The organism is Streptococcus sp. 2018110, assembly GCF_019754115.1.
In the GTDB taxonomy this organism is placed as follows: Bacteria; Bacillota; Bacilli; order Lactobacillales; family Streptococcaceae; genus Streptococcus; species Streptococcus hashimotonensis.
Genome location: NZ_JAIJZO010000005.1, coordinates 1 through 114111 on the forward strand (window position 1 = coordinate 1; position 114111 = coordinate 114111).

Genomic DNA, 114111 nt, shown 5'->3' on the forward strand with positions numbered 1-114111 from the left:
CAATGTGGTATTTACACAGCCACTTTGTATGTGATAAACTATGTGCCTTTTGTGCCATACTTTTCTCCTCTCGCTTTACAATAGGCTTGAACACCTTTATTGTATCGCGTTTGGAGTTTTTTTGGTATAACCTTCGTCGCACACCCGCATAGCGGGTGGTTTATTTGTCACGCACCTTACGGAGCGTGACGGACTAAAAGTCACATAATAAAAAGGAGACTGAGTGTCTCCAAATTTTTGATAAAAAACATCGGTAGGGTGGCATTCCTACATCTCTTTCAGACCCAATGGGTGTGGCGGCTGCCTGTTCCGCCCTCGGTGTTTTCTCTAGTTATATTATATCACATTTTTTTCGTTCTGCCAGCTTTAATGTAATTTTCTAACTTAGTATCTTTAATAACATACATTGTTCTAACCATCAATTTATCGCTTAATCTTACAGCAACTAAAACATTTCCATCTAACTGCTTAATATACTCTAAGGATTGACCATTTGGATGCTGCCCAACATAATCTGGATGTTGAATAATTTCATTGATACGCTCAAAAGTACTATCAAAATCAACAAATTCATATCTATGTTTTTCCATGTGTTTTTTTCGTTTAGGAGATAACCAGATTTCAGTTCCCTCTGCTAGAGATAATCCAAATTCCTCAATGATTTTCTTTGATAATTGACCGACTATTTTCATAAATATATTTTATCATTTTTCAAAAAATTTATATATATTTTTTGATGTAATCAACTTATTAAGAGTGTTCTACAAATCACTAATCCGTAGATCTAAGTCCAATTCAAGGTTTTAGCTCTGCTTTTTCAGTTTAAAGTATTTTCTCTAGAAGTCCCCTACACTTCCCACATCGGTATTTTTTTAGGTCAATGCGGCGCTTGCGCTGGTAGACTTGTCCACAGGACTGACAGGTATACAGCAGGCTAGGCTTGGCAGTTTGTTCCAGTTTGGGAGCATAGCGCAGGCCGTCCACCGCAGCCAGTAGTTCTTTGAAGTCCCTATCTCCGTGCCGATAGCCTTTTTTCTCAAAGTAGAGATGGTAATGGCAGAGCTCGTGGCGGACAATCTTCCGAAAGACTTCTAAGCCTTGTTCCTCCAAGTGTTTGGGATTGAAATCCAAATGCCCATCTCTTGGAAAAAAGCGACCACCCGTTGAGCGTAATCGCCTGTTCCAGATTGCTACATGTCGAAATTCCTTACCGAAGTCTTGCAAGGAGATTTCTTGCACATACTTATTCAGATCCATTTGGTTTCAAAAGGCTAAGACCGATACGGTTGCGTTTGATGTCCACTTCCACCACCCAGACAGTAACAATTTCCCCAACAGCGAGGACTTCGCTAGGATGAGGTAAGGCTTGTTGGCGTCCATTCTTATCCCGTTTGCGTTTGACCATGCGTGAAATATGAACCAAGCCATCTTCATGGACACCGATGTCCACAAAGGCTCCAAAGTCCACAATATTGCGGACTGTACCTTGCAATTCCTGTCCGACCACCAAGTCCTTAACATCCAAGACATCTTGACGGAGGACTGGCGCTTCAAAGTCATCCCGTAAATCACGACCTGGCTTGAGCAAGTCTGCGATGATGTCCTTCAAGGTTTCCTGACCGACACCAATTTTTTCAGCCGTATCTGCGATAGCCACCTGCTTTAATTTTTCCTGCGCAGCCTCATCTAAGTGGTCAATAACTAGAAGTTCTAACAGGTTTTCCACAGCCTTGTAAGACTCGGGGTGCACGCCAGTATTGTCCAAAAAGTTAGTCGCATCTGGGATGCGCAAGAAACCAGCTGCCTGCTCAAAGGCCTTATCACCCAGACGAGGCACCTTCTTGAGCTGCTGACGAGAAGTCAGGGCACCATTTTCCTCGCGGTACTTGACGATGTTCTCCGAAATGGTCTTGTTGAGACCAGCCACGTGAGCCAAAAGGGCAGGACTGGCCGTATTGACATTGACCCCGACCTGGTTGACCACCGTATCGACTACAAAGTCCAGACTTTCAGACAGAGATTTCTGGTTGACATCGTGCTGGTACTGACCGACACCGATCGACTTGGGATCGATTTTGACCAGCTCTGCTAGAGGGTCTTGCAGACGGCGGGCGATGGAAATGGCAGAGCGTTTTTCCACAGGGAGGTCTGGGAACTCATGTCGTGCCAGTTCAGAAGCTGAGTAAACAGAAGCTCCGCTTTCATTGACGATGACGTAAGAAACTTCTGGGAAGTCCTTGAGCAAATCAGCAACGAAAGCTTCAGACTCACGGCTGGCCGTCCCATTTCCGATAGCAATGATTTCCACTTGGTATTGCCCAATCAAGTCTGCCAAGTCTTTCTTGGCCTGAGCAATTTGTCGCTGACCAGCCGGCTCCACAGGATAGATGACCTGGGTTGTCAAGAGTTTTCCCGTCTGGTCTACAACTGCCAGCTTAGCACCTGTCCGAAAGGCAGGGTCAAAACCAAGAACAACCTTGCCTTTGAGGGGAGATACGAGAAGCAAATTACGTAGGTTTTTAGAGAAGAGCTGGATTGCACCTTCTTCTGCTTCTTCCGTCAATTCTGTTCGAATACGACGCTCCATAGCAGGCAAAATTTTCTTCTTGATGGCCTGCTGAATGACATCCTTAATGTAGCTATTAGACTGTGGAAAACGCAGTTCGAAGAAACGGATCATTTTATCCACATTGTGTTCAAAAGAAATTTTGAGAACTCCTAATTTCTCCCCACGATTGATGGCTAGGGTCTTATAACCCTGCATTTTTGCCACTTTCTCAGAGAAATCATAATAAATCTGGAAGACTTCTTTTTCATCTGCTTCTTGATCTTTTAGCTCTGAAGTAAGGCTTGAATTAGTCTGTACTTCATGGTAGACCCAGGCCCGAAGTTTATTGTCTTCTGAGATAGCTTCGACCAAAATATCCACAGCCCCAGCCAAACAAGCCTGGGCAGTATCAAAACCCTCGCAGATAAAAGCAGCAGCCTGTTCTTCCAAGTCAGCTACATTCTGCAAAATTAGACGAGCCAGCGGGAACAGCCCAGCCTCACGCGCCACCGTTGCCTTGGTCCGACGTTTTTCCTTATAAGGCAGGTAGAGTTCTTCCACATCTGCTAACTTTTCCGCTTCCTCGATAGCCTGACGGAGCTGGTCTGTCAATTTACCTTGTTCTTCAATCTTGGCAAGAACGGTAGCCTTACGTTCAGCAAGAGCAGTCAAGGCCTTATCCCGATCGATGATAGACTTGATGACCACCTCGTCCAAGTTCCCCGTCACATCCTTCCGATAACGAGCGATAAAGGGAATAGTGTTGCCTTCAGCCGTCAAAGACAGGACAGTATCAATCTGTTTTAAACTAACGCCCAATTCCTGAGCAATTTTCAAATATTTTTCTTCCATAGCTACTATTATAGCATGAAAGCGGTACAAGTGACTCAATAGAAAAAGCACGTAGATAAACTACATGCTCTCAATAGCTAATTAAAATTCAGCCTGATCCGGATCAAGTCGACCTTTCACTCCTTCTAGTTTATCCAACTTTGCAACTGCTGTCGGACTAATAACCAAGCCATCAATTTCCAAATTCGCCTTAATATTTTCTGGACTAGTTGATTTCGGGAGAGGGAGAAAGCCTTTATCTAAAGACCAAGCCAATGCTAACTGGGCCACACTGCAACCAGCTTCTTTAGCCAAATCGGCTGCTTCTTGGCTTTGGAAAAGGCTTCCTGTACCAAATGGGCTATAGGCCTCCAAGAGAATGCCTTTGGCTTTGCAGTAAGCAACTAATTCTGACTGAGGAGTTCCTGGAGCTAACATAATCTGATTAGCCATCGGGATAATCTCAGCCGTTTCCAGCAAAGCTTCTAGATGGTGTTCCATAAAGTTAGAAACTCCAATTACTTTCACTTTTCCAGCACGATAGAGCTCTTCTAATGCCTTCCAAACCTGGGCATTCCGTTTTTTCCATCCAATCGTCTCACGACTAGCCTTTGGATTTGGCCAATGAATCAGTAACAAATCCAGATAATCCACCTGAAGTTTTTGCATGGATTCTTCTACTGAAGCAAGGGTATCTTCATAGCCAATCTTATCATTCCAAACCTTAGTTGTTAAAAAAATGTCCTCACGAGCTAGACCACTATCAGCTATAGCCCGACCAACACTAGCTTCATTGCCATAAATTTGAGCAGTATCAATATGGCGATAACCAGTTTCCAATGCATAAGAAACCGCACCGTACGCTACTTCACCATCAGGTATCTGCCAAGTTCCAAAACCAATTTTAGGAACAGTTACACCATTTGAAAATGTATATCTTGTCATAAAAGACCTCCTATTTCTTCTATCCCCAGTATAAACTAAATTGTCAATCAATACAAAATAATGCGACCTAAAAATAAAAGACACCCGAAAGTGTCTGCTCACATTTATTGTATACTTACTTTTCAAAATTTATTTTCTTGGATAGTTTATCGATAACAACAGCTCCAACTAATAGAGAAAGCAATTCTCCTGCTGCTGTTGTCAACCAAGTTAGAAAGAATGGTAAATCGTATAAGACTTTTAATTCTAAAGCAATGGTAAACATAGTTGCCGCAAAAAAGAATGAGAAATAAAAGAAAGCCTTGTTAAATAATCCACCGAATAGATAATCCTTCTTGTATTTTTCAAACAGAATAACTCCCAAGGTAACGAAGATTAATGTCGAGAATCCACCCACAAAGAGGTCAATCACGCCAAAACCAATCAAGTTGGAAATCATGCAGCCAATGGTCACAGCGATAATATACTTACGATTATAAAAAGCCAAGAAATTGAGCATTTCAGACAAACGGAACTGAACAGCCCCGAAGGAAATAGCATTCAATGGCGGCGTCAAGGTAAGAGCGACATAAATCGCCGCAACAAGAGCAATTTCTGCCATATCTCTGGCAGTCCATTTAGATGTATTCATAAAATTCTCCTTTAGCGAAAAAGCTTAAAATATGCTTGGGTAAAGTGAGCAAGCCCCAAGGGTCATTGAATTTGTCAACAACGTTGATTAGTATAGCATATTTTTCCTAAAAATGATAGACTAGTCCTATGAAAAAACTATTTTATCAACTCATCAATAACGAAGTGATTCTCTATTTGATTGCAGGTGTTGCAGCAACTCTTGTTTATATGATTACCCGTATGGGACTCTTTCTGTTCATCCCATCCATTCTGCTAGTAACTCTTTTAGCCAATGCAGTAGCTATCCTCTTTGCCTTTTGGACAAATGATCGCTTTGTATTTAAGCAAGTAAGGGAAGGCTGGTTCCAACGCCTCATCAAATTCACTACCGCTCGAATTGTCACTCTTGTTTTGGATATGGCTTTAGCCTATATACTCGTAGCTGCCTATCCACAATTGATTGGACAATTTGTACATAACAACATCAACCTGGTCAATGCCATTGCGACACTTTTCTCGCAAGTCTTAGTTATTGTCCTAAACTACGTTTTAAGTAAATTATTTGTATTTAAAGATAAGAAATGAGGTGGGAATTCTCCCACCTCAGTCTTTATCTATCGCTGTAAATCTTGCCTTTAGCCTATTCAAGATAGAAACAATATCCCCATCTCTGGCATGAAACTCTTCTACCTGCATACTTTGAACCGTAGCATTAATCATTGCACCAACGATGAGTACCTGAGCCATAAAAATGAACCAAAGCATAAAAACAAGAAAGACGACAGCTGTTACTATTCTAAAATCCAGCAACTTATTGGCATAATTATCAACATAAATCGAAAATAACTTTCCAATAGAAGTCATCGTCAATAGAACAAACAAGGTTCCTGGAAAAACATATCGAACTTTTTTTATCCGAACATTTGGCAAAAAGAAATAAAGCATAACCAAGGCGGCAAACAGAGCCATTAAACCTACTAACTGTGTTTGACTAAGAAGTCCCTTCAGCCAGGCGTCTTCAATAGGAACCAGCTTATTAATATAAGAAAAAACTGCCTGCCCGAAAGTCAAAAGCGTAATACTTAAGAGGATAATTACCTGCAGACCAATTCCTAAAAATATGCCAATCAAGTGCCCAATAATAAAATCACGGTGTTCATTGATGCCATAAGCCTTATTAAAGGCCTTCTGCAAAATGGTCATACTACGTGACAGGGTCCAAAGAGTGGTCAGAATTGAAATCCCTAACCATGATGACGACGGCTTTGTTAATACAGAAGTGATAAAAGATGAAACCGAAGGATAGAGCTTGTCTGGCACAAATTCAGCTACAACCGATAAAATCATATCCACATCAAATGGATAATAGGGCAGTAAATTCGCAAGAGTTAGAAGAATAGGGAAAATAGAAATTAACAAATAGTAAGCTACCGCAACACTTGTTACATCGCTATCAGCAGAACGATAAAAAGAAAAGAAGGTTGAGCAGAATGTTTTCAAACCTTCAACTATTTTGGTTTTCTTCATTCTCTCCTCCTTCCTCATTCACCTATTATTCACGACCTCTCCGAGAATTAATAGGTCCCTTCTTCACCTTGACTCGTCAAAATGACTGGACCATCCTTAGTAATGACAAACTGATGCTCATATTGGCAAGATAAGCCACCATCAAGTGTTTTGTGAGCCCAACCAGTCTTCATATCCGTATCAATTTCCCAAGTCCCTGTATTAATCATAGGCTCGATAGTCAAAACCATGCCCTCACGCAAACGGAGTCCACGCCCTCTAGTTCCATAGTGAGGAACCATCGGCTCTTCATGGAAAGTTGGTCCAACGCCGTGACCCACCAAGTCACGAACAACACCGTAGCCCAAACCTTCTGCATATTCTTGAATGGCTGCACCAATATCCCCGATACGATTACCAACAACGGCTTGCTCGATACCACGATACAAACACTCCTTGGTCACGTCCATCAAGTTTTGAACTTCCTCAGAGACCTGACCGACCGCATAAGCCCAGCAGGAATCCGCACAACCACCACGATAGGTCTGGGTGATTTTCTTCATAGCCTTGACATCATTAAAGTTGAGCTTAGAAACATCAATTACCGCTTTGTCTAAGGGCTCACTCAAAACCATATCGACCTTCAGCAAATCACCTTCTTTAAGTTTGTAATGACGCGGAAAGGCATGAGCGACCTCGTCATTCAATCCACAACAAGTTGCATAAGGATAATCCATCAATTCTCCATCAACACCAATTTGGAGTGGCAAAACATTCTTTTCCTTACACGTTTTACGGACATATTCCTCTACTTCCCACATGTCCACGCCTGGCTTGATAATCTCTCGCAAACCAATATGAATACCAGCCAGAACATCTCCAGCACGGTTCATTGCATCAATTTCTCGTTGTGATTTAATGGTAATCATTCATTCTCCTCATACATTTCTAAACTAAATTCAGCCCTCTTCAAGCTAAATTTTAGATAATTTCTTGTTTTATGGCTATAGCGGTCACTTCCACGATACTGCGCAACCTGTACCAAACCAGCTTTTTTCGCCACCATCTGACTGGCTACATTTTCCTCATGAGTAACAATAACCAGCTCCCTCAGACCAAATTCATAAAAAGCTAGATAGACTAAAGTCCGCACTGCTTCCGTCATCAAACCTCTTCTCCAGTAGTCTTTTTTTAGGAAATAGCTGAGCTCCGCAGAAAGTTGACGTTCATCTATCTTTTCAAAGCAAAGCGCACCAATCATCCTCTCCGAATGCTTATCAACTAAAGCCCAGTTTCCCAATGGTGAACGCATAAATTTTTCAACCATTGTCGAAAAAGCAATATTTCTGTCCTCCAAAGCTGGAAAGATAAAAGGAAGATTTTCGGGATTTGATACAATTTCATAGAAACTTTCTCCATCTTCAAAAGAAAATGGTCGTAAATACAAACGGTCCGTTTCAAAGTAAGCAAACTTCGCTAGTCTTGTCCAAAGTGTCATAGTGTACCCAAGGGGCTGAGAATTACTCCCAGCCCCAGATTGTTTCGTTTTTTAATCGTTTACGTTTTGAGAAAATAGTTCTCAATTAGACTCTCTAATCCTCAATCAATTGAATATCTGCACCTAATTCTGTCAGCTTATCAATAATATTTGAGTAACCACGTAGAATAAACTCAATGTTTGTAATTTCTGTACGCCCTTGAGCCATTAAACCAGCGATAACCATTGCGGCTCCCGCACGCAAATCAGTAGCTTTAACAGATGTACCAGTCAGTTGATTTGGACCTTCAAAGGCAATATGGTTGTTACGAGTAGAGATTTTTGCTCCAAGATTTGCAAGCTCCTGCACATGACCAACACGTTTTTCATAAATCGTATCAACAATCGTACCAGTACCTTCTGCCTTAAGCAGTAAAGGTGTAATGGGCTGCTGCAAGTCTGTCGCAAAACCTGGATAAGGTGATGTTTTGATATTCACTGCCTTTAATGTTTCTTGTTTTTCAACAAAAATACTATCTTCAGAAATGGTCATGCGAACACCCATTTCTTCCAACTTAGCGATGTAACTCTCTAAGTGTTCATAAAGGACATTATCAATGCGAATACCTTCACCAACAGCAGCAGCAAGGGCAATATAAGTCCCTGCTTCAATACGGTCTGGAATCACTTGATGACGTGTTCCCTTTAGACTGTCTACACCATCAATGGTGATAATATCTGTACCAGCACCACGGATACGTGCCCCCATATTATTAAGCAAAGTTGCCACATCAATAATTTCAGGTTCACGCGCCGCATTTTCAATAACTGTACGGCCTTCTGCTTTAACAGCTGCTAAGATAGTATTAATTGTCGCACCGACGCTGACAACATCCATGAAGATATGTGCCCCTTGAATACGCTGACCATTAGTTGCCAAGCGCATATAGTCACCTTCATAGGTTGTCTCAGCTCCCATTGCCGCGAATGCTTTCAAGTGCAAATCAATCGGACGCGGTCCCAAATCACAACCACCTGGCAAGCCAACAACAGCTTGACCAAAGCGACCAAGGAGGGAACCGTAAAAATAGTAGGATGCACGCAAGCTATTAATTTTGCCAAACGGCATAGGCATGTCTTTTACACCACGAGGATCAATCTCCAAGGTTTCACCATCACGCTTGACCGTCGCGCCCATTGTTTCCATAATATCAACTAAGCTATCTACATCCGAGATTGCAGGTACTCCGTCCAGAGTAACAATCCCATCTGCAAGAATAATGGCCGGAATAAGAGCAACAACTGAGTTTTTTGCACCACTAACGGTAACCGACCCTTTCAGTGTTTTTCCACCATTAATTACAATTTTTCTCATACTAACATTCACTTTCTTAATTTGCCTAAAAAGGCATACGTTTCATTCTATCATAAAGTCTTGGAAAAAGCTAGTTATATAGCAGGCAAAAGGACCGAGCCAATGAACTCAGTCCTTTATATTTATATACTATTAGTGAATCTCTCTTCATCATTTATGAAAAATTCTCTGAATTTGCTCTCTTGCATCCACGAGATACAACTCCAGCTCTTCTCTCGTTAAATAAGGTACTCGCCCATAGAAGATATGGTCAATGACTTGAGCACCGTTGCTGTTGAAAAGCCATTCTGAGGTCAGGGTTTTCATCGCTTGATCAATCGGTGTCAGACTCCCATCTGCATTTTGTGGCTGCCCTGTTGGCGTAAAGAAAATAGCTTTCTTAGTGGAAAATAATTTACGTGGTTCATCAGATTCAAAACTGTAAGCAAAGACATGTTGAAATACACGGTCTACGTAACCTTTCATAATAGCAGGCATTCCATTCCACCAACTCGGAAATATATAGACTAGTAAGTCGCTTTCGGCAATCAAATCCATTTCAACTTGAACATCTGCTGGAAAAACAGTTGCCTGACGTACAAATTTACCATCCTCAATATGAATGGTATCTTCTCCACGTAACACGGGATCGAATCCTATTTCGTATAAATCTCGTATGACGACTTCTGCTCCATTTTCCAGCAGAGCTTCCGCCACTCTATCAACCAAAGCATGTGTAAAGCTTTCTTTTCTAGGGTGTGCAAAGACAATTAACGCTTTCATAAACTTCTCACTAAATGGACAACTATTTCATTACAAAACAGCAGTTTTCAAGGCTTCCACCTTGTCCAATTTCTCCCATGGGAGATCAATATCGGTACGTCCCATGTGTCCATAGGCTGCAGTTTGCTTGTAAATCGGACGTTTGAGGTCCAACATTTGAATAATACCTGCTGGGCGCAAGTCGAAAATCTGACGAACAGCTGCTTCCAATTTACTTTCTGCTACTGTACTCGTACCGAAGGTATCGATGCGAACTGAAACTGGGTGAGCAACACCGATAGCGTAGGCCAATTGAACCTCCGCCTTTTTAGCCAAACCAGCTGCGACGATATTTTTTGCGATGTAGCGTGCCGCATAAGATGCAGAACGGTCCACTTTGGTCGCATCCTTACCAGAGAAGGCACCGCCACCATGACGAGAATAACCACCATAGGTATCAACGATGATCTTACGACCTGTCAAACCAGAGTCCCCTTGAGGTCCACCAATAACAAAGCGACCAGTTGGGTTGATAAAGTAGTTGGTTTGATCATCCAAATATTGAGCTGGAATGATTTCCTTGATCACACGTTCGATGACATCCTGACGAATTTGTTCCTGGCTAACTTCTGGATCATGCTGGATCGAAATAACGACTGTATCCACACGAACAGGTTGATTGTCTTCATCGTATTCAACCGTTACCTGTGACTTAGCATCTGGACGGAGATAAGCAATTTCACCAGATTTTCTCAACTCGGCCAAACGACGCACCAATTTGTGACTAAGTGAAATTGGCAACGGCATGAGTTCAGGCGTTTCATCTACTGCAAAACCAAACATGAGCCCCTGGTCACCTGCACCAATCAAATCCAATGGATCTTGACTAGCATCTTGACGAGTTTCCAAAGCTTCATTGACGCCTTGGGCAATATCTGGCGATTGCTCTACAAGTGACGGATGAACCCCAACCGACTCAGCTGAAAAACCATACTCACCTTTTGTATAGCCAATCTCCGCAATCGTATCACGTACCACACGGTTAATATCCACATAGGCAGTGGTTGAAATCTCTCCAAAGACATGAACACTACCTGTATAAACAGCCGTCTCTGCCGCTACGTGCGCATCTGGATCCTCTGCTAAAATAGCGTCCAAAATAGCATCTGAAATCTGGTCTGCAATCTTATCCGGATGACCCTCCGAAACAGATTCAGACGTAAACAACTTACGTTCTGACATAAAAATGTCCCCCTTAAAATAGAATATATGCTAGAAACCTAGCGGGTTACTAAGGTTACAAAGAACTAGTCAAAGACTAGTTCTTTGCGAAAGACTTCTGTCTTGAACAAAGGAAAATTTCCAGATACTCAACGAGAAAGACAATACCAGACTGTATGAAATCAGCCTTATTTGAAGAAAATGGTGACTGAAGTGTAGTAAAGTTTTTACGCTTACTATTCGATGTTACCAGCTTCTTTAATTGTGTTTCAAGTGTTTCTGCAAATATTAACTAGTCTATAAACTACCTTTTCGGGACTTAATAACGTTTCTAGTATAGCATAGATTGACCGACTATCCTAGCATTTTCTTAAAAATAAAGAGGAGGCTGGGTAAAAAGCCCAGCACCTCTTCTCAAAGTTAGTGTCAACATCTCAGCGCAGTGGTTGATTGGGTTTAACAGTCCAGTGGACTGTTAAAGGTAGGAGATAAGATTTGCGAAGCAAATCTCAGCAATTCGTGTTTTACACTCCAAATCTAACCTCTACGACTGATGCGAACTTTGTTCGCTCTATCTCCAACCTCCAAAGGTTCCTCGAACCTTTGGAGCTGTGCGGAGGTGGGAGTAAAATAGTCCAGTGGACTATTTTAGCCCGAACCTAAATGTTTGGAAGGGAGGGGAACACTTCTATGAATGTTTGAGTTCTTTCCCACTCCCACTCTTCTACAGAATCATTAGATAAATTCGGCATCTGCAATTGCCTGTTTAACCACCTCTAGAGGCAAATGAACCAACTCACAGCCCTTTTCTTTATACAAGTACTGAGCATAGTCATCCATGCGGTATTGATTGATATAGACAACCCGCTTACAACCAACCTGTAACAATTGCTTGGAGCAGTTGAGACATGGGAAATGGGTCACATAGGCAGTAAAACCTTTTGGAATTCCCCGTTCCGCTCCTTGTAAAATAGCATTGACTTCCGCATGCAGGGTTCTAGCGCAATGACCATCAATCATAAGGCATTCCTGATCCAAACAATGTTCGGTTCCTGAAACAGAACCATTGTAGCCTGTTGCGATAACCTTATTGTCCTTAACCAAAACCGCACCGACCTTGGCTCTCTTACAGGTTGCCCGATTGGCAATCAAAAGCGCCTGAGCCGCAAAATACTCATCCCAAGCTAAACGATTTGTTGACATGATTTCTCCTTTCTCCACTCAATCCACCATCCCATAAATCTCTGCCAAGTCCTGGGCTGTGACAATACCAACAAGATCCTCTGGCGAATGAATCTTCCCGCTCGCCTGACGACTGACTAGGACGGTTGTGCGCTTACGCCCCTCAAAATGATTAATTACCTGATAAAGATGGGCTGTTATTGGCAGAATAATTACCTGAATACTATCTTCCTCACAAGCTAGTACGTCTTCAAGACTAGCCTCTACCAATTTTTCACGTATAGAGCCCGGTTCCTTGCTTGCCTTGGCCAACCAATTTGTCAATCCCTTGTCAGAAACCAGACCTTGATAAACCTTGTCAGAAAAAATAGGAAACTTAGAAAAATGCTCTTGCTCCACAATTTCTAAAGCCTTTATCAATTTGTCCTTGGCCTCAAAAATAACCGGCTTAATTTTCTGGGTCTTTTGCAAATAGTCAGCAATGGTAACCGGTTCTTGGTACTGGGCTATCACTTTTTCCAAAACAGTGATCAATTCCTGCGAAGGTTGGGCTACTTCCTTCAAACCTGTTCGTTTCTCATGAACCATGAGATTGCGGAGCTGTCTGGCCACATAGAGTTTATCCCAGTTCGCCTCAACGGGATTATGTCGCGTCAATTCCTTTGCCTTGGTCAACATAGAGCCTACATCTGCATATTCCCCATCCGCAACACCGCACACCTTGCGCAAGACCTTATCCAAGTCATTGAATAACTCTAAAAAACGGGTTTCATTCATCTTAATCTACCATTACTGATTTCAAATAGGCATCTACCATCCGCTCAGTCGCAACTACAGAATCCAAATGGGTCCGTTCATAGGAATGGCTAGATTCAATGCCAGCCCCCAGTAGGGCATGCTTAACATCTGCACCTGCTCGCATAGCTGCCGAAGCATCGGAACCATAGTAAGGATAAATATCCAGCTTGTAAGGAATTCCATCTCTTTCAGCCAAGGCTATCAAGTGCTGACGGAGTTCATAATGGTAGGGACCTGAGCCGTCCTTGACACAGATAGAAACCGTGTACTCATCCGTCTGCTGGTCATCTCCCATCGCACCCATATCGACTGCCAAATATTCAACCACCTGAGCAGGAATGCTGGAGTTAGCACCGTAGCCGATCTCTTCATTGTTTGAAAAGTAAAAATGGGTCGTATAAGGCAAGATCGCTCCCTCTTCCTTATAGACTTTCAAAAGATGAAGCAAGATAGCTGCGGATACCTTATCATCCAAGTGACGACTCTTGATAAAGCCAGTTTCAGTCACAACAGTCCGAGGATCAAATGATATAAAATCTCCGACTTCAACACCCAAGGCCCGCGTCTCGTCCGCATTGGTCACTTTTTCGTCCAAACGAATTTCCATATTGGTCTGATTGCGCTCAGCGGTACTGGCATCTCGGTAGACATGGACAGAGGTCTGGTGCATAAGAATGGTACCTGTGAAGGTCTTACCATTCTTGGCACAATGAATCAAGCAGTTTTCTCCCTCAATAGAAGGGTATCCAAATCCTCCCACCAAATCCATTTTGAGTCGGCCATCTGGCTTCACTGCACGCACCATGGCCCCCAGTGTGTCCAGGTGAGCAGTCACCATGCGGTGTTCCTGGTCATTTTCCCCCGGAACTGTCACCAAAACACCACCTTTAGCAGTCTTACTAGCAGCATAGCCGAAACTTTCAACCTCTGCCTTGATGTAATTCATAATATCCGTCGTAAAACCAGTTGGCGACGGAGTGTTGGTCAATTTAACAATGTAATCAAGTGTCTTCATGAAAACCTCCTTATTTGAAACTATTATATCACGTTTTAGGTAAATTTTTTGCTATAATGAAGGTATGAAAACCTATCAGAAAATATATCTCCTTTTAAAAGAGAGAGAGGATTATGTCAGCGGAGAAGATTTGGCACAGGAATTGGGCATTTCACGGACATCCATTTGGAAGGCCATTCGCCAGTTAGAAACGCATGGTTTAACTATTGAGGCTGCCCGTAATCGTGGCTATAGATTAGCCGAAGGCGATTTACTCCTACCCGAATTAATCTCTCAGGAGCTTCAACTACCTGTCCATCTGAATATGGATAGCGACTCCACCCAGCTAGATGCCAAGCAAGGTATTGAAGCAGGTCATACTAGTCCTGCCCTATATCTAGCTCCCTATCAGAATAAAGCCAAGGGACGATTTGGGAGACCATTTTATGCCTCCAAGTCAGGTGGCATTTATATGTCGCTTCGTCTCTCTCCCAATGTTCCATTTCTAGAATTTAAGCCCTACACCATTTTAGCTGCAGCAGCTGTTGTGAAGGCCATTCAATCTCTTTGCGACTTGGACGTCCAAATCAAGTGGGTCAATGACATCTATCTCGGACACAAAAAGGTTGCTGGCATCCTCACTGAGGCTATCTCTTCTATGGAAAACCAACGGGTAACCGATGTCATTATCGGTATCGGCATCAATGTCCGCATAGACGATTTCCCTAAGGAATTACAACAATCTGCCGGAAATCTTTTCGAGGAACAACCTCCATTTACCCGCAACCAACTCATTACTGCCATCTGGAAAGCCTTCTTAGAAACCGATGAGAAGGAACTAATTGCCCTTTACAAAGAAAAATCACTTGTCGTTGGCCAACAAGTGAGCTTTGTAGAAAATCAAGTTGAATTTAAGGGTACTGCCATCGCTGTTACTGATACAGGAAACCTGGTTATCCAGTTAGATAACGGCAAAGCAAAAATTATCTCCAGCGGAGAAATCAGCCTTACTTCTTGGTCTGCTTCTCCACCAAACGAATAAATTTAGTCACCTTGTAAGCAAAATGAAGATTCCGATAGGCGATAAAGGCGTAGATACCTGCAATCAAGAAATCTCCTGTCAAAATCGATGCATTCATAAAATAAACAGCTAAAATAGTTGTAATGGCTAAAAAAAGAAATTGTGGAAGTTTCATAAAATAGATTATACCAAAAATTCAGTCAACTGGCTGAATTTTTATATGCTTTCTTGATAGGTTTCGATTCTTTTCTAAACAAGAAAACACCAACTAAATCAGTCAGTGTTTCTTAAGGAGATATGAAAAATATTTAGGATTGAATATAGTATAAAATATCTATCAAAACTATTCATCAGTCTTAGGGCTGATATTTTTTAATCATTCAAAATCTCTACTGAGTCCGCTAGAAAGCCAAATTCTTCTGGAACTGGACTGGCTTCTTTTTCGATTTCTTGTGTCTTTTGCCCCTTGGCCTTGGCTGAAAATTCAGCACGAATACTTACCCAATCTTCCTGAGCAATAGCTAAAATCTGTGGCGAAAAACCTGCGGCCTTGCTGAGAATATTTCCAAACATGGTATTGAGATTGTCACGCTTCATAGTCTGTTCAGCATTAAGCGGAGAATCAAAGGCTAGAATCGCGTGATTTTCATTTGCAGCGACTGGTTGAGAACCAACAAGCAAGGCACGATCTGCTCCTGATAAACTCTCAATAATTTCTCCCCAAGCATTCTGCAAGCGAGTCAAATTTTCACGCGCCAAGGTTGGATTTTCCATAGCTTCCTGCAAAATAGCATGAACCTTGCTGGTATCCAATCGGTACTTCTTCGGAGCCTGCGGCTTGCGTGAAACTGGCTTAACAGCACTTGGTTGACTAGATAATTGACCTAGTTGTTTCTGTAAATCCGCAACTTGTTGTTGCAGACTGGCTAGTTGACCCAGTAAATCAGCTGGCAGCTCTGCCATTGCCCCCGAAGGAGAACTATCTTCAACCAAACGAATGGTCATCATTTCAGCGTAAATCTTCGGTTGAGGACTGGACTTGATGTCCGCCAACCCCCTGGTCACCATCTCAATCATGGTAAAAATCCGATCCTGAGCCAGTGCTAGATTTTCCGTAAAACCAGCAGTCAGATGGGTATTCTCACCGCCTGTCTGTACGATAAGGACATCTCTCAAATAGTGCAAAAGATCTGTCGCAAAACGGCTCATACTCTTTCCTTGGTCAAACAAGGTTTGTAGATGCTGGAGAGCTGTGACACTATCCCCTTGACGCAGACTTGCCACATAGTCATCCAAGGCACGCAAGCTGATAGAACCCGTAATTTCCTCAGCAATTTCCAAGGTCACTTGCTGGTCCTGACTAAGGCTGAGAGTCTGATCCAAAATAGATAGGGCATCCCGCATCCCCCCTTCTGCCCGACGCGCAATAATCGTCAGAGCCTGCTCGTCAAAGATTAGCCCTTCCTTGGTCAAAATTGCAGCCAAGTGCTCCTGAATGTCCGTCACCTTGATGGACTTAAATTCAAATCGTTGCACCCTTGACAGAATGGTGGCAGGAATTTTGTGCAATTCCGTCGTTGCTAGAATAAAGACCACATTTTCAGTCGGCTCTTCCAAGGTCTTCAAGAGGGCGTTGAAGGCACCAGTAGACAGCATGTGGACCTCGTCGATGATATAGACCTTATAGATCGCAAGACTAGGTGCATAGGTCGATTTATCACGAATATCACGAATCTCATCCACACCATTGTTGGAAGCAGCATCAATCTCAATCACATCTTCCAGGCTACCTTCCGTAATAGCCTGACAGATATAACAATCGTTACAAGGCTCGCCTCCAACCTGATTAGGACAGTTCATGGCCTTGGCAAAAATCTTAGCTGCCGATGTCTTACCCGTACCACGAGGACCTGAAAAGAGATAGGCATGACTGATTTTCCCCTGTTCAATGGCCTGTTTGAGTGTGGTCGCAACCACCTCCTGCCCCACCATCTCCCCAAAGGTCTGGCTTCGGTACTTCCTATATAAAGCTTGGTACATTAGCGTTTTTCTCCAAACATAGCAAAATTCCAGTCCGTCTTCTCCACTAAGAGTGCGACGAACTGCTCAAGGTATTTCTGGTCAATCGTATCATAATCAGCAACCAATCTCGAATCCAAGTCCAAAACGCCCAGCAACTGGTCGTTTTTCACCATTGGCACCACAATTTCCGAAAGAGCTGTCGCATCGCAGGAAATATAGTTATCATGTAGACGAACATCGTCTACGAGAATAGTCTGGCGCTTAGCTGCAGCCTCACCGCAGACACCCTTTCCAAGTGCAATATGAACACAGGAAACGCTACCCTGAAAAGGCCCCAAAATCAATTCACTACCATCATACAAGTAAAATCCTGTAAAGACAGAGTTTGGTAGAGCTTGATTGAGCAAAGCAGAAGCATTTGATAGATTGGCTAAAGCATTGGTTTCACCATCAAGAAGAGCTTCCAATTGAGCCAATAATAGTTGATAATTTGAAATTTTTTCTTGTTTTGTCATAGGAACATTATAGCATAGTTAAGCCGACTTTTATAGTCCGAGCGATAAAGAAAAAGGCTTGCGCCTATTTCCACATCCAGTACATAATCACTGCATCAATCAATACCCCTATAGCCCAGGCTAGTTGAAAATACTTTTTCTGTGTCTTATGCCGAAAATGGGTTCCACCTGCCCAGGCACCCAACCCGCCACCAAAATAGGACATGAGTAATAAGGTCTTTTCTGAAATCCGATAGGCGTTCTTTCTTGCCTTTCCTTTATCCATACCATAGGTAATGAAGACAACTAAATTCCAAACTACTAGCGCCATACTAACCATCTGTTTGATTGACATACATTCCTCCAATTAAGTCACATTTCTTCTTACTCTAACATAATCCAAAACAGGACACAAGGAAAAACGATTCGGAAATCCGAATCGTTACATTTCTGCCAGTGTATCCTCTAACCATTTGAGCTGGGCACGGTTGCGTTCAATAGCCCGTGTCAAAATCAAATAGTGTCCATAATTGTCTTGGATACTTTCCTTGGTTGAGAACAGCTCAACTTTACGACTGTCTAGGTGTTTTAAGTGCTTGGTGACTAGTTCAATTTGACTCTGCAACAAACCAGGAATCCGTGGGTCATCCTTTTCACGGATAAAAAACATCTTGATTGAAAACAAGTCTTTTTGCTGAGGCGTTTCTTCATTTGGAATGGATAGCCATTCGTCTAAAATCTGACGACCAGTAGCCGTCATCGCATACTGCTTTTCCTTTTCATTTCCAGGTACTGCATGACAAGTAATCAATTCTTCCTTGGTCATACGTTTTAATTCTGGATAGACTTGGCTATGGGCAACCTGCCAAAATTCGCCTAAATCACGTTGAACATAGTCGGTAATCTGTTTGCCAGTTACCATCTGACCGCTAGCACCCATAATCCCTAATATGATATGAGGTAATATTCTTTGCTTGGGCATCTTAACCACGCTCTCTTAATATACTCTCCACCTTGGTGTTAATCAAGTCGATGGCTACAACGTTGCTGACGCCTTCAGGAATGACGATATCTGCATAGCGCTTGGTTGGCTCGATAAACTGGTGATACATTGGTTTCACCACCGAGGTGTACTGCTCAATGATACTATCTAAGCTACGGCCACGCTCTTCCATATCTCTCTTAATGCGGCGAATGATACGAATATCGTCATCAGTATCGACGAATATCTTAATATCCATTAAATCCCGCAACCGTTTGTCTTCCAATACTAAAATACCTTCCACAATAAATACATCTTGTGGTTCCTGACGATAGGTCTTCTCTGAACGTGTGTGCTGAGTGTAATCATAAATCGGAATATCCACTGAACGTCCTGCTAATAGCTCACTGATATGGTAAATCATCAAATCCGTATCAAAAGCCAGTGGATGATCATAATTGGTCAGTATCCGTTCTTCAAAGGTCAGGTGGGACTGATTCTTATAATAAGAATCGTGTTCAATCATAGATATACGAGCATTTGGGAAATTATCCAGAATGGCACGTGACACACTTGTCTTGCCACCCCCAGATCCGCCGGTTACGCCAATAATAATGGGTTTCTGAGTCATCATCATCTCCTTCTATTTTCAATACTATTTTACCATGAAACATGGTATAATGAAAAGGATAACACAAAAGAAATGAGAATTTATGCTTAATTTTGGTATTGTTGGCACCTCAGACATCTCTCATCGTTTTATAGAGGCGGCCCATTTAAGTGGACATTATCAGCTACAGGCTGTTTTCTCCCGTAAACTAGAAACTGCTGCTGTCTTTTCAGAGCAGTATGAAGGAGTCGATTTATACACAGAATGGGTAAAATTTCTTTCTGCTCCCATTGACGTTGTCTATATTGCCAGTCCAAATGCCCTGCACTTTGAACAGGCAAAAGCTGTTCTAGCTGCTGGTAAACATGCTATTGTTGAGAAACCCATGGTTTCTACACCTCAGGAATTAGGACAATTGCGTCACGTTGCCCAAGAAAATAATGTTTTCCTATTTGAGGCTGCTCGAAACTATCACGAACAGGCTCAAACCATTATCCGTGAATTTTTGATGGATAAAACGATTTTAGGTGGTTCATTTGGGTATGCCAAGTATTCTTCTAAGATGCCTGAATTGTTAGGTGGGCAAATGCCAAATATCTTTTCAACTGATTTTTCCGGTGGTGCTCTCATGGATCTAGGTGTCTATACGCTCTACGCCGCTATCGGCATTTTGGGAACTCCCAGAACGGCCCGCTATGTAGCACAACAGCTACCTTCTAGTATTGACTTAAATGGTTCGGGACAACTCATTTATGACAACTATATCGTCCACATTCAAGCAGGAAAAAATATTACGAGCAATCTAGCGAGCGAAATCTATACAAATGATGGAACACTAACACTCAACGCATGCCAGCATATCAGCTCTGCTATTTTCACAAAACATGACGGAGAGCAAATTGTTTTACCAATCCAAGCGGCCCAGCACCCTATGCTCGAAGAAGCGCTAGAAATTGCACAGGCAATCAAGCAACAAAACCGCGAGCTTGTGGACCAGTGGTTGGCTGTGGCAGAAAGCGTCCATCAAACACTTTACACCATGCGTCAAGACGCAGGAATAATCTTTAAGGCGGATAACAATGAAATCTAAATTTCCCTCCAGCTGGACGGACCAGCTTACCCTACTTGGCTTTGAGGACTTTACTCCTATCCAAGTTCAGGCCTTTGAGCCTATTGCAAACGGCCAGTCCCTTCTAGCTATCAGCCCAACAGGCACAGGAAAAACCCTTGCCTACCTCTGGCCTAGCCTATTAGCCCTAACTCCTAAAAAAGCCCAACAATTGCTCATTCTCGCACCAAATACTGAGCTGGCTGGCCAAATATTTGATGTTTGTAAGACTTGGTCGGAGACAATTGGGTTGACTGCTCAACTATTCTTATCTGGTTCCAGTCAAAAACGCCAGATTGAGCGACTAAAAAAAGGACCAGAAATCCTGATTGGAACACCTGGTCGTATTTTCGAGTTGATTAAATTGAAAAAAATCAAGATGATGAATATTAACACCATCATCCTAGATGAATTTGATCAGCTATTCTCCGATTCTCAATATCAGTTTGTCGAAAAGATTATTAACTATGTACCTCGTGACCACCAGTTGATCTACATGAGTGCAACAGCTAAATTTGACCGTCAAAAAATTGCTGAAGACATTGAAAGCATTGATTTATCTGAGCAGAAATTGGATAATATCCAGCATTGCTATATGATGGTAGATAAGCGTGAACGTTTGGAAACTCTACGTAAGTTTGCCAATATCCCTGATTTTCGTGCTCTTGCATTTTTTAACAGCCTATCAGACCTTGGTGCAAGCGAAGATAAACTACTCTATAATGGTGTGAATGCAGTTTCATTGGCTTCGGATGTCAACGTAAAATTCCGCAAGGTCATCATCGAACGTTTCAAAAATCACGAACTCAATCTTCTACTTGCTACAGATATGGTCGCACGTGGTATCGATATTGATAACTTAGAATGTGTCCTCAACTTTGAAGTTCCTTTTGACCAAGAAGCCTACACTCATCGTTCTGGACGTACTGGACGCATGGGCAAGGAGGGACTTGTCATTACCCTAGTATCTAGTCCTAGCGAATTAAAACAATTGAAAAAGTATGCCTCCGTCCAAGAAGTCATTCTCAAAAATCAAGAGCTCTACAAAATATAATGAACAATATACAAAAGGCTTAGAACCAGTGTTTCTACTAACATGATTCTAAGCCTTTTATCATTCTTACCGGGCTGGACCAGATAATTCTTGTGAATAATAGATTAATTGAGGATTGAGAGGACTGGCGAGTAAGTCTGTTACAGTAACCATATTGTAGCCCTCACCTGTTAAGTATTGCAATACAGACTCGAGGCTATCAACTGTTGACTGATGAATATCATGCATTAGGATAATACTTCCTGGACAAGTCTGTTCTTTTATTTCTTTCAAAATGGCTTGGGGATTGCGACTCTTCCAATCTTTAGAATCGACCGACCAATAAATCGATGGAAGTCCCATCTGATTGACAACAGCCTGGTTAACTGAACCATACGGAGGACGAACCATTGTTGGTACAATACCTGTAGCTTCAGCAATAGCTGCCTGTGTATCTTGAATTTCTCTCTGTACTTGCTCCCCAGAAATAGTGACTAGATTAGGATGATTCCACGTATGGTTGGCGATGACGTGCCCTTCCGCTACCATTCTACGGAGAATAGCTTCATTCCCAGCTACAGCCTTACCAATAACAAAGAAAGTTGCTTTGGCATTATATTTTTTCAGTAAATCTAAAACTACCGGTGTCGTATTCGGATTTGGTCCATCATCAAAGGTTAGAGCTACCTGTCTCAAATGTTTCTTATCCACAACTTGTGCAGCCATATACTCATCATAGCCAACCTTATCAGCATCTACTAGGTAATCACTCTTCACTACTGGGTACAAATCTGAAATTGGTAGAACCAACTGGTTGATGCCGTAACCATCTGGTAATTGTAAGGTTAATTGGCTGTCTCCATAACTAAAGGAGATAGCATTTAAGTCTAGTGTTTCAAACTTTTTGACAATCGCTTCTACATCAGTCTTTTCCATACCTTGAGCAAGTAAGGCGTCTCTTAGATGATCAACAATAATACTTGCTGCAGAGGATAAATTAGGTAATAAATCTTCCAGGGTAAACAATTCATTGTCCTGCGTCAACAACACACGCTCAGACGGGAGTTTATCCTGCTTTTTAATTTGCAAGTTGTCTACTTTATAATGCTCCGCTTGAATTTCACGAGCTGTTACATTTTTAAAATTAGTTTTTCCCTCTATTGACGAAACAAAGACCAATTTTTGAATTTTTCCTGCTGGTTTTTTATGACCAAAGCGTCTTTGAACATAAGAAATCATTCGACTTTCTACAGGTCCTAAGACTTGACCTGCATCATCTGTAGGTAAGGCAGCCACAACATGGGTCGTATCAATATTCCCCTCTTGAATTTTGCCCTTGCCTTTAGCGAGGATGGTTTGTTGTTTTTCCTCGATAAACTGACTAACTTGTCTTTCTTGAAGTCCTGCAAATAACCATAAAGCCAAACTTACCATCATTCCGAGCAAGGCGATGTTGATTCCCAACCAAAAACTAACTTTTTTCATCTCCAACCTCCCATTCAAAACATATATAAACTATGCTAAATCATTTAAAAGCTCTTGTCAAGACAGTTCTATAAAAACTCATAAAAAGATTAGGCAATACTCTTCGAAAATCAAAATTATCCGTTGTCAACTTGCCTTGATGAGTGAAAAGCTCCAGTGGAGGTTTTCAGCCTGTTACCTTGAAATAAGAAAGTAACAGAGTTCTATCTTCGGCTTCGTTTCCTAGGCTACTTTTGATTTTCATTGAGTATAAATAATTGATTTACTTCCTAATGCCCTCCCTTCTGCCATTTTCTGATTTTTTTCTGAAAAGAAAAAGACTGCCTAGGCAATCTTTTCTAAATTAATCTGCACGAATGACTTCCACACGGTAGCCATCTGGATCTGTCACAAAATAATAACGACCTGGACTTCCTGGCAAGCCTTTTATATCTGTCGTTGGATAGCCCAATGCTTTGTGTTTCGCATTGTCCCCTTCTAAGTCATCCGAAGAAAGAGCTAGATGCGAGAAGCCATCCCCTACGATATAGGGACCATGATCATAATTGTAGGTCAATTCAATCTCAAAGTCATCCCCTTCAAGTGCTAAGTAAACCAAAGTAAACTTGTGCTCTGGATAGTCCTTGCGACGGGTTTCCTTAAATCCAAATGCTTCTTCATAAAATTTTTGAGATGCTTCTAAGTTCTCAACACGCAAACATGCATGTAGCATTTTTTTACTTGCCATAATAAACTCCTCCTACCTTTTAATACCACCAGTATACCATACTCTCTATGAAAAATCCGATATTCAAAACTAAAAAAGCCTGAGCGAACTCAGGCCTTAAATGAATTATGCTTCCAAGTAGTACTCTTTCACAATGTTCAAGTTTTCATCCAATTCAAATACAAGTGGTGGGAAGTTTGGAATTTCCACATCCATGATTTCGTCATCAGACAATTGTTTGATGTGTTTTACAAGGGCACGGATTGAGTTACCGTGTGCACCTACGAATACGTTTTTACCGTCTTTCAATGCTGGAGCAATTTTATCTTCCCAGAATGGAAGGGCACGCTCAAGCGTTACTTTCAAGTTTTCTGCATCTGGAATAACTGAATCATCAAGGTGTGCATAGCGACGGTCAGTGTGTGCTGAATGCTCATGATCTTTAGCCATTTCTGGTGGCAAAGTATCATAAGAACGACGCCAGATGTGAACTTGCTCATCACCAAATTCAGCAGCTGCTTCAGCTTTGTTCAAGCCAGTCAAACCACCGTAGTGACGTTCGTTCAAACGCCATGATTTTTCAACTGGTACCCACAATTGATCTGCAGCTTCAAGAGCCAAGTTTGTAGTCTTGATAGCACGTTTCAATACAGATGTGAAAGCAAGGTCAAATTCGATACCTGCTTCTTTGATCAATTTACCTGCATCGATTGCTTGTTGTGTACCTTTTTCAGACAAATCAACATCAGCCCAACCAGTGAAAAGGTTAGCTTTGTTCCATTCAGACTCACCATGGCGAGCAAAAACCAATTTTACCATTTATGGATTCTCCTTTAAATTTTGAGGTTCCCCTCTTATACTTCTCTATTTTACACGAAAAGGTAAAAAAATGCCAGCCTTTCCACAATCTGTGTACGCTTTCATTACTCTTTCATGTAAATTCAGTCTCTAGACCTATCTTTCTTCTTAGAAAAAAGACAAAATAATGGTATAATAGTAAGGCTGAACACGACAGTTCAAAACGATACCACTATAGGAGTTATCATGAAAAAAGTAGCTATCGTGTCTGCCTATCGTTCTGCCATCGGCAGTTTCGGAGGTAGTCTGAAAGATATTGAAATCGCTGATTTAGGGGCACAAGTCCTCGAAACAGCCTTAGCTAATAAAAACATCCCTGCAGACAGCGTTGATGAAGTTATCTTCGGAAATGTTCTATCAGCAGGACAAGGACAAAATATTGCACGTCAAATTGCTATTCGTGCAGGCATTCCTCAGACAGCCTCTGCCTATGCAGTCAATAAAGTCTGTGGTTCTGGTCTCAAATCAGTCCTTCTTGCCACACAATCAATCCTTCTCGGTGACAATGATGTAGTTGTGGCTGGAGGCATTGAAATCATGAGCCAGGCACCTTATCTATCCAAAACTAGCCGGTTTGGTAGTAAATTAGGGCATATTAGTCTGGAAGATTCCATGTTAACAGATGGTTTGACAGATGCCTTTAACGACTATCACATGGGCATTACTGCAGAAAATGTTGCTGAACGCTATCAAGTCAGTCGCACAGAGCAAGATGCTTTTGCATACAGTAGCCAAGAGAAAGCTGCAAAAGCTATTGCTGAGGGAAGATTTGTTGACGAAATTGTTCCTATTAGACTAAAAAATCGGAAAGGCGAAACTATTTTTGCCACAGATGAGTATCCTCGTCTGACGCCAATTGAAAAATTGGCAACACTCCGTCCAGCTTTCAAAAAAGATGGAACCGTCACCGCAGCCAATGCTTCTGGCATCAACGACGGCTGTGCTGTCTTGGTACTTATGTCTGATGAAAAAGCCAGTGAGCTAAATATCCAGCCACTCGCCTATATTGAGGCCTATGCAACAAGCGGTTTAGATCCTGCCTATATGGGGTTAGGTCCTATAACAGCTAGTCAAAAAGCCCTTGAAAAAATCGGCAAATCCGTCGAAGATATTGACTTATTTGAACTCAACGAAGCCTTCGCAGCCCAATCAATTCCAGTTGTCAAACAACTCGGCATTAATCCTGCAAAAGTCAATGTCAATGGTGGTGCTATCGCCCTTGGACATCCAATCGGAGCTAGTGGTAGTCGAATCCTAGTCACTCTGATTCACGAATTAATCAAGCAAGAAAAAGAGCTTGGTCTTTGCTCACTTTGTATCGGAGGCGGTCAAGGTATCTCCCTAATCGTTTCCAATGCGCAAACAAGTTAACCTATCATTTGTACACAAAGGATATATTATGAACATCGGTATTGATAAAATCGGATTTGCGGCGCCCGATTATGTTTTAGATTTGGCTGATTTAGCCCAAGCCCGCAATGTGGACCCAAATAAATTTAAGATTGGTCTTCTTCAGTCTGAAATGGCTGTAGCTCCTATCACTCAAGATATTATCAGTCTTGGGGCAAAGGCTGCCGAAACCATTCTGACAGAAGAAGATAAACAAACCATTGACATGGTTATTGTCGGTACAGAATCTAGCGTAGATCAAAGTAAGGCTGCTGCCGTCACCATTCATGGATTACTTGGTATTCAGCCCTTCGCTCGCTCCATCGAGATGAAGGAGGCTTGTTACGGTGCAACGGCTGGACTAAGTCTTGCCAAAAGCCATATCGCTCAATTCCCAGAATCAAAAGTCCTAGTCATTGCTAGTGATATTGCAAAGTATGGAGTCGCTTCTGGCGGTGAACCTACGCAAGGTGCTGGTGCAGTTGCCATGTTGGTAACCGCAAACCCACGAATTTTGGTCCTCAACAATGATAATGTCTGCCAGACACGTGACATCTACGACTTCTGGCGTCCTAACTACGACAAATATCCACGTGTTGATGGTAAATTTTCAACTGAACAGTACACCGATTGCTTGACAACAACTTTCGACTACTATCAACAAAAAACAGGCAAAACCCTCAACGATTTTGCTGCCATGTGCTTACACATTCCTTTCTCCAAGCAAGGTCTTAAAGGATTACAAGCTATCACTCAGGACGCAGAAACATTGGAACGTTTGACAGAGCGTTTCCAAGAAGCAATCGTCTATAATAAGGTTGTCGGCAACATCTACACTGGCTCTATCTTCCTCTCACTCCTTTCCCTTTTGGAAAATAGCAGAGCTTTAGAGACAGGGGATCAAATCCTCTTTTATAGCTATGGTAGCGGCGCTGTCTGTGAAATTTTCAGCGGTCAACTCGTTGAAGGTTATCGCGACCACTTACAAGAAAATCGTTTAGAACAACTCAATCAGCGTACAAAACTCAGCGTTAAGGAATACGAACAAGTCTTCTTTGAAGAAATTACCCTTGATGAAACTGGTTCATCCCTTGACCTACCAGAAGACCAAACTCCCTTTGCCCTTATCAAAGTGGACAATCACAAACGTATCTATCGTAAATAGAAGCCAAAACGGCGCCCTTTGGCTCTCACCAAGGGGCGCTTTCCTATAGAAAGAGGAACCTATGTCAACTTTTTCCGGATTTTATAAAAAATCACGCCAAGAGCGCATTGATATTCTCCGTCAGAATCGTTCCCTATCCGAAGATAGCTTAGACGTTCTATACAAAGACGAAAACCTGCCAGAAGCAATTGCGGGAAAGATGGCAGAAAATCATCTAGGAACGTTTTCCTTACCTTTTTCTGTACTTCCAGAACTTCTAGTGGATGGACAAACTTATTCTGTACCGATGGTTACTGAAGAACCTTCTGTGGTTGCAGCTGCGTCTTTCGGAGCCAAAATCATCGCTAAATCTGGCGGTTTTACAACGACTATTCACAACCGTATCATGATTGGACAAGTTGCTCTCTACGATATTTCGGACCATAGCAGAGCGACACAGGCGATTCTTGAACATAAGGAGAGTATTTTAGAAACTGCCAATCAAGCACACCCTTCTATTGTTAAACGAGGGGGCGGTGCAAGAGAATTGACTGTTGAGAGTAAGGATGAGTTTTTGATTGTCTATCTTCAGGTTGATGTACAAGAAGCCATGGGAGCCAATATCCTCAATAACATGTTAGAAGCGATTAAGGATGATTTAGAAGAGCTCAGCAAGGGACAGGCTTTGATGGGAATCCTCTCCAACTATGCAACGGAGTCACTGGTCACCGCCCAATGTCATATTGCCATCTCTAGTCTGGCTACCAGCTCTGCCATTGCTCAAGAAACTGCTCAAAAAATAGCCCTGGCAAGCAAACTGGCGCAAGCGGACCCTTATCGTGCTGCGACACATAACAAAGGGATTTTTAATGGTATAGATGCTGTCGTTATCGCTACAGGAAATGACTGGCGGGCAGTCGAAGCCGGGGCTCATGCTTATGCCAGCCGTGATGGGCAATACAAGGGGCTTTCTACTTGGTCCATTGATGGCGAGCACTTGGTCGGCTCCATCACCCTACCTCTTCCGATCGCCTCCGTCGGTGGCTCTATCGGGCTCAATCCAAAGGTAGCCGTCGCTTTTGACCTTCTCCAACAACCAAAGGCACGCCAATTAGCTTCTATCATCGCTTCTGTCGGTCTCTGTCAGAACTTTGCTGCCCTGCGTGCTCTTGTTACTTCAGGGATTCAGGCTGGTCATATGAAGCTCCAGGCAAAATCCCTAGCACTACTTGCTGGTGCCGAGGAGCATGAAGTAGACCAACTAGCCCAACTCCTGCGGAAAGAAAAGCACAGCAACCTAGAAACTGCTCAAAAATTATTAGCAAAAATGAGAGAACATTGGGAGTGGGAAAGAACTCGACCAAGATAAAAAGAGTTCGTCTTCCCACCCCCGCACAGTTGATTAGGCCAGATTTGGAGTGCAAAACACGAACAAATCTGCCAATCAACCACTGCGCTGAGATGTTGACACGAACTCTGAGTAGTGGTCCTGGGCTTTTTGCCCAGCCTCACTCTATTATTTGCTCCATACGAAACTTTTGCGGTTTCATTCCTTGGCGTTCATAAAAACGGACAGCTCCTGCATTGTCAGCCCATACATCCAAGGTAAGATTGTGGCAACCCTGCTCCTTAGCATAGGAAAGAGCAAATTCATAAAGTTGCTCGCCAATTTTTTGACTACGCGCCGAATTGGCTACACACAAATCATCAATAAACAAGGTTTTAACTGGTTCTAAAACATCGCCTGTTGCGGTAGATAATTCACAAAAAAGATGCCCAACCACTTGTCCCTCTAGCTCAAATACAAAAATAGGCTTATCTGGATTTTCCAAAAGTGCTACTAATTCAGCCTCAGAAAATTTTTGACCTGCACTTTTAAAAATATCTGATCGTGCCTGGTGATGCACCTGTAAAATATCTTGAAGCAATTCATTTAAAACTGGAATATCAGATTGTCTAGCTTTACGGATTGTCATAAAAAATCTTCCCTTTTTTATTTTTTCTATTATAACACATGTTTATTTTTTAACAAAATAGGTCTACAGACCGATGAAGAATCTGAAAATTCGAGTATACTATAGGTGTATCCTAAAATTTTTCATAAATCTCCTAAAAAATCAGCTGGTCAAGGCTGGTTTTTTTGTTGTCTAACAATCTCTAAAAATCATAATCAATTGCTCACAATCTCCTTGACAATTGCACAAATACCAGGAGACTTGATTAGCAACTTATAAAATTCTATAGTCACTTCATCATCAATTGTGCTATTATAGTCTTCTAGATGATGAAGTTTTTTTGTTAGCTGCTCAGATAAATGCTATGTCTGAGTAAGGATTGATTTTTAAAGAGTTATAACTAGGTTTCGCATCTCCATTTCATATATGGCAAGAAATTTCTCTTTCTTTCTATAGTAAATACATGTACGATTTTTCGCATTTCCAAAGAACATTTTAAGTAGCCGGGACTGCTTCGCTAAACAAGTAAACTAGGTCATATTTCGGGAAATGCTCTATGAAGTTTAATTGTTTCTTAAAAAGTAAATGGATATTTACCGTGTATCTTGTCACTAACCGTCCGATACCTTACTTCTAGCAAGTCTGCCATATCAACCAAAGTCACTCCTTTTTTCGTGCTTTATCACTATTAAGCATATTGTTCTTTTTTGAAACGAAAATTCATGTTTTTTTGTTTTCTTTTTTCTTGATGTGCGAAAAATCGTATTGCATAATAAAGAAAAGGAGTTAATCAAATGATTGAAGAACAATTAAAACATCTAATGGAATTGAGATTTGGGTCTGTCAAAGCGTTTGCTAATCAAAATGACCTTCCTTATTCGACAGTCAGATCTATTTTAAGCAGAGGTGTCATGAACTCGAATGCTGATAATGTATTTAAGATATGCTCTATATTAGAGGTTGACCCAAAAGTATTAGCTGAAGGAGGAGATTTTTCATCTTTATCGAGCCCAATCCATGTTATCTACAACCAGCTCGAACCAACTAGACAAGAAAAAGTCCTCGACTATGCCGAGGTACAGTTGGAGGAACAGAACAAGGTTACATCAATCTTTGAAGTTCATGAAGATTCTGAAGATTACATCACCGACTATGTCAAAGGATTGGTTGCAGCAGGTCACGGCACATTCCAAGAGGATAATCTCAACATGACAGTCAGACTTCGCGCAAACGATGTCCCAGAAAAATACGACACAATCGCAAAAGTGGTCGGCGACTCCATGGAGCCAATGATAAAAGATAACGATTTACTCTTTATCAATGTGACAAGCCAGGTGGAAATCAATGACAGCGGCATTTTTCAAATCAACGGCAAGAACCTTGTTAAGAAGCTTAAACGTGACTATGACGGACGCTGGTACCTACAGAGCCTAAACAATAGCTATGAAGAAATCTACTTGAACGAAGACGACGATATCAGAACTATTGGCGAGGTGGTAGATATTTATAGGGGTTAGAATCATACTATAGTATCAGTTTTCTCTAGTTTTAGACGTTTAAAGACGAATAGAAAAAAATAGAATCCATCTAAAATAGAAAAGTATCATTTTTGAAACAATTTTGTTTGACAAATATTCGCTAATGCTTTATCATATAATTATGATTAAGACTTAGCAACGCTTGCACCTTGCAGCGTACCAGTGCTAAGTCGTTTTTTGTTATATAAGGAGCAACCATGAAGCAAGGTAAGACAATTGATGAACAACTAAGTCAATTAAAAGAACATGGGTTAGATATACCGAACTATCCGAAAGCTTATAGAACCCTTCAAAATGTCAATTATTATACAATTACAGGCTATCTATTTCCCTTCAAAGATAAAATTACAGGACACTACCAACCTGGCACATCCGTAGAATTGGCTATCACACGCTATTACTTCGATAGTGAGATTAGAACGATTTTGATGTCCCTCATATCTGAAGCAGAGGAAATGCTAAAAACACGCATAGCATACAATATAGCAGTTCATCACAAAGACGATCCGCTTATCTATACAGATGTCAACTATTGGAAATCATCGAAAGATCATCAACGCTTTATGACTGACTTCCAAAAAAGCATTGCCAATAATAGCGAAGTATTGTTTGTTAAACACCACATCAATAAGTATCGAGGACAGTTTCCAATCTGGGTAGCTGTGAATTTACTGACACTTGGAAATCTAAAGTATCTCTACAGAAATATCCCTAGCAGAGATAGGAAAAATATCAGCAAAGAACTTAATCTCTCACCCGGTACTTTGGATAGCTGGATTGATAACCTACGAATACTAAGGAATAAAATTGCTCATAACATGAGACTCTATGGAGTTTCATTCATCAATACCCCTCGCTGGGAAAAGCACCACACAAAACGTCACAATACAAATAAACTGTTTGTTCATATTTTGATGCTAAGAAACCTATTGGAAGAATCTCCGACTTGGGAAACAAATAGAGCTAAAATAGTTGATATTATGAATAGATATAGCGATAAGATTCAACCAATTGACCTAGGTTTTCCTGATAATTGGCTTGATTTGCTTAACTAAAAAAACAAGCTCAAAACATCTGAAATGCTATTTACTGATTTATTCGACCAATGGAAGACTTTCTACCAGCAAGAAATCAAACGCACTTCGATCGCTTCTCTGAAGGGGAATATAAAAGAAATCAGAGAGAGTTTCGGCATTGGCGTCAAAGTAGTCAATATTGACCCAAAATACGTCCAAAATTACCTAGACAACCTGGATTGCTCCAGGAACAAGAAAGAGCGTAACAAATCCATGTTAAACCTTTCCTTTGATTATACAGTGGACCTGGATATTATCAAAAAACGTCTCTTCATACCGTGAAACATTTATGACCAAACGGGAAATGGAAATTATAGAGGAATTGGAATTCATGAATGAGCTAGAAAAAAATACCAATCCACGGTACAAGGACATGGGCTATATCTTCACGACTAAGAATGGTGTTCCAATGCAGACCAACTCTTTCAATCTAGCCTTGAAGAAAGCTAATGAGAGACTTGAGAAGCCAATTCAGAAAAACCTAACAAGCCACATCTTCCGTCATACCCTTGTCAGCCGTCTAGCAGAAAACAGAGTTCCCTTGAAAGCTATCATGGACCGTGTAGGACATGCAGACGCCAAGACAACAACCCAAATTTATACCCACGTCACTAAGAAACTCAAGGCAAATGTAGCCGAAATCATGGAAAAATACTAAAGTTTTGCCCTCTTTGACGCAAAATGCTTTTGCCCCTTATTTGCCCCTTAAACAAGAAAAAAGCCTACTGCACAACGTAGAAACGTTGATACAATAGGCTTTTTCACGTTATTCCTCGCTCTTTTATTTCTAGGCGAGGGATAAAACAGTCTATCCCCAGACTGTTTTATTTTACCGCATCCTTAAGAGCTTTACCAGCTTTGAATGCTGGAACTTTTGAAGCTGCGATTTCGATTTCTTTACCAGTTTGTGGGTTGCGACCTTTACGTGCTGAACGCTCACGAACTTCAAAGTTACCGAAACCGATCAATTGTACTTTTTCACCAGCTGCAAGGTAGTCTGCTACTGCTCCGAATACTGCATCAACAGCTGCTGCTGAGTCTTTTTTAGTCAATGAAGTTGCTTCTGCAACTTTTGCAATCAAATCTTGTTTATTAGCCATTTGCTAAGTCCTCCAATAATTTTCTGAGTTATTACTCACTTCTATATAGTACCGAATTTTAGGCGTTTGGTCAAGTTTTTAATGCTATTTTACTGTCTTTTTCTGTAGATATCAACAATGAATTGGTCGTTGTACAAATCAATCGTATTCGCCTTTCCATACAGACCAAATTTGTTCTTCAGTTCTGTCAGTTGAACCTGTACTTGCGCTTGTTCTGAGTCTATTTTTACAAAGGCAGGTAGTTTATAATTTTTTTGTAAATAGGCTAATACCTCTGCTTTCGGCAAGGATAAACTTCCAGCTGATATTTCTATTATCCGTAACAAAATACTGCCATCTTCCATTTTGCTAGGTTGAAAATAAATATAGAGTGGGATAGTCACACCAAAAATCTGATAGCTGCCTTCAAAAACAACTTGCTGACTCGTTACGAATAATTGGTAGGAAAACTCTTCCGTCTGATAATCTTTTAGATAGTTAGTGAGGGTTTGGTTGAGCTGTTCCCTATTAGTGGAGAAGGTCCCAACCTTGGTATCTTCTGTACTAGTCTGAACAAGCTTTGTTAAATCCTCTCTATCTGTTTGAATCCGTGTATAGAGGACTATTCCGCAACCAATCAACAAAGCCAACTGGGCTAAAAATAGCCATTTCCAAATATTAAGGTTCCCAGCTTTCCGTGGTCTCATTCATTCTCTCCAATATCGCTTTTTTCATAATCTCATATCCAGTATTATTGGGATGAAAACTGTCTTCCTCATACAGTAAATTATTGGTAACTTGGCTACCATTTTGACTAATACCAGCTTCCCCTTCCAATCCTTTATAGAGCAAATCATTGATTGGAACAAAGTAGACATGTTGATATTTTTCAGTTATCTGTTCTGTCATAGTATTCCAATTATCAACAATTGTCTGCATTTCTGTCAATTCAGGAAAATTGAGGTAGAGTGGATTGTAAATCCCGACAACATAGATGGGAAGATTTGGATTATTCTTACACGCTGTCTTAATAATTGTATCCAATCGTTTTCCGTAATCTTTTGCGGGCTTATCAAAAGTTGAAACTTTGAGATTGGCAATGTTTTTAATAATAGCCTTGCGCAAATCGTTGCCACCAACTGTCAGAGTTAACAGATCTGCTGTTTTTAAGTAGCTTATCAGCTCTCCATCTTCCTTCATTCGCTTAAGAATCTGATTACTGGTATTCCCAGAAACTCCGAAATTTTTATAATCTACTTCATAACCATAATCGTTAGTTAGAGATTGAGCCAACAAGGGAACAAAGCCCCCCTGTCCAGTTGTATCTCCAACACCCTCTGTCAAAGAATCACCAAGTGCCACATATCGAAAACTGATTTTTTCTGATACGGTAAGCTCTTGTCTGGAGATACGAGATGAGGCAACAGGAATGAGTTGATGAAATAGAAAAATCGACCCTAGAATTGCCAGAAAAAAGAAAACAAAGCCTTGAATCAACTTCCTGTTATTCATAACGAATCAAAATAGCCCAGGCATCCTCACCGGTATGAGTTTGAATAATGGAGCCTGTCTCTAAGACAGAAATTTCTTTTGAGACGTACTCTTGTAATTGACTCTTCATTTCATTTGCAAAATCTGCCGTTCCTGAATAGGAAATACCAATCTCGGCTACTTTTTTATCTGCTAGAGTTGCCGTGAACTCTTCCAGCCATTTTTTAAAGGTCTTATTGCCTCGTCCCTTGACAATCGGAGTTAGCTGATGGTCTTTCATTTCCATGATGACACGGATATTGAGTAGGCTACTCAACATCCCTTGAACACGTCCAATACGACCACCCTTGACTAGATTTTCTAGGGTTGATACACCGATGTATAATTCCGTTTTTTCTTTGACTGCTTCAATAGCTGCAAGAATTTCTTCTTTGCTGGCACCAGCTTGTGCCATGCGTGCTGCTTCTACAACTTGGAATTTTTCAGCCTGATCTGTAAAGCTTGAATCAAGTATTGTCACATCAGCACCAGAAAGGGTTGCTCCTTGTCTAGCAGCTTCTACTGTCCCTGACAAGGCATGCGACAAGAGAATGGCAATAATCTGACTGCCGTCTTTAGCCAATTCAGCAAAAGTTTCCGCAAAGAGTCCTACTGGGGGCTGACTTGTTTTTGGCAAGTTTTTTGACCCACGCATGAGCTCCAAGAATTCTCCTTCTTTTAAATCGTTGTCAGAGTATACGACTCCGTCAACCATTACAGATAATGGAACAACTGTTATATTCAATTCTTCGACCAAACTGGGTTCGATAGTCGTACTTGAATCCGTAACAATCTTAATCTTTGACATATTTCATCCTACAATTCTCTTCAATTTTGCCATCTATTATAACAAATTTTGACTAAAAAATAAACTTTGGACATAAGCAAAAAGGCTAGTCACCTAACCTTTTTCTACTAATTCTTTTGCTTGATTACGGGCTGCATCTGTGATTTTGTCACCGGCTAACATCTTGGCAATTTCCTCAATACGCTCTTCTTTAGTCAAGAGACGGACACGAGAAACGGTTGAATGTTCGTCGGATATTTTCTCAATAAAGAACTGATAATCTGCAATAGCAATGACTTGTGGTAGATGAGAAATCGCCAATACTTGCCCATATTGTCCGATTTTGTAAATTTTCTGGGCAATTGCCTGGGCCACACGTCCAGATACCCCTGTATCCACCTCATCAAAGACAATAGATGTTTTACCTTCTTTACGGGCAAAGGCTGACTTAATGGCCAACATCAAGCGAGACAATTCTCCTCCAGAAGCCACCTTAACCAGAGGTTTGAAGTCTTCACCTGGGTTGGTGGAGATGTAAAATTCTACCGTTTCATTTCCTTCTCGATTAAATTTTCCTTTGGTAAATCGAACTTGGAAACGAGCTTTCTCCATATACAAGTCTTGCAATTCTTGGCGGATAATATCTTCTAAAACAACAGCCAATTCATGGCGTGATTGGCTGAGCTGACCTGCTCGTTCAACCAATTCTTTCTCTAAGTTCTTAAGCTGAACTTCCAAATCATCACCAGATAAATCATTGCCTGTCAATAGATTGTATTCTTCGCTGATTTTACTAAAATAGTCCAAAACATCATCGACAGTTCCACCATATTTCTTCGTAATGGTATTGAGCAAATCCAGGCGACTTTCCAATTGCAAGAGACGATTGCCATCAAAGTCTAGATTGTCCACCACATCACTGAGACGCTTGGTCACATCTTCAACGACATAATAAGCTTCTGTCAGGCTAGAAGAGAGCTGTTTGTAGTCTGGATCAAATTCTTCCAGACTTTGCAGGTCACTCATAGCCGAGCGCAAGTTGTTCAAGCTTGAAAAATCTTCATTGTCTAACAGTGCATAGGCATTGGTCAGTGTATCTGCAATTTGTTTGTGGTTGAGCAGTTTATCGCGTTCCTGATTGAGTTGAATATCTTCGCCAGACTTCAAATCTGCTGCTTCGATTTCAGCAATTTGGTATTCCAACATCTCAATCCGCGCCTTGTGTTCTTGCTCATTTTTTTGCTTTTCAAGAACTCGTTTACGAAGACTACGATAGGCATCAAAGGTTGTCTGATAACGGTCTTTAAGACTCCAAAACTCAGCTTCTCCGAAACTGTCCAAAAGACGGATATGGTGTTGGGACTTCATCAATTCTTCCTGGTCATGTTGACCATGAATATCTACTAAATATTGCCCAATCTGTTTCAAGACAGATAAATTGACCATTTGTCCATTGACACGGCTAACCGAACGGCCATTTTGTAGGATTTCACGACGGATAATGAGTTCGTCAGCTACTTCAATCCCCTGTTCAAGCAAAATCTGCTCGAGAGCTCTGCTATTTTCAAAGGAAAAAAGCCCTTCAATCTCAGCCTTGGCGGCCCCGTGTCTGATAACATCTGTCGTCGCACGCGCCCCTAGCATCAGATTCATGGCATCAATGATAATGGATTTACCTGCACCTGTTTCACCAGATAGGATGGTCATCCCGTTTTCAAAATTCAGTGATACCTGCTCAATAATGGCGAAGTTTTTAATGGACACTTCTAGTAACATGGCTACCACCCTCTAACCGTCTGTTCAATTTGCGAAATAATACCTTCGTTTGTAACAATGAGCAGAATACTGTCATCATCAGCAATCACTGAAAAAACATGTTCTTGAAATTGTTCCAAAATCTGGCGTTTGACCACAGCAGAACTTCCGGGTACCAGACGGAGATTAATCATTTTATCCATCACTGAGACTTCAAAAACATTCTGCGATTTTACCTTAACAAGACCTGCCTTTGGTAAACCGTAAATATATCCCTTATCTGCTGATGGAACCTTAATAATGCCAAGTTCCTTGATATCACGTGAAACCGTTGCTTGTGTCGCATTGACACCCATTGCTTCTAGACGTTCAACAATTTCTTCCTGTGTATCAATAGGAAATCGGACTACCAAATCTTTAATGACTTCTAATCGTTCTCGTTTATTCATCCTTTTTAAATTCCTCATGTGCTTGATAGACTGTAGTTGTTATGACCTCTTTATCAATCTGGTTTGGTTGTGTTGATTTTTCTAAGTGCGCTAAAAATTCGATATTGCCATGACCACCTTGAACAGGGGAAAAGCTAAGGGCTTTGACTGAGAAGCCTGTTTCCACGGCCATTTTTGTCACTTCTTCCAATACTTTCAAGTGAACGGATTTATCTTTGACAATGCCATTTTTCCCAATCTGCTCACGTCCAGCCTCGAATTGGGGTTTGACCAGGGCAACAACCTGGCCGCCCTCCGCTAAAATACGATGGAGTGCTGGTAAAATCAGACTCAATGAGATAAAGCTGACGTCAATGGACGCAAAACTTGGTTGCCCTGCTTCAAAATCAGCTAACTCAGCATAGCGGAAATTGTACTGTTCCATGCTGATCACACGCTCATCCTGACGTAATTTCCAAGCGAGTTGATTGGTCCCTACATCCACTGCATAGACCTGCTTGGCACCAGCCTGCAACATAACATCCGTAAATCCGCCTGTCGAAGCCCCAATATCAATCGTTGTTTGCCCCTCAACTGATAATTGGAAAACCTGCAAGGCTTTCTCCAATTTGAGACCACCACGGCTGACATACTTGAGTTTTTCTCCCTTGAGTTTGAGTTCAATTCCCTCATCAATCTTCTCGCCGGGTTTATCATAGCGTTCGCCATTGATCACCGACACAACCAGTCCCGCCATAACACCGCGCTTGGCCTGCTCCCGCGTCTCGAAAAGCCCCTGTTTATAAGCTAGTACATCTACTCTTTCCTTAGCCATTGATTCGTAAACTTTCTATGATTTCTTTGATTTTTTCTGTTGAAAATGGGACTTGTTTAGCCACTTGATCTAGCTCGCCGATTGCTTGATTCAAGCTATCTTCTAGAAATACTTTTGAGGCTTCCAAGCCCATTAGGGCAGGGTAGGTAGACTTCTCAGCCACTACATCTTTTTGGGGAGTTTTTCCGATTTCCTCAAAAGTGGCGGTCACATCCAAAATATCATCCCGAACTTGAAAGGCTAGACCAACTAATTGACCTGCTTGTCGCAAATGGTTGATTACCACATTCGATTGTCCTGCAATCAAACCTGCTGCTACAAAGGGAAAGGTCAATAATTTCCCTGTCTTATTGGCATGAATGGCTTGTAATTGCTCTAAGGTCAAATCCTTCCCTTCGCCTGCCATATCCAATACTTGACCAGCAACCATTCCAAAGGTCCCAGATGCCTGGGAAAGCTCTCTCACGAGAGCAAGGGTGGTCTCAGCTGGTAAATCAACTTGAGCTAGGAAACCAAATGGATCTAGAAAGAGACTATCCCCTGCTAAAATAGCTGTTGCTTCATCGTAAACCTTGTGGTTGGTCAAGCGACCACGACGGTAATCATCATTATCCATAGCAGGCAGGTCATCGTGAATCAAACTTCCCGTATGGATCAACTCGACACATGCTGCCACTTGGTAATGAGCTTGTTTTAATTCCATTCCAAAGGACTCTAAGATGGTCAATAAAAGCAAGGGGCGGATTCGTTTCCCGCCAGCCTGTAGCGAATAAAGAACCGATTGGTTGAGGCGTTCTGCTACCTGAGGTTGGTAAAAGTCTGCCATGGCTTCCTCAAGTCGCTGCAATTTACTGGCAACCATTAGTCCATCTCCGCTTCACTGCCATCCGCCTGCATGACCTTGACCAAGGTCTTTTCAGCTTCTGCTAGTGTCTTTTGTAGGTCTTTCGATAGGACCATTCCTTTTTGAAACTCAGCAAGTGCTTCTTCCAGGGCCACATCGCCTCGCTCCAATTTGGTTACGATTCCTTCTAATTCAGCTAAGTTTTCTTCAAATGTTTTCGTCTGTTTGGACATGTTTTACCTCCACATCAAGTTGACCATCCTTCATCTGGATGGTTAGGTTTTCACCCATTTGTACATTTTCTACACTATCAATCACCCGACCATCTTGACGAATCATGGCGTAGCCACGGGCCACGATGCGACTGGTATCCAGCATGGTCAAGGCTTCAATCAGCTTATCCGCCTTGGCCATCTTATTATCATAGATATTGGCCATGTTGCTCTTCAAGAGTCGTTCCTGCTGGATAATTCTCTCTTGGAAACTCTCTACTTTACGACCTGGATGCACACCTTGTAATCGTTGCTGTAGTAGGAGACTAGCCTGTTTCTGCTGGCTATATAGTTCTTTCATCCGTGTCTGCAATTGATTGGTCAAGCGGTCTAATTTTTGTAAATAACCATCATACAGGCGTTCAGGCTGGCGGAACATGACTGACTGGCTAATTTTTTCAAGCTGACCTCTCAGGAATTTCAAACGATTTGTCATGGCCTGATAGGCTCTATTTTCCTGCTGATTGAGGTAGCCCAGTAAGTCTGCCTTGGTCACAGGCGTTGCTAATTCTGCGGCAGCTGTTGGAGTAGCAGCTCGTTTATCTGCTACAAAATCAGCCAAGGTTGTATCGGTTTCATGCCCAACACTTGAGATAATAGGAATTCTGGATTCAAAAATTGCCCGAACCACAATTTCCTCATTGAATGCCCAAAGGTCTTCGATAGAACCACCACCACGACCAACGATGAGAACATCTAAGTCATCCCGTTCATTGGCTCTTTGAATATTAGTAACAACCTCCTGAGCAGCACCATCTCCTTGCACCTTGGTCGGATAGAGAACAATCTCTACGCCTGGAAAACGTCGGCTAACGGTTGTGATAATATCCTGAATAACAGCTCCACTCGGACTGGTAATAACACCAATTTTCTTGGTAAACCGAGGGAGGGTCTGTTTAAATTCTTCTTTAAATAAACCTTCCTGTGTCAGAGCTTGTTTGAGCTGTTCAAACTTGATAGCCAAGGCTCCAATACCATCTGGCTCAGCTTTTTCAATGACAATGGAATAAGAACCATTTGGTTCATAGAGCTGAATGCGCCCGATGACATTGATTTTCATTCCCTCTTCAAGCTCAAAGCCCAGATTCTTATAGACGCCTGCCCACATGGTGGCTTGGATGACAGCCTTGTCATCCTTGAGCGAAAAATATTGATGGCTAGGGCGTTTACGGAAGTTGGACACTTGACCTGTCAAATACACCTTCTCCAAATACGGATCGCGGTCAAACTTTAATTTTAAATACTTAGTTAGATGACTAACCGATAAATATTCAACCATGTCCACTCCTTCTATATTGTATCCCTACTATTATACCAAATTTTGCACTTTTATACAGAACTAGGCCTATTATTTCCGATAGCTTTCCTGTGTTTTTTTCAACAATTTGCTATATAATAGTTTGTAAGAATATAAGAACCTGGATTCACAGTCTAATGCGTAAAAACACTTTACTTGTGAATACGGGTTCTAAGAATCATTATGCAGATTCTAAGGAGATTTATATGAAAATTGATGATTTACGAAAAAGTTCTAATATTGAGGACCGCAGGGGACAATCCAGTTCTAACTCATCTTTCTCGTCTGGTTCATCTGGCGGAAATGTCCTATTGGGACTACTCTTTTCACGACTTGGTTGGAAAGGAAAACTACTTGTTCTTGTCCTTTTATTAGCCTTCGGAGGCATGTCAAACCTTGGTGGGTTGCTTTCCCCATCAACAGGGACTAATCCTTACCAATCGAGTCAAGTCACAACGACTGGTACAGATGTGTCTGATGCAGATGCTGAATTTATGAGTAAGGTTTTAGGATCGACAGAAGATTTTTGGACCCAAGAATTTAAAGCCAATGGTTTAACCTACAATGCACCGACTATGGTTTTCTATACTAACCAGACCCAAACCGGGTGTGGAGTTGGTTCCGCCCAAGCCGGTCCATTCTATTGCTCTGCTGACCGCAAGATTTATATTGATACTTCTTTCTATCAAGAATTATCTAGCAAATATAAGGCTGCTGGTGACTTTGCCATGGCTTATGTCATCGCTCATGAAGTTGGTCACCATGTTCAAAATGAATTAGAAGTTCTTGGGGCTTACCATCAAAAACGGGCTCAACTATCCGATAAGGAAGGCAATGCGCTAAATGTTCGCCTAGAATTGCAAGCTGACTATTATGCAGGAGCCTGGGCCAAATATGTTGATGGACAAGGCATCTTGGATGCTAGTGATATTGACGAAGCTATGAATGCTGCCCATGCAGTTGGTGACGATACTCTTCAACAGGAAGCCTATGGCCGTACTGTTCCAGACAGTTTTACCCACGGCACTTCTGAGCAAAGGAAAAAATGGTTTAATCTCGGTTATACCTATGGTGACCTTGCTCACGCCGATACATTCTCCGTAGAGAACCCTTAACCTCTACGCTATCAATAAAAGCTCCTGTAAAATTGCAGGAGCTTTTATCAATACAGTCTACTCATACAGCCGAGATTGACTGCCGATTTATTTTTTACGTCCAGTTAATTCTCTGGTACGATGTTGTTTTTTATGCTCTTTGTGTGAGTGACGGTTCTTTTTCGAACGATCTTTTTTTCGTTCTTTCTCTTTCTTCTCTTTAGGAACCTTCTCTGTTCGTGGCGCTACTACTTCTAATCCCGCAGCAGAAGCAATTTGATCACCATAAATATAGTGAGTATACTTATTGAAATTCTTTATCACTGCGATGAGAGAGAAGGGCTTTTCTGATTGCTTTTCTATTTCTGTCTCTATTTTGTAAGTGACAGTCTGCACATCTCTGCGGTAGTCTCGAAAGAAAATTTTGGAGAAACGATTTTCGTCCTTCCATTTATTAAATATAGCATTACCCATAAGCCCTGCAGACCAGCCCCATTGCGCATCAAATTCTCCCTTTCCATTTTCAAATGCCCTATACTCATCTCCACCAGCACCTTCTGACTTATAGTGATTTAAAATATCCGTATTACTTTGATCCACTAACTTAGTTAGTTTTAAGCCGTCTGGAAGGATAAAATAGTATCCGCCAATCGATTCATAGAATGCCCAGTCTCTAGATTTGAAAGTCACTTCCCACTCAATTTTTTTATCGGTTACAGAAGTTGCTTCTATCGAAACGGATTGCTGTATTTGAAATGGTTTACCTGGATAGTTCGTATCTTGAATATAGGCTGGTTGTTTCTCATTCGGCAATTCTGGAGTAACAGGGAGGGATTCCATATCCAAATTATGTTCAGCTGACCTTACAGCACGCGGTGTAAATTCAGAAAGGGTTGAATCCTCAGCCTTTGTTTCTGGGGTTGCTTCAGCCTTTGGCTCAGAAATGACATTCTCAACTTCCTCTAGGTTAGAAGACTGGTTTGGAACTTCATCATCTAGAATTTCTCCATTCTCAACTTCTTTTGTAGCTTGCTCTTCAACCATCAACGGCTGTTCATCTAGCATTTGGTTAGAATCTATCGTCACAAGGCTTGCATCGGTTGATGCCTCCGTATCCGCCTTGATATGTGATACATTTGCAGTCATAGTAACACCTAATAGGGCACTGCTTACTAGTAATCCAGCTATCATTTTTGTTTTTTTCATAAAATACTTTAACCTCTCTTCATTAATTATTTTCGACAATTTTCCTTCCAAAATCTATCCTGCTATTTGATACGACCGTTTCTTTTTCCAGCAGATTTTCTTCTCGTATTCGTCCATGCAGGATCCCCATATAGATTGGAAAGAGAAAAATTAAACTATACTTCGCATGGCATAGTAAGGCAAGCCCTACTAATTCTGGAATAATGATTAGAAAAATATTCGGATGTCTTACGGTTTGAAATAGCCAATGATGGATAGAATGGTAGGTTTCCCCGAATAGTTGCCCAACTGTCCACTTGTCTCCTAAAATTCTTCTCAGATAATATAAGGTTGCCATCGCAGAAAATAACATCACGAACCCCAATCCACTAAACCAGTCAAATAGGGGCTGTTTTATTAGTGTTTCACATAAGCATGAAAAGTAAAATACCATATGTGCAACTAACCGCCATTTGACATTGTGGATGTTGTCTTCTATTCCACCAGTAAGCACTGTTTTCTCTTCATTTTCAAGAGCTATTCGCAAACAATATAGCCTCAGCAAAACAACCAAACCGACTGAAAAAATAATCACGATAATCCCTCCTTCTACTATTGAATTACAGACTTAGTATATCAAGTCAATCCATTTTCACCCTGCCCATGTTCTATTTTTTATTTATTTTTGTTGGTTGATTAGTGGAGTGACCCTAGCTGGTGAAAAATCAAAAAAATTCCTGAGTCAGTACATTCGAACTCAGGAATTTTTTATGATTTTCATACTTGGTAGCTACGATTGCTAATTTAAAAGAAATTACTCTTCTTTCTTTTTGTTTTTAAATACATACACAAAAGTTGAAAGAGTGGCCAGGGCTGCTCCTAACCAAGTTAAGCTACCGCTCGCTTCTCCAGTATTTGGCAAAGTCTCTTTGCCCTTCTGAGATTTCTTACCATCTGACATTTCAGCCATTGGCTGTTTGACCGCTGGTGATGTTGTTTTTGACCCTTGTGACTCGGGTTTCATCTTCTCAGAAGGATTATCCGTTTTTTGAGATTCTTTTGCCATCTGATCTTCTTGTTTTGGCTTAGCCATTTTCTGAATATCAGATTTTCCTTTTTCAGATTCTTTAGGAACCTCAATCTTAGGAGTTTCAGTTTGTGGAATCTCTTTTTTCGGAGCTTCTTCTTTCGGAGTCTCTACTTTTGGTTGTTCTAACTTTGGTGTATCTTGTTTAGGATTATCTGCCTTAGGCATTTTCTCCTCAGGAATGACCATCTCTGGTTGTTCCTTTTTAGGTGTCTCCTTCTTCGGAACTTCTGGCTGCGGCATGTCCATGTGTGACTTCTCGTTAGTAACTTTAACATCTACCAGAGCAATATCATACGAATGATCATCATAGATGACCTTCACATTTACCCCATATTGCCCTTCTACTAGCGGAACTTCTCCAACAATTTCTTTTGTAATTGGACCAGCTTCTTGAGGAACTGTGACAGCATCTAAGATTTTTTTCTCCGCAACTTCTTTTGAGGTTCCTACTGGATACGCTACCCAGTCAACCATTGAAACAATCGGTTCATAAAGTTCATCCTTAGTCTTATTGGGCACCATTTCTTCTTTCTTTGGACTTTCAGGTGCTGGAGTCGGTGGCACTACCTCTGGTGTTTCTGGTACACGAGGCATCTCTGGTACTTCTGGAGTTTTAGGTTGTTCTGGTTCTGGAGCAGGAGATGGCATTTCTGGACTTTGTGGCATGAGCTTCGGCTGCATTTCTTCTACTTTTGGTTCAACCTTTGGCATCTCAGACATACGAGGTTGCTCTGGACTTCGAGGCATATCTTCATTCGGTTTGTCAGTCTGGTTAGATGTCACATGAACATCAACTAAAGTGACATCGTACGACTTATCATCGTAAATGACCTTTACATTTACTCCGTATTGCCCTGCTGCCAATGGAACGTCCCCAACGATTTCTTTGGTAACAAATCCAGCTTTTTCAGGAACCGTTACTGCATCAAGAATTTTCTTCTCCGCTTCTTCCTTCGAAGTTCCTACAGGATAAACCACCCATTTGTCTGTTTGGACAATTGGCTCATAGATCTCATCTTTGGTTTTATTTGGCGCCATGTCTTCTTTCTTAGGACTTTCAGGAGATGGACTTGGCGCTGGTACTTCCGGCTGTTCTGGTACAGAAGGCATCTTCGGTTGTTCTGGTGTACCAGGTTTCTCTGTTTCCGATGCCTTCGGATCAACCATCGGTTTTTCTGGAGTAGATGGTGATTTAGGTGTTTCGGGTTTAAATTCTTCAATCTTCTTGACAATAGGGACTACTGTCAGCGAAGAAGTTATGGCATCTGTTTCAAGAATCGTTTTATTGCTGCCATCTACTTTCCACCCCTCCAATTTATATCCTTTAGGAATAACTAATGTTCCTTTTGGGGTATCATTAGTCGGTTTTTTGACTATTTTTGGCAATGCAACTTTTAATAGTGAACCTACAGGAACAGTTACAGAATACGAGCCTTTATAAAAGTAATAAGTTGCATCTGCCAAAGAATCTACATCCTTAAAAGTGATAGAAACCTTATCTATTGTTTTCGGTTCCAACGTTGGGACTTCTGATTTCTTATCTACCTCAGGAGCATTGTCTGGTACTACCATTCTTATTCCAGCAGCAGATACAACCTCTGATAAGAAACCAAAGTATTTCATAACAGCTATGACAGGGAGAGTCTTTACATTTGTATTCTCAATTTTAGCTGTCAATTCGTAGGTCACTTTATCTGTATGGCTTGACGGAGCTTTAAGGAAATAGATCTTGGAACTTTCATTTCTCCAATCAGATAACTTCCCTCTCACATTCCCTACTGACCATTCCCATTGGGCATGGAAATCACTATCACCGCTCCCTTTTTCTTCTTTACTAAAAAAGCGATAGCTATCAGAAGAAGAGTTGTTGGATGAATTAACCATTTTAGGGAATCTATCTAATATATCTGTTTTTTCCCCCTCTACAATCTTTGTCACTTGCAAACTCTTAGGAAGAATAAAATAATATCCCCCGCGTCCTCGGTCAAAAGACCAATTCTTAGTATCGAATGTCACCTTCCATGTAGCTTCATTATTATCCACCTTTACAGGCTCAATTGATACTGATTTTTTATAATAATCACCTTGATCATTACCGCTAAAATTTGTCCCCTGAATTAATCCTTCCTCATCATTTAGGGGAGCCTCCTCCCCCTCTACTACGTTTTTCGATTCTGATAATGAAACTAGCTCTTCATTTGAAACTAGTTCCAAATCTACATTTTCTTTTTTATCTTCTTCTTTCAAAGAAGACTCAGCATTAGTTGAAGGATTATTATCTGTAACCATAACCGCTTCTTCCAATACTGGAGATGGACTATTTTCAGATGTCACGGAAATCTCTTCACTATTTGACTTTGGCGCTTCGGTCACAGCTACTTCTGTAAGCTCTGTCCCTTCTGCTTTGACCAATGATGTTGGATAAAGTAATAAACCACCCAATACCGTTGTACTTAATAATAAGCCTGATATTACTTTTTGCTTGCTCATAATTTGCTCCTTTTAAAAAAACGCATAATCTTTACAAAATACCTGTTTTCAAACTGGAAATTATCCTACCGTTCTTAAATCAATTGCCGATGCACAGCCTTCCTTGGGTCAGTAGTAATTCCTAAAAAACGATATTTAAACTAAATTAATGTAACCACTAGAATGATTTCACGTAAAGTTCTATCTTTGTCTCTCTCCCTGCACACTTCACTCCAACATTTCACCAGCAGACTCTACCTTACCATTAGGAATAATGACTTCCTTCAATAAGATATTTTCTTCATGGATTCGTCTGTACAGTACAACCATATAGATTGGGAATAGGATGATAAAGCTGTACTTGGCGTGGCATAACAGAGATAAGCCTAGCAATTCGGGGATAATGTTTAAGAAATAATTTGGATGTTTTACTGTTCTAAAAAGCCAATGATCAATAAATCGATGGTTCTTTACCAACATCAATTTAACAGTCCAAATATCTCCTAAAATCCTTGTAACCCAGCATAGCATCATCATCGAAAAGAATAATACTGCTAGACCAAGTACACTCAAACCGTCAAAACTAGCTTGTTTTAACACTGCCTCACTCAAACATGATAAGTAAAAGACAATGTGGACGACTGTTAGTAATTTTGTATTTTGCACACCGTATTCAGAACCACCATTTGCTAAAATCTGCTGTTCATTTTTTAGCGAAATTTTCAAAAAATACAATCTCAGTACAAAAACACTAATAACCCAAAAGACAATCATAATGTCCTTCCCTTCTCTTTGCAAATTCACAGAGTCCTTACCCTGTGGCAAAAAAATTATATCAGTCCCAACTATTTTCACCCTGCCTTCGTTCTATCTTTTTTGTATTTTTTATATTTTGACATGTCGTCTTTATCCATCGAACTCTCCGCTTCTCATCCCGTCTCATCCTCATCAAGATTCAAATAGAATATTCCAATATCCAATAAAAAAATTGCTCATGACTACTATCTCGTCACAAGCAATTGCTATCTATTTCTTACTGTCAAAATTTTTTTATATCATGGGATAAACTAGGAATCAAATTGAATAACAAAGCGCATTGTTTTTTCATCGGCAGCATAAAATGTATATCCAAATTGGTGTTTTTCAAGAATTTGTTGCACAATGAACAAACCAATCCCTGTTCCACCATCTTTTCTCTGCCGACTAAAATCTGGACGATAGAAAGGCTTGAAGATTTGCAACAATTCCTCCTCATCCAGTACAGCCTCGACTTCATTTTCAATAATTAATTGATGCTCAGTTAATTGTAGACGAATAGCACCTCCAATTTTTGTATAACGAAATGCATTGTCCAAAACATTTTTTATAGCCTTCAGTAGATAAACTGAATTTCCTTCAATAATAACTGGAGCTAAATCAACTGTAAACTGATAGGGACGAACTTCCGCTAAGCTAAAATAGCTCGTCAATGAATCCTTAATTAACTCATCTAATTGGATACTTCCCTTGCTATCTTTCAATGCCATATCGAGATTGGTTGCTTCTAAAATGGAATAAACCAAATTAGATTGTTCCTTCAGCAATTCTCTACATTTCTTCAAATAAGTATCATGATCCTGAAAGGGACCGACATTATGAATCATCCCCTCAATCAAGCCTAGCGCACTAGCAATCGGAGTTTTTAATTCGTGAGATGTAATACGGAGAAAGTCAGATTTTTCCTTTTCACGGGCTAAAGTCCTCTCGTTCTCCGTTTTCAATTCCTTGATACTGGTCAAAAGTTTACTATAAAGACTATTGACATCTTGTGCTAGGGTTGCTACTTCATCCACACCAGATACAGAACAATTAATCCCTGGCTCCAAAGATTGCATTTTGCGGGTTGTTGCAGAAATGGCTGCGATTCTACGAGTGGCCAGTCGACTGTAGACAAAGGCCGAGGAAACTGCAAGCAAAATGATCAATACCAGAATGAATGGATAGAAGGTAACCAGGATCTGACTGACATCCGAGAGAGAATGAAAACCGTAATTAAACAGCAAATAATAGGTCGTCCCTTCAGCGGATTCAATGGCTACTGACCATGAACCAAACTCATCAAAATTTCCTTTCTTTAAATACTCCTCCTCGTTCTTTTTGGCCTCTTCGTCATTGGGATCTGGATAAATAATTTTATTTGACTCGGAGAAGAGAGTGATGATGATATTCGGAGTTTTTTGATCATAATCATCAATTTCCTCTAGAATTTCAACTTCTGGCTTCCCGTCCAGCTGCATCGCAACTCTCATATAATCATCTTTGAGTTCTTGTTTCCGAACTTGATTATAATAGATCGGCATGGCATAATATAATAGTCCCAATAAGGTCAAAGAAATAAAGGTAATCATCACCGTAACAACGATGAAGTTTTTTCTAGCGATTCCCATTGTTAGAATTCCTCAACCTGATAACCTCGACCAATTACCGTTCGTAAAGGAAGAGATGGTAACTTCTTACGTAGATTCTTGATATGATTGTCCAAAACTCGGCTATCCAGTTCTGTATAGCCCCAAATTCCCAGCATTAGATGATCACGATTGACAATTTTTCCACGTCGTTTTGCCAAGTACAGTAAAATCTCGTATTCTTTTTTCGTTAATTGCACTTCTTCTTCTGCCATATAAACCGCTCCACTGGACGGATGGATTTGGATGTCGGCTGCTTCTATAATATCACCTTCACCACGCAAAATATTTTCAATGCGTTTCACAAGAATAATCGGCGAAAAAGGTTTTACAACGTAGTCACTAATCAGTTGATTGAAGCTAACCAATTGTGTGTATTCGTCATCCATTGCCGTTAACATAAGAATTGGAATTTTTGATGTCTTACGAATCTCCTGTAGGACTTCCAATCCTGTCATGGACGGAATCATAATGTCCAATACAATCAAATCAAATGATTCTTCTCGAAATGTTTCAAGTGCAATTTTTCCGTCGGAAATATGGGTCACTTCGTAGCCGTGATCCTTTAGAAATTCACAAACTACTTGACTGATAACAATATCATCTTCTACAACCATAATTTTCGCCATTATACTCTCCTTTAAAACATATAAATAAATTGGTATTCTTGTGTCTCTTGTTGTATATATCTACTATCTTGAAAAAACAGATAAAAAATACATCTCGAAGAGAACATGTATAGAATTGTTTGGTAGACTAAACTAAATTAAATTAATAAAGAAAGGACTACTAATGTTCAACTTGAATTCTGAAAAACTGACTGTTCTAAAGTGGTTTGATATTGTCATCCTGAGTCTGATTTTATTTGGTGAGGGAATTTTCAACTCCACACTCCAATACCTGGCACTACAAGATCAAACGAGAACCCTACAGGAAAATCTGACTTTTTCAGCATTTGATAACTGCAAGGCAGTGGCCATTCAAATTGTATGGTTAGCTCTTGCCCTCTTCTATTTACTACTGCGTAATTTTGACTTTTCACAGTGGAAAAAACGAATTCTCTTTACACCGTGGGTTCCACTACAAACCATCGTCATCTTCATTGTCGCAGCCCTCTGTATGGATGTTTTTCAGCTTGTGTCCCATCAAGTTATCGCACCTGCGACACCATCGATGTTCCACTTGGTACATAAAGCCAGCTATTCATTAATATTCTATGCCTTGCTGAATGGATTCTACGAAGAGATTTTCTTCCTTGGTATCTGTCTGATGGGCAATCCAAAACATGCTAAGTGGGCATTTCTCTACTCACTGATTATCCGTTGTAGCTTCCATACCTATCAGGGTCTAGTTGCTGGCATCGGACTAGGTTTAATCGTTGGAATTATTTTCCATCTACTCTACCAAAAAATAAAACCTCAAAACATGCTTCCGTTCTTCTTGGCTCATGCCATAGCAGATATTATCGGGCTAACAGTCCTGGGGCATATATACATATAATACGTACACATTTATGACTCACATAACCATCTAAAGGTGATGTGGGTTTTATTTATGCTTTCAGACTCGTTTGAAAGGCGGGGAATCAGAAGCCCTCCATTTCCCACCACTAAGATAGAACTCTATGGCATATCATGTCCAGTCAACAGCATATAAATAGTGGCTCAACACAGTCCTTATAGCAGACTTTTCTTTGAATCAATTATGTTTAGCTTATAAAAAGTTGCCCTCATAAAACAACTTCACATTACCTTCTCTGTAGATAACAACAATAGTATATCACAATAAAAAGATATATAGAAAAGTCACTCAAAAGAAACACAGAATACTTAGACAAAACATAGAACTATTTTAAATGAGCTAAAATCCTCCCGATTCAGCTGATGATTTTATCCAGTTTCTAAGCTTTCACAGTCCGTTTGTATCTATTCTGCATGGCAGTACAGATGCTCTTTAAATAAACAACAACCACCTCATCGTGCGCATTGAGGTGGTTGTTATCCAAATATAGTAATTGGATTCCTAAGGATGAGGATGAAAATTAGACATTGTATCATAATTCCTGTTAGGTAGTCCACGTATCTTCTTTATCATGTGACTACACCAACTACTATGTACCAACTTAGGTGCAAAACATACTATGGATGGCGATATGTTTGCATAATCTATTTTATCATGGAATCCTTGAATTCATTTATGTTTCATCTATTGTTTGTTTATGCTTACTCTATTATCGATAGAATTGTTCAAGCTTTCCCTAAAAATTGCTACAAACTGGACCTTATGCATTTTTTCCACTCTTTTTCCGTAGGAATGGGAAGACCAAAAGTAGCAGAAATCCTAGTAGGGTCGCGATTCCATTTTTCTCCCCAGTATTAGGCAGCATTTTTCTGTGATCCCGATTTTCTTTCTTCTCTGTTTTTTCAATAGTAGCAGAAGATTTTTTCGTATCCATCTTATTACTACTTGTTTCTTTACCTTTGTTGGAATCCATTTTTTCTGGCATGTTTTCCTTTTTTCTGCTAGAATTTGGTTGAGTTTTTTCCCTGTCTGACAGAAATTTTTCTTTGATGAGGGCCTCTGTCTTTATCTGAGGTTTTTCCGCAGGTGATGGCTTGATAATTTCCTTGTTAGACAAGTAAATACTGCGTTCCATACCTGTCATGACTTCAGACATCGCCTTACCATTAACCAGTACTGTATAGAAGGTACCATCAAGCAACCCCTCTTTAAAAATAGCCTTTCCATCTGCATTCGTCCGCTGCGTTCCAATTGAGCGACCTGTTTTGTCCACCAAGGTCACTTCTTGCCCGCTTACAGGATTAGCTCCTGCATTGCGAATAACCACTGTCAACGGTGTCATGCTGAATTCTGGATCAATAGTCCCCTCCCCCTCAGCAATAAAGCTAGAGCCCAACTGACTCTCACTTCCATTAGCACGGAGGGTATAGCCCTGCGCAACCCCATCTACAACTACACTCAAATTAATATTTAAGGGAAGATGATTAAAAATAGCCTGTCCTTTGGCGTTTGTTCTATTGGTAGCGACTACCTTGTGTTCTCTTGTTGAGGTATCCACTATCTGGACTTCCTTATCTGCTAATACTTTTCCGTTTTTATTGATAATGGTTGCTGTAAAAGTAAATCCTTTTTCTTCAGTTTCTTCTTTCTTACTGCTATAAGATGAAGCCTCTTCCTTTACAATTTTATCTGAAGAAAGATAGGCAAAACGAGACTGTCCTGGGAATACCTCTCCAATTTTCTCTCCATTGACATAGTATTCATAGAAAGTACCTTCAACGATTTTGTCAGTAAAGCTGACCTTTCCGTTTTGATCAGATAAGCGACTTCCAAGGGATTCATTAGAAGAGGTTTTTAATTCTACTAATTGAGAAGATAAGGGAGTTGCATCTTCATCCTGAACGGTAATCTCAATCGCCTTCCCACTCAAGTCCTCCTTATTAGTCGCAACATTTGTCTCCGATTCAGGCTTATTAGCTAAATCAGGCATGTTTCCTTCACCTGATGCCGTATTGTTGCTGTCAACTATGTTTGCTCTGAAATCCAATTCAGTCTTGTTGGTTGCTGCATCTGTTTCCTCCGCTAAAATAGTAGGCATTGAGCCCAGTCCAGCAGTTAAAAGTGCTACAACAGATACAAATCGAATGGTGTGATGTTTTGAAAATAACATAATAGTCTCCTTCTAAAATATAAACTCTTTAATATACCCCCTCAAAAAAGAGCCTTTATTAGTTGTTCTAAATCAAGGCTCTCCTTATCAAAGGGATCTTTTCAGTGTAAAATGATTTTGTATTTTTTATACTCCTACCAGACCTTCAAACGCTCCTCAGGCTTAACATACATAGGATCGCCCTCTTTAACATTGAAGTCTGTATAGAATTGTTCCAGCTGATTCACAATATTATTCACACGGTATTTAGCAGGTGGATGTTCATCAGTAATATTGGCAATTGCAAATTCTTTCGTTGTCACTGCACGCCAAACTTTTCCGTAGGCTTCGAATACTTTCTTGGTATCATAGCCTTTTTTCTTAGCAATATCAATGGCAACTGTCATTCCTCCCAAATCAGCAATAATTTCTCCCGTTGAAATCTCCCCGTTGACATAGTATCCTGGGGCAACTTCCAATTTTGAATAAATATCTGCTGCTTGTTGAACCTTAGCCTTGAATTTTTCCAAGTCTTCTGGTTGCCACCAGTTCACTAAGTTCCCTTTTTCATCAAATTGTGAGCCTGCTCTATCAAAAGCATGGGAAATCTCATGTCCAATGACAGCACCAATTCCACCCAGATTTGCCTCTGGACTGGCAGATGGGTCATAGAAAGGTGCTTGTAAAATACCTGCTGGAAAAACAATTTCATTGTTTGATGGGCTGTAAAAAGCATTGACAGTGTGCGCAGGCATCCCAAAGTGAGTCTTATCAAAAGGCTTATTAAGCTCAGCAAACTCTTCTTTCAATTTGCTCATCCGAATCGTATCAATATTGGATAGCAAACTACCTCCATCCTCCTTGGCTTGGATGCTAAAATTAGTATAGTCTTTCCACTGATCTGGGTAACCAATTTTAACGCCCATACTGTCTATTTTCTTAAGGGCATGCGCTTTTGTCTCCTCAGACATCCACTGTACTGCTTGGATACGTTCGCGATAGGTTGACTTGATTTCTTCCACCATTTTGAGAACATCTGCTTTAGATTCTTCTGAAAAATGATTCTTCACATAAAGTTTGCCAATCAAGTCCGCAAAGTTTTCATCAACAGCAGATTCGACAACTTCATCATGACTTGGAATATTTACAGTCCCTTCCATTGCCCCCTCATAAGTTGCCTTAGCTTCAATAACATCTTCTGATAAATAATTGCTGTAGTGGGCAATCAAACGATATTGGAGCAGAGCTTTAAGAGCTGCAAGGTTCTTTTCTTGATACAATTCATTTAATTTCTTAAGAGCATCTGGTTCTGATACCACCATTGTTGCAGCATGCTCAAGCTCCAGTTCCGAAGCAAGTGCTGAAATTGGTAGATTCGGTGCTAATGCTTTTACCTCATCCCAGGTCTTTTGATTATACATCGCATCAAAATTATCTGCCTCTTTCTTTGGACGCTGCACTATAGCCATCTCTTTTTCCAAGTTAAATACAAGCTCTGCCTTTGCAGCGGCTTCCTTGGAATCATCCCCTATTAAATGAAAGATTTTTTGTAAATACTCTTTAAAGGCTTTCTGACTTTTCTGTGAAAAATCATCAGTCCCTTCATAGTTCTCTTTCGCAAAACTTAATTTATGAGGGTCAATATAGAGAGAATTTTTATTACTATCCTTTATATCCTGGGTAACACTCAAATTGATGAGTGTTCGGATATTTTTACCATACATAGAAACAAAAATCTTGCTCACTTCATCCATTGTAGAGGCTTTCTGTATCTCGTCTAGAAACGGTTTGAGCGGTTCAATTCCTAGTTTATTTCGCGTCTCAAAATCAGCCGCTAAACGATAAAAGTCAATCAGCTTTCTCTCCTCACTTCCGATTTTCAACTGCTGATAATTTTCATCCAACTGGTCAATCATTTCTCGGATTTTTTCTTGGGTTCTGTCTGTCATTTGAGCAAAGTTATCGATTTGAGCCTGACCTTCTCCCAGTTTTGTTTCCTTCAACCATTCAGCATTGATATAGGAATGAAAATCGGTTTGCGGTGTTGCTTGCGGAGTCGATTTTCCCACTCCACAGGCTACTAGAAATACCACAGAAAACATGGAAACTGCAGTTAACTTAAGCGTCTTATTCATCTTGATTACACATACCTTTCGTTAAATTTGAAATGAAGTCAATAATTTACTATTTCTTTAAAATAAATACTGTCTACTTATCTCCTCCTTATCAATAAATGCACAAATAAGTCAGACTATCCCTATTCGTCCATTTCGCCTCATCTCTAGATTTAGCTGAGCAGTCCCCATCCTGTAAGACACAAGATAAGTCTCGCGCATTTTCCAAAAGAGACCAATAGCCGTTTGTCCATGTCATCTTAGCAACTGCCGATAGGAGGTCTCAATCGAATCATGTGCTTGTTGCACAAAAATTCTCCTCAGCCTGATGTCAGCAGTCACTTCAGCATAGATTTCAGCGCCTGACTAAACCATCTAATGAGTCTCAATTTCCCTTAGAATCAGCCTCAGTATATCACACCAAACCCCTTCAAAACGGGAAAACTCAAAAGAAATACAAAAAGCTTATACAAATCTTATATTGCCTAAAAAAGAGATGGATTCATCCTTACTGACTCTCCTTCCCTTTCTCATACAACAGAAATACAGCCATATAAAAACCTGCCTCTAGGAAGGAAGAGACAGGTTTTTATATTATGAATTGAAAAAGATTTTAGAAGGCAATAGTAAATAAAGAAGTTTTTAGAGTTTATGCGAATCATTTACTGGACTACGATATTTTAATGAATTAAAAAAGTTTGTGAAAGTTTTGTTTGATTATGAAATTTCAGTGTATAAGAAAGTTTTATTAAATTATGAAGGACAAAAATTATAAGATTGATAAGAATTACTCTCTAAGCTATGAGAAAGTTATTTCAACATTTCTTTCAACCAATGTCAGATTCATTAAGAGTCCTAGTCAATGTACTTTTTCTTGTATGCCTCGTCAGAACGAGACTGGATTTGTACGGATGATTCCATTTGAGACTATCTCTAAAACTTCTTTTCGGTACTACGATCTACCTGATACATAGTACCTTTCCATTGTCATGGGCGCTAATTTAACCAAAGGTAAGCAAGAAATATTAAATTAGTTCCGACAATTATTGGAATAACTATGACGTATATGCAATATCACTTCAGATTACATTTCGCTTTGCTATGACTTATTCCATCATAACTCCTTTTCAATTTCATCATTCGCTATCTTAATCGATACCGTGAAGTTAGTATAGCATAAAAAAATGTCAAAAAAAACAAAACATATACAAATATTACATAAAAACTAGGGCAGGGTTATATAACCTAAAAAACGAATATGTGTCATCTCTTACACAAACACCTTTGGCTATTCGGAAGAAATAATATGAACTTCGCTGAGTTTACTATTTATGGTAAAGTCATTTCTCAAACTTTTCTTCCCATCCAAATCAGCTTGACATTTTTACAATATACTAGCCTACACTTATCATTCTATCCAGCTTTTTTGCATGATTATGTGGCTACTCTAATAACAGCCATTAACGTTAAACTTTGTAGAGCTTCATTCTCCAACTACATCGTACAACGATTGAATTTTTCGAATAAATCATCTTACAGATAAAGTGTATACAAATAATAGTCTGTCCCCACCTACGAATTTCTCGTTTATGATAAGATGAGTGTGTAGAGGAATGGCCATTCTTTTATATATTTTTTTAGAAAGAGGTGCTTTATGAAGAATCAACTTAAAAGTAAAGCAGTAGCTATTTTACATGCACAAGCAATTCCTGCCCTAGCACTAATCACAATGATTGGAATGGCTGGGACAACTGCCACTATCCACGCCGACACCCAGGCAGCTAATATGCCTGTTGAATCGGCTCAATTTAATGGATATTACGATTTTCTCTTTCCACAAACAACAGAGACTCTAACATTGGCTCAGGAATTACGTGCCGATTTAGAAGACCGTATTAGCGAGGTGGAAAAACGAGCTTCTTACTCTCCCGAAATCACAAGCCAAGCTGATGAATTACGCGTAAAAGTCCAGCAGCTTGACTTTGTTTGGGGTTCCAAAGATGATTTGATTCAGATATACGAAATGATTCTTCAAGATATTGCGATTTGGAAGACACAAGTAGAGGACCACGGCTTAAATCCTATTGATGACTATCCATATCTAGACGATGACATCATTCCTCTTCGTCGCACTCCTGAGTTTTATGAATTACGAGACGAATTAAAAGCAGACTTGGAAAGCCGTATCACTGAAATCGAAAACTTGGAATCAAGAAAAGGCTATTGGACTCCAAAAGCTAATAATTTCCGCAACCAAGTTATGAAACTTGAATATCACCATATTGAGAAACCATTGATTCGCGAATACGAGAGAATCCTTCGCAATCTTGCAACCTGGCGAACACAGGTGAACGAATCCTAATCCTTTTACTACCATTTCACTTTTCATAGTTTATAAAATTACGTATAAATTCCTTTTATCATCAAACAATGTATAAACTAGAGAGAGCGACTGCTCTCTCTTTATTTCTTTATTTGAGACCAGTCTACAGTAACGCCAATCATTTCATACTCCACGCAATAAAACACTCCTGTGTCTAGTTTTATACTAGAATTCAACAGGAGTGTTTTTCTATATTTCATTTTAGGAAGTATTCAAACCAAGATGAGATTTCGGATGTAGATTACAGTTCAATCCTCCAACCGATTTCCCACTCGATAAAACTACCGTTGTTATAATCTACGCGTCCGTGCTCATATCCAAGTTCAACAAATGATGGCCAATCATCATTACTACTTTCGTCTGGGAGCTGGGTTTCACCACTTTCGCCGGGAAGTTGATGACCGCCATTATTACCGCTTAAGTTCGGCACGTGGCTTTCACCACTTTCGCCGGGAAGAGGACGATGACCATTGTTACCACTTAAGTTAGGCACTTGACTTTCACCACTTTCGCCGGGAAGTGGACGGTCGCCATTATTGCCGCTTAAGTTAGGCACGTGGCTTTCGCCACTAGCACCGGGAAGTTGATGGCCACCATTATTACCACTTAAATTCGGCACGTGGCTTTCACCACTTTCGCCGGGAAGAGGACGACGACCATTATTACCACTTAAATTTGGGAGCTGGCTTTCGCCACTAGCACCTGGAAGTTGACGATGACCATTGTTACCACTTAAATTCGGCAAGTGGTTTTCACCACTTTCGCCGGGAAGAGGACGATCGCCATTATTACCACTTAAATTCGGCACATGACTTTCACCACTTTCGCCGGGAAGTTGATGGCCACCATTATTACCACTTAAATTCGGCAAGTGACTTTCACCGCTTTCGCCGGGAAGTTGAAGACCGCCATTATTGCCACTTAAATTTGGCACTTGGTTTTCACCACTTTCGCCGGGAAGTGGACGATGACCATTGTTACCGCTTAAGTTCGGCAAGTGACTTTCACCACTTTCGCCGGGAAGTGGACGATGACCATTGTTACCGCTTAAGTTCGGCACGTGGCTTTCACCACTTTCACCGGGAAGTGGACGGTCACCATTATCACCGCTTAAGCCTGGGAGCTGGCTTTCACCACTTTCGCCTGGAAGTGGACGATGACCATTATTACCGCTTAAGTTCGGCACGTGGCTTTCACCACTTTCGCCGGGAAGAGGACGATGACCATTGTTACCACTTAAGTTAGGCACTTGACTTTCACCACTTTCGCCGGGAAGTTGAAGACCGCCATTATTGCCACTTAAATTTGGCAAGTGGCTTTCACCACTAGCACCTGGAAGTGGACGGTCACCATTATTACCACTTAAATTCGGCACTTGACTTTCACCACTTTCGCCGGGAAGTTGACGATGACCATTGTTACCACTTAAGTTAGGCACTTGGCTTTCGCCACTAGCACCTGGAAGTGGACGGTCACCATTATTACCACTTAAATTTGGCAAGTGGGTTTCACCACTAGCACCTGGAAGAGGACGATCGCCATTATTGCCGCTTAAGTTAGGCTCTTGACTTTCGCCACTAGCACCTGGAAGTTGACTATGATTGCGACCTTCCAGATTAGACTGTTTTCGTGCAAGTTGCCCATCAAAGTAACCTCTCTCATAGTCCGGATCTGGAAGAGGAGCTTTTCCAAACCCTCTATAACCATCTAAATAACCTATTTCATAGCCTGTTTTCCATCCCTCTTCTGAACTAGAATCACTTAATTTTGGCCCACGATTGTCTCCCTCCGAACCTGGGAGAGGACGAGCGCCATTATTGCCGCTTAAGTTAGGTACTTGGCTTTCGCCACTAGCACCTGGAAGTTGACGGTCACCATTATTACCACTTAAATTTGGCAAGTGACTTTCACCACTTTCGCCGGGAAGTTGATGGCCACCATTATTACCACTTAGATTTGGTACTTGGCTTTCGCCACTTTCGCCGGGAAGAGGACGGTCACCATTATTACCGCTTAAGTTAGGCACTTGGCTTTCGCCGCTAGCACCTGGAAGTTGATGGCTACCATTATTACCGCTTAAATTTGGCAAGTGACTTTCACCACTTTCGCCGGGAAGAGGACGATGACCATTGTTACCACTTAAGTTAGGCACTTGACTTTCACCACTTTCGCCGGGAAGTTGACGGTCACCATTATTACCACTTAAATTCGGCACTTGACTTTCACCACTTTTACCTGGAAGTTGACGGTCACCATTATTACCACCTAAGCCTGGGAGCTGGCTTTCACCACTTTCACCTGGAAGTGGACGGTCACCATTATCACCTCTTAAGTCTGGGAGCTGGCTTTCACCACTTTCACCGGGAAGTTGATGGTCACCATTATTACCACTTAAATTTGGCAAGTGGGTTTCACCACTTTCACCGGGAAGAGGACGTTCGCCATTATTGCCGCTTAAGTTAGGCACTTGACTTTCGCCACTTTCACCTGGAAGAGGACGGTCACCATTATCACCACTTAAGTTAGGCACTTGACTTTCGCCACTTTCACCTGGAAGGTGACGGTCCCAATTATTGCCACTTAAGTCTGGGAGCTGGCTTTCACCACTTTCGCCGGGAAGTTGATTGCCTCCATTATTACCACTTAAGTTAGGCACTTGACTTTCGCCACTTTCACCTGGAAGAGGACGATTGCCATTATCTCCACTTAAGTTAGGTACTTGGCTTTCACCACTTTTACCTGGAAGTTGACGGCCTCCATTATTACCACTTAAGTTAGGCACTTGACTTTCGCCACTAGCACCGGGAAGTTGAATACCACCATTATTACCACTTAAGTCTGGGAGCTGGGATTCGCCACTAGCACCTGGAAGAGGACGATGACCATGATTACCGCTTAAATTCGGCACTTGACTTTCACCACTAGCACCTGGAAGGTGACGGTCACCATTATCACCGCTTAAGTTAGGCACTTGACTTTCACCACTAGCACCGGGAAGAGGACGATAACCATTATTGCCACTTAAATTTGGCAAGTGGGTTTCACCACTTTCGCCGGGAAGAGGACAATCGCCATTATTGCCGCTTAAGTTAGGCACTTGACTTTCGCCACTTTCACCTGGAAGAGGACGGTCACCATTATCACCACTTAAGTTAGGTAAGTGACTTTCACCGCTTTCGCCGGGAAGAGGACGTTGACCATTATTGCCACTTAAATTTGGCAAGTGGCTTTCACCACTTTCGCCGGGAAGAGGACGATGACCATGATTACCGCTTAAGTCTGGGAGCTGGCTTTCACCACTTTCGCCGGGAAGAGGACGATGACCATTGTTACCACTTAAATTCGGCAAGTGACTTTCACCGCTTTCGCCGGGAAGTTGAAGACCGCCATTATTACCACTTAAATTCGGCACGTGGCTTTCACCACTTTCACCTGGAAGTTGATGACCGCCATTATTACCGCTTAAGTTAGGCACTTGACTTTCACCACTTTCACTTGGAAGTTGATGACCGCCATTATTACCGCTTAAATTTGGCACTTGGTTTTCACCACTTTCACCTGGAAGGGGACGATCGCCATTATTGCCGCTTAAGTTAGGCACTTGACTTTCGCCACTTTCACCTGGAAGTTGATGGCCACCATTATTACCGCTTAAATCTGGAAGCTGGCTTTCACCACTTTCGCCTGGAAGTGGATGTCCGCCATTATTACCGCTTAAATTCGGCACGTGGCTTTCACCACTTTCGCCGGGAAGGGGACGATGACCATTATTACCACTTAAATTTGGCAAGTGGGTTTCACCACTAGCACCTGGAAGTTGATAGCCGTCATCATTACCGCTTAAATTTGGCATGTGCCTTTCGCCACTAGCACCTGGAAGTTGATGACCATCATTATTACCACTTAAATTCGGCACGTGGCTTTCACCACTGGCACCTGGAAGTTGATGGTCACCATTATTACCACTTAAATTCGGCACTTGACTTTCACCACTAGCACCTGGAAGCGGCTTAGCTGTACGACCCCCTAAGCCAGAATCGCTGGAAAGTGGACCACTATTATCGCCACTACTACCTAATAAGCGATGCATTCCAGCATTGCCATTCTGTCCTAATTGCTGACTAGTTCCCCCTTCACCCGCTAATTGAGAATTTCTATTTTCACTTTCTTGATGATAAACGCTCGATTCTGAATTTTGAGGGCTTCGATTTCCTCCTTCTGAACCCGGTAATGTCCTAGTATTCCGACCACTTAATGCTGAATTTTCTCCCTCGGTTTGCTGCTCAATCCTGCTATTATCAACAATAGACAATCGTTGCTCATTTGCATTTCCACCCGGTCTTAGAATTTTATTTCCGCCTACGACTAGACCAACCGAAGCTACCGTGACAATGGCACCTGCATATAGCCATCGTTTCCCTGATTTCCACATCCTAAAACGGCCTTGAAATTTGAAAAAATTATTTGACATCTGTGAATATACCTCTCTACTTATTTTTTCACATTCTTAAAAAACGTACGTCATTCATTTGTACTGGATAATTTTATCAAAAAAATATCCCGTAAAAAGCCTCTTACAGCAAAAAATAGATAAAAAATATTCAAAAAATACGAACGTTTTACCTTGCGCCCTCAAACTTTGCACAATAAAAAAAAGCCATCATTTTTGATGACTTTTCTCTTAATTGATCTGACTTAAATTATTATAAACCATACAAATAAAATAGAAGAACAGCCTCGTATCTTATTTGTAAATACTAAAATTTTACAGAATCTTAATTTGTCCGAATCCGTACTCATCTACTAAGCATGGATCTGACGTCTTAAATCCACCTGCTGGAGAGTGTTGCAATGTAAAATCTCCATTTTCAATCTGTTTTGCAAGCTCATTATTCACTTCACCTTCTGAGCCACGTCCACCTGGTCTATAGTGGTTGATAAATGTATAATTGCCCCAACTATTTTTTGTTTCTACTTCCTCACCTTCAAATCGATATGGATCTGATGTTTTAAAGCCAGTTGCTGGAGAGTGTTGCAATGTAAAATCTCCGTTTTCAATCTGTTTTGCGAGCTCATTGTTCACTTCGCCTTCTGAGCCACGTCCACCTGGTCTATAGTGGTTAATAAACGTATAATTACCCCAGCTATTTTTGGTTTCTACTGCCTCCCCATCAAACAAACATGGATCTGATGTTTTAAATCCAGTTGCTTCAGATGATACAGCTGTAAATGTTTCTGCTTGAGCAGTAGCTCCTCCAAATAATGCAAGTCCTGCTAACAAGGTTACTGCACCTAATTTTAATGTTGACATAAAAATACTCCTTTAAATTTTTCTTTTACGTACCAATGTACGGTTTTATTATAACAAAAATACAATTTATAAAAAGACGTTTTTTTCAAAAAATAGATAAAAAATAGCCTAAAAATACCAATAAGACGAAATTGATTTTAATACCTATTCGATAATCGAATTTAATCATTACGCTTCTTTAAGATGCTCATAATCAAAACTGTAAAGAATAAGCTGACCGCTCCCAGAATAGCTAAAAGCATCCCGTTTTTCTCACCTGTTTTTGGGAGGGAAACGCTCTGGCTTTGCTTAACAACAGCATGGAAATCCTCTTTTCTTTGCTTGTCTTCTTCCATGGCTTCAGATTTTTTTGATGGAGCCACCTTCTCTTCCTTGGTCCCCATTTTTTCTTGATGCCCCTTTGACTCCAAGCTCACCTTCTCCTGAACAACATCCATTTGCTGTCCCATCTGCTGATTCTCTCGTGACAAACTCATTGATGGGGACTGAGAAGAATTTGGTTTCTTCATATCATTTGTCTTGACTTCATCTGTGATGGCATCATTTTTTCTGATAAGGGGTGCTGGTTTACTAATCCGCTTCCCTTTTCCTTTTTGTACTGTCACAACCTCCCAAGCCATCTGACTCCCATCTTGGTCAAAAGCCCTGAATGACAGATTTTCTCCCTCTTTTAATACTCGATTTCCTAAATCAAATACAAACTGACCTGTAGCATCAGCGGTTGTCCGAGCAAGCATTTCTTCAGCCTTATGTGTCGATACCAGTTCTACTGTCACTCCTGGGGCAATTTTTCCACTAATATAGCCGTAATCAGTTGTCACTTCGTCCACTTGGAATGGCAAGTCACTCTCATCCTCATCTTCTAAATATTGACCAACAACTACCTCTTTTGAGGCCAACAAAATATTTGTCTTTGGATCTAAAATCTCAAAACGAATTTTCTCTCCTTTTTCAAAGGGGAGTTGTAAATCTTGAATTTGAAAACCGAAAAAACCTAATTCATCAACTTGGACAGGCGGGTATACCTTACCTTCAATTGATGAAACCATCCGAACATAGGCATGTGGAAACAGGGTTCTACCAACGATATAGTCTTTCTTATTGTGCAAAGTAGGGACAACAATCGGATTTTCAAAGGTTGCCTCATCCATATCTACCTCTTGTAAATAAGTCACCAAGGGGGCAATAACAGCTTTATCTAATTGTTTGCTTGGACCATCTACCGTGTCAATATAAATTGATTCAACTTCTCCTTGCTGATTGTACACCAAGCGGTAATATTGCTCTCCTGGTTGCAATTTCGGTAAGGTAACCTTAAAGTTCCCTGTCTTATCAGCAATTGCTTCTTCCAAAAATTCAAAAGTAGCAACATTATATAATTGTACTTGACCAAATGGAACCGTCTGTCCCTCCAAAATGGAATTATCACTTGAAAGTGGCTTCACCATTATCTGTGAAGGGCTATCTGTTTTTTCCCACGGAATAACGATATGATTTGTAATAACTGGACGATTATCCTCAGAAATAAATGATAAAACCAGTTTGTCATTCGCCTTAAATTTCGAGCCTGCTAAACTGTCAGAAAAAGTCACCTCAAATCGCCCATCTTCATTGATTGGCGTCTTATCCGATACAAAACTTCCATTTATAGACAGATAAACAAATCCCTTAACAGAGGTATGCCCAATGACCTTATTGGCATGTTCCAAAATTGGTTCCACCAGAACTTGGTGTTGCCCATCTTCTGTCTTCTCTAGTCGTTCAGTCGGAATTTTATAGGCATCTGGATGACGCTCTGTTTTGACAGTCTCAATCAGTTCTTCACCTTCACCTTCGCCCTCAGACTCTTCTTCAGATTCTTTCGGAAATGAACTAATCTCAACCACTTGGTTATAGCCCAATGGCTTCTCTAAAGAATGTTTAAACTTACCTTCTTCATCCGCTTCTAGACTATTATCAATGGAAGTAATCGCTTCACCATCCACAGAAATAAATACATATCCTCCAGGAATAGTCTGACCTGAAATTTGCTTGTCACCAGCATGAACAGGATCGATTTTCAAGATGCTTTCTTTAGCCTTTTTCTCGCTGTCAGGAAGACTAGCATCCGTCGGTTTCACTTCTACCTCAGTAGCTTCTTCCTTTTCTGTTTTTCTATCCGAATCTTCTACCAGCTCTTCCTCAATAGCAAGTGGCGTCTCCGTTACCTTGGCTTCGATTTCTGTACTCATAATAGTTGTTTCATCAGCTTTTGCAACTGCTCCCACACCTGTTCCAAACCACATAAGCGCAATCATAACAGAAGCTAATCCAACCTTACTCTTTCTCAACGAAAAAATTTCAGTCTGTCTATTCATTTTTTCTCCTTGTTTTCTATCATTTAATACTCAACACACACAGTGCCTACTCTAATTATAGAAAACCAATCTCACATAGTATTATGTTTCGTTTGTTTTTTATCTAATCTGCCCATGCTCATTCCTAAGAATAAACCCCAAAACGAAGCTTGGCTCAAGACCAGTACCACTTCTCTGATTTCGTCTTCCCACTCCCAAAATAAAAAATACCAGCTACACCACATAGCTGATATTTCAGATAATTATTTTGCACTTCTGACACAAGCTTCATAGGTCTGTTCCATCAACATGGTAATAGTCATCGGACCAACACCACCTGGAACTGGGGTAATATAACTTGCTACTTCTGATACTTCATCGTATTTGACATCACCGATTAGCTTGCCATTTTCATCACGATTCATACCAACATCAATTACTACGGCACCTGGCTTAACAAATTCCTTGGTCACAAAATGACCACGACCAATGGCAACCACAAGAATATCGGCCTGACGAGCAAGATCTGGCAAGTTTTTGGTACGAGAATGTGCAATCGTTACAGTAGCATTAGCATCCAATAGCAGCTGTGCCATCGGTTTACCAACAATATTAGAACGACCAATAACTAAAGCAGACTTCCCTTCCAGCTCAATCTGATATTCCTTGAACATTTCCATAATTCCTGCTGGAGTAGATGGAATCATGACAGGATGACCTGACCAGAATTTCCCCATGTTAGTCGGATGAAAACCATCCACATCCTTATCTGGGTCAATAGCCAACAAGACCTTTTCCTCGCTGATGTGGGCTGGTAAGGGCAATTGCACCAAAATACCATGCCACTCATCATCCTGATTATAGCGCTCAATCAAATCCAACAAGTCTGACTCAGAAATCGTATCTGGAACGCGAACAACCTCACTCTTGAATCCAGCAGCTAGAGCTGACCGCTCCTTATTCCGTACATAAACCTGACTAGCAGGATTTTCGCCAACTAAAATAACTACAAGACCTGGTACCAAACCCTTTTCTTCTTTTAATCGAGCAGTTTTCTCCGCCAAGGCAGCCTGCATTTTTACACCTAGTGCTTTCCCATCAATGACTGTCATACCTACACTCCTTTTGTTTTTTCTATTATACCCTAAAATTCTCCGACTGACTATACTTGTACAAAGTAGAATATAGCATGTAGCAAAAAACTCCGAACAATATCGGAGTCGTACTTATTTGTTCATTTATAGTCTTTTAGTTTACTTTTAGTACTAGGCAACGAGCTGCAGACAGTACTGGAGTACGGCAAAGCGAGTTAACGAAGTAATAAAAGAAAAACTAAATGACTATATTACAAGACCTTAGACAAGAAATCCTTAGTCCGTTCTTCCTTGGTATGTTCAAAGACTTCTTCAGGCGTTCCATCCTCCACGATGACACCACCATCCATAAAGATAACCCTGTCAGCTACCTCACGCGCAAATCCCATCTCATGAGTCACGATAACCATGGTCATCCCTGACTTAGCCAAATCCTGCATAACAGCAAGAACTTCACCAACCATTTCAGGGTCTAGTGCAGAGGTCGGTTCATCAAAAAGTAGGACATCTGGGTCCATGGCCAGACCACGTGCAATAGCGATCCGCTGTTGCTGACCACCTGAAAGGCTTTGTGGATAGGCATTCGCCTTATCTGGCAATCCTACCTTTTCAAGTAATTCCTTAGCCTTCTTCTCAGCCTCATCCTTTGCAATTCCCTTTGTCTTAATAGGTGATAAAGTAATATTATCTAATACCGTCATATTCGGAAAAAGATTGAACTGTTGAAAAACCATTCCCATCTTTTCACGCATCTTGAAAATATCATTTGACTTGTCAGTAATATCAACACCTTCAAATGTAACAGTTCCCTTGGTCGGTACTTCTAAGAGGTTCATTGTACGTAAGAAAGTCGATTTCCCTGACCCTGATGGACCGATAATAACGACTACCTGACCTTGTTGAATATCTAAATCAATTCCTTTTAGAACCTCATTCTTTCCGAAGTACTTATGTAAATCCTTGATAGAAATAATCGCATTAGACATGGAACTGCCCTCCCTTGTTCAACTTTTTCTCAAACGACTGAATAATCACTGTTAGCACCGTTGTCATAATTAGATAATAGCTCGCTGCAAATACAAGTGGTGTTAAAGGAATATAAGAAGTGGATTGAACTGTCTGAGCACCATTCCATAATTCCATCACACCGATGGTTGATAAAAGTGAACTATCCTTAACAATAGTCACAAATTCATTTCCCAAGGCTGGAAGGATATTCTTGATAGCCTGTGGCATAATAACGTAACGCATGGCCTGCTTTGGTCTAATACCAAGCGAATAAGCAGCTTCCAGCTGTCCTTTTGGTACAGCATTAATACCTGCACGAACAGTTTCAGATACATAGGCACCCGAGTTCATCGAAATAACAATGATACCTGGAATCAAGCGTGTCAAATCTACCGTCAAAATTCCTAGCTGAAAAGTTGGTGCTACAAAATGTGTCATCGCAAAAGCAATCATAATCTGGACAATCATCGGTGTCCCACGGAAAATCCAGACATAGATATTGGCAGTCCAAGCTAACACTTTATACTTACTACGCTGAGCAAAAGCAAGCAACACACCTAAAATACTACCAAAAAATACTGAGAAAAATGCAATAATGAGGGTAACAATTGCCCCATAATTAAAATAAGCCCAATACTCAGGCAAAAAAGAAAAATTCATTCATCCTACTCCAATTCTGTCATTTAGAGTCTATTATACCATTTTTGAATATTTATGCAATACTTTTGTTTATAATATTCATTTTACACAAGAAAAAAGCACCCTTAGGTGCCTCTCACTTCTTCTTAGTACAATAGCTCATAGATTTCCATTGCAATCAAGTCGATGCTATCAAACGCGTACGTTTCACGAGCAGCAACATCACGCAAGGTAAATACTGAACCATTTTCCTCGTCATAGCTATAAGCCACTTCTGCAACAACAATACCATCACGTTCGAAATTACGTTTCAACGTACCGCCGTCATTAGCCATAGCTTCCAGACGATTGATAATTCTCACCAAATGTGATTCCATATTCGTTCTCCTAATCCTTTTTATAGGAATATTTTACCACATATTGCCAAAAAAGTCTTATTTTTTCCCTATTTTCTTCCTATCGCCCTATTTTTCATAGAAAGTTTTTCCAAGCGTAGCAGTTTCTTGATTTTTCTATGAATCTTGTTATAATAAAGCTAGAACTGACCTTTTTTGACTATTTAACAATAGGTCACATTTTTCACAGAAAGAGGTAGAATTATGCTCTGCAAAAATTGTAATATCAACGACGCAACGATCCATCTCTACACCAACTTAAACGGTAAACAGCAGCAGGTAGACCTCTGTCACAACTGCTACCAAATCATGAAAACAGACCCTAATAATGCTATCCTACGTGGGTTGGGAGATTTAACAAATCCTAACAACATGGATCCCTTTAGTGAATTCTTCAATCACCTAGGTGGCTATCCTGGCAATACCCCTGCTGGAAAAAATCGCGAACAGACTCCTCCCACTCAAGCTGGTGGGCATAATGGACGTGGTGGACAGACCCCTCCTCCGCAACAACCCCAACAACCAAATGGGCTCCTTGAAGAATTTGGTATCAACGTTACCGAAATTGCCCGTCGTGGGGATATTGATCCAGTAATCGGTCGCGATCAAGAAATTACCCGTGTCATCGAAATTCTCAACCGTCGTACAAAAAATAACCCTGTTCTTATCGGTGAGCCTGGAGTAGGTAAAACAGCGGTTGTTGAAGGCTTGGCTCAAAAAATTGTCGATGGCGATGTCCCACAGAAATTACGAGACAAGGAAGTCATTCGTCTGGATGTTGTCAGCCTCGTACAAGGAACAGGTATCCGCGGACAATTTGAAGAACGCATGCAAAAACTCATGGAAGAAATCCGTAATCGTCGCGAAATCATTCTTTTTATTGACGAGATTCACGAAATTGTCGGTGCTGGTTCTGCAGGCGATGGCAACATGGATGCTGGCAATATCCTCAAACCAGCCCTCGCACGTGGTGAAATGCAACTAGTCGGTGCAACAACGCTCAACGAGTACCGTATTATCGAAAAAGATGCCGCCCTAGAGCGCCGTATGCAACCTGTAAAAGTTGAAGAACCAAGTGTCGAAGAAACCATTACCATTCTCAAAGGTATCCAAAATAAATACCAGGATTACCATCATGTTAAATACTCCGATGCAGCTATCGAAGCTGCCGCAGTATTGTCCAACCGCTACATTCAAGACCGTTTCCTACCAGACAAGGCTATTGACCTTCTGGATGAAGCTGGTTCAAAAATGAATTTGACCCTCAACTTTATTGATCCAAAAGAAATTGACCAACGCCTGATTGATGCTGAAAATCGTAAAGCACAAGCTACACGGGATGAGGACTATGAAAAAGCGGCCTATTTCCGTGACCAAATTGCTAAGTACAAGGAGATGCAAAAGGCAACTATCAGCGAGGAAGATATTCCACTCATTACTGAGAAAGAAATTGAGGCCATCGTTGAGCAAAAAACAAATATCCCAGTTGGTGATTTAAAAGAAAAGGAACAGTCCCAGCTTGTGAACCTCGCTAGTGACTTAAAAGCCCATGTTATCGGACAAGATGAAGCAGTTGATAAGATAGCTAAAGCCATCCGCCGTAATCGTGTCGGTCTCGGTGCTCCAAATCGTCCAATTGGATCCTTCCTCTTTGTCGGACCAACAGGTGTCGGTAAAACCGAATTGTCTAAGCAATTAGCTATCGAACTCTTCGGTTCGGCGGACAGCATGATCCGCTTCGACATGTCCGAATACATGGAAAAACACGCTGTCGCTAAACTCGTCGGAGCTCCTCCAGGCTATGTAGGCTATGAGGAGGCTGGACAATTGACTGAAAAAGTCCGTCGTAATCCTTATTCACTCATCCTCCTTGACGAAGTTGAAAAAGCCCACCCAGATGTCATGCACATGTTCCTTCAGGTCTTAGACGATGGGCGTCTGACAGATGGACAAGGTCGGACAGTCAGCTTCAAAGATACCATCATCATCATGACATCAAATGCTGGTACTGGAAAAGTTGAAGCAAGTGTCGGTTTTGGTGCGGCTATGGAAGGGCGGACTCAATCAGTCCTTGGCCAACTTAGCAATTTCTTCACACCTGAATTTATGAACCGATTTGACGGCATTATTGAGTTCCAACCACTGAGCAAGGAAAACCTACTTGAAATCGTCAGCCTCATGCTAGACGATGTGAACAAACGCCTTTCTCACAATGGCATCAGCCTCCATGTAACAGATAAAGTTAAGGAGAAATTAGTGGACCTTGGCTACGATCCAAAGATGGGAGCTCGTCCACTACGCAGAACCATCCAAGATCAGATTGAAGACGCTATCACCGACTTCTACTTAGAACATCCAGCAGAAAAAGACCTACGTGCTGTCATGTCAAGTAAAGGTACAATTCAAATCAAGGCACAAACAAAGACAAAATAAGAAAATAGAGCTGCTCCCTACGAGTAGCCTATTTTACTGTTTTGATATTCTATTTTTCTAAATTTTTCCCCATCTCCATCCTATAAAAAAACTTTACTTTGTAAAGCCTATCACAAGGAAAAATAATAAAAAAGTGGTATAATGTATACAACTCATTCCAATTATGAAAGAGGATAGAATTGCCTATGGAGAAAATCGCTGTATTTGGAGAAAAGAAGGCTGGCGTCAGCTACCAGAGTCGCTTTGGTGTTTACGCAGTTATCCCAGATGAAAAGAAAGAACAGATCATACTCGTTCAAGCGCCAAACGGAGCTTGGTTTCTTCCTGGTGGAGAAATTGAAAAGGGAGAAAATCACCTCATTGCCTTGGAGCGCGAATTGATGGAAGAGCTTGGATTCACCGCTGAAATCGGAAAATACTTTGGTCAGGCTGACGAATACTTCTACTCTAGCCACCGCGATACCCATTTCTATAATCCAGCCTACATCTATGAAGTAACTAGCTATCATCAAATAGGGCAACCACTAGAAGATTTCAACCATATTGCCTGGTTCCCAGTCAATGAAGCCATCGATAAACTCAAACGTGGTAGTCACAAATGGGGCATTGAACAATGGAAATTGCAAGAAAATTCATTCAATAACTAGTAAAAACACTCTAATCGTGCTATAATGTAGCCAAAGAGATAGAGGAGGTTCCACATGAAAATCATTAACACGACAAATAGTCATCCCAATCTTGTCCAAAGCCAGTTGGCTAATACTGATGCTTTCCTAGTAGAGACTTATTCTGCAGGGAATACAGACGTTATTTTCACACAGGCACCCCGTCATTATGAACTCTTGATCAGTAATAAATACCGTGCAGTACAACAAAATGAAATCGAGCAAATTCGTGATTTCTTCCTTCATCGAAAAATTGATGAACGAACTATTAACAAGGCTGCCATTCAAACGATTCACACAGACCGTTTGATTGAAATGTCTATTCCCATTATCGCAGAAGTGTAAGAAGCCAATTGGCTTCTTTCAGATTGAAGAAAAAGTCCATTTTGGACAATTTTCTTCAATCTTTTTTCTTTATGTTGAAAATAAAAAAACTCTCAAAAATGCCGAAATATCAATGTTTCTAAGAGTTTAATGACTTGCTATCTTTCGCAAACTTCTTCAATTTTTATATTTTTAGGAGTTTGTCTACGTTCTGAAGCTCCAATGGAGCTTTTCACTCATCAAGGCTCTTGACAACGGATAATTTTGATTTTCGAAGAGTACTACAAAAAAAGCCTATCACTAGATAGACTTTAACAAATGTATTGTGATTACTTAAGCTTCAAAACCTTGAGCTACTGCTTCAGCAAAGTTTTCTTCCACTACGCTTGCACAGTGGTCACAGATTGTCGCACCATAGCTACGTTCTACAACACTAGTATCAATGCGGCGGCAACGGTCACATACTTCACCGCTTGCACGCTCTACAGTAAAGGCAACTTCTTCTACCAGAACAGCACTTTCAGGAGCTACTTCCGTTGTTACTGTAAGATTAGAAACAATAAGCAACTGAGCAAGGTCTGCATTCAAGCTCTCCAAGAAGGACTTGGTTTCAGCTGAGACATAGGCAGTCAAATGAGCTTCAAGTGATTTACCGATGACTTTGGCATTACGTGCTTCTTCCAAGGCTTTTTGTGCCTGAGTACGGAAGACCATAAAGTTTTCCCAATCAGCCAAAAGTTGCGCTTCATTGGCAAAGGTTTCCACCTCTGGCATTTCCGCCAATTGTACAAACTCTTCTGCTTCGTGTTCCAAGTATGACCAAATTTCTTCTGCTGTGTGTGGCAAGATTGGGGTCAAGAGCTTGGTAATTTTCACCAAGATGTCATAGAAAACTGTCTGCATCTGACGACGAGAGAGTGATTTAGCACCATCAATGTAGACAACATCTTTGGCAAAATCGAGGTAGAAGGCTGACAAATCAAGGGTTACAAAGTTCACTACAGATTTGTAGATGCCCATGAAATCATAATTATCGTAAGCTTCACGGATTTGAGCTACCAATTTATTGAATTTCACCAAGAGATATTGGTCAACAGAACGAAGCTCTTCGTAAGCCACCGCATCACTTGCAGGATTGAAATCAGAAGTGTTGGCAATCAAGAAGCGAAGGGTATTACGGATTTTACGATAGGTTTCAGATACCTGTCCAAGAATATCCATAGACACACGTACGTCGTTTGAAGTATCAACAGATGTCACCCACAGACGCAAGATTTCTGCACCAAATTGTTTCTCAACATCACTTGGTAGAATGGTATTTCCAAGAGATTTAGACATCTTCATACCTTTGCCATCTAAGACAAAACCTTGTGACAAGACAGCCTTGTATGGCGCATGACCATTTACGGCTACAGAGGTAATCAAGGATGAGTTAAACCAACCACGGTATTGGTCAGAACCTTCTAGGTAGAGGTCTGCTGGGTAGGCAAGATTTTCACGTGCGTTCATGACACCATTCCAAGATGAACCAGAGTCAAACCATACGTCCATGATGTCTGTTTCTTTGGTAAATTCGCCATTTGGTGAACCTGGATGAGTGAAACCAGCTGGCAAAAGATCTTTTGCTTCTGATTTCCACCAGATGATAGAACCATGCTCTTCAAAGAGAGCTGCAACATGGTCCGTCACTTCCTTGGTCATAATCGCTGTACCATCTTCTGCATAGAAGATTGGAAGCGGCACACCCCAGGCACGCTGACGAGAGATGACCCAGTCACCGCGGTCACGGATCATGTTGTAAAGACGTGTTTTACCCCAAGCAGGAATAAAGGTCGTTGCTTCGATTTGGTCCAAGATTTCCTGACGGAACTTAGAAACAGAGGCAAACCATTGCGGTACTGCACGCCAGATGATTGGCTTCTTGGTTCTCCAGTCAAATGGATAAGAGTGATTAATCACTTCACTAGCAAGAAGCAAGTCGCCTAATTTTTCCTTAACCGTTGGTACAACCTTGTCATAGAATTGCCCTTCAAAATCAGGACCCGCAGCTTCATTCATCAAGCCGCGTTCGTTGACAGTTACCGCAACCTCCAAGTCATATTTGACACCGACATTATAGTCATCCTCACCAAAACCTGGAGCCGTATGGACGATACCAGTACCCGAGTCCGTTGTGACATGGTCACCTAAGATAACCAATTCATCAACTTCTCTATCCCATGGGTGTTCGGTCACGATGTATTCAAACTCAGCACCCTTGTGTTTTGAAATCACTTCGAAGGATTCCCAACCGAATTTGGCTGCCAAGTTGTCAACCAAGGCTTCTGCCAAGACATACTTACGGTCAGAACCAGCTGGTTGAACCAAGACATAGTCAATGTCTGCTCCCATTGTCAAACCGCGAGAAGCCGTTACTGTAAATGGAGTTGTTGTCCAGACAACGATGTAGCTGTCTGTATCCAAGAGCCCCTTGCCATCTTTGACCTTGTTAGCATAATAAAGAGATGTTGAGTCAATGTCGTGGTATTCAATTTCAGCTTCTGCAAGGGCAGATTCAGATGACCATGACCAGTAGACAGGCTTGGCACCACGGTAAATATAGCCCTTGTCTGCCATAGCACCGAAGACACGGATTTGAGCTGCTTCATAGTCTTTCGTCAAGGTGATGTATGGATTTTCCCAGTCTGCAGAAACACCCAAGCGTTTGAAATCATCACGTTGTTTGTCAACTTGGCTAAGAGCGTAATCACGACACATTTCAAGGTATTCTACCAAGTCCATTTCCTTGCGCTTAACACCTTGTTTTGCCAAGACTTGCTCAATAGGAAGACCATGCGTATCCCAACCCGGTACAAATGGTGCACGGAAGCCAGACATTGACTTAGAGCGAACGATAATATCTTTAGAAATCTTGTTCAAAGCGTGTCCAACGTGGATATTTCCGTTAGCGTATGGAGGGCCATCGTGGAGGTGGAAGGCAGGTTTGCCTTCATTGAGTTCTTGGCGACGAGCATACAAGTTTGCTTCATCCCAAGCCTTTTGCCATTCTGGTTCACGTGTTGGTAAGCCTGCACGCATAGGAAATGCTGTCTTACCTAAATTGAGTGTTTCTTTTAGTTTCATCATAACTCCTTTATCTTATAATTAATTCCATTTTCATTTCTTGGCCTTCTAAACCAACGGATTGAAAACCAAGTTTTTCTAAAATGTACCTCATTTTATGATTGCCAATAACATAATTTATAGAAATTTTATGACAAAGCGGATCCGCCTTCGCCTTTCCAATCATTTGCTGGATGGCTTCCTTTCCGTATCCACGATTTTGAAAATCCTTATCAATCAACAAGCGCCATAAATAATAACTATTATCTTTGGGTTCAATAGATAACATTGCAAAACCGACAACTTTTCCGCCAGATAGCACAGTATATGGTAGAATCATTCCCGAATCTTTATATAGCCAAGCCTGGGCTAAAGAATATTCAACCGATGCCACTCGGCGCTGGTCCTCAGGTGCAAGTTGAACTTGTAACACTGCTTCAAAGTTGTCCTTGTTTACTAATTCTAATCGTATCATAAAAATAAAAAAAACTCCCGCCAAATAAGGACGAAAGTTCGTGGTACCACCTTAGTTTAGATAGAGTTTCCCCTATCCCTCTATGTTCGTAACGTGAACGGGCGTCTTTCCTTACTATTTTCAGGAAAAATCAAACAAAGTGATGATCCATAGAAAGAGATTGTAGGGCTTCCACCATCTCCTACTCGCTATAAATATTTCTACCGACCGTGTCTCTGCTTATGATCTTTATTATTCTTCTGTTGAAATTTCTACAGACTCTCCACTCTCAAAGGCTGCTGCCTGACGAGTTAATTCTGCAATTTCTTCTGGTGTCAATTGACGTGTATAATCCAAACTTTCTTCTTCAACAGGTAATTCTTCATCCAAAGCCTTATGAAGAACATCACGGAAAGCCTCGTCACTTGTTTGAATGTAACTTGCTGTTGGGCGAAGAATTTCCTCCCATTCAGATGAATTAACCAATGATAATTGGCTTTCAACTGTTGATTTCAGACGCTGATGGAAAATACGTGTCTTGTTTTTTAATTCTTCAGTCTCAATGACAACTTTTTTCGCGTTGTCAGTCGCATTACGAAGAATTTCATTTGCCTTATCTTTAGCTTCATGTAACAATGTTGCCGCATCATAGTCAGCTTGTTTAATAATATTTGCCGCTTGATCTTCGGCCGCAACCTTTACTTTCTCAGCTGTATCTTGAGCTAAAAGAACTGATTTACTCAATGATTCTTTCATCTCATCAAAATAAGCCAAACGTTCCCGCAAATTTTTCAATTCTAACTCTTGGTCATGGTTTTTACGAATTAAATCCTCATAATCACGCGTTACAATGTCCAAAAAGTCATCAACTTCATCTGCGTCGTATCCTCTAAATTTTGTAGCAAAGGTTTTATCTTTTAATTCTAATGCTGTAAGTGCCATCTTTCCTCCTAAGTTTTAACAATGTCTAACTTTAATTTTATCTTCCCTTGCTTAGAAAAACCTAAAAATTCATTTAGGCGAACTCTACCATATCTCCTAACACTAATTAATTGCCCTATTTCAACTAATTTACTGGTTTGTTCTGTCAGAACATAATCCAATTTCACATGTCCAGCCTCAATCAACTTATTTGCAGTTGCCCTTGAAAGATTAAATGCGACCGAAATCAATTTATCCAATCTCATACTGGAAACCAAAACATCCTTTGAACGCCATTCCTGTCCAATCGGTAGTCGAACAGTCATCCATTCTTCTTCCTTTCCCTTAACAGGGACACGAGCAATTTTAGTGATAGATTGTAAGGCAATCTGCCCAAATTTCTGATCGATAAAGACAATCAATCGTTCATCATCAATCAAAATATCACCCAAATACTCCCTTTTAATCCCTAGTTGATTGAGAAAAGTTCCAAGAACTTGTGAATGGGATAAGGTGTGAAATTTTCTAGCATAGGACAAATGAAGAGCGGTTAACTCAAAGTCCTTGATGTCCAACTCATAATAAGCCGGGGCAATAATAACCCGCGAATGTTCAGTCGAAACAAAGTCCCGACTAGAAAACGTTTGTAACTGGTAGTAGTTAGCAATTTTGCATACAATTTCATCTTGTCTAGGATGTAAAAAGTGAGTTAATTTATATGAATACGTATCTTCAACTTGCTGACACATATCCATTATTTTCTCTACAAACTCTCTTTCTTCCCTAGAAAAATGTTGCAATAAGTTTTTGTCATTTTTCATAACTATGCTAACAGTAGCAATAATTGAACCAAGAAGCGAGTTCCCATATTAAGCGCAATCATGGCTGCCATTACGGTCCAATCCAACCCCATAAATTGCAGATTAAATCGCCTAAAGGGTTTTAAAATGGGTGCTACCAGCCATTGAATCAAACGTCCAATCGAGCTTGTATATAGGCTAGGGAACCAACTTAGCAAAGCGTATGCCAATAAGAGATAGGAATAAATTTCTACAATTTTTAATAGTAAAAAAATCAAAATTTGCATAGCGTTACCGTTTTATATCAAAGTCAAAATTTGAATCAGCCGCACCAGTAGTTGTACCAGCATTGCGCAATTCTTCAATATTGACTGTGACATTTACTGGAGTTAACAGCCACATGGTATTTGAGACCTTTTTCAAATTTCCAGATAATACTGAACGAGCACCATCCAAGTAGTCTAGGCAACGTCTTGCTTGTTGCTCCGACATATATTGAAAATCAATGAGAATACTCGCATTGTCTAGTAAAAGATTTACCATCTCTGGTGCATCTTCATAACGTTTTGGAAACTTAATATCAATTGTAGTTTTGACAATCTCTTTTTCGTTATTATTAGTCATCAATTCTTGCTGCCTTTCATGTAGGCGTTGAAGTTGACTTTCTGAACGTGCTTCCCGACGCGTCTCTACTTTTGGCTGCTGTTCGCGCACAGGTGCAGCTGTAGTAGTATTGGCAACACGCATTTTAGGACGATCATTAGGCATTGAATAGGCATCTGCCTGTTCTTCAACTTCATTGACTTCGTCAACTTCAAAGTAATTAAATAAGTTCTTAAATGTATCTTTTAATGCCATATTTTCCTCCTCTCCATTATTCAAAGAATGCTGAGCCAATTCTCACATATGTAGCTCCGTGAGCAATGGCGCGTTCAAAGTCCCCACTCATTCCCATACTTAACTCTGTAAAGGGCATACGTGGTAAGTTCCTTGTAGCTAGTTCTTCTTGGATTTCCTGCATTTTAGAAAAAATCTCGTCTAATTCATCATCTGTAGCATCAATCGGTGCCATCGTCATCAATCCAACAAGTTCAATGTTCTCCAATAAACTAATTTCAGCAAGTGCCGCATCAATCTCAGATACTGCAAAGCCATGCTTACTCTCCTCACCGGAAACGTTGACTTGGAGGAAACACTTGACTATTTTAGTCGCACGTTTATCTATTTCCTGAGCTAGTTTGACAGAGTCTAGGGCGTGGAAATAATCAACAAATGGAATAATGTCCTTGACCTTTCTTCTCTGTAAAGTCCCTATCAAATGCCATGTCAATTGTTTGTCTGCTAGGGCATTATACTTTTCCAAAAACTGATCGACTCGATTTTCTCCAATATGAGTAATTCCAGTATTCACTAGCTGATTAGCAATAGAGCTGTCAACATATTTGGTGACAGCTATTACCTTTACTGATTCACTCGGACGACCTGCCTTCTCAGCAGCTTTTGCAACTGCTGAAAAGATAGCATCCTTATTCTTTTGAAAATTCATTTTAGTTTAGCGATTACGGAAGAATGGTGGTGTATCCAATTCATCCTCATCTTGATCCATTGTAAATTTTTCGACGGAAACAGTGGATGTTGGTTCTGCGTCAGTTGGACGAATCAAGTTTTCACGACGTAAATCCCACTCTCCGAAGGCAGAAGCTTTCGGCGCTTCAGTTTGTTGTACAGCTCCACGAGTTGGTGCTGATGCTACTGAATGATCAAAGCGTTGAGAAGGGCGTGGTGAAACAGCTTCCGTGCGATGGCGGACTGGTTTATCAGCAGTATCTTGACGAACACCTGTAGCCACAACAGTCACACGAATCTCATCTTTCATTGTTTCATCAATAGATGTACCCAACCAAATGTTAACACCTTGACCCGCAGCCTGATTAACGATTTCCGAAGCATCTTCTGCTTCTGTCAGAGTCATGTCATAACCACCTGTAACATTGACAATGACATCCTCTGCACCATCAATTGTTGTTTCAAGAAGAGGAGAATAAATCGCTTTACGAGCCGCCTCAATCACTCGGTCCTCACCAGTACCGATACCGATACCCATCAAGGCGTTTCCTTTGTTTTCCATAACTGTCTTCACATCTGCAAAGTCCAAGTTAATCAAACCAGGATTTGTAATCAAGTCTGTAATTCCTTGAACACCTTGACGAAGAACATTATCAGCTTCGCTTAGTGCTTCTAAAAGCGGTGTTTTCTTATCAACAATTTCAAGAAGGTTGTTGTTTGAAATAATTAAGAGTGTATCTACTTGTTCGCGAAGACCTTCAATTCCCTCAATCGCAAAGTTTCCACGTTTATTTCCTTCAAAACCAAACGGACGAGTCACAACTGCGACAGTCAAGGCACCCAAGTTTTTAGCAATACGTGCAATAACAGGAGCCGCACCTGTCCCTGAACCACCGCCCATACCAGCAGTGATGAAGACCATATCTGCACCAGTTAATACATTAGTCAATGCTTCTTCGCTTTCCTCAGCAGCTTTACGACCAACCTCAGGTTGACCTCCAGCACCCAAACCACGAGTCAATTTAGGACCTAGTTGGATAACTGTTTCAGCTTTAGAGCTACTTAGCGCTTGTACATCTGTGTTTGCTGCAATGAACTCAACCCCAGCAACACCTTCTTCAATCATACGGTTAATCGCGTTTCCGCCACCACCGCCGACACCGATTACTTTAATGACAGCACCATGACTAGCTGCTGCTTCAAATGAAAATGCCATAGTTTAAATCACCTTTTCTTTTCTCTTATTCAAACATGCTGCCAAACAAACCACGAATGCGATCTGTGATGTTTCCCTTAGCAGCTGGACGAACCTCTTCCTCATCATGATAAGCAGGAATCACTTGCTCATCAACATGCTCCACAGTGTTCAATTCGCTCACGATTTCTTTTTGAATTGGCTGACTAATTCGAGGACGAGTTACAGATATTTCAACAGGTTTATGTCTCAAAAGAGTTTCACCATTCACCGCATGTTGGGCGATATTTTCAACATCTTCCAACTCACCAACATACTCAACAAAGCTAATCACACTTGCAAATGCTGGATTGCGGATACCAATTTGATTTGGAACAAAAAGTTTAGTATTAACACCAAACACTTCTTGGGCCAATTCTGTAATTCCTGGTAAGATAGCACCACCACCTACAAGAACAATGCCACCTGGTAAATCTAGAGCACGTGTACGCTCCAAATCTTGTTTTACACGGTCAAAAATCTGACGTAAACGTGCCGCAATCACTTCTGAAAGGTAGCGCTCGGTCACTTCAACTGGAGCGTTTTCTCCAATCACTTCGACAGTGAACTTTTCCTTATCACTTGCATCTTGCGGATAGGCAATGCCGTAGTTGTATTTCAAGTTTTCAGCAATACTCTTTGAAGTTGTCAATACTTTTGAAATATCGTTTGTGATATAATCTCCACCTTCTTGGTAGATGTTTGTGTATTGCAACTCTTGGCCACGCATAACAGCCACCGTCGTTTGACCGCCACCAAGATCAATGACAGTCGCACCAAACTCACGTTCACCTTCATTCAATACAGAGCGAGTTAGTGCCAACGGAGAAATTACAATATTTTCAACTTGGACACCTGCACGCTCCACCGTTTTACGAAGATTGTGAAGAATGGTACGTGGTCCTGTGTACAGCATCCCACGCATTTCCAAGCGAATTCCCATCATTCCACGAGGGTCCTTAATGCCTTGGAATCCATCGACAGTGAACTCTTCTGGAATAAATGAAATCACTTCGCGTTCCGGAGTCATACTCTTTGTCAATGCTGATTTTACAACATTCTCAACATCCAAGTCTGTAATTTCTTGTGAATCTGTTGTAACAGGAATCATCCCTTGAGTTGGTTCAATCTGAAGAAGGTTGGCAGGTAATCCAACATTTACCTTTTCAATGCGGATACCTGACTTTTCTTCTGCCTGCTCGATCGCTTTTTTAATCGCTCCAGCAGCCACCTCAATATTTACAATAATTCCATCTTTGACGCCAGCACTTTTTACATTGCTGACCCCAATCACATTCATTTCGTTATCAATATATTCTGCAACCAAGACTTTAACGGAGCTTGTACCAATATCTAATCCCGTAAAAAAGCCGTTTCTAGCCATTCTATCAGTCCTCTCTTACTTCCAACTTTAACAAATCATCTTCCATTTTGAAAAAATAGTATAATTAGTCACCCTTCATTATACCATATTATATCGATTTTTGGTGATTTTAAAGGTTTTTTTTATTACTTTTTCTTTACAAAATTGTCTATTTTAGCTTGCATATCTATAAATGCCAACTTCCATATCAATTGTCGTTGGAACTGTCACTTCTGCCGCTATTTTTGTATAGTAAGGCAACTTCTGACTAATCTCACTCAATGGAACTAAAACCGTGTTCCCATCTGCCATATTGAGTGTCAGCAAATCCGCGGTCACTTTACTTGGCGTTAAATTTATTGTCTGAATAGCAGAACGAATTCCTGTATCTATTTTCCCCAATTCAATGGCCAGTTCCTTGATTAATTCCTTGTCGGATAAATTAATCGTTGGGTAGCCTTCTGGCAAGGAATCCTGTGAAATCGACTCTCCACCAACCTCTCCACTAGACAATACTGGATACCACTGACTTTGTTGCTGAATGTAGCCTATTATAGCGTATTCTTTAATTTGAATCGTAAAGGTAGCTGGAAACTGGAACTTGATTGTTGCAGTCTCTACAGACGAACTATTCTTCTTAATATTCTTTGCGTAAGCATCTGCATGCAAAGCTATGGTTACAATGTAATCATCTGGAGAGATAAGGCTATAATTTTCTACTTGCTCAGCAGTTAGTCGCTCATTTCCAACGACCTCTATTTGTTTTTTCTTGCTGGTTGGAGAAATAAAATACAGAGCCAAGGCTGCCAATAACAAGCTCGTCACAAGAACTGGAACGGCTTTCCACACTACCTTGGAAGGAATATCAGCTTTTAAAGTTTGAACCTCTTTCTTTGTTTCCTTTTTGGATTCCCGACTCTCTTGTCTTCTGTTTATTCCCTGAAAAAGGACTCTTTTACTCTTTCTAGCTTTTGGGCTCTTCTGTTCTGTCTGCCCTTCGTCAACTGCCTGAACTTCTGCCTCATCTTTATGAGCAAGGTAGGCTTGGTGGCGTGCTTTCCATTGTTCGAAAAAGGCACTTTTTTCATCATTCGGAGCAGTCATCTCAGGTATGTCTACATCCGTAGAAAGTCCTTTTTCTTCGGCTAATACAGATCCTTTCTCCGCTGGTGAAATTTGTTCTGAATCCAATTCTACTTGGGATGCCTGTTCCACTTCTAGCACTGATTCTTCTACATTTGAATCTTTTTCCGTCATAGAACCTACCTTCCCATATCTTCTCTAAGCAAATTGTAAAAACTATCTACTGACTGAATTTCATTAGAATTTGCCATGTTTTGGATATAAAATTCCTTATTTTTCAATAGCTCATCAACTTCTACTAACAGACTGGCAAATGTCAATTGACTTTCATCAATCTGCTTAGAATATCCCTTTTTCTCTGCATAGAGAGCATTTTCAATCTGATCCCCTCGACTGGCCTGCCTTCCTAGTGGCACAATCAAATGGAGTTGTTGCATGGCAATCAACTCAAACAGAGTATTGGAACCACCACGGGTAATAACGACATCCGCTAAATCCATCAAGGGTTGATAAAGTTCTGTCACATAGTCAACTCTATATAGGTTTTTATCTAATTGATTGAGACTACTGTCCCCTGTCAAGTTGATAATATTGAATCGTTCGGTCAGAGCAGCACTATTCTGACTGATTAAATCATTAAAAACCTTAGCACCGCCCGAACCACCTACAAACAGTAGGGTCGGTAGACTTTTATCGAAGTGACTGAGAATTTCTGGCAACTGAATTGGTGTAACTTTGTCATTCGTTTGCCCAACTTTTGTAACCGCACCAACATGTTTTACTTTAGTCAAGCTGGCAGGTTGCTCAAAAGTACTATACATGGTTGTCGCAAATTTATAGGCAATTTTATTGGCCAGTCCCATTGTTAAGTCTGATTCATGGATAAAGACCGGAACCCGCAGCAAATTAGCCGCAATAACTGGCGGAACCGATACAAACCCACCTTTTGAAAAAAGAGCTTGCGGACGAATTTTAGCAATAATGGCCAAGGATTGAAGAACACCAAAACCAACTTTAAACACGTCCAACATATTTTGAAAAGAGAAATAACGGCGCAATTTCCCAGTCGAAATAGAATGAAAATGAACATCTAAACCTGATTTCACAACCTGCTCATGTTCAATACCGTTCCCATCACCAATATAGTGGACTTCCCAGCCTTCTTCCAAAAATCGCGGAATCAAAAGGAGATTGAGCGTCACATGCCCAACAGTCCCTCCGCCTGTAAAAACAATTTTTTTCATGATTATTTCAACTCCTCAAAGGTCTGTAAGAAGACGTCACCACGCACTTCAAAATTGGCATACATATCCCAGCTTGCATTGGCTGGACTCAAAAGGACGATATCTCCTTTTTCTGCAATGGCAAAGGCTTTTCTAGTCGCATCCGCAATATCAAGAGCTTCTATCGTTTCCACTTCTGCCTTATCTGCTGCACGTTGAACACGGGGAGCTGATTGACCAAGGATCACCATTTTCTTTAGTCCGACTAAATCAGGGATTAATTCATCAAATTCATTGCCACGGTCCAAGCCTCCTGCAATCAAAATGACCTTGCTATTGTCAAACCCTGAAAGAGCTTTTTGAGTCGCCAAAATATTGGTAGACTTGCTATCATTATAGAAGGAAACCCCATTGATCTCGCCTACAAATTGCAAGCGGTGTTTGACACCTCCAAAGGCAGACAAACTTTCCTGAATCGCTTGGTGGTCTACTCCCAACAATTTTGCAACCACAATGGTTGCCAAGGCATTTTCAACATTGTGTGAACCTGGAACACCAATTTGGTCCGCATCCATGATGTATTCACCCTTGAAATAGAGTTTTCCATCTGCCAAATAAGCTCCATCAACCACTTCCAGCGTAGAAAAAGGAACTACAGTTGCTTTGGTCTGTCCAGCCAATTCCTTGGCTTCTTTCTGGTTGAAGTTGAGCACTACAAAATCCTCAGCCGTCATCTGACGCTGAATCATCCATTTTGCTGCTACATAGTCTTCAAAAGTCCCATGATAATCAATATGACTGGCAATAAGATTAGTCACAACGGCGATATGCGGGCGGAAAGATTCTGTCCCCATTAACTGGAAAGACGATAATTCCATGACCAAGGTATCCTCTGCAGTCGCAGTTTGAGCGACCGAAGATGCTGGGTAACCAATATTTCCACATAATTTTGCAGGTTTATTTCCAGCATTCAAGACTTCTGCAATCATGGTCGTTGTCGTTGTCTTACCGTTCGAACCTGTAATCCCCACAATTGGAGCATCTGATACCAAGTAGGCCAACTCAACCTCTGTCCATACTGGAATTCCTCTTCCAATTGCTTTTTCAACCATCGGATTATCATAACGAATTCCTGGATTTTTTACCATCAAAGCGAAATCTTCATCCAACAATTCCAAGGGATGGCTCCCGCAAATAACACGGATACCATCTTCCAACAAAGATTGAGCAGTCGGATTTTCTTCAAAAGGCTTCCCATCGTTAACAGTGACGATAGCACCCAATTTATCCAGGAGACGGGCTGCGGATTCCCCTGATTTAGCTAAACCTAGCACTAACACTTTCTTATTTTTTACAATATCAATCATCTTCATCTCAATTACCTTTACTTTCTAACACCTTATTTTACCCTTTACGAAGACCTTTTTCAAGCCAGAGGACAGAAAAACCGACGCAAAGCGTCGGTTAATTTCATCTATATCTATAAGGATCAGGTCGCTCTGTTCTCCTCTGCCTGTCTTTAGGTTCTTTATCGAGATAATAAATATCCCGCATCGCCCAAAAACCAATCAGAATCATTAGTAGACCAACCCAAATTTCCTTTGGAAATTGCATGATTCTTAAAAATCCAAGTACCAAGGCAATCGCTAATGCTACCAGTAAAAATACTGCCGCAATCAAATTCATAGTCCCCTTAATATTGCGAGGTGCAATAAAAATATAAAAAAGTACTAACATGATGGCGAGGATTAAATAAAACATGCTTCTTCTCCTAGAAATTATTCCTCAGTCGCTAATTTTTTCTTTTTCGCAGCCTTATCACGCTCTGCCTTGTTCAAGATTTGCTTACGAAGACGGATAGATTCTGGCGTTACTTCCATGTATTCATCATCGTTCAAGAATTCTAGTGATTCTTCAAGAGTCAAGATACGTGGTGTCTTAATAACTGACGTTTGGTCTTTGGTAGCTGAACGAACGTTGGTCATTTGTTTAGCAGTCGTAATGTTAACGGTCAAGTCATTTTCACGTGAGTTTTCACCGATAATCATTCCTTCATAAACCTCAGTACCTGGGTTAACGAAGATTGTACCACGCTCTTCGATACGCATGATCGAGTATGTCGTTGCCTTACCTTGGTCGATAGAGACAAGGGCACCACGGTGACGACCACCGATCTCACCTTGAACAACAGGCAAGTATTGGTCGAAAGTATGGTTCATGATACCGTAACCACGAGTCATTGAAAGGAATTCTGTTGAATAACCAATCAAACCACGCGCAGGCACAAGGAAAACAAGACGCGTTTGACCATTACCTGTCGCAACCATATCCAACATATCACCCTTACGCTCAGATAGGGATTGGATAACAGAACCTTGGTATTCTTCTGGAGTATCGATTTGCACGCGCTCGAATGGCTCCATTTTCACGCCGTCGATTTCCTTGATGATAACTTCTGGACGTGATACTTGAAGCTCATAGCCTTCACGACGCATGGTTTCAATCAAGATAGACAAGTGCAATTCACCACGACCCGAAACAGTCCATTTATCTGGAGAGTCAGTAGGGTCAACACGGAGAGAAACGTCCGTTTGCAACTCAGCCAAAAGGCGCTCTTCAATCTTGCGAGATGTCACCCATTTACCTTCACGACCTGCAAACGGTGAGTTGTTCACCAAGAAAGTCATTTGAAGAGTTGGCTCATCGATACGAAGAACTGGAAGTGCCTCAACTGCATCTGTCGGAGTCACAGTTTCACCAACGAAGATGTCTTCCATACCAGAAACGGCAATCAAATCACCAGCTTTCGCTTCTTGGATTTCCTTACGCTCAAGGCCGAAGAAACCAAAGAGTTTTGTAACGCGGAAGTTTTTCGTTGTGCCATCTAGTTTAGAAAGGGTAACTTGGTCACCTACTTTAACAGTACCACGGAAGACACGACCGATACCGATACGACCTACGAAGTCGTTATAGTCCAAAAGGGATACTTGGAACTGCAAAGGCTCATCTGAGTTATCCACTGGTGCAGGGATATGCTCGATGATGGTATCGAAAATTGGTGCCATTGTTTCTTCTTGGTCTGCTGGATTGTCAGACAAAGATGAAGTACCGTTGATAGCTGATGCATAAACCACTGGGAACTCCAACTGGTCATCATCTGCACCTAATTCGATGAAGAGTTCAAGCACTTCATCTACAACTTCTTCTGGACGAGCAGATGGTTTGTCAATCTTATTCACAACCACGATAGGTGTCAAGTTTTGCTCAAGGGCTTTTTTCAATACGAAACGAGTCTGTGGCATAGTCCCTTCGTAAGCATCCACGACAAGCACAACACCGTCAACCATTTTCATAATACGCTCAACCTCACCACCGAAGTCTGCGTGTCCTGGTGTGTCCATGATGTTGATACGAGTACCGTTATAAGCTACGGCAGTATTTTTTGCAAGGATGGTGATACCACGCTCTTTTTCGATGTCATTTGAGTCCATGGCACGCTCATCCAATTGCGTACGCTCATCAAGCGTTTGGGATTGTTTCAATAATTCATCAACGAGGGTTGTTTTTCCGTGGTCAACGTGGGCAATAATGGCTACGTTACGGATGTCTTCTCTAAGTTTTGTCATAATATCCTCTGTATATTTTAATTTAACTAAAAAAGTATATCATAGATTGGCGTAAAAATCACAGATAATCTTGTTGTAAATGTTTTCAGATAGCAGATTGAAAGCAGAAGAAAAGAGATTGAAGCCAATCTCTTATAAAATGTTCTCAAAATTATCGCGCACTTCTTGTGGCCACACACTAGACTGCACTTCACCAATATGTTTCTTACGAAGCAAGAACATGGCCAAACGGGATTGACCGATACCGCCACCAATCGAAAGCGGGAAGAGACCATTCAAAAGGGCACGATGCCAATCAAATTCCAAACGGTCCTCGTCGCCTGTAATAGCAACCTGACGCTTAAGCGCTTCTTCATCCACACGAATCCCCATTGAGGACAACTCAAAGGCTGAACCAAGTGCTTCGTTCCAAACCAAGATGTCTCCATTGAGTCCTTTGTAGCCTGCTTCTGATGGGCTTGTCCAGTCATCATAGTCTGGGGCGCGTCCATCATGTGGTTTACCGTCTGCCAGTTCACCACCAATACCGATTAGGAAAACTGCGCCGTATTCTTTGGCAACCACATTCTCACGCTCTTTTGGTGTCAAGTCTGGGAAGTTCTTGACCAAATCCTCCGTGTGGATAAAGGTGATTTTCTTAGGCAAAACAGACTCAATATCATAACGAGCTTCAACTGCCAATTCGGTCAGACGGATAGCCTTGTAAATCTGTTCCACTGCTTCTTTCAAGTAAGCTAAATTCCGACGACCATCAGGGATGACCTTCTCCCAGTCCCATTGATCCACGTATACTGAGTGAATGGGATCCAAGGAATCCTCGTCAGGACGAAGAGCCTTCATGTGAACAAAGAGCCCTTCTCCCTCATTAAAACCGAATCGAGCCAAGGTATGGCGCTTCCACTTAGCAAGTGAGTGAACCACTTCATAGGTCGCATCTGGAATCAACTTCACATTAACAGTGACCGCATTCTCCACACCGGATAAATTATCCTGCATACCATCCCCGACACGACTCAAAATCGGTCCTTGCACTTCTACGATTTCTAGCTTGTCTTTCAAATACTGCGTAAATGTATTTTTGACGAAAGAAATCTCCTCTTGCTGATGAATGAAGCTTTTCTTCATACCTTACCTCCTTAAATTTATACACCTTATTATACTCTTTTTTACCTACTTGTAAAGTCTTTTTATTAAATATTCTGATAATTTAATGGAGGTTTTTCACTTCGGATGTCAGTACTTCTATCACTCCCTCTGTCAAGCGTCTCGGACCACGCACCGCCCTGACTCCCAAATCCATCATGCGCGCTCTCGGCAAAACATCATCGGAAAACTGAGCGAGCAATTCGACCTGCATGAGTTTCTTTTCTGTAGGAATGTCTGATTCACCCTGATTTTCTAAATTTGCTCCTAAGACACGACAAACATAACGAATGGCCTGTACTGGTGCCGTCACGTAGATGGCTACGAAGTCCCCAGCTTGAATGGTTGATTTTTGCGACCAATAGACTACCTTATTTTCCGCAAACTCAGTATCAATATCATAGACCTTTGGATTGGCTGGAATAACCCAATAATCAGGCCCTTGATCCGCCTTGTAGGATTTTGGTCCTACTAGATAGCGACTTTTCTCAAGGAGGGCAAAAACCATCTGGTCCTCCACAGTCTCATCCAGCAAGACTGACACCCAGGCCTTCTTTGACATGTGGTAAGCAGGGTAGATACCCGACTGGCTCAACAGCTCTGCTATTTCCCGACCGTCAACCTTGAGATTGACAATCTCCACCAGCTCCTGCGACCCACTCCCGTCCAACTTATCTCTCGGAATCTGACTGACCAAAGCGTACCACTTGTTATTGGCGGGGTGGCGAAAGGCCCCATAGGTCGGCAACTTGGCAAAGGGATAGTCAGGCAGGTCACCCCACTGCTCCTTGATGAGCTGGGCTATGCGGTTGCTTTGGTCTTTGGAAAATGGCAGAGCGACACAACAAGCCTCCTCTACTCGATCCAAAATGGACTGATAGCTTTCTCTCACCTGCCCCACAAAAGCCCCTGCTGGCGCAGTCACCTGATGGGCGGTATAGACCTCCTCCATCTCACAATCCCAGACAAAGGACGACAGCTGACCAGCCTCATCAACCTCCACCACCGCCTCAAACTGCCCCTCCATGAACACCTCACGGTAGGTGTAACGATTGTCGGAGAGGATAAAACCGAAAGGGAGGAGAGAGGGGAGGTGTGCAATTTGTCTAGACATTTTGAATCCTTTTTTAAAGTAATATATATAGAAAGTATAACAAAATCTGTTAAAGAGTTTATTGTGGAGGTCAAATCTTGTCAAAAAAAATTATTAATGTCGTAGCAGCGGCAATCGAAAAAGATGGAAAAATCTTTTGTGCCCAGCGTCCTGAAGGAAAGAGCCTAGGGGGCTATTGGGAATTCCCTGGAGGAAAGCTTGAGCAAGGTGAGACTCCTGAAGAGGCTTTAGTTCGCGAAATCAAAGAAGAATTTGATTCTGAAATAGAAATCATTTCCTTCATCAACGAAGCCTCCTACGAATATGACTTTGGCATTGTTACAATGAAAACCTACCGTTCAAAATTAGTCGCTGGAAATTTAACATTATTAGAACACCAGGATGCTAAATGGCTTCCAATCGAACAATTAGATGACTTAGAATGGGCACCAGTAGATATTCCAGCTGTTAACTGTTTGCAAAAAAGATAGAGATTCGCAAGAATCTCTATCTTTTTATTTATCCGTCAGGTATTTATACAAGTTCGTCTCCACTGGTGAATCCAACTTAAATAACATTTGGACTACAGAGTCCCCATTTTTCATCACTTCACTTGCACTATTTTCAACGTATCTTAGTGGACCAAGATAATAAAATTCTCCACCTTCTGAATCATCTTTTATGACAAAAAGTTCTAACCTCAATTCATTTTCATTAGAGTTGATGATCGTCGATACATCATTAGAATCTAATGTACGTTTGTTCTTTGAAAACCACTTCAAAGTTGACTCATTCAGAAGTTCATCCTCGTATTTTATAGTATCACTAATATCATCACTTTTATGGTAAGTGATGAAAATCGGACAAGAATTGGTTTCCTTGTCTATTTTATATCCACCAATATTTAAAGGCGGCTCGTCTTTTGAGACATTCATTAATTTTAGTACATCACGTCGGGTATACTTTTGACCAAGTGTAAAAGTTTCAGGATAATCTTTCGATTTTAGAATCCCTGTTTCAATAACATCCAAAAATAATTGAATGAATTTGGTATTATTCACCAAAGATTCTTGGATTTCTTCATTCAACCGATACAGTTCACCGTCAAAAGTAACCAGTGCATCCGTACCATATTTCTTCTGCTCTTGTGCTTTTAAAAACGATAAATTCAACACCCTTGTTACAGAGTCCAGAACTTCTGTTCTAAAATCCAAGTCGTGCTCAATAATACATTCAAACCACTTATCTGATGAAACTATGCCATCATTTTCGACAAGTAATTTCAACAAATACAGTTCATGTTTTCGTTTTCCATTCAAAATTTCAAACGTAATAAAATTCAAAAATCGCTTTTCAACTTCTGATAGAAGAATTGTTTCTTCTGAAAATTTATTGATGACATCTCCATAATTTTAGAAACTGGAATTTTCAAAAAAGACAAGCGGATCAATGCTTTTCAATTTTACAAAATCTGATAGATATGGAATTCTACCCAACTTGTTCTCTAAGTCTTTAAAAGCATCTCGTAAAATTTTAATTGATGAAAGTGTCGTGTTTGTGATAGATGAAAAAATTTGTTCTTTGGCAACCTTCTCAAAGTTAATTGTCGTCAATCCTTTTAATATATTGGGCTCTCTGACTTCACGACGATAATTGTCCTTGTTCATAGACTGGTCGCCAAAAAGTGCAACTGGAATTAGATAGTTGTTTTGATAGTTTCCAATGAAATCAATAATCGTATCTTATATATTGGGAGGGATGTAAAGTTCTGGAATTAAAATAGGGGGATTTATCTTAAATTCTCTGATTAATAATGAGATACTTAATTCTTAAATAACTTACCCCAATATAATTAGTATAATTCTAGCCTAATGATGAAAAATTTTCTCCATAAAATTTACTAACACCTAATTTAAGTCCCTCATCTCGACCAGTATATAAAATACAAAGATTTCTTTTTGCTCTTGTCACTGCAACATACAAAAGATTTTGTAAACTTATTATTTCTTCATCAACGATATCATTAAACTCCCCATTCAAGAATTTAAACAATTTGTTAAAATGTTTTAAATTATTATTAGGACCGAAGGTATCTTCTAACACAATCAAAACATTGTCATACTCTTCTCCTTTTGATCCATGATAGGTATGAAAAATAATTTCTCTACTACTCTCATCAATATAATCAGACCAATTAACAAATTCTCGCATATCGATAACAAGTAATTCTTTTATGTACCTATCATCTTTCAAATTAAAATACTTTAAAAGATACTCTATAAACGATTCATATTCAAATATAGTTCTATCATTTCCAAACTTAAATAATGATTTGTAAATCTGTTTTTCACTTTCTGAAAAAATTTTATCTGGCACATCAAATAGTAATTTAAGATATCCTTCTAAAGTTATACTTTCTAAATCATTATGTTTTTCCCGTAATACTTGAACTACCTTTCTTAAAGCTTTTTGACTTAGACCATTTTGCTTATTAAACTCACTTAAGTCAAATAAAGTTCCGATAAGAAACTCCTCTCCCGATATTGATTTTCGAAAAATGAGTGTAATTTTATACAATGCTTTAGAAACCAAACTAAGTTTTTCCCTATTGAATAATACATCCTTATCATTATAAAAATAATATGTTTTATTATAGATGTCAAAAATACTATTAAAGCCTGCATCTATAGCTATCGTTTTTCTATTTAATACTAAACAATCTAGAGGATTGTTATAATCTATATTCCACTTTCTAAGCAACTCATTTTTCACTTCTTCAAATGATTTATTTGAATAAATAACTCTTTCTCCAATAAAATCATTGTAAATTGATTGTTGTTCTAAATCATCACTTCTTATTTTATTAGCTAATTGAATTATTTCATTGGATGAACGCCTGTTAAATTCTTTTTTTACTCTGGTAATTTTACCTTCAATTATCTCATCTGAGATTTTATTACGATATAATTCTTGAAAATATCTGCCGACACCATTATCATAAATTGATTGTTTAACATCACCAAAATAACCTACTAAAAATTTTTTATTTCTTAAATAACAGTATTCCTCAACTAGCTGAATTAATTGTATAACATATTGGCTAGTATCTTGATATTCATCTATAAAAATAATTGGATAGCTATCAAATAATAATTGTTTAACGATATCGTTACGCTTAAATAGTTGATAACAATATTCAAGAAGAGTATCATGACTAATGCACATATTCTCTAACATATCATAATTAAAATCTGATGTATATTCTATTTTTTTGCTTATGCCATCAAGTATTATCTTTTTATATTTTTTTATTTTAATGAGTTTTTTTAGATAAGCATCAAAATTAGATTTACTTGATGAAATAGTATGAAATTCATTCTTTATTATTCCATAATCTTCTTTAAGATATTTATCAACATCATCCTCAGAGAATATTTTATCTTTTAATCTTGCCATTTCGCTTATAAACTCTGGTTTTTCATACTTTTTCTTCGCCCACTTTATTTGCTTAATATTTTCTAATCTATCTCTATCTATACATTTTTCGATCTCCATCTGATATATACATTCTGGCAACGCCGTTTGAAAAAACAATTTATGGCACTCGTATTTGAGTTTTTCCAAATGAATATCCCTTAAATCTTCCTGAAAATTCATAATCATATCAGATAAAAATCTGTGTATCGTAGATACTTCAATAAATTCACTGCTGCCAACTCTATCTTTTATCTCATCAGCCGCAACATTTGTATATGTTATACATAGTATTTTTTGTCGATAAGATTTAAACATTGACTGATATTTACTTAAAACAAAGCTGATAGATTTTACAAGGGTATATGTTTTCCCAGAACCTGCTCCCGCATCAAGATAAAATGAATGAAACTCCTCTAGATTTTTCTTAATTTGGCCCAACGACTCTTTTTCCTTATCCAAATTCTCATTTGTAATAATATAATTCATCTCATCCCCCTAAAATACTTGACAATGCAATTATCCCCTGATTAAGATAATCCGGTATTTTAGGATGTTTAGTTGCATCATCTTCGACTAACATTTTAAATAATAATTTATTTGCAAACTCACTCTTTTTATTATTTACGCCTATTTTTTCTTGATATTCATATGAAAAGGATGGATTAATGACATTTTCCTCACTAATAATATTCATTTCGATAAGAATATCTTGGAGCATAGCATTATCTAAATTACTTAATATATAAGCTTCTTCAAAACTGGTTGGATAGAATCCTTGAATTGAACTATCCTGAAAAGAAAGAATTATGTATGGATAAATAATTATCGGCTTTTTTAAATTGTTTCCATACTTTCCGCTAAAAATACTGTTTTGAAATTGACATGAGTTTTTAAATTCACTAATTTCTTTTGGAAACTGTATAGCATTTTTTACATAGTAATAAAAATAAAATGGACTAATACTCCTCATTACATCAGAAATTTGAAAAGTTATTATTTTATCTATCAGCCTCTCTTTAGTAGTTGCTTCAATATCACATGTTTCAAAATATCTTTTTAAAAATTCTTTAAAATCATCAAAATAACTAGAATTTTTTCGTGCTTTGTGGATACATTCTATCGTACTTTCTCCAATCAAGTTAGAAATTGTAGTATTTTTTGAAACTCTTTTTATATCAATTGGCATAACTTGGTCAATAACAATATTATTTACTCCTCTACAAATTTCAGGAACCCTATGAATAACTGAATCTCTCACGATGCTTTGCTTAATATAATCCAAATAGTTCTCTGGAAAAAATCCACCTATTTTTTCATTAAATCCTATACTTTTTACTAAACTTTTAACATGGGTAAATTTTCCTTTTTCTTTCGCAATAGGCTTCACAATGTTTAAAACTTTGTCTTTAACTTGTTTAAAATATACCTCATAGTTAGCTATGATATCTTTATTTTGGTCACTGATCTGAACAAAGCCTTTTTTCTCCTCATCTGTTCTTTTATAATCAATGTCTGTAATTATTAAACAAGGTATCTCAAGTAATTTTACAAGGGGAAGATATACTTTACCATGTGCACCATTAACTAAGACCAATGAAATAAAATATCCGTTTAACCTTTCATCATTATCTAATAGATATTGGAACAGCCTATACTCTGTTATCCCCTCAACAAAAATTACAGCATCTGCAAAAAATATTTCTGAAATTCCATATTTAAAATGTTTCTTCAAAAATTTAAAATCATCTTCTTCAATATTAGAACTACTGCCAGAGATACTTTTATTTGAAACAGTAACAACTTGAGCATAATACTCCTTTTCTTTACTCACTTCAAAAACATAATTAATATCATCGAATTTCTTACCTTGATGTACTTTACTATTTAAAATATGAGAAGAATGTGTTGTAACAATAATTTGACAATTTATATTTTTATTATTTTCGCTTAACATTGAATTTATTAAATTCTCCAAGTTCTTTATAAATCGTTCTTGCATTTGTGGGTGCATGTATGTTTCTGGCTCTTCAATTGAAATTAAATTAATTTGACTCGTAAAAGAACTATCAATATCTTTTTCAATATATTGAATTATTTCTGAAATGATTACCATCAAATTAGTATAACCTAAACCATATTGATTTTCAGGAATACTCATCTCACCTTCTGAATATTCATACTTTATTGCAGCATTTAGAAGCTTATCGATAGTAAGTTTTGAACTGAGCTTAATAGAATTTCTTTGATTGGGTAATACTTGAGCAATATATTTCATGAAAATCTTTGTATAGTTTAAATCAATATTTTCACTCAATTGAGTATTGGTTTCATCAATAATTTTATCTAATTTATCTTCTGGCGATAATGTGCTTAATTTATTTTTATATGCATATTGAATAATTTTGGAAAATGCTTTAGTTAAGCTATCTTCGCTTTTTATATTATTAGCTGATATTGATGTTATTTCGAATAACTGAGACAATTTAAATTGAGTTACTCTCTCTAGTACATTATCAATTTTACAATAGTAATTTATTACCATTGCATTTTTCAAATTCACTCTTAAAAAATCTATACTAATATTCTCAGAGTCCACTTGCTCTATCAATTCTTTAAATTGTGGCATCTCCTTCAGTTCAATTTTAGCAATTATACTGACTTGTTTCTCAATATTTTTATTAGAAATAAATTTCCTTAATAATGCAAAATTGTTATTTTTACTATCATCTAGACCAATTACTAGTTCAAATTCTATCTCTGGATAACTAAATTTTATAGACTCATTTGCTTGTAATTTATATTCTTTATACTCTTCAACTAAAGAGTATAAATAAGAATTATTGAAATCCTCTGGTAAAAATTGTTCTCCACAAATTAATTTTTTCAAAGCTGTCACAATAGTAGTTTTACCAGAATTATTTTTACCAACAATTAATGTAGTTTTTGAAGCAATATCAATTACTTCATTTTTCTCATTTATGTCGCCTTGTTCTTCATTAAAATCTGCAGCAGGTACAAAAGAAATAATATTTTTACTTTCTCTAAACTTTCTAAAATTTTTTATCCTTACACTTTTCAGATACATGAGCAAATTTTCCTTCATTAATATTTTTCTGTAAGTATACCAAAAAACGCTAGCATTTGCTAACGTTTTCATAATCTTTAGTAACTTAATTCACCAACTTCTTCATCTCTTCAATCCGCGTTACTGTCGCATCATATTTTGCTTGGTAGTCGGCTTGTTTTTCTTTTTCTTTTTCAACGACTTCTGGTTTGGCGTTGGCGACGAAGCGTTCGTTGCTGAGTTTTTTGCCGACCATGTCTAGTTCTTTTTGCCATTTGGCTAGTTCTTTGTCTAGTCGAGCCAACTCTTCTTCGACGTTGAGTAGGTCGGCTAGTGGCAAGAAGATTTCAGCACCGGTGATAACAGCTGACATGGCTAATTCTGGTGCAACGATACCTGAGCTGATTTCCAGATGTTCTGGGTTTGTAAAGCGTCGGATGTAGTTTTCGTTAGCCTTGAAGAAGGTTTCAAGCTCAGCATCCGCCGTCTTAATCAAAATGGTAATCGGCTTAGAAGGAGCGACATTCACTTCTGCTCTGCTATTTCGCACCGAACGAATCAAATCCTTGAGGCTTTCCACTCCCTTATGTGCTTCCGCATTTTCAAATGCTGGGTTGACAACAGGGTAGGCCGCCACCACGATAGAGCCCTCTGCGTACTGGGCGAAGATCTCTTCCGTCACAAATGGCATGATTGGGTGGAGGAGGCGAAGGATTTGGTCCAGCGTGTAGAGAAGGACAGAGCGGGTCATGACTTTTTCAGCCTCGTTATCGCTGTAGAGCACCTCCTTGGTCAGCTCGACATACCAGTTGGCGAACTCTTCCCAGATGAAGTTGTAGAGGATGTGACCAGCCACACCAAACTCGAACTTGTCGAAGTTTTCAGTGACCTTGGCAATGGTTTCATTGAGGTTGTGGAGAATCCAGCGGTCCGTCACGTTACCAGCCTCGCCAGCTGCAACTTTTGCAACATTCTCACGCGCTGCATCCAAGGTCAAACCTTCATTGTTCATAAGGATATAGCGGGAAATGTTCCAAATCTTGTTGATGAAGTTCCAAGACGCGTCCATCTTCTCGTAAGAGAAGCGAACATCTTGACCAGGGGCAGAGCCGTTTGACAGGAACCAACGCAAAGCGTCCGCACCGTATTTCTCGATGACATCCATTGGGTCAATCCCGTTTCCGAGCGACTTGGACATCTTGCGACCTTCTTCGTCACGGATCAAACCGTGGATTAGCACGTTCTTGAATGGCTGACGGCCTGTGAACTCAAGCGATTGGAAAATCATCCGCGACACCCAGAAGAAGATGATGTCGTAGCCCGTTACCAAGGTTGAAGTTGGGAAGTAACGCTGGAAGTCCGCCGCATTTTCGTCAGGCCAGCCCATGGTTGAGAATGGCCAAAGGGCAGAGCTGAACCAGGTATCTAGGACATCCTCATCCTGTACCCAACCGTCACCTGCTGGAGCCTCTTCTCCGACGTACATTTCGCCAGATTCGTTATACCATGCTGGAATCTGATGCCCCCACCAAAGCTGACGCGAGATAACCCAGTCATGTACATTTTCCATCCATTGTAGGAAGGTATCGTTGAAACGTGGTGGGTAAAATTCTACCTTGTCAGCGGTGTCTTGGTTGGCAATGGCATTCTTAGCCAGTTGGTCCATTTTAACAAACCACTGGGTTGACAAGCGTGGCTCAACTACCACACCTGTACGCTCAGAGTGTCCAACGGAATGCACTCGGTTTTCGATTTCAACAAGGGCACCCAGTTCTTGCAACTTCGCAACTGTTGCCTTCCGGGCTTCAAAGCGGTCCATACCAGCAAATTCGCCTGCCAACTCGTTCATAGTACCGTCGTCGTTCATAACGTTGACTTGTGGCAGATTGTGGCGTTGACCTACGAGGAAGTCATTTGGATCGTGGGCAGGAGTGATTTTCACAACCCCCGTACCGAATTCTGGGTCTGCGTGTTCATCCGCAACGATTGGGATTGGCTTGTTAACGATTGGCAGGATAACGTTTTTGCCAATCAAGTCCTTGTAACGTGGGTCTTCCGGGTTAACCGCCACCGCAACGTCACCGAACATGGTTTCAGGACGGGTTGTCGCAACTTGAAGGGCACGAGAGCCGTCTTCCAACATGTAATTCATGTGGTAGAAGGCACCTTCTACGTCCTTGTGAATAACTTCAATATCTGAAAGAGCTGTGCGAGCCGCTGGGTCCCAGTTGATGATAAATTCGCCACGGTAGATCCAGCCTTTTTTATAGAGTTCTACAAAGACCTTGCGAACAGCTTTCGACAAGCCTTCGTCCAGCGTGAAGCGGTCACGTTGGTAGTCCAAAGACAGACCCAACTTACCCCATTGCTCACGAATGGTCGCTGCGTACTCATCCTTCCATTCCCAGACTTTGTCGAGGAATTTTTCACGACCAAGATCATAACGGGTCACGCCTTGCTCACGCAAGCGTTCCTCAACCTTAGCCTGAGTGGCAATCCCCGCGTGGTCCATACCTGGAAGCCAGAGAGTGTCAAAGCCCTGCATGCGTTTTTGACGGATGATGATGTCTTGAAGGGTGGTATCCCAAGCGTGTCCCAAGTGCAACTTACCAGTTACGTTTGGCGGCGGAATGACGATAGAATAAGGCTTTGCCGCCGCATCGCCTGACGGCTTAAAGACATCTTGGTCCAACCAAGTTTGGTAACGACCAGCCTCAACCTCGGCTGGATTGTATTTTGGTGATAATTCTTTTGACATAGTATTGTCCTTTCTAACTTTATCTTATTAAATATATTTACTAAACACTTCTCTTAAATCATTCCTAATTTGTGTTTTAACATACTCGACTTCGTTTGAATACCCTATTATAGCTTTAGAAACGGTCACATAACGTTTTAAATAAACTTCAACAATCCTAAGTGGAAAATCAACCATTTGTTTCTCTCTCTTCAGATACACTATCAAATCATCAATGTACTTAGTAATTGTTTCTCGATCAATCGGCTCATTACGAAATATCTCTATATATTTTCCTATCTCTGTTTCCCGATAGTTCACTATATTTCCTATAAAGTACTCTCGCTCTTTTGGAGCCTCCTCACAATTCGTAGAAAAAACATCTTTCAAATACTTATTGATCACTGTCAATAAGTCAGTAAATATCTCTGGAGTTTGTTTATAATTTTGCTTACTATCTAGACCAATTGATTGGCTCAGGGCTGCTTCAATGTTATCTTCCCCTAGTATTACAGATAATTTAAATAATTTATCTTCTCCCGCTGTTCTCCAATACTGCTTGTGAGTTGAGAAAAAATCTATAAACTTATTGAAAAAAATCGATTCATGCAGTGAATGTTGTAACTGAATATGATATATTTCAATTACATGGTTCAAACTATTTTCAACAATGTTATTTAAAATGCGTCTTTTTAGCACTCCGCTAATATAGCTTAAATCTTCTCCGTCAACCACCCTATAGTGAATTAGGTTATTTCCAACATGATATTGAAAATAAATCTGTTCCTCTAGGTATGTTCTACACTCAATAATCGCTGACTCAAGTTTATCGGAGTCAAATCTAAAAATACAGTCTCCAGAAACAGCATTTCCAACAAACTCCTCTTGAAAACTTTCATTTTCTACATTTTGATAGTATACCGTAATATTAGTTAGAGGGGCACTTTCTCTGAGGAATAATTTAATTACTGAATTTTTTCCTTGTAATTCCACCAAGAACAAAGGTCGCACAACTGCATGTTCTCGCTCTCTTTGTTCTAAGTAAAGTTGTTCCTGCTTTTCTTTTTCTTGTTTTATTTCTTTATTTTTATTATTTATCTCTATTTGATTCTGCCAATAAAAGACCAGAAAAGTTGTCAATACTGTAATTACCGACAACATCACTTCAAAATAACTCTTATTACCATCTGATGAAAAATATAACTTTATATCTCCCAAAAAGGAAAACTCATTTAGAGAATGTTCTAACAACGGCAAGGCAATCAGAAAAATAATCACAATAAAAATAATAAAACTAATTATTCTGTTTAAATTCTTTTTCATATAATCTCCTAGAAATAGTCAGTCCTTCGGGCTGGCTATTTCGTTTGTTCTTGCTCAAGCTCCTCCATTTTTTGGATAATCAGTTGAGCAACTTCATTAGCAGAAAGATGGGTATTATTAATTTTGAGATAATTCTGAATGCCCTCTGGAATGCCTAATGAGGTATATTGACATGTATCAGCTGTGGAAAGAATCTCAGCCTCTGAAACTTCAATGTTTCGTTTCAAAGGTTTATGGGTCAGTCTATTTTCTGTCCGATTACGCCGCAGACGTTCTTCTAAAGCAGTTTCCAATTCAACAAATAAAATTTCCTGACCATGATGATGAAAAATCGTCTGAACTGTTGTAAGGAATTGAACATCTATGAGATTTTTAAAATTAATCAAGGCAGTTCCAATCAGTGGGCGACCTGAACTAGCAAACACATCATAAACAGCAAATGTAATACGTGTATTGAGGTCGAACATATCCTCAGAAAATTCTGGAATAAAACGTAAGCTAAAATCAATCGAATTGTGATTATGAAAGAGGGTCATCCCTGTCAATTTCGCAACTTCCTGCCCAACGGTCATCTTGCCAGAAGCTTGTGCTCCAATAATAATTAGATTCATACAGCCTCCCCTACCAACTCTATCTTTATCCCATCTGGGTCTTCCAAATAGAGGGCATAGTGGTCTGGTCCTCCTGCATGTGGATAGCGGTCGTCGTAGAGCAACTTGACTCGTCTGGTCAAAAATTCCTTCCGCCATTGGTCAATTTCATCTGGTGTTCCCGCATGAAAAGCTAGATGATTGAGACCTGTACGGCACCGGTGATAACCTGCCTCTAGGAAGTCCTTTGACGTTTGGACAAAGACCAGGTACTGCTCTGCTTTTTTATAAGACAGCCCTTTATCCCACTCCTGATAGAGCGAGTAGCCCAGCTTGGTCAGAAGAAAATCGTAAAATGCACGTGAGGTTGCCAAGTCTGAAACATATATTTCAACATGATGTAGCATATTTCTCCTTTCCAAATGAAAATCCCTGCCTAGACTTGCTAGACAGGGACGAAGTTATTCCGCGGTACCACCCTTGTTCAGATAAACTATCTGCACTTTGCTTATTCGATTCACATCATCAGCAACCAGTTTTGACATTTGTGCGGATTTCTCAGTACCACCGCTTCCTGTGACAAATGGGGCTCAAAACACCTCTGAATGGCTTTATTGTAACAAATTGCACCTTGAAAAGCAAGGAATTTAAGCTTTCAACTCAATCCCTTTTTCTTTCAACTGCTTGATGGTTGCAGGACCGATGCCTTTAAGAGCTAAGAGCTCTTTTTCTGTATGGCTTGCAAAATCAGCCACAGATTGAATACCTGCTTCGTAGAAGGTTTCCAAACGTGCTGCAGCAATGCCTTCCAACTCAGGAAGTGCCAAGAAGTCTTCCAATGAAGTCGCTGAAGAAGTCACCTCTGCAACAGCTTCTTTCACTTGTTCAACAGCATGCTCTACTACAGCCTCAGTCTTGTGAGCAACTGTCTCTACTACCTCTGCAGCTCTTTCAAGACCTACACGACCTGCACGTTTCAAGTCTGCTAATTGTTTTTTCAATTGTTTTTTTCGATTTACTTTTTTCTTTGCCATGTTAACTCCTTTCTCCTTAGAAACTGTACTCACAAGTAAAGTGCTTATATATAAGAAATAGTTTTTTACTAATCAAGGCCGTTTTTTTCAAAATACTGACTGTATTTTGAAAAAAAAACGATGAATAGCTGAAGAACTAGCCTTAGATAGAAATGCTGAACTGTGAATATAGTTTCTTAATAATGCCTTTGACCAAACAACTCATCTGGTAAATCATGAAAACCTTTGCCAGCATGGTAGTTGGCAAATTTCCCTTGAATGAATCGATAGGCATCCAGCTTGCTCTCATAACGAATATAAGCATCCGCTGCACGCTCATCTTTGTCTTCTTCCAAGACACGACGACTTTCTTCAACCGCCATCTCGTTTACCATGACCTGAGTGTTGACCCAAGCTTCAAATTCTTTTAAAAATTCTTGTTCTTTTGTCATTATTTTCCTCTTTCGCCTGCTTCGATTGAAACACACCGGTTTATTATACCATATTTTCTAGAAAACACAAGAAAACCCTAACTGTAACACAGTTAGAGTCCCCATTTTTTTACCAAGTAAAACGATAGGTCGTTTTAGACAAAAATTCTTCTCCTTGTTCTAACAAAATCGAACCAAATCCATCGACATTGCACGCATTCGGCAAGGCCTGACACTCTAAACTAAAGACACCGTGGTAACAGGCCAAAGCTTCAACAGGAAAATTATATGTATAAATAACGACCGCAGGCTGGTTGGTTTTGACACTGAGTCCAATTTTCCCATCTGGACTCAAAACTTCTACCGGAATATCCACCTCTTCCAATAACCATGGGTGGTCATAGCCTTTTACCAACACATTTTGAGGATATTGGCTATCAAATCCCTGAGTAAAAGGCGCAAAATCTCTAAAATCAAACGGCGTCCCTGTCACATCTTCTAAGACACCCGTTGGCAGGTTATCCTCCCCAAGCGGAGCATAGTGATTGGCAGCAATTTTAATACGGTGCTCGGCAACTGACCGTTGAAAATCACCAGTCAAGTTGAAATAGATATGGTTGGTCGGATTAAAAATCGTATCCTTATCCGATACAGCCTGGTAGTCAACTGTCAATTCATTTTTATCCGTCAAACAATAAATAGCCTTGACCCTCACATCACCAGGAAAGCCATTAAAACCATCTTTTAGGACCATACCAAAGGTCACTTGATTTCTCTCATGGTCTAGCTCAACGTCCCAGTACTGCTCATTTGCCGTGTCAACCCCACCGTGTAGAGTCCTACCAGGTTCATTTTCTGTGAAATGGTAGCTTGTTCCCTTTATCTCAGCTTGGGCTCCTGAAATACGCCCCGCTACTGGGATAATTGTTGAACCAGGATACAAATCTGTCTTGCTGTAATCTTCATCCGACTTAGCCGCCAAACTGACATTTCGTAAACCGCCATTCTCTTCTACTGGCAGAAGCACTTCTACCACTCTAGCTCCAAAATCCGTCAAGGTTACCTGCATCCCATTCTTGTTTTCCAAGCAATACAGTTTTGCTTTTTCACCAAATGTTTTTACTTCAATCATTTCTTTTCCTCATAAGCCAAATGGGAGTGGGAAAGAACTCGACCAGTCTAAAAAGAGTTCGTCTTCCCACCCCCGCACAGTTGATTAGGTCAGATTGGGAGTGGGAAACACGAACAAATCTGCCAATCAACCACTGCGCTGAGATGTTGACACGAACTCTGAGAAGCGAGGCTGGACTTTCTGCCCAGCCTCAGGATACTTAAAGCCTATCAACTATAGAACATTTTATAATTAACGAAAATCAAATCCGTCTGTAACAATCGGCTGAGTTAGCTCACTCTCCCGTTTCTAGGCTCAGGCTTTCTGTGGTCACTTTCTTATTTCAAGGTGACCAGCTGAAACAGTTCACCGAACTGTTTCACTCATCGTCATCCTCATCACTTGTTAATAGGCTATTGACGTGGACAAGGTTGCTTGTACCAAATTCGACATAGTCTACGGCTTCACCAAGCAGGACGCCGTTCAAGAAGCCGATAACCATTGGCATGTTCATACCTGCATAGAGGTCAAACTGCCCACCTTCAATCAATTTTCGTGATACGACGTTGGCTGGTGTACCGCCCAACAAGTCTGCGAAGACAACGAAATCTTCCAATCTTGCAATTGTTTCTTCAAATTTTTTCTGGAAGTCTTCTGGACCTTCTTCTGGTAATAAAGCTACTGTATAGATGTCCTCTTGAGGACCCATAATCATTTCAGTAGATTTTTTCAACTCCTCGCAGAAGATACCATGACTTACTAATACTAAACTTCTAGTCATTATGCCATACCAAATGCGAAATGACCGATTGCTGACAAGCAAAGAGCAAGCGCAATGATGATCAAGATAGCCTTGGTAGAGGTCATACCTTTACGACCGAGCAACCAGAATACAAAACCTGTAAAGACAGCTGGAACAAGGCGAGGGAAGATTGTGTTGAGCAAGTCTTGAATGTCAATCACTTTCTCACCTACAGTTGGAGCCCAAGTCACTTCAAAGTTAATCATAGTTGCAATCAAGGCACCCATCATGAAGACACCCATGACTGAAGCAGCATCAACAAGAGCTGTCAAGCGATCGCGCATGGTTGTAATCAACTTAGTACCTTCTTTGTAGGCAACTTCCAACTGTTTCCAACGGAAGATGTCATAAACCACTGCTACTGCTACCCAAAGGAAGATACCCCAAGGCTGACCTTGAGCCGCCATAGTCGCTGCAACAGTACCCATGATAGCTGGTACCAATGAACCAAAGATTGAGTCACCAATTGGGGCAAATGGTCCCATCAAACCAGTCTTGATACCGTTAACCGCATCTTTAGAAGCCACACCGTCACTTTCTTCAAGTGCCAAGTCAATACCTGTGATGATGGTATGGAAAAATGGTGAAGTATTGAAGAACTGAGTATGCAATTTCATCATTTCCTTCAACTCAGGAGTACCATCTCCATACATTTTACGCAATTGTGGCAAAATCATGTAGAGGTAGCCAGATGCCTGCATCCGCTCATAGTTCCAACCAAGTTGGAAAGTGAACAAGCTACGTTTGTTGATTTGATTAAAATCTTCTTTTGTTAATTTGTAATTAGATTTCGTCATCTTCAATTTCCCCACTTTCTGAATTTGATGGAGCAACCACAGTTACTTTTTGGCTATTTTTGAAGTGAATCACTGAAAGGAATGCCCCCACAATAGCGATACCAATCATTGACAAACCTTTGAAGTTATTGACAAAGCTTACGCCTGCATCTTCAGGAAGAGTGCCAACGATACCAGCAACTGCACCACCCAAAGCTGATACGTTACCGTAAAGAACAGTCAACATAGCTGTAAGAGCGAAACCTACCGCCAAGTAGTGAAGGTTACGTTTAAGTGGAAGATAGTGAAGCAAGATTGCAAAACCAAGACCTGGAAGCATACGAGCTGCAAGCGTCAAACCGTTGGCAATCCATTGGTATTGTTCAATAGTCTTAACCATTGCATCTACAAACTCACCACCAAAAGCAAGGGCAAGGAAAACTGGAAGTGCACGAGAAAGTGCCCAAGGAATTGCACCAAGCAGATAGTTGCGTTCGATACCAGCGTAGTCAAAGCGTTCAATCGCCGCATCTACACGGTGTGCAAAGAAAGTAGTTGAGAAACGACCAGCAATATCTGTATAAACAAGAAGTGCTGCTACTGGAACTGCGATAGTAGCTACTGCAAGTTCAGGGTCAATACCTTGTGATACAGAGAAGGCTGTCGCCAATACCGCACCAGATGTTGCATCAATACGTGACGCACCACCAAAAGTACCTACACCAAGCACCATCAACTGCAAGCTGGCACCAATTGCCAAACCTGTTGTCATATCGCCCATGATTAAACCAGTGATAAACCCTGCAAAGACTGGTGAACCTGCTGACGATACAATTGTCAGCTCGTCACAAATCTGATAAGCAGAGTAGAGCGTTAGAAGTAATATTTGCCACCATTGCATAATAGTGATCCTCCTTTAAATTTTTCAAAAATATCCGAATGTTATCTAACCTTATCCAATAATGGCATAAAGTCTTTTGGTGAATCGCCAGGTACCATTTGTGCAAATAATTTTACACCCTTAGCCGCCAAGGCATCAAAATCTGCAATATCCTTATCTACAACGTTAATAGAACGAGTTACAGAACGAGTTTCCGGAGTTTGAGACATATTCCCTACGTTCAACTCAGGGAGCTCAACCCCATACTCTACCAAGCGAAGGAAGTTTTCTGGACGACGAGCAACAATCAAGAGACGTTGACTATCATACTTGCCCTCCTTAATATTATTAGCAGCCTTTTCAATCGGTAAAATCGATAATTTTACGCCTGGAGGACATGCTAATTTCAGTCCTTGTTTTTCAATGTCATTTTGAGCAACAGCATCATCGATAACCATGATACGACCGATGTTCAATTTCGTCGTCCATAAGTTAGCAACCTGACCGTGGATCAAACGACCATCAATACGCGTAGCAATAATTGCCATACAGTGTTCTCCTTTTCTTCATAAATCTTTTAGGCAGAAACCGATTAAAATTTCTACAAGTCTTTTATAACGGGTCTTTGTGAAAAATGAATCTTCTCTCTATATTTTCCTTCTGTCTCGAAGACAATTATTTCATTCGCTCCTTTCTTTAAGTATCCTTTGGGAATATAGAGATAGAGGATTGGCCCTTTTTCCCAAAAACGTCCAATATTTACATTATTAACGAAAACAACTCCCTTACCAAAACCTGTCATGTCTAAGTAAGTATCCGCAAGTTCATCCAGTTCAAACTGATAACGATAGAAAGCAGCTTGACCTTCCTCCCAGCCCTTACTAAAATCCAAGTCCTCAACTGACTCAAGATGCAAAGGATAGGTTTCCCAATGACCAATAAAATGTAAATCAGCCATCGCACCTCGACCAAGCCCTTTAGACTGGGTAGGAGCCGTTAGTTTGTGCCCATAATTGACACGTCCCATATTTTCTACCAAAATATCTAATTTTAGCTTGTCATCTTTAAAATCCAATTCAACATCGTCACCAATCTCAGTCTGATACTGAGTTGCAACAAGTTTTCCATCTGCATAAATTTGGATACGGTCACGCGCATCAACTACTCGGAAACGTTCCGCTTCTGTCTTATCCCGCTCCAACTCTGTTCTATATAAAATATAACCTGTTGACTGATCAAGCTCTTCCATATTCTTAGGATAAAACCCTTTTACGCAACCGCTTACATTTTCTAGAGTAGCAAATAAACTCACCTTATCATGAAGCGACACATCTGAAAAAGCTTTTGCCTCTTTTACAAGCGGTTCTGCATACTCTAATTCAGGATAGACTTCTTTCAAACGTCGTTGCAAAAGATAAAACTTCTTAGTAGGATTTCCAGCTTCATCCAATATAGCATCATAATCATAAGAAGTTACCTGAGGCAAATCAATTTGACCACGAGCAGAGCAACCATTCATGAAACCAAAATTTGTTCCACCATGGAACATGTACAGATTCAAGGAGCCCAATTCGATACATTCCATAACCGAATCAACCATTTCCTCCGGCTCTCTACGAATAATTTCATCGCCCCAACGATTGAACCAACCATCCCAAAATTCCATACACATGAGTGGCCAATTTTTCTGATGTTCATTAAAGAATGCCGTCATATTTGCAAAATTCTCTCTAGCTTTAGAACCAAAGTTTCCTGTTACAAATACATCGTCCTCTATCAGTGTTCCTGCACGTAATGTTGCTCGCCAAGAACCATCCGAGGTAAACAAGGGAGCAGTTAGACCATGTTTACGCATCAAGCCAGCCACCGATCTTAGATACTCCTTCTCCTCACCATAAGAGCCATACTCATTTTCCACTTGGAACATAAGTACATTTCCACCCTGTGCGAGTTGGAGCTTGGCCAATTTAGGAATAAGAGAAGCGTAATATTCATCTAAGTGCTGCAAGTACACCGAATCACTCGAACGTACTCTAAGCTCTTCCTTCATCAACCAAGCAGGGAGGCCACCCCATTCCCACTCCGCACAAATATAAGGGGAAGGACGTACAATTGCATAAAGCCCTAATTCTTGAGCCAATTTCAAAAATCGCTCAATATCCAATATACCCTCGTAACAAAACTCACCCTTTCGAGGTTCATGCATATTCCAAGGGACATAGGTTTCAACCGTATTAAAACCAAGGGCCTTTAAGTTATACAAAGAATGGTACCAATCATCAGGATGGACACGAAAATAATGAATCGCGCCTGATAAAATCTTAAAGGGTTCACCGTCCAAATAAAATTGGTCTCCAATATAAAATTCTTTCATTTCTTCCTCCGATGCAACCGCTTACCTTTCTATTAATATACTAACACTTCTTTGTGGTTATGTCCAGTACTTTTTAAAAAATTTTTACTTTTTTTTACAAACACATCTATTTCATCAGTCAGAAAGGGATTACATCTATTTTTTTATGGATTCCAGCTATATTTTTTGATTTTCATCAATTAATTTAGTATAATGAGCCATGGAAAGGAAGGAAATAAGTATGAAAGTACCTAAGTACCAGCTTATACAAAACGACTTACGCCAGCAAATTATCTCTGGCAAATTTGAAAATGGCGACAAATTTTACACAGAATCTGAATTAACAAAACTATTTAACGTTAGCTCTATTACCGTTATTCGTGCAGTAAACGAACTAGTTAAAGACGGCTACCTCGTTCGTCAACAAGGTAAAGGAACCTTTGTATCCCGTTCACGCAAAGGACGTCTTGTAGAATTTTCTGATATTGAGATTTTTCCTATGGATAAGGATAAGGTTACTGTTCTCTCGTGCGAAAAAGGCAATAAACCCGATATCCTTGAAAAACTAAATCTTGACAAGAATGAGTTTTATTATAAAATTGTACGCGTCCGCGCAGCAGAAGACACTCCATACATCTTCCACAATTCATACATCCCTCAACGATATATCCAGAATCCAGATGCTCCACTCGAGCACTATCAATCAATCTATCAACGCTTCAAACTGGACTACAATATCCACATGTCCGAGGAACCATTTGTAGAAACGAATGAAATTGTCAGCCCATGTCCAAAAGAGGTTGCCACTCATTTGAAATTAAAAGCGACTGAACCAGCTGTACTACAAAACAAAACAACTACTAACAGTACTAGCGGTGAAGTGATGGAATATACTGAAACTTACAAACACTGGAAGTATTACAAATTTGAAATTACAGCCAATCATCGCTAAAAAAACGCAGACTAACGTCCGCGTTTTTTTCATACCCAATAACAATCAAAAGTAGCCTAGGAAATAAAGCCGAAGATAGAACTGGATTTCATCAAGGTAAGTTGACAGCGAATAATTTTGATTTTCGAAGAGTATTAATTCTAATATCCCCGTTGATGGGTAATCTTGTAACGAAACTGGTCCGCTCTAGCAATACTAAACGTAAACTCGATAATTCTATTCTTATCATTATAGGTTTTTCTTACCAAATGAAGTACTGGACTATTGCTTGGAATCCCGAGTATCTTAGCTTCATTATCCAAAGCAATACTTGCATAGAACTCTTCTTCTGCCAAACGAATCACCTGATGATAATCCTCTGAGAAAATTTCATACAAGGGAGTTGACATCATTCGCTGAGCAGCTAATCCAGGAAATAGCGAGGCAGGAACATATGTCCTTTCCAACATCATCGGAACCTCATCTGCAAGTCTCAAACGTTCAACTTCAAACACTTCCTCACCCTGACTAAGTTGTAGATGCTGCGCAATGTAGTCCGACGCCTTAACCAATTCAAAGGATAAAATCGAGGTCCTCGGTACTTTCCCAATTTTTTTCATTTGCTCAGTAAAACTATAGGCCTGAGACAAATCCACTGCAGTATCTGAAATCTCAGATACATAGGTTCCCTTACCGTGCTTCTTATAGACTAAGCCACGTTTTTCCAATTCTTGCAAAGCCAAACGAACTGTAATACGACTAACACCATAAACCTGTGTTAACTCACGCTCTGAAAATAACTTGTCATTCGGAGCCATCCTCTCACGAATTGCAACTTCCAATTCATCAACCAACTGCAAATAGAGAGGTTTCTCAACAGTTTGACTAACCATAGACTCCTCCTTTCTAACCCACATAAGCTTACAAATCTATTTTACACCAAATTTCATATATTAACAATATCTTAGGTGATAAAATACCAGCTCTTCAAGCTAAAGCAAGGTCACCTCATCTGGCAAAGTAATGGTCTCTTTTCCCTGCTTGTCCATTACCAAGATTGTTGAGGGATAAAAAGGATCAAAACGACTACTTAAATCTACAGCCAGTACATTTTTATAACCTTCCTGCGAAAAGACCAACGTAATCTTACCACGACGATTTTTGATAGAAAAACGGATTACATTTTTCAAAGGAATAACTCCTTTTAAGTAGTGATCAATAACATACCAGAAACTATCAATCACTTCCCCAGGAAGCGAGGTCACAACTCCAAAACTTGCATAGCGCCCATTTGTTTGTTCAAAGGCCATAAGCCCCTCCTTTACAATAAGAAAAAAGCCTGTAAAACAGGATTTTCTTTTCTAACTTTATCTACTTCTCAGTTCTAAATAGCGTTTGTACCAGATATTAACGTAGGCTGGAGAGAATGGTCCGCGCTGGTTATTAATCCAATCAACCAGTATCTTGACATTTTCCTTCAAAATAAAATCAATATCATCCGAATACTTCATCGCCTTACGATGACGCTCATATTCATCCACATCCAGCAGTCTCTTTTCACCATCAGCAAAGACCTTAACATCTAGGTCATAATCAATGTATTTTAGTGCCTCATTGTCGAGAACATATGGACTAGCAAGGTTACAATAATAGGAAACTCCGTTTTCACGAATCATTGCAATGATATTGAACCAGTATTTTTTATGAAAATACACGATTGCTGGTTCTCTTGTTACCCAACGCCTACCATCATTTTCAGTCACTAAGGTATGATTATTGACTCCAATAATAGCATTTTCCGTTGTTTTTAATACCATGGTGTCACGCCAAGTGCGATGAATTTCACCGTCATGCTTATAACTTTGAATTGTAATAAAGTCGCCTTCCTTTGGTAATTTCACTTTGTTACCAACTTTCTACAATTACAATTTATCTTGACTATTATATCATATTTTTCTAACCTAGGCTAAATTTTTTCACAGATAATCACGAAGGACAGTCTGAATCCGATCAAAGTCATAACCCTTTCGAGCCAAAGCCTGTATCAACCTTTGCTTCAATTCATAGCCTTCATATTTACGACTATATTTTCTATACTGCTTATCCAATTCCTTGGCGATTAAATCATCTTCATTTTCTTCATCAGCCACAAGTTCCAACTGACCCAGGCTTTGTTTGGCCGTCTCATAAGAAAACCCCTTACCCATCAATCCCTGTACAACTTTATCTTGCAAAGCTCGAAGAGGCAACTTTCTTTGGTATCTACCCACCAATTTCTCCCCAATCTTCCCAGCAAGCTCTGAAAAATCTTCCTCAGCCAGCCTTTTATCAATCAGCGGTTTAGGAATTCCTTTCTGCATCAACTTCTGACGAATCATAGCTGGTCCCTTATCTCCATTTAGAGCATTCTGACGAACATAGCTATCAACATAATTCCCATCGTCCAGCCATTTTTCCTCTTCTAATACCGTCACAATCTTGACAATATTGTTTTCTTCAATTTCATATTTTTTTAGATAATCACTAACTTCTTTTTTGGTACGTTGCTTGAAGGAAAGGTAATAAAGTGCTAGATTTTTCCCATAAGAAAACTGAGCAAAATCGCGAAGCTCACGAAACTCCTGCTCCGTGATTTCCTTTCCCTTACTAAGCATGAAGCGAACAATTGTGTCTTCCGTAATATACAAACTATCCTGACCATCCACTTCAAGTAAATAAAGACGTTTCTTCTTTTCAATTTTTGTAATTCTCATTCTTTCATTATACAGGATTTTTCGGTAAAATAATAATATGAATCTACAAGTAAACCAACGAATCCCCTTAAAAATCAAACGAATGGGCATCAACGGAGAAGGCATCGGATTTTATCAAAAAACGCTAGTCTTTGTCCCTGGTGCCCTTAAGGGGGAAGAAATTTTTTGTCAAATTACCTCAGTCAAACGAAATTTCGTTGAAGCAAAATTGTTAAAAATCAACAAGGAATCAAAATTCCGTGTCAAGCCTGCCTGTGACATCTATCAAGCCTGTGGTGGTTGTCAAATCATGCACCTCCGCTATGATAAACAATTAGACTTCAAACAAGATCTTTTGCAGCAGGCCCTAAAAAAGTTCAAACCAGCTGGCTACGAAAACTACACTATTTATCCAACAATCGGTATGGATAAGCCTAGTCACTATCGTGCCAAATTACAGTTCCAGACTCGATCTTTCAAAGATCAAGTCAAGGCAGGTCTCTATGCGGAAAATTCCCATCGCTTGATTGGAATTACGAATTGTTACGTCCAAGATGCCGAAACACAAGAGATTATCAACGGAATCGCAAAACTACTCACCAAGCACCGTATTCCTATTTACAATGAGCGCAAGCAACATGGAATCCGCACGGTTATGGTCCGCAAGGCTCGAAAAACAGGTCAAGTTCAAGTGATTTTTATCACCTCTTGTCAGGTTAATCTTACTAAATTAATTGATGAACTCACCAGTCAATTTCCAAGTATAATCACTATTGCTCTAAACTGGAATAGACAGAAAACGAGTGATATTTATGGGGAAAAAACAGAAATTTTATGGGGAGAACAAGCTATCGATGAGGCTGTTTTAGATTACGAATTCTCACTATCTCCACGGGCATTTTATCAACTAAATCCCCAACAAACAGAAATTCTCTACGGCGAGGCCGTCAAGGCTTTGGACATTTCAGGAGATGAAAACTTGATTGATGCCTACTGTGGCGTGGGCACAATCGGCTTCGCCTTTGCTAAAAAGGTCAAATCTGTTCGAGGTATGGACATTATTCCAGAAGCCATCGAGGATGCTAAAGCAAACGCTAAGCGAATGGGATTATCCAATACCCACTATGAGGCAGGTAAAGCAGAAGAAATCATTCCAAAGTGGTACCAAGAAGGCTACAGGGCCGATGCCTTGGTAGTTGATCCTCCACGAACTGGACTCGATGAAAAGCTCCTCAAAACCATTTTGGATTACAAACCAGCTAAAATGGTTTACGTATCCTGCAACGTCTCCACCCTTGCAAGGGACCTTGTTGAGCTAAGCAAAGCCTACAAGGTAGAATACATTCAATCTGTCGACATGTTTCCCCACACAGCACGGACCGAGGCGGTTGTTAAACTAAGCAAAAAATAAAAGGCACTATAAGACTATGACGGGTAAACCCACTATGGTCATATAGAGCCTTTTTGAGTGTAGAAAACATACTAAGATTAGTAGTGAAGAAATCTCCGACGAGAGAGAGTACTCACTACTTTTTTCATTCTCAAGATGATAAAGTAGAGGTGTCTTGTTAAGTCGAGGGACTTTTTGACGCTAGACGTCGCATCAAAAACTGGCAAGGCACCTGTTTTAGAAAGAATGTTATCAAAGTATGTGGGACGCCAGACGTCGAGTATTGAAAAAGACATCACTAAAACAAGGAATCATTCAAGACAGAGAGGTAATATCATGCGAGTAGTATTTGGAATTGACGTGAGTAAGGTAAGTTCAGAAGTAGCCATTCTAGTCAATGGCGAGAAGGTTCCTGGCTATACCATGTCCAATGATGCCATTGGCTTTTCTCGGCTACTTGGCGATTTGAAAACCGTCCACAAGCCTGAAATCATCTTTGAAGCAACAGGCGTTTATTCTCGTCGTCTTCAAACTTTTCTAGAAGATAATGGCTATGCTTATACACGGCTCAATCCCTTAGAAGCTAAGAAGCAACTGGATAGCTTGCGTGTGCGGAAAACAGATCAAATTGACGCTGAAAAACTGGCTCAGTCTCAGTTTGTACTGAATCGTAAACCGACCTATGTCCAAGAAGAAGTCTATCAAAATCTGCGAGATTTAAGTCGTTTCTATCAGAATCTGACCGAGGACATCGTTCGGGCTAAAAACCGCCTGCACAAGGTCTTACAGGTCACTTTCCCTGAATTGGAAACTATCTTGTCAACACCAACTGGTGAACAATACTGGAACTTAGTTATAGCTTTTCCTTGTAAGGACTTCGTGCTTGAGTTAAGCAAGGATAAACTCTCAGAAAGCATTCGTCAATCCACTTCAAAACGGATTTCTGACAAGCGTGTGGCGTACTTAGCCGAGAAACTGATAGCACTAGCTAATCAATCTTATTGTGCCGTCAAGAAAACCTCTCCAATGCTGGAAGAGGTCCGTTACTATACAAAAGAATTGCTTAGACTTTCTGAACAGAGACAGGCAGTCTTAGACGAAATGGTGGAACTAGCTCAACCTTTACCAGAGTATGACATTCTGCTTTCTATTCCTGGTATCGCTGAGACTACTGCAACAAGTATTATTGGCGAACTGGGAGATATTCGCCGTTTTCAGTCTGCCAATCAAATCAATGCCTTTATCGGTATTGACCTGAGACACTATGAATCTGGTAACTTCCTCGCTAAGGAACACATTACCAAGCGTGGAAATCCCTACGCTAGAAAGATTCTGTTCAAATGCATTCACAATATCGCTTCAGCCAGTCATACCAATCCTTGCCATATCGCCGACTTTTATGAGAAACGAAAAAGACAATCGCAAACGACTTCAACGAAGCCACACACGATTGCCTCCATACATCGTCTCATTCGGACAATGTATTACCTCATTACGCATAATAAGCTTTACGATTATACTTCTACCCAAAATCGGTAAAACTGTTTATGCTCTATCATTGTAACACCTTATCAAAAAATTTCAACATAAGGTGTTGCTTTTGTATACACTTTTTACACTAAACTTTAGTCCAAAATAAAATAATTTCCTTATTTTGACTACTGAATCCCAAATTTCAAGTTGAAGTTAGCCACCCAAAAGAAATTCACTTGGCGACTTGTAGTCCAAGCATTTTTTAGGGTAGTTGTTAATCCAATTTTC

104 protein-coding genes, 1 pseudogene and 1 riboswitch are annotated in these 114111 nt (G+C 40.3%); of the genes and pseudogenes, 20 read left to right on the forward strand and 85 right to left on the reverse strand.

Going from position 1 to position 114111, the window contains the following annotated elements:
* Window positions 1–341: 341 nt before the first annotated feature.
* The 5 genes from K5Q34_RS04665 to K5Q34_RS04685 all read right to left on the reverse strand — a co-directional run bounded on the left by K5Q34_RS04665 (window position 342) and on the right by K5Q34_RS04685 (window position 4955).
* Window positions 342–692: a PBECR2 nuclease fold domain-containing protein gene (locus tag K5Q34_RS04665; protein ID WP_024389543.1), complete on the reverse strand. Its 351-nt coding sequence runs from the start codon at window positions 690–692 to the stop codon at window positions 342–344.
* 130 nt (window positions 693–822) lie between these two features.
* Complete coding sequence (locus K5Q34_RS04670) at window positions 823–1257, reverse strand: SprT family protein (protein ID WP_208582568.1); 435 nt, start codon at window positions 1255–1257, stop codon at window positions 823–825.
* Window positions 1244–3400 (reverse strand): Tex family protein, encoded by a 2157-nt coding sequence (locus tag K5Q34_RS04675; RefSeq protein WP_221864587.1) that lies wholly within the window; start codon window positions 3398–3400, stop codon window positions 1244–1246. The genes K5Q34_RS04670 and K5Q34_RS04675 overlap by 14 nt, the downstream gene beginning before the upstream one ends.
* 81 nt (window positions 3401–3481) lie before the next feature.
* Complete coding sequence (locus tag K5Q34_RS04680; RefSeq protein ID WP_105212293.1) at window positions 3482–4324, reverse strand: aldo/keto reductase; 843 nt, start codon at window positions 4322–4324, stop codon at window positions 3482–3484.
* 115 nt (window positions 4325–4439) lie between these two features.
* Window positions 4440–4955 carry a QueT transporter family protein gene (locus K5Q34_RS04685; protein WP_012027540.1) on the reverse strand — a complete coding sequence of 172 codons (516 nt, stop codon included), beginning with the start codon at window positions 4953–4955 and terminating at the stop codon, window positions 4440–4442.
* Window positions 4953–5055: riboswitch (PreQ1 riboswitch) on the reverse strand. It overlaps the preceding gene by 3 nt.
* 28 nt (window positions 5056–5083) lie before the next feature.
* On the opposite strand from K5Q34_RS04685, the gene K5Q34_RS04690 reads away from it, so the two are divergent.
* Entirely contained in the window at window positions 5084–5521 is a 438-nt protein-coding gene (locus K5Q34_RS04690) for a GtrA family protein (protein ID WP_024384996.1), read from the forward strand.
* Between the two features lie 18 nt (window positions 5522–5539).
* Here the strand turns inward: K5Q34_RS04690 and K5Q34_RS04695 are convergent, their stop codons facing one another.
* The 9 genes from K5Q34_RS04695 to K5Q34_RS04735 form a co-directional block, all read right to left on the reverse strand.
* On the reverse strand, window positions 5540–6463 hold the full coding sequence (locus K5Q34_RS04695; RefSeq protein ID WP_221864588.1) for a YihY/virulence factor BrkB family protein: 924 nt from the start codon (window positions 6461–6463) through the stop codon (window positions 5540–5542).
* 47 nt (window positions 6464–6510) lie between these two features.
* Window positions 6511–7371, reverse strand: coding sequence for a methionyl aminopeptidase (locus tag K5Q34_RS04700; protein WP_205028621.1), 861 nt, complete (start codon window positions 7369–7371; stop codon window positions 6511–6513).
* Complete coding sequence (locus K5Q34_RS04705) at window positions 7368–7940, reverse strand: GNAT family N-acetyltransferase (protein WP_205028620.1); 573 nt, start codon at window positions 7938–7940, stop codon at window positions 7368–7370. Before K5Q34_RS04705 ends, K5Q34_RS04700 begins: the two co-directional genes overlap by 4 nt.
* Window positions 7941–8034: 94 nt before the next feature.
* On the reverse strand, window positions 8035–9294 hold the full coding sequence (locus K5Q34_RS04710) for a UDP-N-acetylglucosamine 1-carboxyvinyltransferase (protein WP_221864589.1): 1260 nt from the start codon (window positions 9292–9294) through the stop codon (window positions 8035–8037).
* Between the two features lie 150 nt (window positions 9295–9444).
* Window positions 9445–10056, reverse strand: coding sequence for an NAD(P)H-dependent oxidoreductase (locus K5Q34_RS04715; RefSeq protein WP_221864590.1), 612 nt, complete (start codon window positions 10054–10056; stop codon window positions 9445–9447).
* Window positions 10057–10086: 30 nt separating this feature from the next.
* A complete protein-coding gene (metK, locus tag K5Q34_RS04720; RefSeq protein ID WP_221864591.1) occupies window positions 10087–11277 on the reverse strand; it encodes a methionine adenosyltransferase in 1191 nt (396 codons plus the stop codon).
* Between the two features lie 714 nt (window positions 11278–11991).
* Entirely contained in the window at window positions 11992–12459 is a 468-nt protein-coding gene (locus K5Q34_RS04725) for a cytidine/deoxycytidylate deaminase family protein (protein WP_044754313.1), read from the reverse strand.
* 18 nt (window positions 12460–12477) lie between these two features.
* Entirely contained in the window at window positions 12478–13215 is a 738-nt protein-coding gene (locus tag K5Q34_RS04730; RefSeq protein ID WP_221864592.1) for a hypothetical protein, read from the reverse strand.
* A gap of 1 nt (window position 13216) precedes the next feature.
* Window positions 13217–14251 carry a M42 family metallopeptidase gene (locus tag K5Q34_RS04735; RefSeq protein ID WP_221864593.1) on the reverse strand — a complete coding sequence of 345 codons (1035 nt, stop codon included), beginning with the start codon at window positions 14249–14251 and terminating at the stop codon, window positions 13217–13219.
* Between the two features lie 64 nt (window positions 14252–14315).
* Here K5Q34_RS04735 and birA point away from each other — a divergent pair, with 64 nt between their 5' ends.
* Entirely contained in the window at window positions 14316–15272 is a 957-nt protein-coding gene (gene birA / locus K5Q34_RS04740; protein ID WP_105142904.1) for a bifunctional biotin--[acetyl-CoA-carboxylase] ligase/biotin operon repressor BirA, read from the forward strand.
* Here the strand turns inward: birA and K5Q34_RS04745 are convergent.
* The 6 genes from K5Q34_RS04745 to udk form a co-directional block, all read right to left on the reverse strand.
* Window positions 15238–15426, reverse strand: coding sequence for a DUF3272 domain-containing protein (locus tag K5Q34_RS04745; RefSeq protein ID WP_002936839.1), 189 nt, complete (start codon window positions 15424–15426; stop codon window positions 15238–15240). The genes birA and K5Q34_RS04745 overlap by 35 nt on opposite strands.
* 197 nt (window positions 15427–15623) lie before the next feature.
* Window positions 15624–17291: a DNA polymerase III subunit gamma/tau gene (gene dnaX / locus K5Q34_RS04750; protein ID WP_221864594.1), complete on the reverse strand. Its 1668-nt coding sequence runs from the start codon at window positions 17289–17291 to the stop codon at window positions 15624–15626.
* On the reverse strand, window positions 17291–17788 hold the full coding sequence (locus tag K5Q34_RS04755) for a GAF domain-containing protein (protein ID WP_221864595.1): 498 nt from the start codon (window positions 17786–17788) through the stop codon (window positions 17291–17293). The genes dnaX and K5Q34_RS04755 overlap by 1 nt, the downstream gene beginning before the upstream one ends.
* 64 nt (window positions 17789–17852) lie before the next feature.
* Window positions 17853–18122 carry a DUF1294 domain-containing protein gene (locus K5Q34_RS04760; RefSeq protein ID WP_002940218.1) on the reverse strand — a complete coding sequence of 90 codons (270 nt, stop codon included), beginning with the start codon at window positions 18120–18122 and terminating at the stop codon, window positions 17853–17855.
* A gap of 87 nt (window positions 18123–18209) precedes the next feature.
* On the reverse strand, window positions 18210–18749 hold the full coding sequence (locus K5Q34_RS04765) for a PadR family transcriptional regulator (RefSeq protein WP_024400271.1): 540 nt from the start codon (window positions 18747–18749) through the stop codon (window positions 18210–18212).
* A gap of 1 nt (window position 18750) precedes the next feature.
* Window positions 18751–19380, reverse strand: coding sequence for a uridine kinase (gene udk, locus K5Q34_RS04770; RefSeq protein ID WP_002936217.1), 630 nt, complete (start codon window positions 19378–19380; stop codon window positions 18751–18753).
* A gap of 82 nt (window positions 19381–19462) precedes the next feature.
* Between udk and K5Q34_RS04775 the strand changes: the two genes are divergently transcribed.
* Both K5Q34_RS04775 and K5Q34_RS04780 read left to right on the forward strand, forming a co-directional pair.
* A complete protein-coding gene (locus K5Q34_RS04775) occupies window positions 19463–20449 on the forward strand; it encodes a Gfo/Idh/MocA family protein (protein ID WP_221864596.1) in 987 nt (328 codons plus the stop codon).
* A complete protein-coding gene (locus tag K5Q34_RS04780; protein WP_221864597.1) occupies window positions 20439–21521 on the forward strand; it encodes a DEAD/DEAH box helicase in 1083 nt (360 codons plus the stop codon). The genes K5Q34_RS04775 and K5Q34_RS04780 overlap by 11 nt, the downstream gene beginning before the upstream one ends.
* 66 nt (window positions 21522–21587) lie before the next feature.
* On the opposite strand, the gene K5Q34_RS04785 is transcribed toward K5Q34_RS04780, so the two are convergent.
* The 3 genes from K5Q34_RS04785 to K5Q34_RS04800 all read right to left on the reverse strand — a co-directional run bounded on the left by K5Q34_RS04785 (window position 21588) and on the right by K5Q34_RS04800 (window position 24510).
* The gene (locus K5Q34_RS04785) at window positions 21588–22985 is read right to left on the reverse strand and encodes a polysaccharide deacetylase family protein (protein WP_221864598.1); all 1398 of its coding nucleotides are present in this window, start codon (window positions 22983–22985) and stop codon (window positions 21588–21590) included.
* Between the two features lie 343 nt (window positions 22986–23328).
* Window positions 23329–23712, reverse strand: a complete 384-nt coding sequence (locus tag K5Q34_RS04795) for a VOC family protein (RefSeq protein ID WP_024385011.1) — start codon at window positions 23710–23712, stop codon at window positions 23329–23331.
* A 105-nt stretch (window positions 23713–23817) separates the two neighbouring features.
* Window positions 23818–24510 carry a phosphoglycerate mutase gene (locus K5Q34_RS04800; RefSeq protein ID WP_002936226.1) on the reverse strand — a complete coding sequence of 231 codons (693 nt, stop codon included), beginning with the start codon at window positions 24508–24510 and terminating at the stop codon, window positions 23818–23820.
* 225 nt (window positions 24511–24735) lie between these two features.
* On the opposite strand from K5Q34_RS04800, the gene K5Q34_RS04805 reads away from it, so the two are divergent.
* From K5Q34_RS04805 to K5Q34_RS04815, 3 genes are all read left to right on the forward strand, one after another.
* Window positions 24736–25920 carry an acetyl-CoA C-acetyltransferase gene (locus K5Q34_RS04805; protein ID WP_205028612.1) on the forward strand — a complete coding sequence of 395 codons (1185 nt, stop codon included), beginning with the start codon at window positions 24736–24738 and terminating at the stop codon, window positions 25918–25920.
* A gap of 28 nt (window positions 25921–25948) precedes the next feature.
* Window positions 25949–27103 carry a hydroxymethylglutaryl-CoA synthase gene (locus K5Q34_RS04810; RefSeq protein ID WP_024406372.1) on the forward strand — a complete coding sequence of 385 codons (1155 nt, stop codon included), beginning with the start codon at window positions 25949–25951 and terminating at the stop codon, window positions 27101–27103.
* Window positions 27104–27164: 61 nt separating this feature from the next.
* Window positions 27165–28451, forward strand: a complete 1287-nt coding sequence (locus tag K5Q34_RS04815; RefSeq protein WP_221864599.1) for a hydroxymethylglutaryl-CoA reductase, degradative — start codon at window positions 27165–27167, stop codon at window positions 28449–28451.
* A gap of 139 nt (window positions 28452–28590) precedes the next feature.
* On the opposite strand, the gene K5Q34_RS04820 is transcribed toward K5Q34_RS04815, so the two are convergent.
* Window positions 28591–29058 carry a GNAT family N-acetyltransferase gene (locus tag K5Q34_RS04820; RefSeq protein ID WP_221864600.1) on the reverse strand — a complete coding sequence of 156 codons (468 nt, stop codon included), beginning with the start codon at window positions 29056–29058 and terminating at the stop codon, window positions 28591–28593.
* A 773-nt stretch (window positions 29059–29831) separates the two neighbouring features.
* Between K5Q34_RS04820 and K5Q34_RS04825 the strand changes: the two genes are divergently transcribed.
* The 3 genes and pseudogenes from K5Q34_RS04825 to K5Q34_RS04835 all read left to right on the forward strand — a co-directional run.
* Complete coding sequence (locus tag K5Q34_RS04825) at window positions 29832–30554, forward strand: S24 family peptidase (protein ID WP_172115939.1); 723 nt, start codon at window positions 29832–29834, stop codon at window positions 30552–30554.
* A 218-nt stretch (window positions 30555–30772) separates the two neighbouring features.
* On the forward strand, window positions 30773–31630 hold the full coding sequence (locus tag K5Q34_RS04830; protein ID WP_172115940.1) for an Abi family protein: 858 nt from the start codon (window positions 30773–30775) through the stop codon (window positions 31628–31630).
* Between the two features lie 6 nt (window positions 31631–31636).
* Window positions 31637–32309: pseudogene (locus K5Q34_RS04835) on the forward strand (tyrosine-type recombinase/integrase); the annotation flags it as partial.
* 166 nt (window positions 32310–32475) lie between these two features.
* Here the strand turns inward: K5Q34_RS04835 and K5Q34_RS04840 are convergent.
* From K5Q34_RS04840 to xseA, 10 genes are all read right to left on the reverse strand, one after another.
* Window positions 32476–32751 carry an HU family DNA-binding protein gene (locus K5Q34_RS04840; protein WP_024385016.1) on the reverse strand — a complete coding sequence of 92 codons (276 nt, stop codon included), beginning with the start codon at window positions 32749–32751 and terminating at the stop codon, window positions 32476–32478.
* A gap of 89 nt (window positions 32752–32840) precedes the next feature.
* On the reverse strand, window positions 32841–33437 hold the full coding sequence (locus K5Q34_RS04845; RefSeq protein ID WP_024406376.1) for a YpmS family protein: 597 nt from the start codon (window positions 33435–33437) through the stop codon (window positions 32841–32843).
* On the reverse strand, window positions 33409–34242 hold the full coding sequence (locus K5Q34_RS04850; RefSeq protein WP_221864601.1) for an SGNH/GDSL hydrolase family protein: 834 nt from the start codon (window positions 34240–34242) through the stop codon (window positions 33409–33411). Before K5Q34_RS04850 ends, K5Q34_RS04845 begins: the two co-directional genes overlap by 29 nt.
* On the reverse strand, window positions 34235–35068 hold the full coding sequence (locus K5Q34_RS04855) for a DegV family protein (protein ID WP_044756727.1): 834 nt from the start codon (window positions 35066–35068) through the stop codon (window positions 34235–34237). Before K5Q34_RS04855 ends, K5Q34_RS04850 begins: the two co-directional genes overlap by 8 nt.
* Window positions 35069–35161: 93 nt before the next feature.
* A complete protein-coding gene (gene recN, locus K5Q34_RS04860) occupies window positions 35162–36823 on the reverse strand; it encodes a DNA repair protein RecN (RefSeq protein ID WP_105119521.1) in 1662 nt (553 codons plus the stop codon).
* A gap of 2 nt (window positions 36824–36825) precedes the next feature.
* Window positions 36826–37251, reverse strand: coding sequence for an arginine repressor (locus K5Q34_RS04865; RefSeq protein ID WP_002936261.1), 426 nt, complete (start codon window positions 37249–37251; stop codon window positions 36826–36828).
* The gene (locus K5Q34_RS04870) at window positions 37244–38065 is read right to left on the reverse strand and encodes a TlyA family RNA methyltransferase (RefSeq protein WP_024406379.1); all 822 of its coding nucleotides are present in this window, start codon (window positions 38063–38065) and stop codon (window positions 37244–37246) included. The genes K5Q34_RS04865 and K5Q34_RS04870 overlap by 8 nt, the downstream gene beginning before the upstream one ends.
* On the reverse strand, window positions 38058–38927 hold the full coding sequence (locus tag K5Q34_RS04875; RefSeq protein ID WP_205027092.1) for a polyprenyl synthetase family protein: 870 nt from the start codon (window positions 38925–38927) through the stop codon (window positions 38058–38060). The genes K5Q34_RS04870 and K5Q34_RS04875 overlap by 8 nt, the downstream gene beginning before the upstream one ends.
* Window positions 38927–39142 carry an exodeoxyribonuclease VII small subunit gene (locus tag K5Q34_RS04880; RefSeq protein WP_002936269.1) on the reverse strand — a complete coding sequence of 72 codons (216 nt, stop codon included), beginning with the start codon at window positions 39140–39142 and terminating at the stop codon, window positions 38927–38929. Before K5Q34_RS04880 ends, K5Q34_RS04875 begins: the two co-directional genes overlap by 1 nt.
* Window positions 39117–40460 (reverse strand): exodeoxyribonuclease VII large subunit, encoded by a 1344-nt coding sequence (gene xseA / locus K5Q34_RS04885; RefSeq protein WP_105151140.1) that lies wholly within the window; start codon window positions 40458–40460, stop codon window positions 39117–39119. The genes K5Q34_RS04880 and xseA overlap by 26 nt, the downstream gene beginning before the upstream one ends.
* A 224-nt stretch (window positions 40461–40684) precedes the next feature.
* Between xseA and K5Q34_RS04890 the strand changes: the two genes are divergently transcribed.
* Window positions 40685–41593 carry a neutral zinc metallopeptidase gene (locus tag K5Q34_RS04890; protein ID WP_205027090.1) on the forward strand — a complete coding sequence of 303 codons (909 nt, stop codon included), beginning with the start codon at window positions 40685–40687 and terminating at the stop codon, window positions 41591–41593.
* 87 nt (window positions 41594–41680) lie between these two features.
* On the opposite strand, the gene K5Q34_RS04895 is transcribed toward K5Q34_RS04890, so the two are convergent.
* From K5Q34_RS04895 to K5Q34_RS04920, 6 genes are all read right to left on the reverse strand, one after another.
* Window positions 41681–42778: a hypothetical protein gene (locus tag K5Q34_RS04895; RefSeq protein WP_221864602.1), complete on the reverse strand. Its 1098-nt coding sequence runs from the start codon at window positions 42776–42778 to the stop codon at window positions 41681–41683.
* Between the two features lie 22 nt (window positions 42779–42800).
* Complete coding sequence (locus K5Q34_RS11935; RefSeq protein WP_221864603.1) at window positions 42801–43352, reverse strand: isoprenylcysteine carboxylmethyltransferase family protein; 552 nt, start codon at window positions 43350–43352, stop codon at window positions 42801–42803.
* A 219-nt stretch (window positions 43353–43571) separates the two neighbouring features.
* Complete coding sequence (locus K5Q34_RS11940) at window positions 43572–46337, reverse strand: LPXTG cell wall anchor domain-containing protein (protein ID WP_221864604.1); 2766 nt, start codon at window positions 46335–46337, stop codon at window positions 43572–43574.
* A gap of 207 nt (window positions 46338–46544) precedes the next feature.
* Window positions 46545–47090 carry an isoprenylcysteine carboxyl methyltransferase family protein gene (locus K5Q34_RS04910; protein ID WP_024385029.1) on the reverse strand — a complete coding sequence of 182 codons (546 nt, stop codon included), beginning with the start codon at window positions 47088–47090 and terminating at the stop codon, window positions 46545–46547.
* A gap of 293 nt (window positions 47091–47383) precedes the next feature.
* On the reverse strand, window positions 47384–48742 hold the full coding sequence (locus K5Q34_RS04915) for a HAMP domain-containing sensor histidine kinase (RefSeq protein WP_105135790.1): 1359 nt from the start codon (window positions 48740–48742) through the stop codon (window positions 47384–47386).
* 2 nt (window positions 48743–48744) lie between these two features.
* Window positions 48745–49389 carry a response regulator transcription factor gene (locus K5Q34_RS04920; protein WP_024385031.1) on the reverse strand — a complete coding sequence of 215 codons (645 nt, stop codon included), beginning with the start codon at window positions 49387–49389 and terminating at the stop codon, window positions 48745–48747.
* Window positions 49390–49552: 163 nt separating this feature from the next.
* Here K5Q34_RS04920 and K5Q34_RS04925 point away from each other — a divergent pair, with 163 nt between their 5' ends.
* Window positions 49553–50260 (forward strand): CPBP family intramembrane glutamic endopeptidase, encoded by a 708-nt coding sequence (locus K5Q34_RS04925; RefSeq protein WP_221864605.1) that lies wholly within the window; start codon window positions 49553–49555, stop codon window positions 50258–50260.
* A gap of 781 nt (window positions 50261–51041) precedes the next feature.
* Here the strand turns inward: K5Q34_RS04925 and K5Q34_RS04930 are convergent.
* Together K5Q34_RS04930 and K5Q34_RS04935 are read right to left on the reverse strand one after the other, a co-directional pair.
* Window positions 51042–52451, reverse strand: coding sequence for a collagen binding domain-containing protein (locus K5Q34_RS04930; RefSeq protein WP_221864606.1), 1410 nt, complete (start codon window positions 52449–52451; stop codon window positions 51042–51044).
* A 134-nt stretch (window positions 52452–52585) separates the two neighbouring features.
* On the reverse strand, window positions 52586–54565 hold the full coding sequence (locus K5Q34_RS04935) for a M13 family metallopeptidase (protein ID WP_105116446.1): 1980 nt from the start codon (window positions 54563–54565) through the stop codon (window positions 52586–52588).
* Window positions 54566–56198: 1633 nt separating this feature from the next.
* Here K5Q34_RS04935 and K5Q34_RS04940 point away from each other — a divergent pair.
* Window positions 56199–56906: a hypothetical protein gene (locus tag K5Q34_RS04940; protein WP_172115791.1), complete on the forward strand. Its 708-nt coding sequence runs from the start codon at window positions 56199–56201 to the stop codon at window positions 56904–56906.
* A gap of 262 nt (window positions 56907–57168) precedes the next feature.
* On the opposite strand, the gene K5Q34_RS04945 is transcribed toward K5Q34_RS04940, so the two are convergent.
* The 7 genes from K5Q34_RS04945 to K5Q34_RS04975 form a co-directional block, all read right to left on the reverse strand.
* Complete coding sequence (locus K5Q34_RS04945) at window positions 57169–61398, reverse strand: KxYKxGKxW signal peptide domain-containing protein (RefSeq protein WP_221864607.1); 4230 nt, start codon at window positions 61396–61398, stop codon at window positions 57169–57171.
* 294 nt (window positions 61399–61692) lie between these two features.
* On the reverse strand, window positions 61693–62238 hold the full coding sequence (locus tag K5Q34_RS04950) for a hypothetical protein (protein WP_044667957.1): 546 nt from the start codon (window positions 62236–62238) through the stop codon (window positions 61693–61695).
* A 161-nt stretch (window positions 62239–62399) separates the two neighbouring features.
* Complete coding sequence (locus K5Q34_RS04955) at window positions 62400–64595, reverse strand: YSIRK-type signal peptide-containing protein (RefSeq protein WP_172115789.1); 2196 nt, start codon at window positions 64593–64595, stop codon at window positions 62400–62402.
* Window positions 64596–64837: 242 nt separating this feature from the next.
* Entirely contained in the window at window positions 64838–65686 is an 849-nt protein-coding gene (locus K5Q34_RS04960; protein WP_024385039.1) for a bifunctional methylenetetrahydrofolate dehydrogenase/methenyltetrahydrofolate cyclohydrolase, read from the reverse strand.
* Window positions 65687–65919: 233 nt separating this feature from the next.
* On the reverse strand, window positions 65920–66654 hold the full coding sequence (locus K5Q34_RS04965) for an amino acid ABC transporter ATP-binding protein (protein WP_002943067.1): 735 nt from the start codon (window positions 66652–66654) through the stop codon (window positions 65920–65922).
* Entirely contained in the window at window positions 66647–67336 is a 690-nt protein-coding gene (locus K5Q34_RS04970; protein ID WP_002938702.1) for an amino acid ABC transporter permease, read from the reverse strand. Before K5Q34_RS04970 ends, K5Q34_RS04965 begins: the two co-directional genes overlap by 8 nt.
* Window positions 67337–67461: 125 nt before the next feature.
* Window positions 67462–67692 (reverse strand): DUF1797 family protein, encoded by a 231-nt coding sequence (locus tag K5Q34_RS04975; protein ID WP_002938704.1) that lies wholly within the window; start codon window positions 67690–67692, stop codon window positions 67462–67464.
* Window positions 67693–67914: 222 nt separating this feature from the next.
* Between K5Q34_RS04975 and K5Q34_RS04980 the strand changes: the two genes are divergently transcribed.
* The 3 genes from K5Q34_RS04980 (at window position 67915) to K5Q34_RS04990 (ending at window position 71153) form a co-directional block, all read left to right on the forward strand.
* Window positions 67915–70143 carry an ATP-dependent Clp protease ATP-binding subunit gene (locus tag K5Q34_RS04980; protein ID WP_015646546.1) on the forward strand — a complete coding sequence of 743 codons (2229 nt, stop codon included), beginning with the start codon at window positions 67915–67917 and terminating at the stop codon, window positions 70141–70143.
* Between the two features lie 185 nt (window positions 70144–70328).
* Window positions 70329–70790 (forward strand): NUDIX hydrolase, encoded by a 462-nt coding sequence (locus K5Q34_RS04985; RefSeq protein ID WP_002938708.1) that lies wholly within the window; start codon window positions 70329–70331, stop codon window positions 70788–70790.
* Window positions 70791–70844: 54 nt separating this feature from the next.
* Window positions 70845–71153 carry a DUF1827 family protein gene (locus K5Q34_RS04990; RefSeq protein WP_002938710.1) on the forward strand — a complete coding sequence of 103 codons (309 nt, stop codon included), beginning with the start codon at window positions 70845–70847 and terminating at the stop codon, window positions 71151–71153.
* Window positions 71154–71465: 312 nt separating this feature from the next.
* Here K5Q34_RS04990 and ileS read toward each other — a convergent pair whose 3' ends face one another.
* The 16 genes from ileS to K5Q34_RS05070 all read right to left on the reverse strand — a co-directional run bounded on the left by ileS (window position 71466) and on the right by K5Q34_RS05070 (window position 88761).
* Complete coding sequence (gene ileS, locus K5Q34_RS04995; protein WP_208547091.1) at window positions 71466–74255, reverse strand: isoleucine--tRNA ligase; 2790 nt, start codon at window positions 74253–74255, stop codon at window positions 71466–71468.
* Window positions 74256–74265: 10 nt separating this feature from the next.
* A complete protein-coding gene (locus tag K5Q34_RS05000) occupies window positions 74266–74709 on the reverse strand; it encodes a GNAT family N-acetyltransferase (protein WP_172115787.1) in 444 nt (147 codons plus the stop codon).
* 231 nt (window positions 74710–74940) lie between these two features.
* The gene (locus tag K5Q34_RS05005; protein ID WP_024385043.1) at window positions 74941–75630 is read right to left on the reverse strand and encodes a DivIVA domain-containing protein; all 690 of its coding nucleotides are present in this window, start codon (window positions 75628–75630) and stop codon (window positions 74941–74943) included.
* Between the two features lie 8 nt (window positions 75631–75638).
* Complete coding sequence (locus K5Q34_RS05010; protein ID WP_105139517.1) at window positions 75639–76430, reverse strand: RNA-binding protein; 792 nt, start codon at window positions 76428–76430, stop codon at window positions 75639–75641.
* 2 nt (window positions 76431–76432) lie between these two features.
* Complete coding sequence (locus tag K5Q34_RS05015; RefSeq protein WP_002943042.1) at window positions 76433–76696, reverse strand: YggT family protein; 264 nt, start codon at window positions 76694–76696, stop codon at window positions 76433–76435.
* Between the two features lie 4 nt (window positions 76697–76700).
* Entirely contained in the window at window positions 76701–77267 is a 567-nt protein-coding gene (locus K5Q34_RS05020; protein WP_024406976.1) for a cell division protein SepF, read from the reverse strand.
* A gap of 16 nt (window positions 77268–77283) precedes the next feature.
* Entirely contained in the window at window positions 77284–77955 is a 672-nt protein-coding gene (locus tag K5Q34_RS05025; RefSeq protein WP_011922038.1) for a YggS family pyridoxal phosphate-dependent enzyme, read from the reverse strand.
* 6 nt (window positions 77956–77961) lie between these two features.
* Window positions 77962–79191, reverse strand: coding sequence for a cell division protein FtsZ (ftsZ, locus tag K5Q34_RS05030; RefSeq protein ID WP_029171401.1), 1230 nt, complete (start codon window positions 79189–79191; stop codon window positions 77962–77964).
* Between the two features lie 25 nt (window positions 79192–79216).
* Complete coding sequence (gene ftsA / locus K5Q34_RS05035; RefSeq protein WP_024409158.1) at window positions 79217–80593, reverse strand: cell division protein FtsA; 1377 nt, start codon at window positions 80591–80593, stop codon at window positions 79217–79219.
* A gap of 153 nt (window positions 80594–80746) precedes the next feature.
* On the reverse strand, window positions 80747–81829 hold the full coding sequence (locus K5Q34_RS05040; RefSeq protein WP_105151135.1) for a cell division protein FtsQ/DivIB: 1083 nt from the start codon (window positions 81827–81829) through the stop codon (window positions 80747–80749).
* Between the two features lie 5 nt (window positions 81830–81834).
* Window positions 81835–82899 carry a UDP-N-acetylglucosamine--N-acetylmuramyl-(pentapeptide) pyrophosphoryl-undecaprenol N-acetylglucosamine transferase gene (locus K5Q34_RS05045; protein ID WP_032500041.1) on the reverse strand — a complete coding sequence of 355 codons (1065 nt, stop codon included), beginning with the start codon at window positions 82897–82899 and terminating at the stop codon, window positions 81835–81837.
* Between the two features lie 2 nt (window positions 82900–82901).
* Complete coding sequence (gene murD, locus K5Q34_RS05050; RefSeq protein ID WP_172115786.1) at window positions 82902–84251, reverse strand: UDP-N-acetylmuramoyl-L-alanine--D-glutamate ligase; 1350 nt, start codon at window positions 84249–84251, stop codon at window positions 82902–82904.
* Window positions 84252–84348: 97 nt separating this feature from the next.
* Window positions 84349–84639, reverse strand: a complete 291-nt coding sequence (locus K5Q34_RS05055; protein WP_099832401.1) for a DUF3165 family protein — start codon at window positions 84637–84639, stop codon at window positions 84349–84351.
* 17 nt (window positions 84640–84656) lie between these two features.
* A complete protein-coding gene (gene typA / locus K5Q34_RS05060) occupies window positions 84657–86504 on the reverse strand; it encodes a translational GTPase TypA (RefSeq protein WP_009909450.1) in 1848 nt (615 codons plus the stop codon).
* A gap of 132 nt (window positions 86505–86636) precedes the next feature.
* Complete coding sequence (gene asnA, locus K5Q34_RS05065; protein WP_221864608.1) at window positions 86637–87629, reverse strand: aspartate--ammonia ligase; 993 nt, start codon at window positions 87627–87629, stop codon at window positions 86637–86639.
* Between the two features lie 82 nt (window positions 87630–87711).
* Window positions 87712–88761, reverse strand: coding sequence for an MmcQ/YjbR family DNA-binding protein (locus K5Q34_RS05070; protein WP_221864609.1), 1050 nt, complete (start codon window positions 88759–88761; stop codon window positions 87712–87714).
* 77 nt (window positions 88762–88838) lie between these two features.
* Here K5Q34_RS05070 and K5Q34_RS05075 point away from each other — a divergent pair, with 77 nt between their 5' ends.
* Window positions 88839–89231 carry a (deoxy)nucleoside triphosphate pyrophosphohydrolase gene (locus K5Q34_RS05075; RefSeq protein WP_172115784.1) on the forward strand — a complete coding sequence of 131 codons (393 nt, stop codon included), beginning with the start codon at window positions 88839–88841 and terminating at the stop codon, window positions 89229–89231.
* Window positions 89232–89255: 24 nt separating this feature from the next.
* Here K5Q34_RS05075 and K5Q34_RS05080 read toward each other — a convergent pair whose 3' ends face one another.
* The 16 genes from K5Q34_RS05080 to K5Q34_RS05150 all read right to left on the reverse strand — a co-directional run bounded on the left by K5Q34_RS05080 (window position 89256) and on the right by K5Q34_RS05150 (window position 107318).
* On the reverse strand, window positions 89256–90083 hold the full coding sequence (locus tag K5Q34_RS05080; protein WP_253214087.1) for a DUF3427 domain-containing protein: 828 nt from the start codon (window positions 90081–90083) through the stop codon (window positions 89256–89258).
* A 69-nt stretch (window positions 90084–90152) separates the two neighbouring features.
* A complete protein-coding gene (locus K5Q34_RS11780; protein ID WP_244230415.1) occupies window positions 90153–90407 on the reverse strand; it encodes a hypothetical protein in 255 nt (84 codons plus the stop codon).
* Between the two features lie 196 nt (window positions 90408–90603).
* The gene (locus K5Q34_RS05085; protein ID WP_172115783.1) at window positions 90604–92703 is read right to left on the reverse strand and encodes a UvrD-helicase domain-containing protein; all 2100 of its coding nucleotides are present in this window, start codon (window positions 92701–92703) and stop codon (window positions 90604–90606) included.
* Between the two features lies 1 nt (window position 92704).
* On the reverse strand, window positions 92705–95374 hold the full coding sequence (locus K5Q34_RS05090) for an ATP-dependent endonuclease (protein WP_172115782.1): 2670 nt from the start codon (window positions 95372–95374) through the stop codon (window positions 92705–92707).
* 13 nt (window positions 95375–95387) lie between these two features.
* On the reverse strand, window positions 95388–98039 hold the full coding sequence (locus tag K5Q34_RS05095; protein ID WP_221864610.1) for a valine--tRNA ligase: 2652 nt from the start codon (window positions 98037–98039) through the stop codon (window positions 95388–95390).
* 27 nt (window positions 98040–98066) lie between these two features.
* Complete coding sequence (locus tag K5Q34_RS05100; protein ID WP_221864611.1) at window positions 98067–99341, reverse strand: hypothetical protein; 1275 nt, start codon at window positions 99339–99341, stop codon at window positions 98067–98069.
* Between the two features lie 35 nt (window positions 99342–99376).
* On the reverse strand, window positions 99377–99952 hold the full coding sequence (locus K5Q34_RS05105) for an AAA family ATPase (protein WP_221864612.1): 576 nt from the start codon (window positions 99950–99952) through the stop codon (window positions 99377–99379).
* The gene (locus tag K5Q34_RS05110; RefSeq protein WP_221864613.1) at window positions 99949–100338 is read right to left on the reverse strand and encodes a VOC family protein; all 390 of its coding nucleotides are present in this window, start codon (window positions 100336–100338) and stop codon (window positions 99949–99951) included. The genes K5Q34_RS05105 and K5Q34_RS05110 overlap by 4 nt, the downstream gene beginning before the upstream one ends.
* A 240-nt stretch (window positions 100339–100578) precedes the next feature.
* Window positions 100579–100965 carry a helix-hairpin-helix domain-containing protein gene (locus K5Q34_RS05115; protein WP_253214088.1) on the reverse strand — a complete coding sequence of 129 codons (387 nt, stop codon included), beginning with the start codon at window positions 100963–100965 and terminating at the stop codon, window positions 100579–100581.
* A gap of 176 nt (window positions 100966–101141) precedes the next feature.
* Window positions 101142–101396: a DUF1912 family protein gene (locus tag K5Q34_RS05120; RefSeq protein ID WP_002943432.1), complete on the reverse strand. Its 255-nt coding sequence runs from the start codon at window positions 101394–101396 to the stop codon at window positions 101142–101144.
* Window positions 101397–101505: 109 nt separating this feature from the next.
* Window positions 101506–102507 (reverse strand): aldose epimerase family protein, encoded by a 1002-nt coding sequence (locus K5Q34_RS05125; protein WP_221864614.1) that lies wholly within the window; start codon window positions 102505–102507, stop codon window positions 101506–101508.
* Window positions 102508–102865: 358 nt separating this feature from the next.
* Window positions 102866–103267: a PTS sugar transporter subunit IIA gene (locus K5Q34_RS05130; RefSeq protein ID WP_029171419.1), complete on the reverse strand. Its 402-nt coding sequence runs from the start codon at window positions 103265–103267 to the stop codon at window positions 102866–102868.
* Window positions 103267–104085 carry a PTS system mannose/fructose/sorbose family transporter subunit IID gene (locus K5Q34_RS05135; RefSeq protein ID WP_024384351.1) on the reverse strand — a complete coding sequence of 273 codons (819 nt, stop codon included), beginning with the start codon at window positions 104083–104085 and terminating at the stop codon, window positions 103267–103269. Before K5Q34_RS05135 ends, K5Q34_RS05130 begins: the two co-directional genes overlap by 1 nt.
* Complete coding sequence (locus K5Q34_RS05140; protein WP_024384350.1) at window positions 104072–104968, reverse strand: PTS mannose/fructose/sorbose/N-acetylgalactosamine transporter subunit IIC; 897 nt, start codon at window positions 104966–104968, stop codon at window positions 104072–104074. The genes K5Q34_RS05135 and K5Q34_RS05140 overlap by 14 nt, the downstream gene beginning before the upstream one ends.
* Before the next feature lie 38 nt (window positions 104969–105006).
* Window positions 105007–105492, reverse strand: a complete 486-nt coding sequence (locus tag K5Q34_RS05145) for a PTS sugar transporter subunit IIB (protein ID WP_004194095.1) — start codon at window positions 105490–105492, stop codon at window positions 105007–105009.
* Window positions 105493–105545: 53 nt separating this feature from the next.
* Window positions 105546–107318: a beta-galactosidase family protein gene (locus K5Q34_RS05150; protein WP_221864615.1), complete on the reverse strand. Its 1773-nt coding sequence runs from the start codon at window positions 107316–107318 to the stop codon at window positions 105546–105548.
* Window positions 107319–107538: 220 nt separating this feature from the next.
* On the opposite strand from K5Q34_RS05150, the gene K5Q34_RS05155 reads away from it, so the two are divergent.
* Entirely contained in the window at window positions 107539–108249 is a 711-nt protein-coding gene (locus K5Q34_RS05155; RefSeq protein ID WP_015646515.1) for a GntR family transcriptional regulator, read from the forward strand.
* 140 nt (window positions 108250–108389) lie between these two features.
* Here K5Q34_RS05155 and K5Q34_RS05160 read toward each other — a convergent pair whose 3' ends face one another.
* The 4 genes from K5Q34_RS05160 to recX form a co-directional block, all read right to left on the reverse strand.
* A complete protein-coding gene (locus K5Q34_RS05160) occupies window positions 108390–109121 on the reverse strand; it encodes a GntR family transcriptional regulator (RefSeq protein ID WP_024384348.1) in 732 nt (243 codons plus the stop codon).
* Window positions 109122–109220: 99 nt separating this feature from the next.
* Window positions 109221–109538, reverse strand: a complete 318-nt coding sequence (locus K5Q34_RS05165; RefSeq protein ID WP_002942715.1) for a DUF960 domain-containing protein — start codon at window positions 109536–109538, stop codon at window positions 109221–109223.
* Between the two features lie 57 nt (window positions 109539–109595).
* Complete coding sequence (locus K5Q34_RS05170) at window positions 109596–110129, reverse strand: DUF402 domain-containing protein (protein WP_004194106.1); 534 nt, start codon at window positions 110127–110129, stop codon at window positions 109596–109598.
* 75 nt (window positions 110130–110204) lie between these two features.
* Window positions 110205–110981, reverse strand: coding sequence for a recombination regulator RecX (recX, locus tag K5Q34_RS05175; protein WP_013730191.1), 777 nt, complete (start codon window positions 110979–110981; stop codon window positions 110205–110207).
* A 37-nt stretch (window positions 110982–111018) separates the two neighbouring features.
* On the opposite strand from recX, the gene rlmD reads away from it, so the two are divergent.
* Both rlmD and K5Q34_RS05185 read left to right on the forward strand, forming a co-directional pair.
* Window positions 111019–112371: a 23S rRNA (uracil(1939)-C(5))-methyltransferase RlmD gene (gene rlmD, locus K5Q34_RS05180; RefSeq protein WP_221864616.1), complete on the forward strand. Its 1353-nt coding sequence runs from the start codon at window positions 111019–111021 to the stop codon at window positions 112369–112371.
* A 315-nt stretch (window positions 112372–112686) separates the two neighbouring features.
* Complete coding sequence (locus tag K5Q34_RS05185) at window positions 112687–113889, forward strand: IS110 family transposase (RefSeq protein ID WP_313770351.1); 1203 nt, start codon at window positions 112687–112689, stop codon at window positions 113887–113889.
* Window positions 113890–114111 lie beyond the last annotated feature (222 nt).

Bases quoted from the DNA above. Each gene is read 5' to 3' on its own strand.
- K5Q34_RS04665 (WP_024389543.1), bottom strand. From the start codon at position 692: ATGAAAATAGTCGGTCAATTATCAAAGAAAATCATTGAGGAATTTGGA.
- K5Q34_RS04670 (WP_208582568.1), bottom strand. From the start codon at position 1,257: ATGGATCTGAATAAGTATGTGCAAGAAATCTCCTTGCAAGACTTCGGT.
- K5Q34_RS04675 (WP_221864587.1), bottom strand. From the start codon at position 3,400: ATGGAAGAAAAATATTTGAAAATTGCTCAGGAATTGGGCGTTAGTTTA.
- K5Q34_RS04680 (WP_105212293.1), bottom strand. From the start codon at position 4,324: ATGACAAGATATACATTTTCAAATGGTGTAACTGTTCCTAAAATTGGT.
- K5Q34_RS04685 (WP_012027540.1), bottom strand. From the start codon at position 4,955: ATGAATACATCTAAATGGACTGCCAGAGATATGGCAGAAATTGCTCTT.
- K5Q34_RS04690 (WP_024384996.1), top strand. From the start codon at position 5,084: ATGAAAAAACTATTTTATCAACTCATCAATAACGAAGTGATTCTCTAT.
- K5Q34_RS04695 (WP_221864588.1), bottom strand. From the start codon at position 6,463: ATGAAGAAAACCAAAATAGTTGAAGGTTTGAAAACATTCTGCTCAACC.
- K5Q34_RS04700 (WP_205028621.1), bottom strand. From the start codon at position 7,371: ATGATTACCATTAAATCACAACGAGAAATTGATGCAATGAACCGTGCT.
- K5Q34_RS04705 (WP_205028620.1), bottom strand. From the start codon at position 7,940: ATGACACTTTGGACAAGACTAGCGAAGTTTGCTTACTTTGAAACGGAC.
- K5Q34_RS04710 (WP_221864589.1), bottom strand. From the start codon at position 9,294: ATGAGAAAAATTGTAATTAATGGTGGAAAAACACTGAAAGGGTCGGTT.
- K5Q34_RS04715 (WP_221864590.1), bottom strand. From the start codon at position 10,056: ATGAAAGCGTTAATTGTCTTTGCACACCCTAGAAAAGAAAGCTTTACA.
- metK (WP_221864591.1), bottom strand. From the start codon at position 11,277: ATGTCAGAACGTAAGTTGTTTACGTCTGAATCTGTTTCGGAGGGTCAT.
- K5Q34_RS04725 (WP_044754313.1), bottom strand. From the start codon at position 12,459: ATGTCAACAAATCGTTTAGCTTGGGATGAGTATTTTGCGGCTCAGGCG.
- K5Q34_RS04730 (WP_221864592.1), bottom strand. From the start codon at position 13,215: ATGAATGAAACCCGTTTTTTAGAGTTATTCAATGACTTGGATAAGGTC.
- K5Q34_RS04735 (WP_221864593.1), bottom strand. From the start codon at position 14,251: ATGAAGACACTTGATTACATTGTTAAATTGACCAACACTCCGTCGCCA.
- birA (WP_105142904.1), top strand. From the start codon at position 14,316: ATGAAAACCTATCAGAAAATATATCTCCTTTTAAAAGAGAGAGAGGAT.
- K5Q34_RS04745 (WP_002936839.1), bottom strand. From the start codon at position 15,426: ATGAAACTTCCACAATTTCTTTTTTTAGCCATTACAACTATTTTAGCT.
- dnaX (WP_221864594.1), bottom strand. From the start codon at position 17,291: ATGTACCAAGCTTTATATAGGAAGTACCGAAGCCAGACCTTTGGGGAG.
- K5Q34_RS04755 (WP_221864595.1), bottom strand. From the start codon at position 17,788: ATGACAAAACAAGAAAAAATTTCAAATTATCAACTATTATTGGCTCAA.
- K5Q34_RS04760 (WP_002940218.1), bottom strand. From the start codon at position 18,122: ATGTCAATCAAACAGATGGTTAGTATGGCGCTAGTAGTTTGGAATTTA.
- K5Q34_RS04765 (WP_024400271.1), bottom strand. From the start codon at position 18,749: ATGCCCAAGCAAAGAATATTACCTCATATCATATTAGGGATTATGGGT.
- udk (WP_002936217.1), bottom strand. From the start codon at position 19,380: ATGACTCAGAAACCCATTATTATTGGCGTAACCGGCGGATCTGGGGGT.
- K5Q34_RS04775 (WP_221864596.1), top strand. From the start codon at position 19,463: ATGCTTAATTTTGGTATTGTTGGCACCTCAGACATCTCTCATCGTTTT.
- K5Q34_RS04780 (WP_221864597.1), top strand. From the start codon at position 20,439: ATGAAATCTAAATTTCCCTCCAGCTGGACGGACCAGCTTACCCTACTT.
- K5Q34_RS04785 (WP_221864598.1), bottom strand. From the start codon at position 22,985: ATGAAAAAAGTTAGTTTTTGGTTGGGAATCAACATCGCCTTGCTCGGA.
- K5Q34_RS04795 (WP_024385011.1), bottom strand. From the start codon at position 23,712: ATGGCAAGTAAAAAAATGCTACATGCATGTTTGCGTGTTGAGAACTTA.
- K5Q34_RS04800 (WP_002936226.1), bottom strand. From the start codon at position 24,510: ATGGTAAAATTGGTTTTTGCTCGCCATGGTGAGTCTGAATGGAACAAA.
- K5Q34_RS04805 (WP_205028612.1), top strand. From the start codon at position 24,736: ATGAAAAAAGTAGCTATCGTGTCTGCCTATCGTTCTGCCATCGGCAGT.
- K5Q34_RS04810 (WP_024406372.1), top strand. From the start codon at position 25,949: ATGAACATCGGTATTGATAAAATCGGATTTGCGGCGCCCGATTATGTT.
- K5Q34_RS04815 (WP_221864599.1), top strand. From the start codon at position 27,165: ATGTCAACTTTTTCCGGATTTTATAAAAAATCACGCCAAGAGCGCATT.
- K5Q34_RS04820 (WP_221864600.1), bottom strand. From the start codon at position 29,058: ATGACAATCCGTAAAGCTAGACAATCTGATATTCCAGTTTTAAATGAA.
- K5Q34_RS04825 (WP_172115939.1), top strand. From the start codon at position 29,832: ATGATTGAAGAACAATTAAAACATCTAATGGAATTGAGATTTGGGTCT.
- K5Q34_RS04830 (WP_172115940.1), top strand. From the start codon at position 30,773: ATGAAGCAAGGTAAGACAATTGATGAACAACTAAGTCAATTAAAAGAA.
- K5Q34_RS04840 (WP_024385016.1), bottom strand. From the start codon at position 32,751: ATGGCTAATAAACAAGATTTGATTGCAAAAGTTGCAGAAGCAACTTCA.
- K5Q34_RS04845 (WP_024406376.1), bottom strand. From the start codon at position 33,437: ATGAGACCACGGAAAGCTGGGAACCTTAATATTTGGAAATGGCTATTT.
- K5Q34_RS04850 (WP_221864601.1), bottom strand. From the start codon at position 34,242: ATGAATAACAGGAAGTTGATTCAAGGCTTTGTTTTCTTTTTTCTGGCA.
- K5Q34_RS04855 (WP_044756727.1), bottom strand. From the start codon at position 35,068: ATGTCAAAGATTAAGATTGTTACGGATTCAAGTACGACTATCGAACCC.
- recN (WP_105119521.1), bottom strand. From the start codon at position 36,823: ATGTTACTAGAAGTGTCCATTAAAAACTTCGCCATTATTGAGCAGGTA.
- K5Q34_RS04865 (WP_002936261.1), bottom strand. From the start codon at position 37,251: ATGAATAAACGAGAACGATTAGAAGTCATTAAAGATTTGGTAGTCCGA.
- K5Q34_RS04870 (WP_024406379.1), bottom strand. From the start codon at position 38,065: ATGGCTAAGGAAAGAGTAGATGTACTAGCTTATAAACAGGGGCTTTTC.
- K5Q34_RS04875 (WP_205027092.1), bottom strand. From the start codon at position 38,927: ATGGTTGCCAGTAAATTGCAGCGACTTGAGGAAGCCATGGCAGACTTT.
- K5Q34_RS04880 (WP_002936269.1), bottom strand. From the start codon at position 39,142: ATGTCCAAACAGACGAAAACATTTGAAGAAAACTTAGCTGAATTAGAA.
- xseA (WP_105151140.1), bottom strand. From the start codon at position 40,460: ATGGTTGAATATTTATCGGTTAGTCATCTAACTAAGTATTTAAAATTA.
- K5Q34_RS04890 (WP_205027090.1), top strand. From the start codon at position 40,685: ATGAAAATTGATGATTTACGAAAAAGTTCTAATATTGAGGACCGCAGG.
- K5Q34_RS04895 (WP_221864602.1), bottom strand. From the start codon at position 42,778: ATGAAAAAAACAAAAATGATAGCTGGATTACTAGTAAGCAGTGCCCTA.
- K5Q34_RS11940 (WP_221864604.1), bottom strand. From the start codon at position 46,337: ATGAGCAAGCAAAAAGTAATATCAGGCTTATTATTAAGTACAACGGTA.
- K5Q34_RS04910 (WP_024385029.1), bottom strand. From the start codon at position 47,090: ATGATTGTCTTTTGGGTTATTAGTGTTTTTGTACTGAGATTGTATTTT.
- K5Q34_RS04915 (WP_105135790.1), bottom strand. From the start codon at position 48,742: ATGGGAATCGCTAGAAAAAACTTCATCGTTGTTACGGTGATGATTACC.
- K5Q34_RS04920 (WP_024385031.1), bottom strand. From the start codon at position 49,389: ATGGCGAAAATTATGGTTGTAGAAGATGATATTGTTATCAGTCAAGTA.
- K5Q34_RS04925 (WP_221864605.1), top strand. From the start codon at position 49,553: ATGTTCAACTTGAATTCTGAAAAACTGACTGTTCTAAAGTGGTTTGAT.
- K5Q34_RS04930 (WP_221864606.1), bottom strand. From the start codon at position 52,451: ATGTTATTTTCAAAACATCACACCATTCGATTTGTATCTGTTGTAGCA.
- K5Q34_RS04935 (WP_105116446.1), bottom strand. From the start codon at position 54,565: ATGAATAAGACGCTTAAGTTAACTGCAGTTTCCATGTTTTCTGTGGTA.
- K5Q34_RS04940 (WP_172115791.1), top strand. From the start codon at position 56,199: ATGAAGAATCAACTTAAAAGTAAAGCAGTAGCTATTTTACATGCACAA.
- K5Q34_RS04945 (WP_221864607.1), bottom strand. From the start codon at position 61,398: ATGTCAAATAATTTTTTCAAATTTCAAGGCCGTTTTAGGATGTGGAAA.
- K5Q34_RS04950 (WP_044667957.1), bottom strand. From the start codon at position 62,238: ATGTCAACATTAAAATTAGGTGCAGTAACCTTGTTAGCAGGACTTGCA.
- K5Q34_RS04955 (WP_172115789.1), bottom strand. From the start codon at position 64,595: ATGAATAGACAGACTGAAATTTTTTCGTTGAGAAAGAGTAAGGTTGGA.
- K5Q34_RS04960 (WP_024385039.1), bottom strand. From the start codon at position 65,686: ATGACAGTCATTGATGGGAAAGCACTAGGTGTAAAAATGCAGGCTGCC.
- K5Q34_RS04965 (WP_002943067.1), bottom strand. From the start codon at position 66,654: ATGTCTAATGCGATTATTTCTATCAAGGATTTACATAAGTACTTCGGA.
- K5Q34_RS04970 (WP_002938702.1), bottom strand. From the start codon at position 67,336: ATGAATTTTTCTTTTTTGCCTGAGTATTGGGCTTATTTTAATTATGGG.
- K5Q34_RS04975 (WP_002938704.1), bottom strand. From the start codon at position 67,692: ATGGAATCACATTTGGTGAGAATTATCAATCGTCTGGAAGCTATGGCT.
- K5Q34_RS04980 (WP_015646546.1), top strand. From the start codon at position 67,915: ATGCTCTGCAAAAATTGTAATATCAACGACGCAACGATCCATCTCTAC.
- K5Q34_RS04985 (WP_002938708.1), top strand. From the start codon at position 70,329: ATGGAGAAAATCGCTGTATTTGGAGAAAAGAAGGCTGGCGTCAGCTAC.
- K5Q34_RS04990 (WP_002938710.1), top strand. From the start codon at position 70,845: ATGAAAATCATTAACACGACAAATAGTCATCCCAATCTTGTCCAAAGC.
- ileS (WP_208547091.1), bottom strand. From the start codon at position 74,255: ATGAAACTAAAAGAAACACTCAATTTAGGTAAGACAGCATTTCCTATG.
- K5Q34_RS05000 (WP_172115787.1), bottom strand. From the start codon at position 74,709: ATGATACGATTAGAATTAGTAAACAAGGACAACTTTGAAGCAGTGTTA.
- K5Q34_RS05005 (WP_024385043.1), bottom strand. From the start codon at position 75,630: ATGGCACTTACAGCATTAGAATTAAAAGATAAAACCTTTGCTACAAAA.
- K5Q34_RS05010 (WP_105139517.1), bottom strand. From the start codon at position 76,430: ATGAAAAATGACAAAAACTTATTGCAACATTTTTCTAGGGAAGAAAGA.
- K5Q34_RS05015 (WP_002943042.1), bottom strand. From the start codon at position 76,696: ATGCAAATTTTGATTTTTTTACTATTAAAAATTGTAGAAATTTATTCC.
- K5Q34_RS05020 (WP_024406976.1), bottom strand. From the start codon at position 77,267: ATGGCATTAAAAGATACATTTAAGAACTTATTTAATTACTTTGAAGTT.
- K5Q34_RS05025 (WP_011922038.1), bottom strand. From the start codon at position 77,955: ATGAATTTTCAAAAGAATAAGGATGCTATCTTTTCAGCAGTTGCAAAA.
- ftsZ (WP_029171401.1), bottom strand. From the start codon at position 79,191: ATGGCATTTTCATTTGAAGCAGCAGCTAGTCATGGTGCTGTCATTAAA.
- ftsA (WP_024409158.1), bottom strand. From the start codon at position 80,593: ATGGCTAGAAACGGCTTTTTTACGGGATTAGATATTGGTACAAGCTCC.
- K5Q34_RS05040 (WP_105151135.1), bottom strand. From the start codon at position 81,829: ATGACGGAAAAAGATTCAAATGTAGAAGAATCAGTGCTAGAAGTGGAA.
- K5Q34_RS05045 (WP_032500041.1), bottom strand. From the start codon at position 82,899: ATGAAAAAAATTGTTTTTACAGGCGGAGGGACTGTTGGGCATGTGACG.
- murD (WP_172115786.1), bottom strand. From the start codon at position 84,251: ATGAAGATGATTGATATTGTAAAAAATAAGAAAGTGTTAGTGCTAGGT.
- K5Q34_RS05055 (WP_099832401.1), bottom strand. From the start codon at position 84,639: ATGTTTTATTTAATCCTCGCCATCATGTTAGTACTTTTTTATATTTTT.
- typA (WP_009909450.1), bottom strand. From the start codon at position 86,504: ATGACAAAACTTAGAGAAGACATCCGTAACGTAGCCATTATTGCCCAC.
- asnA (WP_221864608.1), bottom strand. From the start codon at position 87,629: ATGAAGAAAAGCTTCATTCATCAGCAAGAGGAGATTTCTTTCGTCAAA.
- K5Q34_RS05070 (WP_221864609.1), bottom strand. From the start codon at position 88,761: ATGTCTAGACAAATTGCACACCTCCCCTCTCTCCTCCCTTTCGGTTTT.
- K5Q34_RS11780 (WP_244230415.1), bottom strand. From the start codon at position 90,407: ATGAACAAGGACAATTATCGTCGTGAAGTCAGAGAGCCCAATATATTA.
- K5Q34_RS05085 (WP_172115783.1), bottom strand. From the start codon at position 92,703: ATGAATTATATTATTACAAATGAGAATTTGGATAAGGAAAAAGAGTCG.
- K5Q34_RS05090 (WP_172115782.1), bottom strand. From the start codon at position 95,374: ATGAAAACGTTAGCAAATGCTAGCGTTTTTTGGTATACTTACAGAAAA.
- K5Q34_RS05095 (WP_221864610.1), bottom strand. From the start codon at position 98,039: ATGTCAAAAGAATTATCACCAAAATACAATCCAGCCGAGGTTGAGGCT.
- K5Q34_RS05100 (WP_221864611.1), bottom strand. From the start codon at position 99,341: ATGAAAAAGAATTTAAACAGAATAATTAGTTTTATTATTTTTATTGTG.
- K5Q34_RS05105 (WP_221864612.1), bottom strand. From the start codon at position 99,952: ATGAATCTAATTATTATTGGAGCACAAGCTTCTGGCAAGATGACCGTT.
- K5Q34_RS05110 (WP_221864613.1), bottom strand. From the start codon at position 100,338: ATGCTACATCATGTTGAAATATATGTTTCAGACTTGGCAACCTCACGT.
- K5Q34_RS05115 (WP_253214088.1), bottom strand. From the start codon at position 100,965: ATGGCAAAGAAAAAAGTAAATCGAAAAAAACAATTGAAAAAACAATTA.
- K5Q34_RS05120 (WP_002943432.1), bottom strand. From the start codon at position 101,396: ATGACAAAAGAACAAGAATTTTTAAAAGAATTTGAAGCTTGGGTCAAC.
- K5Q34_RS05125 (WP_221864614.1), bottom strand. From the start codon at position 102,507: ATGATTGAAGTAAAAACATTTGGTGAAAAAGCAAAACTGTATTGCTTG.
- K5Q34_RS05130 (WP_029171419.1), bottom strand. From the start codon at position 103,267: ATGACTAGAAGTTTAGTATTAGTAAGTCATGGTATCTTCTGCGAGGAG.
- K5Q34_RS05135 (WP_024384351.1), bottom strand. From the start codon at position 104,085: ATGACGAAATCTAATTACAAATTAACAAAAGAAGATTTTAATCAAATC.
- K5Q34_RS05145 (WP_004194095.1), bottom strand. From the start codon at position 105,492: ATGGCAATTATTGCTACGCGTATTGATGGTCGTTTGATCCACGGTCAG.
- K5Q34_RS05150 (WP_221864615.1), bottom strand. From the start codon at position 107,318: ATGAAAGAATTTTATATTGGAGACCAATTTTATTTGGACGGTGAACCC.
- K5Q34_RS05155 (WP_015646515.1), top strand. From the start codon at position 107,539: ATGAAAGTACCTAAGTACCAGCTTATACAAAACGACTTACGCCAGCAA.
- K5Q34_RS05160 (WP_024384348.1), bottom strand. From the start codon at position 109,121: ATGGTTAGTCAAACTGTTGAGAAACCTCTCTATTTGCAGTTGGTTGAT.
- K5Q34_RS05165 (WP_002942715.1), bottom strand. From the start codon at position 109,538: ATGGCCTTTGAACAAACAAATGGGCGCTATGCAAGTTTTGGAGTTGTG.
- recX (WP_013730191.1), bottom strand. From the start codon at position 110,981: ATGAGAATTACAAAAATTGAAAAGAAGAAACGTCTTTATTTACTTGAA.
- rlmD (WP_221864616.1), top strand. From the start codon at position 111,019: ATGAATCTACAAGTAAACCAACGAATCCCCTTAAAAATCAAACGAATG.
- K5Q34_RS05185 (WP_313770351.1), top strand. From the start codon at position 112,687: ATGCGAGTAGTATTTGGAATTGACGTGAGTAAGGTAAGTTCAGAAGTA.